The organism is Pseudomonas saliphila (assembly GCF_008638345.1).
GTDB classification, from domain to species: domain Bacteria; phylum Pseudomonadota; class Gammaproteobacteria; order Pseudomonadales; family Pseudomonadaceae; genus Halopseudomonas; species Halopseudomonas saliphila.
This window is the reverse complement of record NZ_VTVA01000002.1, coordinates 171686-287028: the sequence shown is the minus strand read 5'-3', so window position 1 is coordinate 287028 and position 115343 is coordinate 171686. Positions and strand designations below refer to the sequence as shown.

Annotated in this window: 93 protein-coding genes (1 of these 93 cut by a window edge); 61 read left to right on the top strand and 32 right to left on the bottom strand. The window is 58.1% G+C overall.

Annotation, left to right across the window (positions count from 1 at the left end; translation table 11 throughout):
- The 5 genes from rbbA to FHK95_RS03280 form a co-directional block, all read left to right on the top strand.
- On the top strand, nt 1-1685 hold the 3' portion of the coding sequence (gene rbbA, locus FHK95_RS03300; protein ID WP_150303174.1) for a ribosome-associated ATPase/putative transporter RbbA. The gene continues 1063 nt to the left of window position 1, outside the view; only the last 1685 of its 2748 coding nucleotides appear in the window; the start codon falls outside the window, past its left edge; its stop codon occupies nt 1683-1685.
- Between the two features lie 2 nt (nt 1686-1687).
- On the top strand, nt 1688-2809 hold the full coding sequence (locus FHK95_RS03295; RefSeq protein WP_150303173.1) for an ABC transporter permease: 1122 nt from the start codon (nt 1688-1690) through the stop codon (nt 2807-2809).
- Between the two features lie 56 nt (nt 2810-2865).
- Nucleotides 2866-3198: a DMT family transporter gene (locus FHK95_RS03290; protein ID WP_150303172.1), complete on the top strand. Its 333-nt coding sequence runs from the start codon at nt 2866-2868 to the stop codon at nt 3196-3198.
- 151 nt (nt 3199-3349) lie between these two features.
- Nucleotides 3350-3982 carry a c-type cytochrome gene (locus FHK95_RS03285; protein WP_150303171.1) on the top strand — a complete coding sequence of 211 codons (633 nt, stop codon included), beginning with the start codon at nt 3350-3352 and terminating at the stop codon, nt 3980-3982.
- A 17-nt stretch (nt 3983-3999) separates the two neighbouring features.
- A complete protein-coding gene (locus FHK95_RS03280) occupies nt 4000-4914 on the top strand; it encodes a c-type cytochrome (protein WP_235906705.1) in 915 nt (304 codons plus the stop codon).
- 56 nt (nt 4915-4970) lie between these two features.
- Here the strand turns inward: FHK95_RS03280 and FHK95_RS03275 are convergent, their stop codons facing one another.
- Entirely contained in the window at nt 4971-5522 is a 552-nt protein-coding gene (locus FHK95_RS03275; RefSeq protein WP_150303169.1) for an NADPH-dependent FMN reductase, read from the bottom strand.
- Nucleotides 5523-5852: 330 nt separating this feature from the next.
- On the opposite strand from FHK95_RS03275, the gene FHK95_RS03270 reads away from it, so the two are divergent.
- Nucleotides 5853-6941, top strand: coding sequence for an NAD(P)-dependent alcohol dehydrogenase (locus FHK95_RS03270; protein WP_150303168.1), 1089 nt, complete (start codon nt 5853-5855; stop codon nt 6939-6941).
- Nucleotides 6942-7266: 325 nt separating this feature from the next.
- Here FHK95_RS03270 and FHK95_RS03265 read toward each other — a convergent pair whose 3' ends face one another.
- The gene (locus FHK95_RS03265) at nt 7267-9090 is read right to left on the bottom strand and encodes a sigma-54-dependent Fis family transcriptional regulator (RefSeq protein ID WP_150303167.1); all 1824 of its coding nucleotides are present in this window, start codon (nt 9088-9090) and stop codon (nt 7267-7269) included.
- A 250-nt stretch (nt 9091-9340) separates the two neighbouring features.
- Here FHK95_RS03265 and pchA point away from each other — a divergent pair, with 250 nt between their 5' ends.
- The 4 genes from pchA (at nt 9341) to FHK95_RS03245 (ending at nt 13532) form a co-directional block, all read left to right on the top strand.
- The gene (gene pchA / locus FHK95_RS03260; protein WP_150303166.1) at nt 9341-10813 is read left to right on the top strand and encodes a 4-hydroxybenzaldehyde dehydrogenase; all 1473 of its coding nucleotides are present in this window, start codon (nt 9341-9343) and stop codon (nt 10811-10813) included.
- An 89-nt stretch (nt 10814-10902) separates the two neighbouring features.
- Nucleotides 10903-11244: a c-type cytochrome gene (locus FHK95_RS03255; protein WP_150303165.1), complete on the top strand. Its 342-nt coding sequence runs from the start codon at nt 10903-10905 to the stop codon at nt 11242-11244.
- A gap of 10 nt (nt 11245-11254) precedes the next feature.
- Nucleotides 11255-11947: a hypothetical protein gene (locus FHK95_RS03250; protein WP_150303164.1), complete on the top strand. Its 693-nt coding sequence runs from the start codon at nt 11255-11257 to the stop codon at nt 11945-11947.
- A gap of 13 nt (nt 11948-11960) precedes the next feature.
- The gene (locus tag FHK95_RS03245; protein ID WP_150303163.1) at nt 11961-13532 is read left to right on the top strand and encodes an FAD-binding oxidoreductase; all 1572 of its coding nucleotides are present in this window, start codon (nt 11961-11963) and stop codon (nt 13530-13532) included.
- A 71-nt stretch (nt 13533-13603) separates the two neighbouring features.
- Here FHK95_RS03245 and trmA read toward each other — a convergent pair whose 3' ends face one another.
- Nucleotides 13604-14689: a tRNA (uridine(54)-C5)-methyltransferase TrmA gene (trmA, locus tag FHK95_RS03240; RefSeq protein WP_150303162.1), complete on the bottom strand. Its 1086-nt coding sequence runs from the start codon at nt 14687-14689 to the stop codon at nt 13604-13606.
- The gene (locus FHK95_RS03235) at nt 14689-15981 is read right to left on the bottom strand and encodes an NCS2 family permease (protein WP_150303161.1); all 1293 of its coding nucleotides are present in this window, start codon (nt 15979-15981) and stop codon (nt 14689-14691) included. The genes trmA and FHK95_RS03235 overlap by 1 nt, the downstream gene beginning before the upstream one ends.
- 197 nt (nt 15982-16178) lie before the next feature.
- Between FHK95_RS03235 and FHK95_RS03230 the strand changes: the two genes are divergently transcribed.
- Nucleotides 16179-16793 carry an FKBP-type peptidyl-prolyl cis-trans isomerase gene (locus FHK95_RS03230; RefSeq protein WP_150303160.1) on the top strand — a complete coding sequence of 205 codons (615 nt, stop codon included), beginning with the start codon at nt 16179-16181 and terminating at the stop codon, nt 16791-16793.
- A gap of 194 nt (nt 16794-16987) precedes the next feature.
- Here the strand turns inward: FHK95_RS03230 and FHK95_RS03225 are convergent, their stop codons facing one another.
- The gene (locus tag FHK95_RS03225) at nt 16988-17956 is read right to left on the bottom strand and encodes a polyprenyl synthetase family protein (RefSeq protein ID WP_150303159.1); all 969 of its coding nucleotides are present in this window, start codon (nt 17954-17956) and stop codon (nt 16988-16990) included.
- Nucleotides 17957-18322: 366 nt separating this feature from the next.
- Between FHK95_RS03225 and rplU the strand changes: the two genes are divergently transcribed.
- From rplU to proB, 4 genes are all read left to right on the top strand, one after another.
- On the top strand, nt 18323-18634 hold the full coding sequence (gene rplU, locus FHK95_RS03220) for a 50S ribosomal protein L21 (RefSeq protein ID WP_150303158.1): 312 nt from the start codon (nt 18323-18325) through the stop codon (nt 18632-18634).
- Nucleotides 18635-18657: 23 nt separating this feature from the next.
- The gene (gene rpmA / locus FHK95_RS03215; RefSeq protein ID WP_150303157.1) at nt 18658-18918 is read left to right on the top strand and encodes a 50S ribosomal protein L27; all 261 of its coding nucleotides are present in this window, start codon (nt 18658-18660) and stop codon (nt 18916-18918) included.
- A 98-nt stretch (nt 18919-19016) separates the two neighbouring features.
- Nucleotides 19017-20225 (top strand): Obg family GTPase CgtA, encoded by a 1209-nt coding sequence (gene cgtA / locus FHK95_RS03210; RefSeq protein WP_150303156.1) that lies wholly within the window; start codon nt 19017-19019, stop codon nt 20223-20225.
- Between the two features lie 51 nt (nt 20226-20276).
- Complete coding sequence (gene proB / locus FHK95_RS03205; RefSeq protein ID WP_150303155.1) at nt 20277-21395, top strand: glutamate 5-kinase; 1119 nt, start codon at nt 20277-20279, stop codon at nt 21393-21395.
- Between the two features lie 143 nt (nt 21396-21538).
- On the opposite strand, the gene rpsT is transcribed toward proB, so the two are convergent.
- Nucleotides 21539-21811: a 30S ribosomal protein S20 gene (gene rpsT / locus FHK95_RS03200; RefSeq protein WP_150303154.1), complete on the bottom strand. Its 273-nt coding sequence runs from the start codon at nt 21809-21811 to the stop codon at nt 21539-21541.
- Between the two features lie 218 nt (nt 21812-22029).
- On the opposite strand from rpsT, the gene murJ reads away from it, so the two are divergent.
- The 6 genes from murJ (at nt 22030) to ispH (ending at nt 30228) form a co-directional block, all read left to right on the top strand.
- Nucleotides 22030-23598: a murein biosynthesis integral membrane protein MurJ gene (gene murJ, locus FHK95_RS03195; RefSeq protein ID WP_150303153.1), complete on the top strand. Its 1569-nt coding sequence runs from the start codon at nt 22030-22032 to the stop codon at nt 23596-23598.
- A gap of 771 nt (nt 23599-24369) precedes the next feature.
- Complete coding sequence (gene ribF, locus FHK95_RS03190; RefSeq protein ID WP_150303152.1) at nt 24370-25296, top strand: bifunctional riboflavin kinase/FAD synthetase; 927 nt, start codon at nt 24370-24372, stop codon at nt 25294-25296.
- A 19-nt stretch (nt 25297-25315) separates the two neighbouring features.
- The gene (gene ileS, locus FHK95_RS03185) at nt 25316-28147 is read left to right on the top strand and encodes an isoleucine--tRNA ligase (RefSeq protein ID WP_150303151.1); all 2832 of its coding nucleotides are present in this window, start codon (nt 25316-25318) and stop codon (nt 28145-28147) included.
- Nucleotides 28140-28634, top strand: coding sequence for a signal peptidase II (gene lspA / locus FHK95_RS03180; protein WP_150303150.1), 495 nt, complete (start codon nt 28140-28142; stop codon nt 28632-28634). Before ileS ends, lspA begins: the two co-directional genes overlap by 8 nt.
- A 177-nt stretch (nt 28635-28811) precedes the next feature.
- Nucleotides 28812-29249, top strand: coding sequence for an FKBP-type peptidyl-prolyl cis-trans isomerase (gene fkpB / locus FHK95_RS03175; RefSeq protein WP_150303149.1), 438 nt, complete (start codon nt 28812-28814; stop codon nt 29247-29249).
- A gap of 31 nt (nt 29250-29280) precedes the next feature.
- Nucleotides 29281-30228 carry a 4-hydroxy-3-methylbut-2-enyl diphosphate reductase gene (gene ispH, locus FHK95_RS03170; RefSeq protein ID WP_150303148.1) on the top strand — a complete coding sequence of 316 codons (948 nt, stop codon included), beginning with the start codon at nt 29281-29283 and terminating at the stop codon, nt 30226-30228.
- A 244-nt stretch (nt 30229-30472) separates the two neighbouring features.
- Here the strand turns inward: ispH and FHK95_RS03165 are convergent, their stop codons facing one another.
- From FHK95_RS03165 to coaE, 3 genes are read right to left on the bottom strand one after another with little or no spacing between them, the layout of a single operon-like run.
- Nucleotides 30473-31417, bottom strand: a complete 945-nt coding sequence (locus FHK95_RS03165; protein WP_150303147.1) for a Nudix family hydrolase — start codon at nt 31415-31417, stop codon at nt 30473-30475.
- A gap of 18 nt (nt 31418-31435) precedes the next feature.
- A complete protein-coding gene (yacG, locus tag FHK95_RS03160) occupies nt 31436-31627 on the bottom strand; it encodes a DNA gyrase inhibitor YacG (RefSeq protein ID WP_150303146.1) in 192 nt (63 codons plus the stop codon).
- Nucleotides 31624-32247 (bottom strand): dephospho-CoA kinase, encoded by a 624-nt coding sequence (gene coaE / locus FHK95_RS03155; RefSeq protein ID WP_150303301.1) that lies wholly within the window; start codon nt 32245-32247, stop codon nt 31624-31626. The genes yacG and coaE overlap by 4 nt, the downstream gene beginning before the upstream one ends.
- 125 nt (nt 32248-32372) lie before the next feature.
- Here coaE and FHK95_RS03150 point away from each other — a divergent pair, with 125 nt between their 5' ends.
- Both FHK95_RS03150 and FHK95_RS03145 read left to right on the top strand, forming a co-directional pair.
- Nucleotides 32373-32714: a type II toxin-antitoxin system RelE/ParE family toxin gene (locus tag FHK95_RS03150; protein WP_150303145.1), complete on the top strand. Its 342-nt coding sequence runs from the start codon at nt 32373-32375 to the stop codon at nt 32712-32714.
- The gene (locus tag FHK95_RS03145; protein WP_150303144.1) at nt 32711-32989 is read left to right on the top strand and encodes a helix-turn-helix domain-containing protein; all 279 of its coding nucleotides are present in this window, start codon (nt 32711-32713) and stop codon (nt 32987-32989) included. Before FHK95_RS03150 ends, FHK95_RS03145 begins: the two co-directional genes overlap by 4 nt.
- A 229-nt stretch (nt 32990-33218) precedes the next feature.
- Here the strand turns inward: FHK95_RS03145 and FHK95_RS03140 are convergent, their stop codons facing one another.
- Genes FHK95_RS03140 through pilB form a run of 3 tightly spaced genes read right to left on the bottom strand, consistent with a single transcriptional unit; the run spans nt 33219 to nt 37064 of the window.
- Nucleotides 33219-34091: a prepilin peptidase gene (locus FHK95_RS03140; protein WP_150303143.1), complete on the bottom strand. Its 873-nt coding sequence runs from the start codon at nt 34089-34091 to the stop codon at nt 33219-33221.
- A gap of 3 nt (nt 34092-34094) precedes the next feature.
- Complete coding sequence (locus tag FHK95_RS03135) at nt 34095-35360, bottom strand: type II secretion system F family protein (protein WP_150303142.1); 1266 nt, start codon at nt 35358-35360, stop codon at nt 34095-34097.
- A gap of 3 nt (nt 35361-35363) precedes the next feature.
- Nucleotides 35364-37064: a type IV-A pilus assembly ATPase PilB gene (gene pilB / locus FHK95_RS03130; RefSeq protein ID WP_150303141.1), complete on the bottom strand. Its 1701-nt coding sequence runs from the start codon at nt 37062-37064 to the stop codon at nt 35364-35366.
- A 356-nt stretch (nt 37065-37420) separates the two neighbouring features.
- Here pilB and FHK95_RS03125 point away from each other — a divergent pair, with 356 nt between their 5' ends.
- Both FHK95_RS03125 and FHK95_RS03120 read left to right on the top strand, forming a co-directional pair.
- Nucleotides 37421-37873 carry a pilin gene (locus FHK95_RS03125; RefSeq protein ID WP_408003584.1) on the top strand — a complete coding sequence of 151 codons (453 nt, stop codon included), beginning with the start codon at nt 37421-37423 and terminating at the stop codon, nt 37871-37873.
- A 131-nt stretch (nt 37874-38004) separates the two neighbouring features.
- The gene (locus tag FHK95_RS03120) at nt 38005-39438 is read left to right on the top strand and encodes an O-antigen ligase family protein (RefSeq protein ID WP_235906699.1); all 1434 of its coding nucleotides are present in this window, start codon (nt 38005-38007) and stop codon (nt 39436-39438) included.
- Nucleotides 39439-39589: 151 nt separating this feature from the next.
- Here the strand turns inward: FHK95_RS03120 and FHK95_RS03115 are convergent, their stop codons facing one another.
- The 5 genes from FHK95_RS03115 to FHK95_RS03095 all read right to left on the bottom strand — a co-directional run bounded on the left by FHK95_RS03115 (nt 39590) and on the right by FHK95_RS03095 (nt 44382).
- Complete coding sequence (locus FHK95_RS03115) at nt 39590-40300, bottom strand: transposase (protein WP_206668524.1); 711 nt, start codon at nt 40298-40300, stop codon at nt 39590-39592.
- Nucleotides 40301-40512: 212 nt separating this feature from the next.
- Nucleotides 40513-40932 carry a type VII toxin-antitoxin system HepT family RNase toxin gene (gene hepT / locus FHK95_RS03110; RefSeq protein WP_150303140.1) on the bottom strand — a complete coding sequence of 140 codons (420 nt, stop codon included), beginning with the start codon at nt 40930-40932 and terminating at the stop codon, nt 40513-40515.
- Nucleotides 40920-41303, bottom strand: a complete 384-nt coding sequence (mntA, locus tag FHK95_RS03105) for a type VII toxin-antitoxin system MntA family adenylyltransferase antitoxin (protein ID WP_150303139.1) — start codon at nt 41301-41303, stop codon at nt 40920-40922. Before mntA ends, hepT begins: the two co-directional genes overlap by 13 nt.
- A 223-nt stretch (nt 41304-41526) precedes the next feature.
- Nucleotides 41527-42624 carry an NAD(P)-dependent alcohol dehydrogenase gene (locus tag FHK95_RS03100; protein ID WP_150303138.1) on the bottom strand — a complete coding sequence of 366 codons (1098 nt, stop codon included), beginning with the start codon at nt 42622-42624 and terminating at the stop codon, nt 41527-41529.
- 198 nt (nt 42625-42822) lie between these two features.
- Nucleotides 42823-44382: a methyl-accepting chemotaxis protein gene (locus FHK95_RS03095; protein ID WP_150303137.1), complete on the bottom strand. Its 1560-nt coding sequence runs from the start codon at nt 44380-44382 to the stop codon at nt 42823-42825.
- Between the two features lie 179 nt (nt 44383-44561).
- Here FHK95_RS03095 and FHK95_RS03090 point away from each other — a divergent pair, with 179 nt between their 5' ends.
- The 7 genes from FHK95_RS03090 to FHK95_RS03060 all read left to right on the top strand — a co-directional run bounded on the left by FHK95_RS03090 (nt 44562) and on the right by FHK95_RS03060 (nt 54945).
- Entirely contained in the window at nt 44562-46046 is a 1485-nt protein-coding gene (locus FHK95_RS03090) for an alkaline phosphatase PhoX (protein WP_235906698.1), read from the top strand.
- Between the two features lie 263 nt (nt 46047-46309).
- Complete coding sequence (locus FHK95_RS03085; RefSeq protein ID WP_150303136.1) at nt 46310-47212, top strand: alpha/beta hydrolase family protein; 903 nt, start codon at nt 46310-46312, stop codon at nt 47210-47212.
- A gap of 244 nt (nt 47213-47456) precedes the next feature.
- Nucleotides 47457-47702, top strand: a complete 246-nt coding sequence (locus tag FHK95_RS03080; protein WP_150303135.1) for a hypothetical protein — start codon at nt 47457-47459, stop codon at nt 47700-47702.
- 488 nt (nt 47703-48190) lie between these two features.
- Complete coding sequence (locus FHK95_RS03075; RefSeq protein WP_150303134.1) at nt 48191-49933, top strand: wax ester/triacylglycerol synthase family O-acyltransferase; 1743 nt, start codon at nt 48191-48193, stop codon at nt 49931-49933.
- Between the two features lie 38 nt (nt 49934-49971).
- Nucleotides 49972-51423, top strand: a complete 1452-nt coding sequence (locus tag FHK95_RS03070; protein WP_150303133.1) for a DUF3336 domain-containing protein — start codon at nt 49972-49974, stop codon at nt 51421-51423.
- Between the two features lie 88 nt (nt 51424-51511).
- On the top strand, nt 51512-52363 hold the full coding sequence (locus tag FHK95_RS03065) for a uroporphyrinogen-III synthase (protein WP_150303132.1): 852 nt from the start codon (nt 51512-51514) through the stop codon (nt 52361-52363).
- A 146-nt stretch (nt 52364-52509) separates the two neighbouring features.
- Nucleotides 52510-54945 (top strand): Lon protease family protein, encoded by a 2436-nt coding sequence (locus FHK95_RS03060; protein ID WP_150303131.1) that lies wholly within the window; start codon nt 52510-52512, stop codon nt 54943-54945.
- 650 nt (nt 54946-55595) lie between these two features.
- Here FHK95_RS03060 and FHK95_RS03055 read toward each other — a convergent pair.
- Nucleotides 55596-56717 (bottom strand): methyltransferase, encoded by a 1122-nt coding sequence (locus FHK95_RS03055; protein WP_150303130.1) that lies wholly within the window; start codon nt 56715-56717, stop codon nt 55596-55598.
- Nucleotides 56718-56843: 126 nt separating this feature from the next.
- Entirely contained in the window at nt 56844-58280 is a 1437-nt protein-coding gene (pap, locus tag FHK95_RS03050) for a polyphosphate:AMP phosphotransferase (RefSeq protein ID WP_178114693.1), read from the bottom strand.
- Between the two features lie 185 nt (nt 58281-58465).
- Here pap and radA point away from each other — a divergent pair, with 185 nt between their 5' ends.
- Nucleotides 58466-59836, top strand: coding sequence for a DNA repair protein RadA (gene radA / locus FHK95_RS03045; RefSeq protein ID WP_150303128.1), 1371 nt, complete (start codon nt 58466-58468; stop codon nt 59834-59836).
- A 2-nt stretch (nt 59837-59838) separates the two neighbouring features.
- Here radA and FHK95_RS03040 read toward each other — a convergent pair whose 3' ends face one another.
- The 3 genes from FHK95_RS03040 to ettA all read right to left on the bottom strand — a co-directional run bounded on the left by FHK95_RS03040 (nt 59839) and on the right by ettA (nt 63540).
- Nucleotides 59839-60195: a PilZ domain-containing protein gene (locus FHK95_RS03040; protein WP_150303127.1), complete on the bottom strand. Its 357-nt coding sequence runs from the start codon at nt 60193-60195 to the stop codon at nt 59839-59841.
- Between the two features lie 81 nt (nt 60196-60276).
- Complete coding sequence (gdhA, locus tag FHK95_RS03035; RefSeq protein WP_150303126.1) at nt 60277-61617, bottom strand: NADP-specific glutamate dehydrogenase; 1341 nt, start codon at nt 61615-61617, stop codon at nt 60277-60279.
- 258 nt (nt 61618-61875) lie between these two features.
- A complete protein-coding gene (gene ettA, locus FHK95_RS03030; protein WP_150303125.1) occupies nt 61876-63540 on the bottom strand; it encodes an energy-dependent translational throttle protein EttA in 1665 nt (554 codons plus the stop codon).
- A 153-nt stretch (nt 63541-63693) separates the two neighbouring features.
- On the opposite strand from ettA, the gene FHK95_RS03025 reads away from it, so the two are divergent.
- The 3 genes from FHK95_RS03025 (at nt 63694) to FHK95_RS03015 (ending at nt 69796) form a co-directional block, all read left to right on the top strand.
- On the top strand, nt 63694-67542 hold the full coding sequence (locus FHK95_RS03025) for a sensor domain-containing protein (protein WP_150303124.1): 3849 nt from the start codon (nt 63694-63696) through the stop codon (nt 67540-67542).
- A gap of 99 nt (nt 67543-67641) precedes the next feature.
- Nucleotides 67642-68898: a serine hydroxymethyltransferase gene (glyA, locus tag FHK95_RS03020; protein WP_150303123.1), complete on the top strand. Its 1257-nt coding sequence runs from the start codon at nt 67642-67644 to the stop codon at nt 68896-68898.
- A gap of 127 nt (nt 68899-69025) precedes the next feature.
- Complete coding sequence (locus FHK95_RS03015) at nt 69026-69796, top strand: substrate-binding periplasmic protein (protein ID WP_150303122.1); 771 nt, start codon at nt 69026-69028, stop codon at nt 69794-69796.
- 6 nt (nt 69797-69802) lie between these two features.
- On the opposite strand, the gene FHK95_RS03010 is transcribed toward FHK95_RS03015, so the two are convergent.
- Nucleotides 69803-71746: an acyltransferase family protein gene (locus tag FHK95_RS03010; protein ID WP_150303121.1), complete on the bottom strand. Its 1944-nt coding sequence runs from the start codon at nt 71744-71746 to the stop codon at nt 69803-69805.
- A gap of 144 nt (nt 71747-71890) precedes the next feature.
- Here FHK95_RS03010 and FHK95_RS03005 point away from each other — a divergent pair, with 144 nt between their 5' ends.
- Nucleotides 71891-73261 carry a YjgN family protein gene (locus FHK95_RS03005; RefSeq protein ID WP_178114692.1) on the top strand — a complete coding sequence of 457 codons (1371 nt, stop codon included), beginning with the start codon at nt 71891-71893 and terminating at the stop codon, nt 73259-73261.
- Complete coding sequence (locus FHK95_RS03000) at nt 73239-74312, top strand: M48 family metallopeptidase (protein ID WP_150303119.1); 1074 nt, start codon at nt 73239-73241, stop codon at nt 74310-74312. The genes FHK95_RS03005 and FHK95_RS03000 overlap by 23 nt, the downstream gene beginning before the upstream one ends.
- Here FHK95_RS03000 and mqo read toward each other — a convergent pair.
- Nucleotides 74288-75790 (bottom strand): malate dehydrogenase (quinone), encoded by a 1503-nt coding sequence (gene mqo / locus FHK95_RS02995; protein ID WP_150303118.1) that lies wholly within the window; start codon nt 75788-75790, stop codon nt 74288-74290. The two genes, FHK95_RS03000 and mqo, sit on opposite strands and share 25 nt — an antisense overlap.
- Nucleotides 75791-75992: 202 nt before the next feature.
- Here mqo and thiO point away from each other — a divergent pair, with 202 nt between their 5' ends.
- A complete protein-coding gene (gene thiO / locus FHK95_RS02990) occupies nt 75993-77096 on the top strand; it encodes a glycine oxidase ThiO (protein WP_150303117.1) in 1104 nt (367 codons plus the stop codon).
- A gap of 54 nt (nt 77097-77150) precedes the next feature.
- Here the strand turns inward: thiO and FHK95_RS02985 are convergent, their stop codons facing one another.
- The 4 genes from FHK95_RS02985 to FHK95_RS02970 form a co-directional block, all read right to left on the bottom strand.
- A complete protein-coding gene (locus FHK95_RS02985) occupies nt 77151-78497 on the bottom strand; it encodes a sigma-54-dependent transcriptional regulator (RefSeq protein ID WP_150303116.1) in 1347 nt (448 codons plus the stop codon).
- A gap of 52 nt (nt 78498-78549) precedes the next feature.
- Nucleotides 78550-80124 (bottom strand): sensor histidine kinase, encoded by a 1575-nt coding sequence (locus tag FHK95_RS02980; protein WP_150303115.1) that lies wholly within the window; start codon nt 80122-80124, stop codon nt 78550-78552.
- Between the two features lie 62 nt (nt 80125-80186).
- Nucleotides 80187-80423 (bottom strand): PP0621 family protein, encoded by a 237-nt coding sequence (locus FHK95_RS02975; protein ID WP_150303114.1) that lies wholly within the window; start codon nt 80421-80423, stop codon nt 80187-80189.
- Between the two features lie 232 nt (nt 80424-80655).
- On the bottom strand, nt 80656-81648 hold the full coding sequence (locus tag FHK95_RS02970; protein WP_150303113.1) for an outer membrane protein assembly factor BamD: 993 nt from the start codon (nt 81646-81648) through the stop codon (nt 80656-80658).
- Between the two features lie 197 nt (nt 81649-81845).
- Here FHK95_RS02970 and rluD point away from each other — a divergent pair, with 197 nt between their 5' ends.
- From rluD to clpB, 3 genes are all read left to right on the top strand, one after another.
- Nucleotides 81846-82805: a 23S rRNA pseudouridine(1911/1915/1917) synthase RluD gene (rluD, locus tag FHK95_RS02965; RefSeq protein ID WP_150303112.1), complete on the top strand. Its 960-nt coding sequence runs from the start codon at nt 81846-81848 to the stop codon at nt 82803-82805.
- Nucleotides 82806-83546 (top strand): peptidoglycan editing factor PgeF, encoded by a 741-nt coding sequence (gene pgeF, locus FHK95_RS02960; protein ID WP_150303111.1) that lies wholly within the window; start codon nt 82806-82808, stop codon nt 83544-83546.
- A gap of 104 nt (nt 83547-83650) precedes the next feature.
- Nucleotides 83651-86218 carry an ATP-dependent chaperone ClpB gene (clpB, locus tag FHK95_RS02955; protein ID WP_150303110.1) on the top strand — a complete coding sequence of 856 codons (2568 nt, stop codon included), beginning with the start codon at nt 83651-83653 and terminating at the stop codon, nt 86216-86218.
- Between the two features lie 237 nt (nt 86219-86455).
- Here clpB and FHK95_RS02950 read toward each other — a convergent pair whose 3' ends face one another.
- The 3 genes from FHK95_RS02950 to aceE all read right to left on the bottom strand — a co-directional run bounded on the left by FHK95_RS02950 (nt 86456) and on the right by aceE (nt 91711).
- Nucleotides 86456-87067 (bottom strand): REP-associated tyrosine transposase, encoded by a 612-nt coding sequence (locus FHK95_RS02950; protein ID WP_150303109.1) that lies wholly within the window; start codon nt 87065-87067, stop codon nt 86456-86458.
- A 277-nt stretch (nt 87068-87344) separates the two neighbouring features.
- Nucleotides 87345-89042 (bottom strand): dihydrolipoyllysine-residue acetyltransferase, encoded by a 1698-nt coding sequence (aceF, locus tag FHK95_RS02945; RefSeq protein WP_150303108.1) that lies wholly within the window; start codon nt 89040-89042, stop codon nt 87345-87347.
- 11 nt (nt 89043-89053) lie between these two features.
- On the bottom strand, nt 89054-91711 hold the full coding sequence (gene aceE / locus FHK95_RS02940; protein WP_150303297.1) for a pyruvate dehydrogenase (acetyl-transferring), homodimeric type: 2658 nt from the start codon (nt 91709-91711) through the stop codon (nt 89054-89056).
- A 235-nt stretch (nt 91712-91946) separates the two neighbouring features.
- Between aceE and glnE the strand changes: the two genes are divergently transcribed.
- From glnE to FHK95_RS02890, 10 genes are all read left to right on the top strand, one after another.
- Nucleotides 91947-94889 (top strand): bifunctional [glutamate--ammonia ligase]-adenylyl-L-tyrosine phosphorylase/[glutamate--ammonia-ligase] adenylyltransferase, encoded by a 2943-nt coding sequence (gene glnE / locus FHK95_RS02935; RefSeq protein WP_150303107.1) that lies wholly within the window; start codon nt 91947-91949, stop codon nt 94887-94889.
- An 89-nt stretch (nt 94890-94978) separates the two neighbouring features.
- Nucleotides 94979-95908 carry a branched-chain amino acid transaminase gene (locus FHK95_RS02930; protein ID WP_150303296.1) on the top strand — a complete coding sequence of 310 codons (930 nt, stop codon included), beginning with the start codon at nt 94979-94981 and terminating at the stop codon, nt 95906-95908.
- 79 nt (nt 95909-95987) lie between these two features.
- Nucleotides 95988-97034 (top strand): lipopolysaccharide heptosyltransferase II, encoded by a 1047-nt coding sequence (gene waaF, locus FHK95_RS02925; protein ID WP_150303106.1) that lies wholly within the window; start codon nt 95988-95990, stop codon nt 97032-97034.
- Nucleotides 97035-97037: 3 nt separating this feature from the next.
- Nucleotides 97038-98099 carry a lipopolysaccharide heptosyltransferase I gene (waaC, locus tag FHK95_RS02920; protein ID WP_150303105.1) on the top strand — a complete coding sequence of 354 codons (1062 nt, stop codon included), beginning with the start codon at nt 97038-97040 and terminating at the stop codon, nt 98097-98099.
- The gene (locus FHK95_RS02915) at nt 98099-99220 is read left to right on the top strand and encodes a glycosyltransferase family 4 protein (RefSeq protein ID WP_150303104.1); all 1122 of its coding nucleotides are present in this window, start codon (nt 98099-98101) and stop codon (nt 99218-99220) included. The genes waaC and FHK95_RS02915 overlap by 1 nt, the downstream gene beginning before the upstream one ends.
- Nucleotides 99217-100032: a lipopolysaccharide core heptose(I) kinase RfaP gene (gene rfaP / locus FHK95_RS02910; RefSeq protein WP_150303103.1), complete on the top strand. Its 816-nt coding sequence runs from the start codon at nt 99217-99219 to the stop codon at nt 100030-100032. The genes FHK95_RS02915 and rfaP overlap by 4 nt, the downstream gene beginning before the upstream one ends.
- Nucleotides 100029-100775 carry a lipopolysaccharide kinase InaA family protein gene (locus FHK95_RS02905; RefSeq protein ID WP_150303102.1) on the top strand — a complete coding sequence of 249 codons (747 nt, stop codon included), beginning with the start codon at nt 100029-100031 and terminating at the stop codon, nt 100773-100775. Before rfaP ends, FHK95_RS02905 begins: the two co-directional genes overlap by 4 nt.
- Nucleotides 100772-101536, top strand: a complete 765-nt coding sequence (locus tag FHK95_RS02900; RefSeq protein ID WP_150303101.1) for a lipopolysaccharide kinase InaA family protein — start codon at nt 100772-100774, stop codon at nt 101534-101536. Before FHK95_RS02905 ends, FHK95_RS02900 begins: the two co-directional genes overlap by 4 nt.
- Before the next feature lie 7 nt (nt 101537-101543).
- Nucleotides 101544-102971, top strand: a complete 1428-nt coding sequence (locus FHK95_RS02895; protein WP_150303100.1) for a lipopolysaccharide kinase InaA family protein — start codon at nt 101544-101546, stop codon at nt 102969-102971.
- Between the two features lie 209 nt (nt 102972-103180).
- Nucleotides 103181-104080 carry a glycosyltransferase family 2 protein gene (locus FHK95_RS02890; protein WP_206668523.1) on the top strand — a complete coding sequence of 300 codons (900 nt, stop codon included), beginning with the start codon at nt 103181-103183 and terminating at the stop codon, nt 104078-104080.
- 8 nt (nt 104081-104088) lie between these two features.
- On the opposite strand, the gene FHK95_RS02885 is transcribed toward FHK95_RS02890, so the two are convergent.
- The gene (locus FHK95_RS02885; RefSeq protein WP_150303098.1) at nt 104089-105612 is read right to left on the bottom strand and encodes a hypothetical protein; all 1524 of its coding nucleotides are present in this window, start codon (nt 105610-105612) and stop codon (nt 104089-104091) included.
- 315 nt (nt 105613-105927) lie between these two features.
- Here FHK95_RS02885 and FHK95_RS02880 point away from each other — a divergent pair, with 315 nt between their 5' ends.
- From FHK95_RS02880 to pseI, 9 genes are all read left to right on the top strand, one after another.
- Nucleotides 105928-107055, top strand: coding sequence for a glycosyltransferase (locus FHK95_RS02880; protein ID WP_150303097.1), 1128 nt, complete (start codon nt 105928-105930; stop codon nt 107053-107055).
- A 91-nt stretch (nt 107056-107146) separates the two neighbouring features.
- Nucleotides 107147-107887, top strand: a complete 741-nt coding sequence (locus FHK95_RS02875) for an FkbM family methyltransferase (protein ID WP_150303096.1) — start codon at nt 107147-107149, stop codon at nt 107885-107887.
- Between the two features lie 412 nt (nt 107888-108299).
- On the top strand, nt 108300-109397 hold the full coding sequence (locus FHK95_RS02870; RefSeq protein ID WP_150303095.1) for a hypothetical protein: 1098 nt from the start codon (nt 108300-108302) through the stop codon (nt 109395-109397).
- A 9-nt stretch (nt 109398-109406) separates the two neighbouring features.
- Nucleotides 109407-110405 carry a UDP-N-acetylglucosamine 4,6-dehydratase (inverting) gene (pseB, locus tag FHK95_RS02865; RefSeq protein WP_150303094.1) on the top strand — a complete coding sequence of 333 codons (999 nt, stop codon included), beginning with the start codon at nt 109407-109409 and terminating at the stop codon, nt 110403-110405.
- 2 nt (nt 110406-110407) lie between these two features.
- Complete coding sequence (gene pseC / locus FHK95_RS02860; RefSeq protein ID WP_150303093.1) at nt 110408-111568, top strand: UDP-4-amino-4,6-dideoxy-N-acetyl-beta-L-altrosamine transaminase; 1161 nt, start codon at nt 110408-110410, stop codon at nt 111566-111568.
- A complete protein-coding gene (gene pseF, locus FHK95_RS02855) occupies nt 111565-112263 on the top strand; it encodes a pseudaminic acid cytidylyltransferase (protein WP_150303092.1) in 699 nt (232 codons plus the stop codon). Before pseC ends, pseF begins: the two co-directional genes overlap by 4 nt.
- A complete protein-coding gene (gene pseG / locus FHK95_RS02850) occupies nt 112263-113375 on the top strand; it encodes a UDP-2,4-diacetamido-2,4,6-trideoxy-beta-L-altropyranose hydrolase (RefSeq protein ID WP_150303091.1) in 1113 nt (370 codons plus the stop codon). The genes pseF and pseG overlap by 1 nt, the downstream gene beginning before the upstream one ends.
- Nucleotides 113372-113929 (top strand): UDP-4-amino-4,6-dideoxy-N-acetyl-beta-L-altrosamine N-acetyltransferase, encoded by a 558-nt coding sequence (gene pseH, locus FHK95_RS02845; protein WP_150303090.1) that lies wholly within the window; start codon nt 113372-113374, stop codon nt 113927-113929. Before pseG ends, pseH begins: the two co-directional genes overlap by 4 nt.
- On the top strand, nt 113926-114990 hold the full coding sequence (gene pseI / locus FHK95_RS02840; protein ID WP_150303295.1) for a pseudaminic acid synthase: 1065 nt from the start codon (nt 113926-113928) through the stop codon (nt 114988-114990). Before pseH ends, pseI begins: the two co-directional genes overlap by 4 nt.
- Nucleotides 114991-115343 lie beyond the last annotated feature (353 nt).

Below are 115343 nucleotides of genomic sequence, written 5' to 3'. Positions count from 1 at the left end.
GCTACATGTCCCAATCCTTTTCGCTGTATATGGAGCTCACGGTTCGCCAGAATCTGGAGCTGCACGCGCGGCTGTTTCACATGCCGGAAACGGCCATTGCGCCGCGCGTACAGGACATGCTTGAGCGTTTCGGGCTGACCGACGTATTCGACGAGCAGCCATCCGCGCTGCCGCTGGGTGTCCGCCAGCGGTTGTCGCTAGCCGTCGCGGTGATCCACAAACCAGAGCTGCTGATTCTTGACGAGCCCACCTCCGGGGTTGACCCGATCGCCCGCGATCAGTTCTGGCAATTGCTGATCGACCTGTCGCGTCAGGACAGGGTCACCATTTTTATCTCGACCCATTTCATGAACGAGGCTGAACGTTGCGACAGGGTTTCGCTGATGCACGCCGGGCAGATTCTGGCCAGCGATACCCCCATGGCGCTGAGGGACGCCCGGGGCGCGGCGTCGCTGGATGCGGCCTTCGTCGCCTACCTGGAAGAAGCGGCCGGCAAGGCCAACGATACCGCCGCGCCGCCGGTGGCCAAGGCGGGGGCGGTAAGCCAGGTGCCGAAACGCTTCAGTCTGCTGCGTTTGTTCAGTTATGCCCGTCGGGAACGGCTGGAATTACAGCGGGACCCGATCCGCGCGACGCTGGCGCTGTTGGGCTCGGTAATACTGCTGGTCATCATGGGTTACGGCATCAGCATGGACGTGGAAGATATCAGTTTCGCCGTCCTCGACCGGGACCAGACCAGCACCAGTCGGCAATATATATTGAATCTGAGTGGCTCCCAATACTTTGTCGAGCGCCTGCCGGTTAGCGATTATGCGGATCTGGATCGGCGCATGCGTAGCGGTGAGCTGACCATGGCGTTGGAGATTCCCCCCGGATTTGCCCGGAATCTGCAACATGGGCGTCAGGTGGAGATTGGCGCCTGGGTTGATGGGGCAATGCCCAGTCGCGCAGAAACCGTTGCTGGCTATCTGCAACTGCTGCATAGCAGCTGGCTGCAGGAGCAAGTGCGTTTTCAATCAATGCCGACGAGTCGCTCGTCGATGATCAATGTCGAGACCCGCTTTCGCTACAATCCTGAAATCGCCAGTCTGGTGGCCATCGTCCCGATGGTTGTCCCCCTTTTGCTGATGATGATCCCCGCCATGCTGACCGCCCTGAGTGTGGTGCGAGAGAAGGAGCTGGGCTCGATCATCAATTTCTACGTTACGCCGGTCACGCGCCTGGAGTTTTTGCTGGGAAAGCAGCTGCCCTATGTGGCGCTGGCGATGGCAAATTTCCTGCTGCTGACTGCGTTGGCGGTGTTCGCCTTCGGTGTACCCTTCAAGGGCAGCTATCTGGCCTATCTCATCGCGGCGCTGCTCTATGTGCTGGCGGCCACGGGCCTGGGTTTGCTCGTTTCCAGTTTCATGCGCAGCCAGACGGCTGCCATCTTCGGTACCGCCATCGTTACGCTGATTCCCGCCGTCACCTTTTCAGGCATGTTGACGCCGGTCTCCGCGCTTGAGGGGATCCCGCGGTTGATTGGCGAGATCTATCCCACCGCGCACTTTCTGACAATCAGTAACGGGGCCTTCTCCAAGGCACTCGGCTTTGCTGAACTGTCCAGCTCAATCTGGTCGCTCGCCTGGTCAGTGCCGGTGATTCTCGGGCTGAGCCTGCTGTCACTGAAGAAGCAGGAGCATTGAGAATGGATCGCCTACGCAATGTCTTCCATCTCGGGATAAAAGAATGGCGCAGCCTGTGGCGCGACAAGATCATGTTGGGCCTGATCCTGTTCTCCTTCAGTATCAGCGTCTATGTGAGCGGCTCCAGTATTCCGGAAACCCTGCACATGGCGCCTATCGCGATAGTGGATGAAGACCGTTCGCCACTGTCCACGCGCATGGTCGCTGCGTTTTACCCGCCGTATTTCATCAGCCCGGCTATGGTCGAGCAGCGCCAGATCGACCCGCTGATGGATGCGGGCGACTACACCTTCGTGCTGGATTTCCCTCCGGGCTTTCAACGCGATCTGCTGGCGGGCAGAGAGCCAACCATTCAACTCAATGTGGATGCCACCCGACTGATGCAGGCCTTTCTCGGGGCCAGTTATATTCAGGCGATCCTCACAATGGAGGCTCGGGCCTTTTCCCAGGGAGGACAGAGCGTCGAACTGCCGGTGGCGCTGCAGGTACGTAACCGCTTCAACCCCTCGCTGACTCAAAGCTGGTTCGGGACGGTGGTCAAGGTCATTGATAACATCACCATGCTCTCGATCATCCTCACCGGCGCAGCGCTGATCCGCGAGCGCGAGCACGGCACCATCGAACACCTGCTGGTGATGCCGCTGACCCCATTGGAAATCATGCTGGCGAAGGTCTGGTCCATGGGCCTGGTTGTCCTTCTGGTGTCCAGTGCGTCCCTGGTCCTGCTGGTGCAGGGGTTGATGCGGGTACCCATTGAAGGCTCGGTACCGCTGTTTCTGGTGGGGGCGGCCTTGCACCTCTTTGCTACCACGTCCATGGGCATTTTCATGGCGACCATTGCCCGCTCCATGCCTCAGCTGGGCATGCTGATCATCCTGGTACTGATGCCCCTGCAGATGCTGTCTGGCGGCTCGACCCCCTTCGAGAATATGCCGGAACTGGTGCAGGCGGTCATGCAGGCAGCGCCAACCACGCACTTCATCTCGCTGGCACAGGCAATCCTGTTTCGGGGAGCAGGGCTCGACATAGTCTGGCCCCGTTTCCTGGCGCTTGCCGCCATCGGCGGGCTGTTCTTTGCACTAGCGCTGCGGCGCTTTCGCAAGAGCATCGCCGGAATGGCGTAAGGATGATTCGCGTGCGCTGCTATCATTCCCACTGGTAATCAAACGAGCGCGAAATAATGAAAAACTGGATATTCCTGTCCGTAGCGATCGTCGCCGAGGTCATTGCAACCTCGGCACTGAAGGCCAGTGCAGGGTTTAGCAAGCCCTGGCCTTCGGTGCTGGTCGCGGTGGGTTACGGCATCGCTTTTTATCTGCTGTCGCTCACGCTGCGCACCATCCCGGTGGGTATCGCCTACGCTGTCTGGTCCGGTGCCGGCATCGTCCTGATTACAGCGGTGGCCTGGCTGCTGTACGGGCAGAAACTGGATCTGCCGGCATTCATTGGCATGGGCTTGATCATTTCCGGGGTGGTTGTGCTGAATGTGTTTTCCAAAGCGGTTGTGCACTGAAGGAAAACGGCGGCCCCAGTCCCTTCGCAATGCTTGATTCACCTTTCTGCACAGTGACAATTCGCCGCAGTCGGCATAATATCCTTACTTTCCCCAATGTTATCGAGCGCCGGCTGATCGCCGGTGGTCACCCCATTTGTATTGAGGTTCTATGAAAACAATAAGCGTTGCGGCGGGACTGCTGACCTGTCTGTTAACCACGTCTATTCAGGCTGACGCTGGAGCGGATATCTATAGCAAAGGCGGTGCGAATGCCGCAGCGCTCGCCTGTGTGACCTGTCATGGAGCCGATGGCTTGGGTATGGCGGCTTCAGGTTTTCCTCGGCTGGCCGGTCTATCGGCAACTTATATGGAGAAGCAGCTGCACGACCTGAAGGCCGGTTCGCGGGTCGCCCCGGTGATGTCTCCGATCGTAAATGCGTTGACCGATGAGGAAATTCAAAGCGTCTCGCAATACATCGAGAATATGCCCACACCCTCCTATCCGCGCGTCGAGCGTAGCAGTGAAGTGGATTCGCTGGGTGCGCAGTTGGCTCTGCGCGGTGCCTGGGATCGCAATATTCCCGAGTGTGTGTCGTGCCACGGGCCGGGCGGTGTGGGGGTAGGTGACGCTTTTCCTCCGTTGGTGGGTCAGTCTTCAAACTATCTGGCGTCTCAGTTGGTTGCATGGCGTGAGGGCACCCGCCAGAACGATCCCAATGATCTGATGGGACATATTGCCAGGAGTATGACTGACGAAGAGGTCACGGCAGTATCCGACTATTTTTCTGGCCTGGGTAAGTGAGGACGTTGAACATGAGAATGTATCTTGCCGTGGCCGCGACCTTTTTATCGCTGCCAGTCGCTGCGCAAACAGCTGTGCCTATGGATGATCAATCGCAACTGGCGCCCTCCGCTCAGCCGGCTGCCGGCGCGGAATATTTCCAACCACCCAGTGAAAGTGACTTGCCGGATAATGCATTCGGTGAGCTGGTACGCGAAGGGCGCGCGATTTTTGTCGACACCCGTAAGCGTGCTCCGGAATATGTGGGTAATGGCATGACCTGCGCCAATTGTCATATGGATCAGGGCCGCAAGCCCAATTCGGCGCCCTTGTGGGGTGCGTACCCGATGTACCCGGCTTATCGTTCGAAGAACGACAAGGTTAATACCTACGCGGAACGTATGCAGGGGTGTTTCCAGTTCAGCATGAACGGCACACCGCCGCCGGCTGATAGTCACGTACTGAATGCGCTCACTGCCTATTCCTATTGGCTGTCCACCGGCGCACCGGTTGCAGAAGTGCTTCCCGGTCGAGCGTATCCGGAAGTGCCTGAGCCTGCTGGCGGCTACGACCTGGCTCAGGGCCGCCAAGTCTATGATGCCCAGTGCGCGGTCTGCCACGGACCTGAAGGTCAGGGGCAGAAATCAGGCGAGGATTTCGTGTTCCCGCCGCTATGGGGCAAGGAATCATTCAACTGGGGCGCTGGCATGCACCGCATCAACACCGCGGCGGCCTTCATCAAGGAAAGCATGCCCTTGGGTAAAGGCGGATCACTCACCGATGAACAGGCCTGGAACGTTGCCGCGTTCATGAACAGTCACGAACGTCCTCAGGATCCACGCCTGATCGATGGCTCGATCGAGGAAACCCGCAAGAAGTATCACGCCAATGATGGCGTCAATCTCTATGGTGTCGAGGTTGACGGCGTAGTGCTGGGGCAGGGGACGAACTAGTATTATTGCAGTTGCGCCAGGGTCTTCTTCGACCCTGGCGTGGCAGCGCAGGCTGCTTAGCGCTGTACCAACTTCCCAACAAGGCTGACGAAACGGTCCATGTAGTTCTTCACGAACTGATGGCTGTCTTCGCCGATCTCACCGTTCTCAGTGATCAGACCGGGACGGAACTGCAGATAGGCTTCGCCGCCCAATACCACCGAGCCGAGAATACCCATGACCTGACGAAGGTGCTGTTGCGCCAGCGCCGTGCCAATGGCGCCAGGCGACGTGCCCGTGATGGCGACGGGCTTGTCGAACCAGACGTTCTTGTCCATAGGCTTGGAACCCCAGTCGATGGCGTTCTTCAGCACTGCTGGCAGTGACCTGTTGTGCTCGGGGGTAACCATCAACACCGCATCGGCTGCGCGCACTGCATCAGTAAACCGGTTCACGCTGGCTGGGCGCTCGCCTTCCAGATCCAGGTTATACAGTGGCAGGTCATCAATCTGCGGATAGCTGACCTCGATGTTGTCAGGCAGTAGCTTGGCAATGGCTTCGGCGAGTTGGCGATTGGTGGATTCGCGGCGGTTGCTGCCCACAATAATGGCCAGGTGATAAGTGTTCATAGGTGTCTGTCTCCGTTTAGGTCGGGCAGGGTGCTGACCGACTCGGTTGTTCGCATTGATGAGTCATTATCAGACAGGGAATCCGATATAAAAAGCGCGATATTTGCGGGTTTAAGATCGGTAAAGTAGATATGTTTTTTCCGAAATCCCATGGGAGTTTAGCGGCTGGGGGGCAAAGGGGATGGCTAAGAGCTAGAGTCGTTCAGGAGGTGTTGAGCAGCGACCGCCCACCCGACGCTGGGCTCGGCAATGCAAAACCATCAGTTTGGTCCGATGATTGCAAAGGAGGGCAATGTTCTTCACACAACACGAATACGGGAGTCAGAAGATATGAAGATTCAAGCTGCAGTAACCCATGCCCAGGGTGATGATTTCGCCATAGAGGAAGTATCGCTTTCCGCGCCCAAATCAAATGAAGTACTGGTCAAGGTGGTGGCGACCGGCGTGTGTCATACCGACGCCGTGGCGCGTGATCTGGGTATTTCCCCGTACCCCATCGTGTTGGGCCATGAGGGCTCCGGGGTCGTCGAGCAGATTGGCGAGAACGTCACCAGTCTGGCTGTAGGCGATCACGTGGTGATGTCTTTTGCGCATTGCGGTCAGTGTGAGAACTGCCTCACCGGGCACCCTACAGTGTGCTCGCGCTTCAACGAGCTGAACTTCGGCGGGCACATGGAAGACTGCACCTGCCGCCTGCATCAGGGCGAGACCGAGCTTGCCACCTTCTTCGGGCAATCCTCCTTCGGTAGCCACGTGGTGGCGCATGAGCGCAACGTAGTGAAAGTCGACAAGGATGTGGATCTGGCGCTGCTGGGGCCGCTCGGCTGCGGTATTCAGACCGGTGCCGGTACGGTACTCAATCGCCTGAAACCGGAGTTCGGTACATCCATTGCGATTTATGGCTGCGGCGCGGTAGGCCTGAGCGCAATCATGGCGGCCAAGATTGCCGGGTGTCAGCAGATCTTCGCTGTCGATGTGCACGATAGCCGTCTGGAACTGGCCAAGGAGCTGGGCGCCACCCACGCGCTGAATGGTAAACAGGTGGATGTGGTCAAGGAGATCAAGGCGGCCAGCGGTGGCGGGACGCATTACGCAGTGGAGAGCACGGGCGTACCGCCTGTTGTGCTCCAATGCCTGCATGCGCTGCGCCCACTGGGTACTGCCGCCATAGTGGGCGTGACCCCCGAGATGAAGATCGACGTGCACAACGACCTGATGGCCGAAGGCAAAAGCATGATCGGTGTGATCGAGGGCGACTCGGTCCCGCGGGTATTCATTCCCAAGCTGGTGGAGTTCTACAAGGCTGGCAAATTCCCCTTCGACAAGCTGGTGAAATTCTACAACTTTGACCAGATCAATCAGGCCTTTGAGGATTCTGCTAACGGTGTTGCGGTCAAGCCGATACTTAAGTTGGCTTGAGGCGTCCTACAAGAACGGTGCAAACGCCGGATTTCCAAATGGGAGGCACGATCGGAACGCCGAACCGCCGCGGCGATCTGGCCGACAGGCCAGCTTGAACCAAACCCCGGGCGTCCTGCGGCCGCCGATCGCGGCGACGGTTCGGCGCCCCGATCGCCCCTCCTACAGTTGGTGCAGGGTCGTGGCCAATACCGAGTCGAGCTATACGCCGAGTGCTGCCACTGCACACAACCCGTGGGAGTGTCGCCCTTGGCACGACGCTGGCCGACAGGCCAGCTTGTCGCACAGCTCAAACCAAACCACGAGGCGTCCAGCCGCCAGCCCGCTATTTCCCCTTCAAGCGATAATTCACCTGTGCCCGGCTCATGCCTATCAGTTGCGCGGCGGCGGTGACATTGCCTGCGGTGCGGTTCAGTGCCTGGGATACCAATAACTGCTCGATCTCCTCAAGCGAGGTTTGCAGTTGCTCGTCGGAGCCGCTGAGAAAGGCGTTCAGACGCTCAACGGCCGGGTGCAGTGGGCGCGGCTTGGGTCGCGCCGTGTCGTTCGATTTGGCCTCGGCCGGGAACGGGGTTGTCAGTTTGCCTTCAGCGGTCAGACCAAGTGGAACAGGCTGGTCGGCGAGATCACCGTTGAGCGCGATATGCCGCAGGTCCATCGCCTCGCCATCGTCACAGCTGATCACGCCGCGCTCGATCAGATTCTGCAGTTCGCGAATATTGCCGGCAAAGGGGTGGGTCAGCAGCGTATTGACCAATCGACTGGTGAATCCCACGACGTTTCGCGTATGACGCTGGCAATAGCGGCGTAGAAAATGCTCCATCAATTCGGGTATGTCATCACGCCGGTCACGCAGGCTGGGTATGTGGATCGGGTACACGTTCAGCCGGTAGAACAGGTCCTCACGGAAGCGTCCGGCCTGTACCTCATCACGCAGCTGCACGTTGGCGGCGGCTACCAGGCGCACATTGACGCGGATGGGTTTGTCGCCGCCGACTCGCTCGATCTCACCCTCCTGCAACGCACGCAGAATCTTGCTTTGCGCATCCAGGCTCAGCGAGGCGATTTCATCCAGAAACAGGGTGCCGCCATTGGCCCGTTCGAAACGTCCGGGCCGTGTGCGATCTGCGCCGGTATAGGCGCCGCGCTCGGCGCCGAACAGCTCGGCCTCGACCAGATGTTCCGGTAACGAAGCGCAATTCAGGGTTACCAGGGGACCCTGTTTTCGAGAGCTGTGACGATGCAGATATTGCGCGAACAGTTCTTTGCCCACGCCGGATTCACCGGTCAGCAGCACCGTAGCCTGAGTGGGCGCGACCCGCTGGAGCATCTTCTGCGCGGCCACAAAGGCAGCCGAGGAGCCGACCATGATCTGGGTGCTGGTCTGCTCTGATGACTCGTCGTATCCGTCCGGCTCGGGCACGCCGTGCAGAATATGACTGAAGAAAATATCCGCTTCAGGGTCAGAGGTATCACTTTCCAGATCATTCCATTGCTCGGCAGGCTTGCCAACAATGCGACAGGCTGGGTAGCCATTCGCCCGGCATTCTGTTTCGCGGAATACCACCATGCGGCCCAGCAGGGCGGACGCGTAACCGCTGGCGAAACCGGTCTGCATCCAGCACACGCAATCACTGCCGGAGCCGTGGTGGGCAATATGCTCCTGAGCCTCGAGGGAGTTGTGCCAGAACATCTCGGCGTAAAACAGGCCTGCATTGCTGTCGATCTCGAAGCGGATCGGTTCGACGTTGACCATACCTTCGAGCATGTTAAGACGTGGTCCCGCCGCAAACAGGCTGTCGTGGTCGCCTTCGGGCCACTGTTTGGCGACCTGTTCAGCCAGACGGGCGCCGGCATGCCAACCGGTACGGGTATAGATGCCACGGGCTTTCTCCAGGCCCAGCCCGTTCACAAGTTCCCTGCGAATCTGGCCGAAGGCAGCCCCTTGCATAAGCAGGTAGCGTCTACCGAATAGCCAGATGTTGCCTTGCATGGGAGCAAAGGCAACGGTTTCGGCCAATTCCCGGGCGCTGGGGAAGCCCGTACCAAACTGGCTGGATGAGTCCACTAGCAAGTCTCTGCGGTTGGCTAGCAGACGCTGAATCACGTCATCAGGAACATCAGGCTGCTCAGGAGGGACCGTTGTCATAGGCAGGGGGGACCACGTCTTTGTGAAATTCTCTGTAGATAATTATGCATCTTTGATGAATTTTAGTCACTTGCCGGTGGAGTAAGGTCTCAGCGTGTGAACCTCATCAAGTGGCCCTGCGGCGTATCGTCGCCTATTCTCAAGATGGCATAAAACTTGAAATAGCTTGCCCATCCCCTCCGACTTAGCCCAGATCACTGCGGTCTGGCTTATCGTATTTTCAGGGGCCCCGAACAGAGAGAGATCTTCCATGACTAGCAAGCCTGCCTATCAGAACCTCGAATTACAGCCTATCGCCGGTAAGTGGCGTGAAGGGCGCGCCGGGCGAAATCTCGACGTTACTGATCCCTTCACCGGTGAGAGTTTACTGAAGCTACCGATGGCCAGCCGTGAAGACCTGGATGAAGCCTTTCGTTCCGCCCAGCAGGCGCAGACTGAATGGGCTGCCATGGGTCCCAGCGCACGCGGCCAGGTCATGCGTCGGGCGGTTGAAATCTTCGACGAGCGCAAGGACGAAATTGTCAGCTGGCTGATTCGCGAAGCCGGGAGTACCCGCATCAAGGCTGAAATTGAATGGGGTTCGGCGCGCGCCATTACCCTGGAATCGGCCAGCCTGCCTGGTCGCGTCCACGGTCGCATCCTGCCCTCCGATGTGCCCAACAAGGAGAGCCGTGTTTACCGCGCGCCGCTTGGCGTAGTCGGTGTCATCAGCCCGTGGAATTTTCCGCTGCATCTGAGTGCCCGTTCCGTCTCGCCAGCTTTGGCGCTGGGCAACGCCGTGGTGATCAAGCCCGCCAGCGATACGCCTGTGACCGGTGGTTTGCTGCTGGCGCATATCTTTGAAGAAGCCGGTCTGCCCGCGGGTGTGCTGAGTGTGTTGGTCGGCGCCGGCTCCGAGATTGGCGATGCATTTGTCGAGCATCCGGTGCCGTCATTCATCTCCTTCACCGGCTCCACGCCTGTTGGCCGTAATATTGGCCGCATCGCTAGCGGCGGTGAACATCTGAAGCACGTTGCGCTGGAACTGGGCGGCAACAGCCCGTTTGTAGTGCTGGCCGATGCGGATGTAGATGCCGCGGTGAACGCCGCCGTGGTCGGCAAGTTCCTGCATCAGGGCCAGATCTGCATGGCGATCAACCGCATCATCGTTGAGGCGCCGTTGCTGGAAGAATTTACCCAGCGCTTCGTCGAGCGGGTCAAGACACTGGCCTATGGCGATCCCAGCAAGCCGGGCACCGTAGTGGGCCCGGTGATCAATGCTAAGCAGCTGGATGGCCTGAAAACCAAGGTAGCCACGGCGCTGGAAGAAGGCGCATCCCAACTGGTTGGCGGCGAAGCCCAGGGCAACGTCATGCCGCCGCATGTGTTCGGTAATGTCACGCCGGATATGGAGATCGCCCGCGAAGAAATCTTCGGACCGCTGGTTGGCATTCAGAGTGCCCGCGATGCAGATCACGCGCTGGAACTGGCCAATAGCAGCGAATACGGCCTGTCCAGCGCGGTGTTCACGCAGGATATTTCCCGCGGCGTGCAGTTCGCCCAGCGCATTCGGGCGGGCATGACGCATATCAACGATATGCCGGTGAACGACGAACCGAACGCGCCTTTTGGCGGTGAGAAGAACTCCGGACTCGGCCGTTTCAATGGTGATTGGGCTATCGAAGAATTCACCACAGATCACTGGATTACGGTTCAGCATGCACCGCGACCCTATCCGTTTTAAACCGGCCGCGGCCCATCGATTTTGACCCTGTCGGGTTCAGACTGAAGGTTCGCAGTAGTACGGACACGACTATTGAATTGGAGTATGAAATGTCATTTCCATTGAGCAGCGCCGCTGCGAAACGGATTCTTGTTGCTGGAGCTGTGCTTCCCTTCGCTCTGCTGGCCTCTGCGGCTCAGGCGCAGGAGGATAGCCAGTGGAAAAGCGGCGAGCATCTGTACGACAGCGTCTGTGGCCATTGTCATAAACCCGAAGTCGGGGTGGGCCCGGTGCTGGAAGGTCGCGGCCTGCCAGAGGTGTATATCAAGGCCATCGTACGCAATGGGTTCAACGCCATGCCCGCTTTTCCGGCATCTTTTGTCGATGACGAATCCATCGCCAAGGTTGCGGAATACCTGTCGACGCTGCCAGCGCCGGCAGCTCAGCCTTGAGGAGCCTGTCATGAGCGTAAATCGTCGTTTCGTCTTGAAAGGCCTGGCGCTGGGCAGTGCCGCCGGCCTGGCGCTGGGTGGCTCGGCTCAGGCATTGGCGGGCTTCGCCACTGCGCCGGCGAGCAACACTGTCGCGCTACCGGCATGGGTGCTGGTGAACGGCGGCGCAGCCGAAGCAGACTTTCTGCATGGCGCCAGAGCAGCGCTCGGCGCGCAAGTTCAGGTCCAGCGCGTGGGCAGTGATCTTGCCTTCATGCTGGATTTTGAACGCCAACTGCGCAGTGGTCAGCCCCTGCGGGTGATAGGCCTGCTGGATGACGCCTCGGCTGCATTGGTTGTGGATATGGCGCGCAGTGCCGGCGCCCGCGTGCAATGGCTTGGGCAACACACCGCCGAAGCCGGACTCACCCGCCATCGCCTGCTTAATACCGATATTGCCGAAGGGTGCTCGCGCCAGCTCAGCAGGCAACTGCATGCGTGCGGTGCCGGCTTTAGTCTGAGCGAGGAACGCCAGAACAGCGCTGCGCTGCCGCGCCAGCTAGCCGCGACATCACGCAAGGGCAAGCAGTCCGGACAGTGGGCGAGCAGTGTGGGGTATCTGCTGGCTTCACTGGGCACGCGCCAGCTGTTGTCTTCCCCACGTGCGCCCGCTACGAGCATGCCCTTTACTGGCAGCTACGTTTCTTTTTCGATCGAGGCCTGAAGGAGTCTGATCAATGTCTGAACAAAACAATGCTGTATTGCCCAAAGGGGTGGTGCAGGAAGAATTCAACAAGGCCGTCGAGAAGTTTCGTGAGTTGCTGGGTGACGAAAACGTGCTGGTCAAGGCTGACCAGCTGGTGCCATACAACAAGATCATGATGCCAGTTGAGAACGCAGCGCATGCGCCTTCGGCAGCGCTGACCGCGACCACCGTCGAGCAGGTTCAGGGCGTGGTGAAGATCTGCAACGAGCACAGCATTCCGATCTGGACCATTTCTACCGGGCGTAACTTCGGTTATGGCTCGGCCGCACCAGTGGCACGCGGTCAGGTCATCCTCGATCTGAAAAAGATGAACAAGATCATCAATATCGATCCGGTGATGTGCACCGCGCTGGTCGAGCCGGGCGTGACCTTTGGTCAGCTCTACGATTACATCGAAGAGAACGACCTGCCGCTGATGCTGTCCTTCTCGGCGCCGTCGGCTATTGCTGGCCCGGTGGGTAATACCATGGACCGCGGCGTGGGCTACACGCCCTATGGCGAGCACTTCATGATGCAGTGCGGCATGGAAGTGGTCATGGCCAATGGCGACGTCTATCGCACCGGCATGGGCGGCGTCGAAGGCAGTAATACCTGGCAGATCTTCAAGTGGGGCTATGGCCCGACCCTGGATGGCATGTTCACCCAGGCCAACTACGGTATTACCACCAAGATGGGCTTCTGGCTGATGCCCAAGCCGCCGGTGTTCAAGCCCTTCGAAGTGATCTTCGAGGACGAAGAAGACATCATCGAGATCGTGGACCTGCTGCGTCCGTTGCGCATGTCCGGCACCATTCCCAACTCGGTGGTCATCGCCAACGTGCTCTGGGAAGCAGGTAGCGCGCATCTGACCCGCAAGCAGTACATCACCGAACCTGGGCATACGCCTGACGAAATCCTGAAGAAAATGCAGGACGATACTGGCATGGGCGCTTGGAACCTCTACGCCGCGCTGTACGGCACCCAGGAGCAGGTTGATGTGAACTGGAAGATCGTCTCCGACGTGTTCAAGCAGCACGGCAAGGGGCGCATCGTCACCCAGGAAGAGGCCGGTGATAAACAGCCGTTCAAATACCGCGCCGAACTGATGTCCGGAGTACCGAACCTGCAGGAATTCGGTCTGTACAACTGGCGTGGGGGCGGTGGCTCCATGTGGTTCGCACCGGTGAGCGAAGCCCGCGGCAGTGAGTGCAAGAAGCAGGCGGCGCTAGCCAAGGGCATCCTGCACAAGCACGGTCTGGATTACGTGGCCGAGTTCATCGTCGCGCCACGTGATATGCACCACGTCATCGACGTGCTGTACGACCGTACCAACGAAGAAGAAACCAAGCGTGCAGACGCCTGCTTCAACGAGCTGCTGGATGAGTTCGAGAAGGAAGGTTATGCGGTGTACCGTGTGAATACGCGCTTTCAGGAACGCGTTGCGCAGAGTTACGGTCCGGTCAAACGGGACGTGGAGCACGCCATCAAACGCGCTCTGGATCCGAACAATATCCTGGCGCCAGGCCGCTCGGGTATCGATCTGGATACCTACAAAAAGGCCTGAACATTCAGTGCGTGCGGTAATGAAAAAGGCAGCCTCTGGGGCTGCCTTTTTTCGTCAGCGTTAATACCGACTCAACGCCGTTCCAGCAGAACCCCGGACTCCATATGGTGCGTATAGGGAAACTGGTCGAACAGTGCGCTGCGGGTGATGCGGTGGGTGGCGTTCAGCTCTTCCAGATTGGCAGCCAGCGTTTCGGGATTGCACGAGATATACAGAATGCGCTGATAACCCTTCACCAGATCCAGCGTAGCGGGATCAAGCCCTGCGCGGGGCGGGTCGACGAAGACGGTGCCGAAGTTGAAGTCGTTTAGCTCGATGCCGCGCAGACGGCGGAACTCACGTACCCCGGTCAGCGCCTCGGTGACTTCTTCGCTGGCCAAACGCACCAGCGTGACGTTTTCTACGCCGTTGGCTTCGAGGTTCTCAACGGCCGAGTACACCGAACGCTTGGCCAGCTCCGTGGCCATCACGCGGCGGAAACAGGTGGACAGCGGCAGGGTGAAGTTGCCATTGCCGCAGTACAGCTCAAGCAGATCGTCATCGTTGTGTCCCGCAGCCTCAACGGCCCAGCTCAGCATGTGCTGATTCACATGGCCATTGGGCTGGGTGAAGCCGCCCTCGACCTGCTGGTAGCGCCAGGTGCGGCCGGCAACGCTGAGTTCTTCATACAGGTGGTCGCGTTCCAGCACACGCTTGCGCCCGCGGCTGCGACCGATCAGCAGAATATCCAGCTGCTCGGCCAGACGCTTGGCCGGCTCGTCCCATTTCTCGTCAATGGGCCGGTGATAGCACAGCGTGACCAGGGCTTCGTTGGTCAGGGTGGTGAGGAACTCGACCTGGAACAGCTTCTTGCCGAGCAGCGGGTCAGCCTTGCAGGCTTCCAGTAACGGCCCCATCAGTTCGTTGATGCGCTTGCTGGCGATCGGCAACTGCTCAATCAGGATTGGATTGCGGTTATCGCCCTGTTCGAACATGGCGTAATGCGGCACGCCGCCTTCATACCACAGGCGAAACTCGGCGCGCAGCCGGAAGTGTTCCAGTGGTGAGGTAAATACCTGGGGCTCGGGCGCATCGAAGGGCGCGAGCAAATCCACCAGGCGCTGGCGCTTGGCGGCGAGTTGAGCGTCGTAGTTGGCTGGGTCGAATTGAAGGCCCATTAGCTGAACACCGCGAGCTTGATCACAAACAGGCCGGCCAGTGCATAGAGACTCCAGTTAAGGTCACGATGCCGTCCGGCCAGCAGCTTGATCACCACCCAGGCGATAAAGCCCAGGGCGATGCCGTTGGCAATGGAGAAGGTCAGCGGCATAGCCAGCGCGGTAATCACCACTGGAGCGGCTTCAGTTAGATCTTCCCAGTCGACTTGTACCAGTCCGCCGGTCATCAGCACAGCGACGAAGAGCAGCGCTGGCGCCGTTGCAAATGCCGGTACGGCGCTGGCCAGCGGCGAGAAGAACAGGCAAAGCAGGAACAGCAAGGCGACAACGCAGGCGGTCATGCCGGTACGGCCACCCACCGCGGTGCCTGCTGCGGATTCCACATAACTGGTGGTGGTTGAGGTGCCGAGCATGGCGCCAGCCATGGTCGCCGTGCTGTCTGCCATCAACGCGCGGCCGAGACGCGGCAGGTTACCGTTCTCGTCGACCAGCTTGGCACGTTGCGCCACGCCGATCAGTGTTCCGGATGTGTCGAACAGATCAACAAACAGGAAGGCAAAAATCACACTGACCAGGCCGATATCCAGCGCGCCGCGCAGATCCAGTTCCATGAAAGTCGGCGCCAGGCTGGGCGGAGCCGACATCAGCCCGTTAGTCTGGGACAGTCCGGTCAGCAGGCTGATCCCGGTCACCAGCAGAATGCCGATCATCACCGCGCCGGTTACCTTGCGGTAGGCCAACGCGACGATCACGGCGAAGCCCAGCGCAGCCAATAGCGGCGCTGGCTGACCGAGATCACCCAGGGTCAGCAGCGTGGCCGGATGGTCGACTACAAAACCGGCGTTTTTCAGGGCGATCAATGCCAGGAACAGCCCGATGCCCGCAGCGATGGCCGAGCGCAGCGGCATCGGGATGCTGTTGATGATCCATTCGCGGACCTTGAAGATGCTCAGCAGAAAGAATAGAAAGCCGGAGATGAATACCGCGCCAAGTGCAACCTGCCAGCTGTAGCCCATGGAGCCGACAACGGTATAGCTGAAGAAGGCGTTCAGACCCATGCCCGGTGCCAGAGCAATCGGATAATTGGCCCACAGACCCATGATCAGCGAACCGATTGCTGCGGCCAGGCAGGTCGCGACGAAGGCTGCGCCCGGGTCAATGCCCGCATCGGCCATCATCATTGGGTTGACGAAGACGATATACGCCATGGTCAGGAAGGTGGTTACGCCGGCAAGAATTTCGGTGCGAACCGTGGTGCCGTGTGCTTTGAGTTGGAACAGCTTTTCCAGCATGGGAAGTCTCGGTTAGGTGGGGCCGAAAAACGCGGCATTTTAGCCTAGTTGGGTGCGCTACAGGAAACAAAACGGCATTCGAGCCAGGCGACCTGCAGACGCGTCCGGCGTAGTTGATGGGTTCAGGCACCTTGTGCGGGTGAATTTGGCTCCGGATTATGTCAGGCTTTATGGCTAATCAATCGGCGGAGACAGCCATGAGCAACGAAATCAATACAGACGAACAGCGTGTCAGCTATGGCATAGGCCGACAGATGGGTGATCAGCTGGTATCCAGTGGTATTCCTGATCTGGATATTAATCTGGTACTCGCCGGCTTGCGCGACGCCTTCAATCAGCAGCCCAGCCCGGTGGACGAGGAAACCATGCAGACGGCATTCCAGGGTCTGCAGCAGAAGATGGCTGTGGTTGCTGAAGAGTCCGCCCGTGCTGCTGGTCAGGCGGGTACTGACTATCTGAACCAGAACGCACAGCGTGAAGGCGTGGTCACGCTGCCGTCAGGCCTGCAGTACGAAGTCATTACTGAAGGTACTGGCGCGACGCCGGACGCCAGCTCCACGGTACAGACCCATTACGAAGGCACCTTGATCAGCGGCGAAGTCTTCGACAGCTCCTACAAGCGTGGCCAGCCTGCTGAATTCCCCGTCGGCGGCGTGATTGCCGGCTGGACCGAGGCGTTGCAGCTGATGAAGGAAGGGGCCAAGTGGCGCCTGTATATCCCTTCCAATCTGGCGTATGGCGAACGTGCCGCAGGCAGCATTCCGCCGCATAGCACGCTGGTGTTTGATATCGAGTTGTTGAAGGTGCTCTGAGGTTATAGCGGGGGATAATGTGGTGGTTGAGCTGCGCTGAATCCCCCTAGCCCCCCCCCTTTTTCAAAGAGGGGGATATCCGTACGGCGGCGTTTCCTGATGAGTGTCTGACGGATCAGTTTGCTGTGCGGGGACGGGCAGGGGCGCCGTTGTGGTTCGCTAGCAACCAGCTAGTAGCTGACTAGCTTCGGCGATTAGTACTTACGGTCTACGGCGAAGCGTGCGAGTTCCTCGAGGGAATCCCGGAATGTTGATGCAGGGAGAACCTGCAGCAGGTTGACGGCTTCTTCGCTCATCTCGCGGGCCAGATTCTCTGTGTATTCAAGCGCGCCGCTGTCGCGTACTGCTGCCTGAATCGCTGCGATATTATCCATGCCGCCTTTCTGGATGGCCTGGCGGACCAGTTTCGCCTGCTCTTCGGTGCCTTCACGCATGGTGAAGATAAGGGGTAGGGTGGGTTTGCCTTCGGCCAGGTCATCGCCCACGTTCTTGCCCATCGCCTCGGCGTCGCCGTTGTAGTCGAGCACGTCATCAACCAACTGAAAGGCGGTGCCCAGGGCGTCGCCGTAACGGCGCAGCGCTTCAACCTGCTGGTCCGTTGCGCCGGCGAGCATGGCCCCGGTGTGCGCGGAAGCTTCAAACAGCATTGCCGTCTTGCTGCGGATGACCTGCATGTAGGTCGCTTCGTCAGTATTGGCGTCACGCACCTTGGTCAGCTGCAGTACTTCGCCTTCGGCAACCACGTTGGTGGCGTTGGCCAGCACGCGCATGATCTCTATGTTGCCCATTTCGACCATCAGTTCGAAGGCGCGGGTAAACAGGAAATCGCCAACCAGCACGCTCGGCGCATTGCCCCACAAGGCGTTGGCAGTAGAGCGGCCGCGGCGCAGGTCCGAGGTGTCCACGACGTCGTCATGCAGGAGTGTGGCGGTATGCAGGAATTCGATGATGGTCGCCAGGCTGTGCTGGCGCGGGTCATTCATGCCGCAGGCGCGGGCTGCCAACAACACGACCAGTGGTCGCAGGCGCTTGCCGCCGGCACTGATAATATAGCTGCCTATTTTCTCTACCAGCGGAACGCGTGAATGCAACTGACGCATGATCAGTTGATTGACGGCTTCGAAATCATCCGTGACAGCAGTGTAAAAAGGCAGGGTTGTCATTGACCGCACGCTTTGTGGTGTGTTGCGCGGCATGCTAGGCGGCGGGCATTGCGCTGTCAAGAAAAGCGGCTGGGAATGGGGTTTCTGGCGCAGCCCGTTGCGTTTGTAGATTCACGCTGGACGAGTTGAAAATGGCTGATTGGGTGCCGTCACCACGCAGGTGCCGGCAGTATGTTCTTTGCTCAAGGTAACGCTTGCTCGCAACGGGACATTTGCGTAGAATCTTCGCCCCTGAAAACCAGATTTACAGCATCCCTGTTTTGACAATGGCAAGGTAGGGCCCGATAGGCGGGTTCACTTGCAGCCATGCCGGCCACTAACGATTATACCTAAGCGCCGGGTGAGCAGGATTACGGAGAAAGCATCATGTACGCAGTGATTGTTACCGGTGGTAAGCAGTACAAGGTCACCGAAGGTGAATACCTGAGAGTAGAGAAGCTGGACGTGGAAACCGGTGCCAGCATCGATTTCGATCGCGTACTGCTGATCGGCAATGGCGACGACATCAACATCGGCGCGCCGGTTGTTGAAGGTGCCAAGGTGACTGCTGAAGTCAGCGCCCATGGCCGTGGCGATAAGATCCGGATCATCAAGTTCCGTCGTCGTAAGCACCACATGAAGCGTCAGGGCCACCGTCAGTGGTACACCGAAATCAAGATCACCGGCATCTCTGCCTAAGCCCATTGAGGAGATAAACACCCATGGCACACAAAAAAGCAGGCGGTTCCACGCGCAATGGTCGCGATTCAGAATCCAAACGATTGGGCGTCAAGCTGTTTGGCGGCCAGGTAGCAACAGCTGGTAATATCATCGTTCGCCAGCGTGGTACTCAGTTCCACCCCGGCAAGAACGTCGGTATTGGCAAGGACCACACTCTGTTTGCCAAGGCAGACGGCGTAATCAAATTCGAAGTGAAGGGTGAGTTCGGTCGCCGCTACGTGAATGTCGTAGCCGCTAGCTGATCCCCTGATGGATTTGAGAAAGCCCCGTCTTGCGACGGGGCTTTTTTGTTTGTAGCTTGATTCCTTAATTCCACCCATCCCGTCAGGGAGGGAGCAAGATGAAATTTGTTGATGAGGTATCCATCACGGTCAAGGCCGGAGATGGTGGTAACGGTTGCATGAGCTTCCGTCGGGAAAAGTTTATTCCCAAAGGCGGTCCTGACGGTGGTGATGGTGGTGATGGCGGTTCCATCTATCTCGAAGTCGCGGATAACTGCAACACCCTGGTGGATTATCGCTACACACGGCGCTTCAACGCCAAGCGCGGCGAGAATGGCCGTGGCGGTGATTGTACAGGTGCCAAGGGTGATGACATGGTGCTGGCTGTGCCGATTGGTACAACGGTAATCGATGCTGGCACCCAGGAAATCATTGGTGATCTGACCGAGCCTGGTCAGCGCCTGCTGGTTGCGCAGGGCGGCTTCCATGGCCTGGGCAACACGCGTTACAAGTCCAGCGTTAACCGTGCACCCCGGCAGACCAGCCAGGGCAGTCTCGGTGAGCAGCGCGATCTCAAGCTTGAGCTCAAGGTGCTGGCGGACGTGGGTCTGCTCGGCCTGCCCAATGCGGGCAAAAGTACGTTGATCCGTGCGATCTCCGCGGCCAAGCCAAAGGTTGCTGATTATCCCTTCACCACCATGGTTCCAAACCTGGGCGTGGTTGACGTGGGTAGGCTGCGCAGTTTCGTGATCGCCGACATTCCGGGCGTGATCGCCGGTGCTGCCGAAGGCGCTGGTCTGGGTACGCGCTTTCTCAAGCACCTGTCGCGCACCCGGTTGTTGTTGCACCTGGTGGACATGGCGCCAATGGATCAGGCCGACCCGGTGGAATCCATAGAAACCATTATTCACGAGCTGGGCAAGTTCAGTCAGTCGCTGACCATGCGCGAGCGCTGGCTGGTATTGAACAAGGCTGATCAGTTGCTGGAAGACGAGCAGCAGGCGATTCTTGACGACGTTGTCGAGCGTCTGGAGTGGGAAGGTCCGGTATTCGTGATATCGGCTGCGGAGCGCCAGGGCACTGAAGAGCTGGCCAAGGCCGCGATGAACTGGCTTGATGAGCGGGCGCGTCGCATGGAAGATGACGAAGAGTACGCCGCAGAGATGGCCGAGCTGGATAAGGCGATCGAAGAGGAGGCGCGCGCTCACATTCAGACTCTGGATGACCGTCGTGCTCTGCGCAAGCAGGGGCTGAAGGCGCGCGAGGATGAAGATGACGACGATGATGAAGACGACGAGGACGGTGCGGAAATCATCTACGTGCGTTGATTTGGAAGCTGCTTCGGCAGCTTCTTCTCTGTTCACAACGGAAAAAGCAGCATGCGAGAGAAGGTAGCCGACGCGCGGCGTTGGGTGGTCAAGATTGGTAGTGCTCTGTTGACCGATGATGGGCGAGGGCTCAATCACAATGCCATGGCGACATGGGTCGATCAGTTGGTTGCGCTGCGCAAGAACGGCGCGGAATTAGTGCTGGTGTCATCCGGCGCCGTGGCAGCGGGGATGAGTCGTCTGGGCTGGACCGAGCGCCCCAAGACCATCCATCAGATGCAGGCGGCTGCCGCTATTGGTCAGATGGGACTGGTACAGGCCTGGGAGTCGAGCTTCCAGGCGCATGGGTTGTCGACGGCTCAGGTGCTACTGACCCACGATGATCTGTCGGATCGCAAGCGCTATCTCAATGCCCGCAGCACCCTGCGGGCATTGCTGGATCTGGGTGTGATCCCGGTGATCAATGAAAACGATACCGTGGTGACGGATGAAATCCGCTTCGGTGATAACGATACCCTCGGTGCCTTGGTGACCAATCTGGTCGAGGCGGATCTGCTGGTGATCCTTACCGACCGCGACGGGCTTTTTACTGCCGATCCGAGCACGGATCCCGGTGCCGAGCTGATAACCGAAGCCATGGCTGACGATCCCAAGCTTGACGCCATGGCCGGCGGCAGCGCGGGCACGCTCGGACGCGGTGGCATGCAGACCAAGTTGCGTGCGGCGCGTCTGGCGGCACGCTCGGGTGCCGGGACGGTCATCGTCGGCGGGCGTATCGAGCGCGTCATCGAGCGACTGCAGGCGGGGGAGGAGCTGGGTACCTTGCTGCGTCCGGAAAAGGGCATGCTCGCCGCACGCAAGCAGTGGCTAGCCGGGCACCTGCAAACTCGCGGTCGATTGCTGATCGACAAAGGCGCAGTGGCAGCGCTGGCGTCTGGTCGTCGCAGTCTGTTGCCGGTGGGGGTGACGTCGGTTGAGGGCAACTTCCGCCGCGGCGAGATGGTCGTCTGCGTCGGGCCGGATGGGCGGGAAGTGGCGCGCGGTCTGGTCAATTATAGCTCCCAGGATGCCATGCGGATCATCGGGCAGTGCACGGACTCGGTACAGCAGATCCTCGGCTACATCGACGAGCCTGAGCTGGTGCACCGGGATAACATGGTGCTGGTCTAAATTGGTTTGCTGATCGGTCGCAGCCGGCTCGCGAGCTGGTTGCGGCGCAGCAGGCGGCCTGCTAATTTATTCAAGTCACCAAATTGCGCCCATAAAAAAACCGACTCAATGAGTCGGTTTTTTCATCAACACTAAACGCTATATCAAGCGGCGGTAGCCATTGCCTTGATGTGTGCGTTCAGGCGGCTCTTGTGGCGAGCGGCCTTGTTCTTGTTGATGATGCCTTTGTCAGCCATGCGGTCGATGACCGGTACAGCTGCAGTGTAGGCGCTTTGTGCTTTCTCAAGATCTTTAGCATCAATTGCCTTGATGACGTTCTTGATATAGGTACGGACCATGGAGCGCAGGCTTGCATTGTGAGTGCGGCGCTTCTCGGCCTGCTTGGCGCGTTTCTTGGCTTGAGGTGAGTTGGCCACCGTCGTGCTCCTCAGAAAATCTGGATGAATAAGGTATAAATAAGGCCGCGTACTATGCCGCTGCCCTACTGTATTGTCAAGACCCGTCAGGCGCTCTGAGACGTCAGACCGGGAAGGCGCGCATTGTACATCCAGTACGCAATGGATGTCAGGTTTTGTTCGCTCGCATGACGGCCGTTCGAACGCTATGATCGCGCTTTTATTCGGCGTCGCGTTCCATGACTGATACCACTCCACCGGTTGCTCCCGTCCCCAAGGCCCCCAGTTTGCTGCGCTCAGGCATGGTCGTCAGCATCATGACCATGCTGTCGCGGGTGCTGGGGATGGTGCGCGACGTGGTGGTGGCGGCGTATTTTGGCTCGCAATCAGAAGCCGACGCCTTCTTCATTGCCTTCAAAATTCCCAATTTCATGCGTCGTTTGTTCGCTGAAGGCGCGTTCAATCAGGCATTTGTGCCGGTTCTGTCGGAGTATCGATCCAGGCGTAGCCTCGCCGAAGTGAAGCAGCTGGTGGATCGGGTGGCCGGAACGCTGGGCATAACGCTGGTGGCGATTACCGCGATCGGGGTAGCGGGCGCGCCCGTGCTGATCACGCTATTCGCTCCCGGCTTTCATGGTGATATTGAAAAGCTGGGGCTGGCAGCGGATATGCTGCGCATCACTTTTCCCTATTTGTTGCTGATCTCGCTTACAGCGCTGTGCGGCTCGATTCTGAACAGCTACGGACGCTTTGCGGTGCCGGCCTTCACGCCGGTTCTGCTGAATCTGAGCATGATCGGCGCGACGCTGTTCCTCACGCCCTATTTCGACCAGCCAATCATGGCGCTAGCCTGGGGTGTATTCATTGCCGGCGTGGCGCAGCTGTTGTTTCAGGTGCCGTTCCTCATGCAGATTCGCTTGCTGCCCGTGCCCAGGCCGAATCGCAGGGATGAAGGGGTCAAGCGCATCATGACCCTGATGCTTCCTGCACTGTTCGGTGTGTCGGTCAGCCAGATCAATCTTCTGCTCGATACCGTACTGGCGTCCTTTCTGGAGACCGGCAGTATTTCCTGGTTGTATTACGCCGACCGTCTGTCGGAGTTGCCGCTCGGCGCATTCGGTATCGCTATCGGTACGGTGATTCTGCCGGCCCTGTCTCGGCAGCATGCCAGCGATGATCCCAAGGCCTTTGCCCGGACGCTGGACTGGGCGGTACGTATGGTGCTGCTGGTCGGTGTGCCGGCTGCCCTGGCGCTGTTGCTATTGGCCGAGCCGTTGATCGCGACGCTGTTTCACTACGGCGCCATGACCGAGCGCGACGTGGTCCAGGCCGCAGGCGCGTTGCGTGCCTATGCGCTGGGGGTGATGACTTTCATGTTGATCAAGGTATTGGCGCCCGGCTTCTTCGCTCGCCAGGACATGAAAACACCGGTCAAGATTGCCGTGACCTGCATGATCTTCAACATGGGCTTCAACCTGATCCTGATCTGGCCGCTGGCGCACGTGGGGCTGGCGCTGGCGACTTCGCTGTCCGCAGTATTGAACGCAGGGCTGCTCTGGTGGGGGCTGCGCCAGGCCGGCATCTTCCAGGCGCAGCCGGGCTGGACGGGCTTTGGTATTCGTCTGGTGCTGGCGTGCATTGCCATGTCTGGCGTTGTGCTGTGGCTGGTCCCGGATGTCGAGCAATGGTTCGCCTGGGAATGGCAGCAGAAGACCCTAGAGATGGCGATTCTGGTAACGGCCGGTATTGCTGCCTTTATAGTCGCGCTACTACTGACCGGCATGCGCCCCCGGCATCTGCGGCAGTAAACAGCTCGCGGACTGGTAATTGTAGGGAGGTCGCCCCCGGCCTGACGGCGGCCGCAGGGCGCCTTGGGTCTTGACTGCAGCTGGTCGAGCATCTTAACCGCTGGCCTTACGGCCAGATCGCCGCGAGGTCGCGCCTCCCACTCAAGAGTCGAAGTTTGCATCGTCTATCGTAGGAAGGTCGCCCCCGGCCCGACGGCGTCCGCAGGGCGCCTTGGTTTGGGTTGTCGAACTTCGATACCGCCCAGTTGGCCCCCTAAAGCGCTGGCCTTACGGCCAGATCGCCGCGAGGTCGCGCCTCCCACTCAAGAGTCGAAGTTTGCATCGTCTATCGTAGGAAGGTCGCCCCCGGCCCGACGGCGTCCGCAGGGCGCCTTGGTTTGGGTTGTCGAACTTCGATACCGCCCAGTTGGCCCCCTAAAGCGCTGGCCTTACGGCCAGATCGCCGCGAGGTCGCGCCTCCCACTCAAGAATCCGAAGTTTGCATCGTCTATTGTAGGAAGGTCGCCCTCGGCCTGACGGCGTCCGCAGGACGCCCTGGGGTGTGGGTCGATTTGTGAGCGCTGCGCCCGAAGGCTCTCGTAACTGCAGAAATATGGCGGGCTATGGAGGGTCGAGCTCCGTCTCGACCACAAGAGTTGGCCGATACCTCGCTGGCCGGGATGGAACCCGGCCCTCCATACGCCGTTGATTCCCCTGTCGTCGCCAATGACGCAAGGCCTTGTTAGCCTGTATACTTTCCGGCTTTGATCTCTCTACCAATCAACGAGCATTATGGAACTGGTCCGCGGCCTACATAACCTGCGGCCCCGACATCGGGGCTGCGTGGTAACAATCGGTAACTTCGATGGTGTGCACGCCGGGCATCAGGCCATTCTCGAGCGCTTGCGCTCGCATTCGGAGCGGCTTGGTCTGCCCGGATGTGTGGTGATATTCGAGCCTCAGCCCCGGGAGTTTTTTGCTCCCCAGGCAGCGCCGCCCCGTCTCACCCGCTTACGTGACAAGCTCGCTCTGTTGGAAGAGCGGGGCATCGATCGCGTGCTTTGTCTCGCCTTCAATCGACGCCTGCGTGAACTCAGTGCTGAAGAGTTTGTGCAACAGGTGCTGGTCGACGGGCTGGGCGTAAAGCATCTTGAGGTGGGCGACGATTTCCGCTTTGGCTGCGACCGTTCCGGTGATTTCACTTTCCTGCAGGAAAGCGGCAAACGGCACGGCTTTACCGTCGAGTCCACCCATACTGTGGCGGAGAGCGGCGAGCGTATCAGTAGCTCCCGGTTGCGCCAGGTGCTGGAAGAGGGTGATTTTGAATTGGCCGAGCGTTTGCTGGGCCGCCCATTCAGCATTACCGGTCGTGTTCTGCATGGCCAGAAGCTGGGTCGCCAGCTCGGTTCGCCCACCGCCAATGTCCAGCTCAAGCGCCTGCGCGCGCCACTGAACGGTGTCTACCGCGTCAGCATGGAGCTCGACGGCACGATTCAGAAAGGGGTCGCCAATATCGGTACCCGTCCCACGGTAGAAGGCGATGGCCAGCCGCATCTTGAGGTTCACCTGTTTGATTTTGATGGTGATCTCTATGGCCGCCGCGTCACCGTGGTGTTTCATGAAAAACTGCGTGATGAACAGCGATTCGAATCGCTGGAAGCCTTGAAATTGGCAATCCAGGCTGATCTTGCCGCCGCCCGGGCCCAATGGGGCCTTTGACGAACCAAGTGTGGATTAAATGACTGATTATAAAGCGACGCTGAACCTGCCCCAGACGGCATTTCCAATGAAGGCTGGCTTGCCCGTGCGCGAGCCGGAAACCCTCGAGCGCCTGAACAGCATTGACCTCTACCAGAAAATTCGCGAGATCAGCCAGGGTCGTCCGCAGTTCGTGCTGCACGATGGCCCGCCCTATGCCAACGGCAGCATTCACATCGGCCACGCGGTCAACAAAATCATCAAGGACATGATCGTCCGGTCCAAGACGCTGTCCGGCTTCGATGCGCCCTACGTGCCTGGCTGGGACTGTCATGGTCTACCGATCGAGCACAAGGTGGAAATCACCTTCGGCAAGAATCAACCCGCAGACAAGACGCGCGAGCGTAGCCGTGAATACGCGGCCAAGCAGATCGAAGGTCAGAAGGCCGATTTTATCCGTCTGGGTGTGCTCGGCGAATGGAACAACCCCTACAAGACCATGGAATTCCCCAACGAAGCCGGTCAGATCCGCGCGCTGGCGAAAATGGTTGAAGGCGGTTTTGTATTTAAGGGCCTGAAACCGGTTAACTGGTGCTTCGATTGCGGCTCGGCCCTGGCTGAAGCTGAGGTCGAATACCAGGACAAGCAGTCCGACGCCATCGACGTCGCCTTCGAAGTAGAAGACGCCGACAAGCTGGCCGCTGCTTTCGGTCAGGCCGCGCCGAGCAAGTCTGCGAGCATGGTTATCTGGACCACAACCCCCTGGACCATTCCGGCCAACCAGGCCCTGAACGTCCACCCCGAATTCATCTACGCACTGGTTGATACCGGCGACCGGTTGCTGGTGCTGGCAGAAGAGCTGGTCGAGTCCTGCCTGCAGCGCTACGAATTGCAGGGCGAAATCATCGCCCGTTGCGAAGGTACAGCGCTGGAGAATATCCGCTTCCGGCATCCGTTTTATGAGCGTTTCTCGCCGGTCTATCTGGCGGAGTACGTCGAAACCGGCTCCGGTACCGGTATCGTGCATTCGGCGCCGGCCTACGGCGAAGACGACTTCCGGACCTGCAAGCACTACGGCATGGAAAACGATGACATCCTTAGCCCCGTGCAGAGCCACGGCGTTTACGTAGCGGATCTGCCGTATTTCGGCGGCCAGTTCATCTGGAAGGCCAATCCGGCCATCGTCGAAAAGCTGCGCGAAGTCGGTGCGTTACTCAAGCACGAGTCGATCCAGCACAGCTACATGCATTGCTGGCGTCACAAGACGCCGCTGATCTACCGAGCAACGGCGCAGTGGTTTGTCGGAATGGACAAGGTGGTCAGTGACGGCAGCTCGCTGCGCCGCCGCGCGCTGGATGCCATCGAACAGACACACTTCGTCCCAGCCTGGGGCCAGGCGCGCCTGCACGGCATGATCGCCGGCCGCCCGGACTGGTGTATCTCACGCCAGCGCAACTGGGGCGTGCCGATTCCGTTCTTCCTGCATAAGGAAAGCGGCGAACTGCACCCACGTACCATCGGTTTGATGGAAGAAGTGGCCAAGCGTGTCGAGCAGGCAGGCATCGAAGCCTGGTTCAAACTCGACGCCGCAGAATTGCTGGGCGCCGAGGCCGACCAGTACGACAAGATCAACGATACGATGGACGTCTGGTTTGATTCCGGCACCACCCATTGGCACGTGATGCGCGGCTCGCACCCTATGGGTCACGAGCAGGGCCCGCGCGCAGATCTGTATCTCGAAGGCTCGGATCAGCATCGTGGCTGGTTCCACTCTTCACTGCTGACCGGCTGCGCCATTGACGGTCAGGCTCCCTATCGCGGTTTGTTGACCCATGGTTTTGTGGTCGACGAGAACGGCCGCAAGATGTCCAAGTCGCTGGGCAACGTGGTTGCGCCGCAGGAAGTCAACGACAGCCTGGGCGCCGACATCCTGCGTCTGTGGGTGTCGTCAACTGACTACTCAGGTGAGATGGCGGTTTCCAAGCAGATCCTGCAGCGCAGCGCCGATGCCTATCGCCGCATCCGCAACACTGCACGCTTCCTGCTCTCCAACCTGAACGGTTTTGATCCGAAGGAGCATCTGCTTGCACCCGAGCAGATGCTGGATCTGGACCGCTGGGCAGTAGACCGCGCGCTCCTGTTGCAGCAGGAAATCATTGAAGCCTACGACACCTACAAGTTCTGGAACGTCTACCAGAAAGTGCACAACTTCTGTGTGCAGGAACTGGGCGGCTTCTACCTGGATATCATCAAGGACCGGCAGTACACCACCGGCGCCGACAGCACTGCGCGTCGTTCGTGCCAGACCGCGATGTATCACATCGCCGAAGCGCTGGTACGCTGGATCGCGCCCATTCTGTCCTTCACTGCTGAAGAACTCTGGCAGTATCTGCCTGGTGAGCATGGCGAATCGGTCATGCTCAATACCTGGTATGAAGGTCTGAGCGCGCTGCCCGCCGATGCCACCCTGGACCGCTCCTTCTGGGAGCAGGTCATGGAGGTCAAGATCGCGGTCAACAAGGAAATGGAGACCCAGCGTAACGCCAAGGTGATTGGCGGCAACCTGCAGGCCGAAGTGACCCTGTTCGCTGATAACGCGCTGCACACCAGCCTGGCGAAACTCGGCGATGAGCTGCGCTTTGTACTCATCACCTCGCGTGCCGATCTGGCGCCGCTGACCGAAGCTGGCGAGAGCGCTGTCCCGACCGAGCTGCCGGGCCTGAAGCTGAGCCTGGTCAAATCCGGACACAGCAAGTGCGCGCGTTGCTGGCACTTCCTGGCCGACGTCGGCACGCATTCCGAACACCCGGAAATCTGTGGCCGCTGCGTAAGCAATATCGAAGGTCCGGGCGAGGTGCGTCAGCATGCCTGATTGGCGGCGCAGTGGGTTGGTCTGGCTTTGGCTTGCCGTAGTGGTCATAGCGCTCGATCTACTGACCAAGTGGATCGTCGCCGGCCAGCTGATCCCGTACCAGAAAGTCCATCTGATCGATGATTTTTTCGCGATTACATTGGCCTTCAACACCGGCGCTGCGTTCAGCTTCCTGGCTGACGGCGGCGGTTGGCAGCGCTGGTTCTTTATCGCCATAGCCGTGGGCGTGAGCGTCATGCTACTGGTCTGGCTGGCAAGGCTCCCCAGGGAGAAAACCATCGAGTCGGTTGCCCTGGTTCTGGTGTTAGGCGGAGCGCTCGGCAACCTCTACGATCGAATCGTGCATGGCCACGTCGTCGACTTCATACTGGTCCACTGGCACAACAGCTGGTATTTTCCGGCTTTCAATGTCGCCGACAGTGCGATTACAGTAGGAGCCGCGTTGTTGATATTTGATATGTTCAGGTCCGAGAAGAAAGCTGCCTGAACTTCAGCCTAGGCCTGGCCGCTCGCGCATAATCAGGCACTATGTGGTATCAGATTGACGCCGTACAACCAGCGAGCACGAACAATACTCCCCCCTTTGAAAAAGGGGGGCAGGGGGGGATTCCAGCGGACCCCAAGGCCCAAACCGAACCCCGCCAAACCACCAAGAGACACAACCATGACCGACATCCGCATCAGCCAAGACACTGAAGTCACTTTGCACTTCACCCTCAAGCTACCGAGCGGCGAAGTGGTTGATTCAACCGTCGACAAATCCCCAGCCACCTTCAAAGTCGGCGATGGCAGTCTGCTTCCGGGTTTCGAACAGAGCCTGTTCGGCCTCAAGGCCGGCGACAAACGCTCCTTCGATATCGACCCCGAGCGCGGCTTCGGACCGGGCAATCCCCTCAACATCCAGACCGTGCCCCGCGGCCAGTTTGATGAGATGGAGCTTGAACCCGGCCTGCTGGTGATTTTTCAGGACGCTGCCGGCGGTGAACTGCCTGGTGTTGTCAAAACGGTCAACGACACCACCGTCGATGTGGACTTCAACCATCCGCTCGCCGGCAAAACCATCACTTTCGATGTCGAAATCATTGCAGTAAAACCCGCGTAATCTGTACGCACCAACCACTTCCGAGGCTCCCATGCAGATCAAACTGGCTAATCCCCGCGGCTTTTGCGCCGGCGTCGACCGCGCCATCGAGATTGTCAACCGCGCCCTTGAAGTCTTCGGGCCGCCGATCTATGTGCGGCATGAAGTGGTGCATAACAAGTTCGTGGTGGAAGATCTACGTAATCGCGGTGCCATCTTCGTCGAAGAGCTGGATCAGGTGCCCGACGACGTCATCGTTATTTTCAGCGCCCACGGCGTATCCCAGGCCGTCCGTCAGGAGGCCGAAGACCGCGGCCTGAAGGTGTTTGACGCTACATGCCCGCTGGTCACCAAGGTGCATCTCGAGGTCAGCAAGTACAGCCGCGACGGCCGTGAATGCATTCTCATCGGCCACGCCGGGCACCCTGAGGTCGAAGGCACCATGGGCCAATACGACACCAGCAAAGGCGGCTCTATTTATCTGGTCGAAGATGAAACAGACGTCGCCGAACTGGACATACGTGATCCTTCGAGTCTGGCTTTCGTCACGCAAACCACCTTGTCCATGGATGACACTGCGAAGGTCATCGATGCACTGCGCGCGCGTTTCCCCGCCATTGATGGCCCGCGCAAGGACGACATCTGCTACGCCACCCAGAACCGCCAGGACGCCGTCAAGCAACTTGCCGCGGAGTCTGATCTGGTGCTGGTAGTAGGCAGCCCGAACAGCTCAAACTCGAACCGTCTGCGCGAGCTGTCAGAGCGCATGGGCACGCCTGCTTACCTGATTGATGGCGCCGAAGAGATTCGCTCGGAGTGGCTGGATGGGGTCGACAGGATAGGTATTACTGCTGGCGCGTCGGCGCCGGGCATTCTGGTGCGGCAGGTAATTGATCATCTGCATGCGCTGGGCGCTACCGATGCCCAGGAACTCGAAGGGCGACCGGAGAACGTAGTGTTCAGCATGCCCAAGGAACTGCGGGTTGTGGAGGTCGAGTAGGGCTGATTGCTGGATTCTCTGGCTTGGCAGATCACGGCGACACCCCGAATCCCCCTAGCCCCCTTTGTCAAAGGGGGAATGGTTCGTGCCGCGGTGCTTGGTCCGTGTATTTGGTCACCTGAGCTGTGGCGCGCGGTTTTCTACAGCTGACTTGCAAGCACATCAGAACTCGCTGAGAGCACAAAGTCTCAGAGACACACGGATTGATCCCCCCTTTGACAAAGGGGGCTAGGGGGATTTTCCGTTAGCCCGACCAATCCCAAATCCCACGGATACCCGCAACACCCTGACCACCCACTTCAAACGCCCGCTTTAGATCCCCCGGCCCCAACCCTCCAAGCAAGTACACCGGCATATTCACCCGGGCAATCAACTCAGCAGCACGCTCCCACCCAAGCGGTTCCGCATCAGGGTGCGTCTGAGTAGGCAGTACCGGCGACAAGCTAACAAAATCAACCCCCACCCGCGCAGCCAATTCAAGCTCCTCGGCGTTATGACAGGACGCCGCCAGCCAGCCCTTGAACGTTGCTCGATCCCAGCCTGCCACCGCCATATCACGCAACTGAGCCGCGGTAAGATGCCATCCAGCGCCGGTACAGGATGACGGCGCATCACCCTTGAGCATGATTGTAAAATCCGCTCCAAAGCGCTCCACAACGGCGTCCGCCCAAGCGTGATACTCATCCGCCGCCAACTGCGTCTGCCGCAACTGAACCAGCCGAACACCTCGCCGTCGCGCACGCTCCAACCCATCCATCAACACTTCCAGGCTGGAGACATCGGGCGTGATCAAATACAGCTCCGGTAGCTGCGCGGCGGTAACGATGGGTACATTCGCTTCAGGAAAGGAATAGTCGCGGAGCTCGACCGGCGCCACCCAGCGCACCGGTTGACCCTCTGCGCCATGCGCCTCGCCAGTGAATGCGCTCACCCGCCACACATCAAGCCTTACCGACTTATCCGGATAATCATGGTGAATATCCAGCAGCGGGCGCGCCTCGGTTATCTCGATCCCAAGCTCTTCACGCAGCTCACGCCGCAGCCCGTCGAAGCGTGACTCACCCTCGTCCAGCTTTCCGCCGGGAAACTCCCACAGTCCGCCCTGATGCGCATGATCGGGGCGTTTGGCTATGAGAATGTCACCGGAAGGGTTGTAGATGACCGCAGCCATCACGTGAAGTCGCTGCATCAGAAGGTGATCCCTAGATTAATCGCGCTCCGGGAAATCCTCGGAGAACAGGTCCTGTTCCAGTTCATTGCCCGGAATCGCATGCTCCTCCGAAGCCCATGCGCCCAAATCAATCAGGCGACAGCGATGAGAGCAGAAGGGGCGATCCGGGAAGCTGTCGTCCCAGGTTACGGGTGCTTTGCAGGTGGGGCATTCTACGGTCAGGGTCATGAGCGGGCTCCTTCGGCGATTGCCAGGTAGCGTTGATGAAGCGCGTCCACTTGCGCGTGCAGTGCGACCAGATCCTTGTCGTTGGTGATGACGTCATCGGCGTGGCGCAAGCGGTCGTCTCGCTTGGCCTGTGCCTGCATGATGGCTTTGATCTGTTCTTCTGACACCTGGTCCCGCTGTGTCGTGCGGGCAATCTGTGCGGCCTCTGGCACATCCACGACCAGCACGCGCTGGGTCATCTGGTATTGGCCGGATTCTATCAGCAGTGGCGATACCAGCAAGGCGTAGGGGGAGGTAGCCGACGCCAGGTCGCGGAGAATTTCGTCGCGAATCAGCGGATGCAGCAGCTGTTCCAGCCAAAGACGTTGATCTGGATCCTTGAATACCTCTTCACGTAGTGCAGCGCGATCCAGAAAGCCGCCTTCCAGCAGCATGCGTTCACCGAAGCGATCAACAATCTGGCCCAGCGCGGGACGGCCCGGCTCGACGACGACGCGCGCTTTAACATCCGCGTCCACCACATGAATACCATGAGCCTGCGCAAAGCGGTCGGCGGCGGCGCTTTTACCGCTGCCGATACCGCCGGTCAATCCAATGACGGGTTTGTTCGAGGAAGTCATCGCAATATCAAAGCCTTGAAGCTGATCGTCAGGGGACGCCAAGTATACGGACATTAAGGCAGTCGGCGTAGAGACTGGTTCAGTATTCGGTTGCCTGCCCATACAATATTTTGTATATTTAGGTCATGAACAAAAACCATAAACCGATATGCTTCTGTGGGACAGCTCTGGAAGATTTGAGATTGTTTCCAGAGGTGGCTAAACGCGAGGCAGGTCATCAGCTTGACCAGGTTCAGCAAGGATATGAACCGGACGACTGGAAGCCAATGTCCAGTGTCGGTGCCGGCGTTAAGGAGATTCGCATTCGTGAGGCCTCCGGCGCCTTTCGAGTGATCTATATCACTAAGCTTAAAGACGCTATTTATGTACTTCACTGCTTCCAGAAAAAGACGCAGAAAACCCGGCGGGAAGACATTTCGCTGGCAACCCAACGACTGAAATACTTGATAAAGGAGTCGGGCTCATGAGCCAACATTTTGAGAGTGTGTGGGATGCTATTGAGGACACTCCCGCCCAAGCGGAAAACATGAAAGTGCGTTCGGCGCTGATGATTGAGCTGAAGAAACACGTCGAAACCGAAGGCCTGTCCCAAACACAGGCGGCCAAGCTGTTTGGTGTCACTCAGCCGCGTATTTCCGATTTACTCCGTGGAAAGATCAATCTCTTCAGCATCGATATGCTGATTAATATGTTGGCGACTGCGGGAATGCATGTGGAGCTGCGAATCGCTGAGGCTGCTTGATCCTCTGGACCAGAGGATCGAGCAGCATGCCATGGAAGATTGAAATTACACGCGGCCGTTGGAATACGGTGGGATTACTGCTTAGCCAGAGACCCCAAGCTGGCCTGTCGGCCAGCATCGCCGCGACGGTGCGGCGATCCGATCGCACTTCCCACAAATATGGCGCTGTGGCTCGGTTGTTGAAAGAGGTGATCCGGTCAGACCTCTTACATAATTCGCCGTAACCCAATCACAACCCCGCAAACCGCAGATAACTCCCGGTAATCTGCTCACCCCAGATCAAGGCAATCCACCCGGCAATGGCCAGGTAGGGGCCGAAGGGCAGGGGCGTGGCGTTGGAATCGCCGCGGGACTTGAGGATGATGATGCCGAGAATGGCGCCGACCAGTGAGGACAGCAGAATGGTCAGCGGCAATACCTGCCAGCCACCCCAGGCGCCAATCACGGCCAGCAGTTTGAAGTCGCCATACCCCATGCCTTCCTTGCCAGTGACCAGCTTGAACAACCAATACACTGACCACAGACTGAGGTAGCCGAAAACGGCGCCCCACAAGGCGGTATTGAGGTCGGTATAGACGTCGAAGCTGTTAACAATCAGCCCAAGCCATAGCAGCGGCAAAACGATTACATCGGGCAATAGCTGGGTGTCGGCATCGATCAGGCTCAGCGCGATCAGTCCCCAGGTCAGCAGCAACAACCCGCCCGCGGCCCAGCCGAAGCCGAGCTGCCAGGCGACGACCATGGATAATGCAGCCGTCAGCAATTCAACCAGTGGATAACGCGGGCTGATCCGGCTTTTGCATTCGGCGCAGCGACCCCGCAGGAATACATAACTCACCACCGGCACGTTCTGCCAGGCCTTGATCTCGACCTCACAATGCGGGCAATGGGAATGGGGTAGAACCAGATTATAGGTCGACTCGGCGGTGTGCTCAGTGTCGGGCTCGAGGATTTCCCTTGCCTGGATGCGCCAGTCCCGCTCCATCATGCGCGGCAGGCGGTGGATCACCACGTTGAGGAAGCTGCCGATAATCAGGCCAAGCAGACCAGCGAGCAAAACAAAGGCCAGCACGTGGCTGGCCAGGTAATCGATAAGAGTCATATTCTAGACAACGGAGCCCAGCTGGAAGATTGGCAGGTACATGGCGATGATCAAGCCGCCGACCAGTACCCCGAGAACGCTCATGATTAGAGGCTCCAACAGCGTGGTCAGGTTGTCGACCTTGTTATCCACTTCGGCCTCGTAATAGTCGGCGACCTTTTCCAGCATGCCATCCAAGTTGCCGGACTCCTCGCCAATTCCGGCCATTTGCACGGCGAGCGAAGGGAATACGTTGGTGGTGCGCATGGAGAAGTTCAGCTGCGAACCGGACGACACGTCTTCCTTGACCTTCAGTACTGCATTGCGGAAGACCACGTTACCTACGGCGCCCGCAACTGAATCGAGTGCATCAACCAGTGGTACACCGGCAGCAAACGTCGTGGAGAGTGTGCGAGCGTAACGGGCCACGGCGGCTTCGTAGAGGATCTTGCCGACGATCGGCGCCTTGAGCAGCGCGCGGTCCTGGGCGTCGCGGAATTTGAGTGATCTTCGATTGACTTGCGAATAAGCGTAGCCCAGCGCGATCAAGCCTATCAGCACAATAAACCACCATGCCTGCAGCCATTCAGACAGGCCGATCACGAACAGGGTAAAAGCCGGCAGCTCGGCACCGAAACTGGAAAACACTTCCTTGAACTGCGGAACAACCTTCAACAACAGGATGGCCGTTACGACGATCGCTACCACCACCACCGCGATTGGGTAGGTCATGGCCTTCTTGATCTTGGCCTTGAGCGCTTCGGTCTTTTCCTTATAGGTCGCGATCCGGTCCAGCAACGATTCCAGCCGACCCGATTGCTCGCCGGATTCCACCAGGTTGCAGAACAGGTCATCGAAATATTTCGGATGCTGACGCAGCGAATCCGCCAGCGTATTACCCGCGGCCACGTCCGTTTTGATGGTATTGACCAGCTTCGCCAGGCTGGGGTTCTCGGTACCCTCGGCAATGATTTCGAAGGCCTGCACGATCGGCACGCCTGATGCCATCATAGTCGCCAGCTGACGGGTAAAGAAGGCGATATCAAGCGGCTTGATCGCCTTGCTGCGTTTGCCGAACAGGGTAGAGGACTTGTTGATCTTGGTGACGAGAATGCCCTGCTTGCGCAGCTGAGCCTTGATCAAGGCCGGGTTGGTTCCCTGCATCTCGCCGGAGATCTTGGTTCCCTTGCGATCCTTGCCTTCCCATTTGAAGGGGTAGATCTTGGGTTCCTTGGCCTTCTTCTTCGCCGGGGCCGTCTTCCTTTTTAGCGCTGCTGCTTGCTGAGCCATGACTTAATCCTTTGTCACTCGGTTAACTTCCGCCAGACTGGTAACACCCTGTTCTGCCTTCATCAGGGCCGACTGGCGCAAGTTTCGGAAACCTTCCTGTTGGGCTACGTCTGAAATCTGAATAGAGTTGCCGTCTTCCATGATGATACGTTGCATGGCTGGCGTAATTCTTACCACTTCATAAATACCAACACGCCCTTTATAACCATCTTTGCAGTTTTCGCAACCCACTGGCCCGTAAATCGTCAACCCTGCATCAATTTTCTCAGCGCTGAAGCCTTCTTCCAGCAGGGTCTCACGCGGCACCTCGAAGGGCGCCTTGCAGGTCTTGCAGAGCCGGCGCGCCAGACGCTGCGCAATGATGAGGTTAACCGAGGTGGCAACGTTGAACGAGGGCACCCCCATGTTGCGCAAGCGCGTGAGTGTCTCCGCTGCGCTGTTGGTGTGCAACGTGGAAAGCACCATGTGACCGGTTTGCGCGGCCTTGATGGCGATTTCGGCGGTTTCCAGATCGCGAATCTCACCGACCATGATGATGTCCGGATCCTGTCGCAGAAACGCACGTAGCGCCTTGGCAAAATCCAGGCCCTGCTTGGGGTTCACGTTGACCTGATTGATACCCTCCAGGTTGATCTCGACCGGGTCTTCCGCCGTGGAGATATTGCGCTCCATGGTGTTAAGAATGTTCAGGCCGGTATACAGCGACACGGTCTTGCCCGAGCCGGTCGGGCCCGTCACCAGAATCATGCCCTGGGGTCGAGCCAGCGCAGAGAGATACATTTCCTTCTGATCTTCTTCATAACCCAGCGCATCGATACCCATCTTGGCGCTGTCGGCATCGAGGATACGCAGCACGACCTTCTCGCCCCACAGAGTCGGCAGCGTACTGACCCGGAAGTCGATGGATTTGTTACGCGAGATCTTCATCTTGATACGGCCATCCTGCGGCTTGCGCCGCTCGGCCATATCCATGGATGACATGACCTTCAAGCGCGCCGCAATGCGCACGCCGAGCTGTGCCGGCGGTTTGGCCATTTCATGAAGAATGCCGTCGGTACGAAAGCGCACGCGGTACATCTTCTCGTAGGGCTCGAAGTGCAAGTCCGACGAGCCCATGCGCACGGCGTCCAGCAGCATCTTGTTGACGAAGCGCACGATAGGCGCATCATCGGAGTCACCGGTGCCGGTTGTCTTGTCATCCTCATTGACTGACTCAACTTCCAGGTCATCCAGGCCCGAGTCGCTCATGTCACCGAGCCCGCCGGTGGGGCTTTCAAGATACTTCTCGATAGCGGCCTGAAGCTTGTCGTCCTCAACCATGACCGCATCGGTCATCAGGCCGGTATTGAACTGGATATCGCTCAGTGCCTGCTGGTTGGTCGGATCGGATATCGCCAGAAACAGCCTGGAGCCGCGTTTATACAGTGGCAGGACATTATGCTGACGGATCAGCTTCTCACTGACCAGATCCTGCGGCTGGTGATCCTTGTCCAGCGCTCCAAGGTCAAAGAACGGGTAACCGAATTCATCAGCACAGACCATTGCCAGGTCGCGGGCACTGGCCAGCTTTTTCTGTACCAGATAGGTAATGAGGGGAATCTTGTCTAGCGTGGCCTGTTTGGTGGCCTTGCTGGCAACGGTTGCGTCCAGCAACTGATCCTGAACGATCCTTCGTGCCAGACCAGAGAGCGCGGGGGTATCCATAGGCGACTATTGGTCTCGGAGCTGTGTTGGCTGTATAGCGTGTTATCGGCTGACTATATTACAGGTTTAGGGCTGTGCACACCGTTGGGGATGAAAAGCCGGGGGGCTGACGTGCTCAGGTGACGTTTATTGTCAGGTTTGGCCGGAATTTGGGTTCCGTGTCGTAGCGGGGCGGGGACAGATGCCTGCTATGGAGCGAGCGTTAGCGCTTTTGAGTCTCCTGGCCGAATAGCTGAGCCCCGTGAATGCGCGCTGTTAGAGCGAATACAGTTACTTCGTGATGGTCGTTTTAGCGAGTTGGCACGCTCGGTGCTACGTCACTACCAGCCCAACGGCTAAATCACATAATGGAGTACATGATGAAAGCTCAAATGCAGAAAGGTTTTACATTGATCGAACTGATGATCGTGGTTGCGATCATTGGTATTTTGGCGGCTATTGCTTTGCCGGCTTATCAGGATTATACGGCTAAAGCTCAAGTTTCTGCCGGTTTGGCTGAGGTGGCGCCCGCTAAAACAGCATACGAACTTGCGATAAATGATGGTAGAGCATTAGCTGCCAATGCTCTCGATGAGTTAGGTTTGAAGAGCTCGGATCGCTGCACGATGACTTCTGCTGCATACGTTCCTGCCACAGGAATCGCTGCTAAGACAGACTTGCTCACTTGTGAGCTGAAAGGAGGAAGTAACGTAACAGGTGCGAAGATTCATATGGCTAGAGACGAAAAAGGTGCTTGGTCTTGTAATATTGTGAAGTCGACTTCAGGCTGGAAGGAGTCCTATACCCCGTCGGGCTGTACGGCTTCATAATGCGCTGAGGTAGGGTCGATAAATCGGGATCAGATGAGCGTATAAATGTCTTGGTCTGGTTCCAGGTTATTGTTGTAAGAAAGCCCCGGCCCGCCGGGGCTTTTTATTGGGTGCAGAGTCGAGGAATACAGATGTTCGATAGGGATATTAAGTGTCGGGCGAATACATCGGCGAAGTCACTTTCTGTCGGAGTTTCGCAATGTATTATGGTATTGCCTTTATTGGTGTTTAGCCTGTCCGCTATCTATCTATGGCACTCATATTTTAGCTGGCACGATCAGCACAGGGTGTATCAGATTTTATTATTAGGTGTCGCTGCATTAGTTCTGATTTTTCATTCTCAAGTTTGTCTTCCGCGATTGAGTTTTTTTCTTGTTGTCGCAGTGTTTCTAATTGGCTTGGTTTCCGCTTTGTCCGCCGAGTGGCCGTTATGGGCTTTGAAGGAATGGGGGCGCTATGCCGGGCTGGCAATCCTGGTTTTGTTGCTGGGGTTGATTGCTCATAAGTCATCTGTCGTTTTCTTTTTACTTGGCCTTATGGTCATCATTGGTCTTCTGCATGCGTTTCAGTTTGTAGTGTATTACTCGGCCGCATTTCTCACTGGCATATACATGCTTGATGCCGATCTGCTTTTCAATGGTTTCTCAAATCCTCGCTTTTTTGGTCAATTTCAAATTCTTCTTATGCCGGTTATGGCCTCTCTGATTTTGTGCCTAAGGCCGAAGAGGCCTGTAATCAGCGTGGTGATTTTTACCTCTTTGTCAGTGCAGTGGTGCATCGCGCTGACACTTGGCGGTCGCGGCCTGTGGCTGGGTCTTGCCGTATCTACCGCCGTTCTGCTTATGATCGCTCATCGGCAATGGAAGCTAGTGGCGGTTCAAGCCTGCGCAGGTTTGATCGGCGTTGTGCTGTTCATTCTGCTTTTTCACGTGATACCCGCATGGCTGGATATATCCCCTGACCTACGGGACAGTTTGCGCACCAGTCTGTCTGGGCGGGAGAGTATCTGGTTCTGGGCTTGGGAGATGGCGAGGGAAAATCCATGGCTGGGCGCGGGCCCGATGCATTATGCGGCCACCTACAATCCCATCGCCGCTCATCCGCATCAAGTGATTCTGCAATGGGCTGCTGAATGGGGTATTCCTGCAACGCTCATGGCGTTGAGTCTTGGCGTCTGGGGTATGTGGTTTGGCCTCGCTCGGCTGCGCCAAGGGGAACCTGATAACATAAGTGCTGCACTCTGGCTATCTATTACTGGGGCACTGGTGCTTGCTCAGGTCGATGGCGTTTTTGTCATGCCTTACACAGAGACCTGGCTGGCGATTCTGATCGGATTAGCCATAGCTAAATGGTCAGACCCGCAGCCGGCATCCCCAGCACAACGTATCTTCTTCAAGGTTTTGGCATTCCCAGTCGTACTGATTCTGGGTAATGTGCTTATAAATGAAGCGCCCACAGTACCCGAAGACAGCGAAGCTCACATGTCCAAGCATCATACAGGTTGGACACCACGCTTTTGGGCGCAGGGCTGGATACCTATGGATGGGGTAGATGGAATTGAATGAGCGAAAAGTGATCGGGGTTAGATTGGGTGTTATTAAAATTCAGGTGAATTGGCTGAACTCTTGAAGCGGCTGACGAATGAAAGTGCACGACCTGGGAGTATAGTGCGCCTGCACTACGCCAGTTTTTTATGCTTTTAAGAACTAATTGGGTTCAGATGAACATTAATTCCCGATTACGGTTGTTTAACAGGCCGCCCGACTTTCCCCGTCCGGCCAATTTGCCCGTCAACTTCTCGATCTGGTCCCGGAATCGATCATTGCCCAAAGCCAGCCCGCTACATGTTGACTGGTTGATATTTTCGAAAAGTTCGACAGGTAGTTGCTCGGTGAACAGGGCGCGGTAGGCTGCTTGTCGGCTTTCAGCTGTCGGGCCCAGCTTGTGGTAAATCTCATGTGGAACCACCAATGTTGACGGCTTGCCGTGGGCATTGCTGCGGTAGCTACTCCAGCGGTATTCGGCGGGAGCGGTAACCATGCCCGCCCTGACTGGATTCATCTCGATATAACGCTGACAGGTCAACAGGTAGGCTTCAGAGTCGATCAGGCAGGAGCGATAGCGACCTTCCCTTAGGGTGCCGGTGCGGCGATAACGACGGTTGAAATAGCGCACGTAGCGGCGACCGAGGGCCTGCATCAACAGGGAAACGCTGTTGAAATCGACTGGCGTTGCGAGGACATGGATATGGTTGGTCATGAATACCCAGGCATGAACGGCAACACCATATTCAGCAGCGTAATCGGTCAACCATTGAGCAAAAATATACATGTCTTCGTCGTCACCGAAACACACCTGACGGTTGTTGCCGCGTTGAATAATGTGCTGGGTGATGCCTGGGTAGGAAAGGCGTTGGCGTCGTGCCATAAGAACGTCCGTGTAGCCGCAATCAGGCCTCGATTATGCTCGATGATGGCCAATAACGGCGGGAGCCGTGTCGCATCTGGTCGAATCGGAGTTGCGATGCTAGCCGTTGGGTGCGGCTGAAAAGCTGGGCTTGGCGTCGTGGTCGGAGCGGAAACCGATTCGGTCAGGACGCCCGGTGTTTGATTTGGGCAAGCTTGAGCGACTGGTGTCGCTCAGTCTTCATCAAGAGACTGAGCAATAACCGCTGCGAAAGCTCTGAAATCAGCCAGATGACGTGAGGCGATGGCATGGACAATCGCCCAATCAAGCTCATCATAGTTATGCACGGCAATATTTCTGAACCCTACGGATTTCTTCATCCGGTCTGCGAGCTGACGGTCCAGCACTTTCGCATCTGCCATCCTATCAAAGGTTTCTCCCATGGTATTGGGAGGCGGTTGGTCCAGACTGGATAGCATGTGAGCGCCCAGATCGACGCACATCTGAACGGCTCTGCTCAGATTCAATACGATTACGTCCTGCAGGTCCAGGTCGGATAGAAGATCCGCTACGTTCGCCGGACACTTTTCACTGACTCGGTTCAGGCATCGGTATAACGAATCGAGTTTTCGCTCGATAACTAGCTTGTCCATGACTGCCTGCGCTCCGCGAGCATTCTGCGCACGTAAGGCAGAAAGTCTTCACTATCGAATATGTGGCGCCGCATCAGCTCGGCGTGCAATGTATCGTTGCCTTTCAAGCGGGTCCCGTACCGTAGAATCTGCCCCAGAAGGGGTTCTCCAGTTTTACGCAGATCGATCAAGTCTACTGGCCGACCGGTCGCTTTGGCGATTTCTTCAACCAGGGATATTTTGGCCTCGACACCCAGTGGCGCACAGGTTTGCACCGCTATATCCGCGTCGCTGGTCGCTGTTGCGCTACCTGCGGCCATCGATCCAAAAAGATAGGCAAGTTGTATCTCTGGATGCTCGGCTAATACGCTTTGGATCTTCTCCAGCGACATATCTGGCTATCCTCAGTCGGTTAAGTTCTGAGTGTATACGACCTGGGGCTTTAGTGCGCCTGCGCTACGCTGGCGGTTCGCGCTCGTATGAACCCTGTCGGCGAGTCCGAACGCGGCCCGAGGCGCTCACCAACCCCAGGAATTGACTCATTCGCCGCCGGGCTTCGCGGTCGCTTCAATCAGGTCAAGGGGCGCGGAGTCGCTCGCGCCCACCAGACATACCTCAAGGCTTAATCGCCACCTTCAACACCCCATCGCGCTGATTCCCAAACAACTCGTAGGCATCCACGATCTTATCCAGTTTGTACTCATGGGTAACCAGCGGCCCGAGATCCAACCGGCTGGATTCCAGTACGTTCATCAAGCGTCGCATGCGCTCCTTGCCGCCGGGGCAGAGGGCGGTGTTGATCTTGTGGTCGCCTAATCCGGCGGCGAATGCGCCGAGGGGGATGACCAGATCTTGGGAGTACACGCCGAGGCTGGACAGTGTGCCGCCGGGTTTGAGTACTTGCAGTGATTGGGCAAAGGTCTGCTGGGTGCCGAGGGCTTCGATGGAGGCATCTGAGCCGCGGCCGCCGGTGAGTTTCATGACCTCTTCTACGACATCGCAATTGCGATAGTCGAGGGTGATGTCGGCGCCCATCTTGCGGGCGATACCCAAGCGGTGGTCGTTACCGTCGACGGCGATGATGGTCGTGGCGCCGAGCAGTCGGGCGCCAGCGGTGGCGCAGAGGCCGATCGGCCCCTGGGCGAAGACGACGACGGTGTCGCCGATGCGGATATTGGCGTTTTCCGCGCCTTTGAATCCGGTGGACATGATGTCAGGGCACATCAGCACCTGCTCATCGGTCAGGCCATCGGGAATGGGTGCCAGATTGGCTTGAGCGTCGGGTACCAACACGTACTCGGCCTGGGTGCCATCGATCATGTTGCCGAAGCGCCAGCCGGCGGTGGCCTTGTAGCCGTGGCAGCCGCATTTGCCGTCGGCGGTCAGGTAACTGCCGTCCTGTGAGGGGACGCCGTCCTGCGCTGCGTAGGAATTGAAGTTGGGGCAGATGGCGCCGGCGATAACGCGCTGGCCTTCTTTATATCCCTGAACCGCGCTGCCCAGCTTTTCGATGACGCCGACGGGCTCGTGGCCGATGGTCAGGCCTTTGGCTACCGGATACTCGCCCTTGAGGATGTGAATGTCGGTACCGCAGATGGTGGTGGTCGTGATGCGCACCAGCGCTTCGTTAGGGCCTACATCGGGAATGGGTTTGTCAGCCAGTTCGATCCGTCCGGGCTCGATAAAAATCGCTGCCCTCATCATCTCAGCCATGGGAGTGTCTCCAGGAAGTGGATTGGGAATCACAGGCTGTGATTCGCAGAATCCCCTACAGCCTAGTTCACTCTCGCGCTGTTCGGCCTGACCTGGATCATGAATCGGACAGCGTGCGCTGCGCCGAGGGCATCGGCGCGGCGGATGTGAGTTAGCGGGCTTTCCAATGGCTTTGGCGCTACGGGTACTTAGCCAGGCTCAACGCCGGGCGAAGCGCTCCACCAAGGCTGCCTGCGCCTTGGCCGTGTCGGCCAGCTCATCACTCAGATCGGCGCTGCGATTCGATTGGGTTGAGGTCATGTCCGACAGCTCGGCGATGCTGGTGATGTTCTGGCTGATCTCTTCGGCGACAGCGCTTTGCTCTTCGGCGGCGCTGGCGATCTGTCCGGCCATCTCGTTGACACGATCAATCGCGACGCGGATGCCTTCCAGTGCTTCGTCGACTTCCACTACCCGAGCGCTGCCAATCTCGGCCTGCTCATGTCCGGTCTGCATGGTCTCCACGGCGCGCTTGGCGGCTGATTGCAGGTTGCCGATCAAGGCGTGGATCTGACCGGTGGAAGCGGCGGTGCGGCTGGCGAGGGCGCGCACTTCGTCTGCTACGACGGCGAAGCCCCGGCCTTGCTCACCAGCTCGGGCGGCTTCAATGGCGGCGTTTAGCGCGAGCAGATTGGTCTGTTCGGCGATGCTCTGGATGACATCGACGACGCCGCCGATCTCTCGCGCATCTTCGGATAACCGGTTGGCAACGCTGGTGGCTGAACGAACTGATTCGGAGAGCAGTTCGATTGCCTCACGCGCCTCGCTGGCCACTTGCTTGCCACGCGTCGCCGCAGAGCTGGCATCGGCTGTGGCGTCGGCGGCGCGGTGGACGTTACTGGTCACCTCCTGGGTGGCGGCGGCCATCTCGTTGACCGCGGCAGCGACCATGTCGGTCTCCTGGCGTTGGCGAGCCATGCCCTGATTGCCGCTATGGGCCAGATGACTTGCTTCGCCGGCCTGGGACTGCAGGTTGTTTGCGCTGTCGAGTATTCGCGCCAGGCAGGTGCGCAGCCGTGCCTGCTGACTGTGGATGGCCATCTCCAGCTGACTCAGCACGCCATGGTTGGGCGTATACATTTGTGCCAGCAGCGGATCGGTAATCGCCTGGTCGGCCGTGTCGATCACCCGTTGCAGACGGCTATCGCTTTGAAGCTTGTAGCCGTACCCGGCAGCGACGCCCAATACGCAGCCAGCCGCGATGCCGACACCACCGAGCGCTAACGTAAGCCCGCCTGTCATGCCAGCGATCAACACGGCGAAGGCGGCCGGTTGGAGCAGTCCGGACCAGTCGAAGGCGATGCCGCTGCGACCGCTGTTAAGTCGACCGTATATAATTTCGGCCCGATGTATCTGTTCTGGGCTGGCCTGCATGCGGACCGACTCGTAGCCGGCGATCTGACCGTTTTCCAGGAAGGGTGTAACGAATGCATCGACCCAATAGTGATCGCCATTGCTTCGGCGGTTCTTGACGATCCCCATCCAGCTGCGCCCGGCTTTGAGATCGCACCACATTTGTTCGAACACCGCGGCAGGCGTATCCGGATGGCGTACCAGATTATGAGGGCTGCCGATCAGTTCATTTCTCGGGAAGCCGCTGATCTCAACGAAGGCGTCGTTGCAGTAGGTGATCTTGCCGCTGAGGTCGGTCGTGGTAATAAGCCGTTGCTCGGGACTGAAGCTGTGTTGTCGCTGGGTGACGGGTTGGTTATTGCGCATGTCGATCCTGAGAAGGGGGCGGGCATTATCAGCTGTATCGACCGGCGCGTGGTTTTCTTGAATGTTTTCCACTAGTTAGCAATTTTCGCAGCTTTCAGATAATCGAAACCAGATCATCACCGCTCCGTCATCTGCGACTGTTTCACTCATGGTCCCGACAAGAATCCCGAGAGGACCTGATGATGACTACTGATACTACCGATACCAGCCGCCGCAACTTGTTGAAGGGCGGTATGGCGCTCGCTGCTGCTGTTCCGTTCGCAGCCACACTGCAAGCCTTTGCCACCCGCCAGGCGCACGCGGCCAATCCGTTGCCGCGCATCGCCGGGCCCTATGGCAGTCTTAGCCCGGTCAAAGACATGACCACGGGGCTGGAGCTTTTGCAGTTACCTGATGGCTTCAACTACAAGACGTTTTCCTGGACCGGTGATCTGATGATCGATGGTCAGCCGGTGCCTGGCTCATTCGACGGTATGGGCGTTGTCGGCGTGAACAAGGGCCGTGGCGGGCGCGAAATTGTCCTCATCCGCAACCATGAGGTGGGCAGTAGCTCGCGGGGGATTGTGGCTCCGGCGATCTACGACAGCGTTGCCCTGGATAATGGCCAGCTGCCGGGCGGGGGCAATACCACTATTCGTTTTCCGGTCGGCATAGGCAAGGACGCGATTACCGAGCCCAGTCTGGGCGGCACGCTGGTCAACTGCGCGGGCGGCGTTACGCCATGGGGTACCTGGCTGAGCTGTGAAGAAACGACCAGCGACCTGACCGCCTCGGGCGGTCGCAAGCATGGCTACGTGTTCGAAGTGCGGCAGAAGGCTGATGAAACCACCGGCCAGCCGATTGTTCAAATGGGCCGGTTCAAGCACGAAGCTGTCTGCGTCGATCCGCGTACCAGTATTGTTTATCAAACGGAGGATCAGCGTAACGTCGCCGGCTATTACCGCTTTATTCCAGACAACACGAGCATGCGTGCGGGTGCATTGGAAGAGGGTGGTCGACTGCAGGCTGCCAAGGTCAAGGACGTCGACGGTGCCATGCTGCTCGCCCCGAAGCTGGGTGATGAATACCAGTTGGAATGGGTGGAGATTGCCGATCCGGACGCGGCGCCGCAGGGGCGTGCCAGTGGCCCCTATACCCAGGCAAAGGCAGCGGGTGGACTGACCATGAGCCGGGGTGAGGGCATCTGGTATCACCAGGGCAAGGCCTATATCGTCGATACCAGCGCCGGGCGAGACGGACAGGGGCGCGAAGGGCAGGGCGAGGGGTGTGTATGGATGCACGATCTGAAAACCGATCGAATCACCTGCATTTTCGCCTCCACCGACTCGGTGATCGCGAATAATCCGGACAATATCACCGTCAGCCCGCGCGGCGGCGTATTGCTGTGTGAAGACGGCGGCGGCGTGTTGGATGATTATGGTTTCGGCGAGCGTCTGATCGGCCTGACACGGCGCGGCGAATCCTACATCTTCGCCAAGAACAACGTCGTGTTCAGCGATGTTGAGGCGGCGTCCGCGGGGAAGAACGTAGCGGGCGGTGATTACCGGAATCGAGAATTTGCTGGCGCCTGCTTTGATCCGAGCGGGCATTTTCTGTTCGTAAACGTGCAGACACCGGGTATTACCTTCGCCATATGGGGACCCTGGAAACGTGGTTCGCTGTAAGCACAGGCGACAGTAAGAACGCCCGCCGAATGGCGGGCGTTTTTGCAGTGGCACACGGCCTCTGTTCCAGCTTCATAGTGAAATCAAAGGCTTGCGATAGCGTGACGTCCGTCACACTTGGGTCTACCCCATACGGGTGAAATTGCCGTTGGGCCGTTGACCCTCATTATTAGAGTTCTAGACTCCCTCTGGCTCTCGTCGTTATTGCTAGGCGCGAGCGGTAACAATTCCAATAAAAACAGACGCAGTAATCGGAGTTCACAATGCATAACAAGAACATCTCGAAGTCGTTTCTCTCCATGCTTGCAGCCGGAGTGCTGCTGTTCTCAGCGACTGCCATGGCCGGCAATCCAACTGTTCCTCCCGAAGACGCAACCGATGAATATCAGCGCGGCCCAGACCCCAGCGTGAGCATGCTCGAGGCGAGCAATGGTCCGTTCTCGGTGCGTACGTCCCGTGTGTCCGGGCTGGTCAGTGGTTTCGGTGGCGGTACTATTCACTATCCCACTGGCACGACCGGCACCATGGCCGCCATCGTGGTGATTCCAGGCTTCGTTTCGGCTGAGTCATCCATCGAATGGTGGGGGCCGAAGCTGGCGTCCCATGGTTTTGTGGTCATGACCATCGATACTAATACTGGCTTTGATCAGCCGCCGAGCCGGGCGCGGCAGATCAACAATGCGCTGGATTATCTCGTCGATGAGAACAACACCTCACGCAGCCCGGTTAACGGCATGATCGACATCAACCGTCTGGGCGTGGTGGGGTGGTCCATGGGCGGCGGCGGCACCCTGCGTGTGGCGGAAGAAGGGCGTATCAAGGCGGCCATTCCGCTGGCTCCCTGGGACACCACCAACTTCCGTGATGTTCAGGCACCGACACTGATCGTTGCCTGTGATTCGGACATAATTGCGCCGGTGCGCCAGCATGCCGATCCATTTTATGGAGAGCTGCCAAGCGGTCTGCCGAAGGCTTATATGGAGTTGAATAATGGCTCGCACTACTGCGGCAACGGTGACAATAGTTATAACGACCAGCTTAGCCGTCTGGGTGTGTCCTGGATGAAGCTGCATCTGGACAAGGATCAGCGTTTTGAGCAGTTCATCTGTGGCCCGGATCACGAGAGCGATCGCAATATCAAGGAATTCCGCAGCACCTGTCCGTAAGCGCCTCTGGTGTATCTGAGATTCTGGCTCGCACAACGAGCCAGATTTTCTGTGCTCTCACTCTCTTCTGGCCGAATCAACCCCGCGCCCATCAACTATCTGAAGCTCTGCACTGCGCCCTGGACAACATCCTTTCCCCTCTGCGCGATCTGATAATTGCCGTTCGGCGCCAAAACTCGCACGAGGTACTGGCGCCTACTACGCTGAGTCTGGATAAACCCCCATCTGAACAGGAGTTAACGCCATGCGTCGTACGCTGATTTTTGTTGCTGCTGCTTTCTTTTCTCTGCCAGTGCTGGCCATGCATTGCCCCATGGATATGGCCAAGATTGATTCGATGCTCGAGAGCAATCCGCCAACTGATACCGAGGTGCTTGAGCGTGTGACCGAGCTGCGGGCCGAAGGTGAGGAGCTCCATAACGCCGGTGATCACGAACAGGCTGTTGAAGTCCTGGGTGAAGCGATTGAGCTGTTGGAGAACCCGGCTTGAGGTAAAAGCTCAGCCCGGCAGTTTACGTCGGGCCGGGTTTTTTCGGGCCGGTTGGCTCCGTGGGGGATGCACTGTCCAGGCTTAGGCGGTTGGCTATCAGTGTCGCGTGTGCTCTACGACCCTGAACGCCAAGGGCTGTGCGACAGATGATGGCGCCCTGAAATTATCGAGGTTTTCGGCGTGTCGGCGCTCGCCGTCCCGTCAGTTTTTCGTTTCGTGGTAAAAAAATGTCGAGATCTTGTTTCGCGATATTTTTCAAGCGAAAAGCGCCAATTTATCAACGAACTAACCCGTTTGTGACTGGCCATTCAGAACAATCAAAACGGCGAAATGTCTCCCTTCCGGATGGCTATAATGCGGCAATTCAGCGCAACGCTATTGCAATTGCGGGCTTATATGCTTGATTTAATACACAGCGCAGACACCTCTTTGATACCAATTCAGGATGTGTATCGGCACATCCCTCTATCCGGACGAGGAAACGTTCCATGAAGCAACTCACCCCCATGGATTCGCATTTTTACTACTTTGAAACACCAAATCAGCCAATGATGATAGGAAGTCTCTGGCTGTGTGACCAGCGCAGCGCACCAGGTGGTTTGGTGAGGCATAAGGACATTCTTCAATACGTATCGGATCGTCTGAATACCACCTCTTACTTCCGTCGGAGGTTGGAGCAGGCGCCTTTCCAGCTGGACGATCCTTATTGGCTGGCAGACGAAAATTTCGACCTGGAATATCACGTGAGACATGTCGGGCTGCCCCAGCCGGGGGACTGGCGGCAGCTGTGCATCTTCACGGCGAGGACCATGTCGCGCAGCGTGGATATGGAACGGGCACCCTGGGAGATCTACATTATTGAAGGGGTCAATAATGTCGAAGGCATGCCTGAGGGCAGTTTCGCGGTATTGATCCGCTTTCATCATGCGTATGTCGACGGCAAGTCCAGCTTTGAGCTCAGTACAGCCATGATGGAGAGCACCGCAGCCCACGAATACGGTCGACGCGACCGGGTTGAAGTGGTTGAGCGGCCACCGACCCGCCTGGAAATGTGGGCGCGGACCACGCCGCGTATGTTGTCGCAGTCCTACCGCAGCTTCAACGCCAGCTTGCTGTTCGGGCGCAAGAGCGCAGAACTCCTATGGCGTCTGCGTGACGAAGAAAATCTGGAGCAACTGCGCGCACCCAAGACCATCTTCAACGCCGCCATAACGCCGCACCGCAGCTATGGTGGCTACACCTGGAGCATCCCCGAGCTCAAGCGCATGCGGCAATTGACGGCGGGCGCCAGCCTCAACGATGTGATCATCGCCATCATCGCCGGCGGCATGCGACGTTACATGCTGATGCATGACTGCATGCCAGAGAAGGGCTCGCTGGTGTCCATGTGCCCGGTGTCGATTCGTCCTGAGCAGGCGCGCCATGATGGCGGCAACCTGGTTTCTGCCATGTATATCCCCATCGGAACCGATATTGAGGATCCGGTGGCGCGACTGGCTCACATACGCGAGCGAACCCTCAAAGGCATACCGTTGGCCAAGGAAGTGCTCTGCGATCTGAGCAATGCCGCAGGTGAAATGATTCCGCCCTATCTGCGCGCGCTGGCAGGTTGGATAGAAAACAAGACCCGCATCGCGAGCAAAATCCCGCTGTTCAATACGGTTATCACCAACGTACCCGGTTTACCGGGCATGGAGCCCAAATATTTCGCTGGTGCGACTATCTCCTCAGTATTTCCGCTGGTTCCGGTGTCAGATGGTATGGCGATCAGCCATGGCATCACCGGCATATACAGCTCGTTGAGTGTCGGCGTCTTGGCAGACCGCAAGGTGGTCCCGGATATGGATAACTATATTGCGTGTATTGAGGCCTCCACCCTTGAGTACAAGCATCTGGTGGATGAATTGGAGCGAGTGGCTTTCGAGTCGTCAGCGGACATCGAGTCGGCCGAACTGGCAGAACCGATTGCAGCCGAGGTACTTGCAGAAGTTGTTGCAACCGTTACTGAAGAGATCGCTCTGATTGATGCCGAGGCGGAAGCCGAGGCACGCGAGAAGGTTACTGGAATGGAACAGAACTCTGACGCTCCAGCCGATGCCGACAAAGTGTCTGCGGACGACGAGTCAGAAAAATCGACGCGGGAAAAGATCGCCGCCTCTTCCGCAAGGCAGCGGCCCAAGCGTGATGCTATCGAGCCGGCTGCGAAAAGGAAGAGCGCCGGCGCTTCATAACATCCCCTGGGTTAGGGGTGATCTAGTGCGAGGTGCCAATGAAAATATTGCAGAGAACGCGGTCCAGGCAGTTGTTAAAGGAAATGGAAACGGCGACCAGCTATCGGCAGTGGGTCGAGCTGGCTACCCAGTACGATGCCGACAACGGTCTGGACGACTGGAAGCGTGACGATGTCTGTGAAAGCTATGATTATCAGGCGATACGTTATCGGCTGGAGACCATCAAGGACCTTCGCGCACGCAAGGAGTACCACAAGCTGCTGTTTACCCTGAACGAAGGCATTCATGGTAACTACGGCGGCATAGGCAAACCCTCGTTGTACAACAAGGCAAAATTTGGCACCAAGGACCTGATCACCAACTACATTCGCGAGCTGTGTGGCGCGCTACATGATGTGAACGAGGTTGATGATGAGGAAATCTCCCTGGAAGACAAACAAGACTTCTTCATCAGAGCAAGTCACTGCTATGGGCGCTCAGCCTTGATGTTGAGCGGTGGTGCGGTGCTTGGCTACTTTCACGCCGGCGTGCTCAAGGCGCTTTTTGACGAAGGGCTACTGCCTGAGATCATCTCGGGCAGTAGTGCCGGCTCGATTCTTGCCGCAGCGGCCTGCACGCATACCGATGACGAGCTCAATCACCGCCTCAGTCTGGATAATCTGCATGAGGATGCAGACCAGACCGAGGCGATACGGCCAAATGTTTTCGGTGCCGTTCGCAAGCCAAACATCGATGCAGATAACCTGCGGGAGTATCTCGCCAGGATTCTGCCAGACCTCACCTTTCAGGAGGCATTCGAACTGACCGGCCGCAAGCTCAATATCACTGTGACCGGACTGTCAACGCGGCAGGCGCCGCGCCTATTGAATGCCATTACCTCGCCCAACGTGTTGATTCGCACCGCCGTTCAGGCGTCCTGTGCGATCTATGGGATTTATCCTCCGGTCACGCTGATGTGCCGAAACGCTGCCGGCAAGACCGTGCCCTACTTGCCGGGCGACAAGTGGATTGACGGCTCCTTCGCCGATGATCTGCCCGCCAAACGCCTGGCACGGCTGTATGGCGTGAACCACTTCATCTCCAGCATGACCAACCCGGCTGCGCTGGCGATTACACCGGATCCTGATGCGGCCCCGAGCCTCTTGCGCAACGTGATGAATTATCAGGCGAGCTTTATCAAGCACTCGACGGCCGAGGCGCTGCGCTTTACGCGGGACAATATTCGCATCAAATCGCCGTTGATCAACCTTATGCAGCATTTGACCTATGGGGTGCTGGCGCAGGAATACACGGCGGATATCAACATCTTCCTGCGCAACCGTTGGGATCACCCTCTGCGGCTATTGGCAGCGCCATCCAGGGAAGCCATGCACCGTCTGATTTATGAGGGTGAGAGGTCGACCTGGGAGAAGGTGGAAATGGTGCGCAATTGCACGGCGGTCAGCCGCACCCTGGACGCCATCCTGCACTCACGCGGCTGGGAGAAATAGGCATTTTGCTCTGTGTGCGGCTGGCCAAGGTTTCTTAATCCTGGCCACCGCCGCACAATGTCCCTTGTCTTGTCTGCCGGATACAACCATGACCGAACAATCTCTTCCTCTGCAGGGGCGGCGCATTGCCCTGCCTGAAAGCCGCGAGCTCAATCTGTTCGCCGATATGCTGATCAAGCGTGGCGCAGACGTGCTGCGTTGCCCCCTGGTATCCATTCACGATGCGCCGGACCAGGCGCCGGTGCTGGATTGGATCCGCACCTTTGTCGCCCAGCCACCGGATGATCTGATCCTGCTGACCGGTGAAGGGTTGCGGCGGCTGGTCTCCGCAGCCGAGCGCGCGGGTGGTTCACTGCGCGATGATTTTGTCGCTGCGCTGGCAAACGTCCGCACCCTTACCCGCGGGCCAAAACCGGGTGCGGCGTTACGCAAAATAGGGTTGAAAGCGGACGTAGTTGCCGTTGAGCCGACGACGGACGGTGTCATCAGCACGCTGAAATCCGAAGCGCTTCAGGGGCGTCGTGTTGCTGTGCAGCTCTACGGCACGGAACCCAACCTGCCGCTAATGAACTTCTTGCGCGAATCAGGCGCGGTCGTCAGCAGCGTTTCGCCTTACGTGTATGCCGATGATGTCGAAAACGTGCAGGTCGAGCAGTTGGTGGATGCCTTGATCGCGCGGGAAGTCGATGCCATTGCCTTCACCAGCGCCACCCAGGTGCGCCGGTTGTTCCAGGTGGCGCGGCGGCACGTCGGCGAGGCGGCTTTACTGGAGGCTTTCGCCAATATTGTGGTGGCGTCGGTAGGACCAGTGGTTACCGAAGAACTGGAACAGTGCGGCGTGCGGGTCGACCTGATGCCTGAGAGCAGTTTCTTCATGAAGCCGCTGGTGCGCGAGCTGGTAAAGCTAATGGGCGTAGGGCCGGACGTTTCGCTGGTCTGACGGGCAAACCAACCTTGGCGCTGATGGCAGGTGCGCGTAGCGCAGCGCGGACCTGCGATCAGCCGTGGATCCGATGATTGCTCTTGTCAGGCTCCGGCTGCGCGGCAACAATGCCCGGAACAACATGCTCCGCTCAAGGACGTTCAATGACCGATACCCCAGTACCCCTGCGCCTCACTCCTGAACAGCTCACCGTCCCCATCGATCTGGATAGCCTTGGCTTCGTCACCACCGACGATCTCGAGCCCTTTCGTGGCATCCTCGGGCAGGAGCGCGCGGTCGAAGCCATGCAATTCGGCGTGGCGATGCACCGCCCTGGCTACAACGTATTTGTCATGGGTGAGCCGGGTACTGGACGCTTTTCCTATGTCATGCGCTATGTACAGGCTGAAGCCAAACGGCAGATAACCCCCAATGACTGTGTATTCGTCAACAACTTCGAGGAGCCGCGCGAGCCCTGGGTGGTCAGTCTGCCGCCGGGTACCGCTGGCGAGTTGATCACCGATATTGAAACGCTCATCGATAATCTGTTGGCGACCTTTCCGGCAGTGTTCGAGCATCCGGCATTCCAGCAGAAGAAGAGCGCCATTGACCGCGCTTTCAATCAGCGTTACGACCGGGCGATCGATTCGGTCGAGCGTCAGGCGCTGGACAAGAACGTCGCCATCTACCGTGATGCGCAGAACATCGCCTTTACGCCCATGAGCGAGGGCAAGGCGCTGGATGAGGCCGAGTTCGCCCAGTTGCCCGATGAGGTGCGCGAACGCTTCCATACCGATATTTCTGCGCTGGAGGAGATTCTTAACGAAGCGTTATCGAGCCTGCCGCAGTGGAAGCGTGAGTCGAGCAATCAGCTGCGCGAACTTAACGACCAGACCATTACCGACGCCATTCAGCCGCTGTTCGAGCCCCTGGTAGAGCGCTACGCCGGCAATCAGGCAGTTTGCGACTATCTGCAGGCCATGCGGCAGAATCTGCTCAGAACGGTGGTCGATCAATTGGTCGAAGAACGGGGCCTGGAAGTGCGCCCTGACGCCTATAAAAGGCTGCTGTTGATCGAGCAGTATTCTCCGAGCCTGATCGTCGGCCATTGCGATACCGGTGGTGCACCGGTGGTGCATGAGCCGCATCCGTCCTACGACAACCTCTTTGGCCGCATTGAATACAGCTCCGAGCAGGGCGCGCTGGTGACCAGCTACCGGCACATTCGTCCGGGTGCGTTGCACCGGGCCAATGGCGGTTATCTGGTGCTTGAAGCAGAAAAACTGCTGAGTGAGCCCTTCGTCTGGGAAGCGCTCAAGCGCGCCTCGCATGCGCGCCAGCTGAAAACCGAATCGCCCTGGGCGGATATGGGGCGTCTGACCACCGTCACGCTGAATCCCCAGGTGATTCCGCTGGCAGTCAAGCTGGTGCTGATCGGCTCGCGACAGGTGTACTACGCATTGCAGGAGCTGGATCCGGACTTTCAGGAGATGTTCCGTGTGCTGGTGGACTTCGACGAAGACCTGCCGCGTACTCCGGAAAGCATTGAAGGCATGGCGCAGCTGCTCAAGACGCGTACCTCGGAGGAAGGGCTGGCGCCATTGACTGCGGCCGCCGTGGCCAGGGTACTGACCTATAGCGCACGCCTGGCGGAACACCAGCGGCGGCTGTCGGCACGCATCAGCGATATTTTTCAGCTGGTGGCCGAGGCTGACTTCATTCGCCAGCTGGCCGACGATACCCTGATCGACACGGCGCATATCGAACGAGCGCTGCGGGCGAAGGAGGGCCGTACCGGGCGCGTCAGTGCGCGTATTCGTGAAGATATGGTGTCCGGTGTGATTCTCATCGATACCGATGGTGCCGCGGTCGGCAAGTGCAATGGTCTGACCGTGCTGGAGGTCGGCGACTCGGTCTTCGGTGTGCCCGCGCGAATCAGTGCGACGGTCTATCCGGGCAGTAACGGTATTGTGGATATCGAGCGTGAGGTGAGTCTGGGGCAGCCGATTCACTCCAAGGGGGTGATGATCCTCACCGGGTACCTCGGCAGCCGGTTCGCACAGAACTTCCCGCTGGAGATTTCCGCCAGCATCGCATTGGAGCAATCCTATGGTTACGTGGACGGCGACAGCGCGTCGCTGGGTGAGGTCTGTGCGCTGATTTCCGGACTGTCGCGCACACCCTTAAAACAGTGCTATGCAATTACCGGGTCAATCAACCAGTTTGGCGAAGTGCAGGCAGTCGGCGGCGTCAACGAGAAGATCGAAGGCTTCTTCCGGCTCTGCCATGCCCGCGGCCTCACGGGTGAGCAGGGGGCGATTATCCCGCGTTCCAACGTGCCCAATCTAATGCTCGATGAGACCGTGCTCGAAGCGGTCAGGGCAGGGCAGTTCTCGGTCTATGCCGTGAGCCATGTGGATGAAGCCGTGGCACTGTTGGCCGGAAGGGACGTTGGCGTCAGTGATGACAAGGGAGACTTCCCCGAAGGCACAGTCAATGCGCTGGTCGTGGCCCGCCTGCAGGAGATTTCCGAGCGCGAGCATGAGAGCACCGAGCGCGCCATGGAAGCGCTGGTCGCTGAGGCGGCCGAAAAGAACTGATCAGTCCCTGATCAATACAAGCCAGGCCTTGTACGGTCTGGCTTGTGACCGCCTTTCCCAATCTTGCTAACAGACTTATCCACAGTTTTTGTGCATGGTCTGTTCGTCTATCAGTTCTCAAAAATGCTGTCAATCACCCACGATGGATTGTGTGTACCACTCCAGCGAAAAAAAGTTCCCGCTGGTTTCGTGAGCGCCTTCTCAATTCTATATCGGGTGGAGTTCAGCGCTTATTCCAGCGCTTCGCTGAATGCCCAGTAAATCTGCAAGCCATTGATAAATAACTATATTATTCAAAGTCCATATATTCATATGGCTTACAACAAAATGCGCTTATGTCTCACATTTTTTTCGGATTTCGAGCCGTTCAGGTCCAAAACGGTGCAATTTTCTCCATGCCTGGCAGTGTGCCAAGCGCAATGATCGCTTTTTAACCGATTTTGGTGGAGCCTGCAGAAATGGGGCTCAGGGGGAGTTGGTACAGCTCTGCCCACAGAGTTATCCACAGTATTTGTGGACATGATTTGGGGCTCGCTTAATACACCAGACTTATCGAGATACTGAGTCGAATTCCATCGCGACCGCCGCGCTGTGGTGCGCGTTGAGCGGGATGGAACTCAGCGTTTCATATGGCGAGTGGTGGTGCTGCTTTAGTTTGACGCGCGCAGGACCACGAACTTTGAAGTTGAGGTGATCTGCTCAACTCTGGCGAACCAGCGCTTGAGCTTGACGTGGTAACCCAGATGCCGGTTTCCCACTACCAGCAGGGCGCCATCCGCACTGATCGTGTTACTGGCCTGCTCAAACAAGCGCAGCGCAACCTCATCGCCGACTGCCTGCTGCTGATGAAAGGGCGGGTTGCAAAGAATCAGCTCGGCGCTTTTCGCCGCTTGGCTGACCAGTCCGTTCGTCACCAGGAATTCCGCTGTGCGGTCGGGGGCGGCAGTCTCGAAATTGATGCGGGCAGAGGCGATAGCGGCATGCGATTCGTCAACGAAGACCAGCGACGCCTCGGGATTGCGCAGCGCGGCCGTTATACCGAGCGCGCCATTGCCGCAGCCAAGATCGATAATACGTACTGCTCCAAGGTTTGACGGAATACATGCCAACAGCGCGCGGGTGCCGATATCCAGCCGCTCGCGGGCGAATACCCCCGGCAGGTTGGTCAACTGGATGTCCGTCTCCGGCAGCTCGTAGGTCGTGGCAAGGTTGGGCGATTCGGGCGGCAGCGTTGCATCAAAGCGGGCGGTCAGCAGTCGGGCTTTCTTCCAGGCCAACGATGCTTGGTAGGGTCCGACATACTTCTCCAGCAAATCACCGGCGCTGTGCGGCAGATGCTTGATCATTGCGCCGGCAATGACTTCGGCGCCTTCGGCCAGATGAGGTCGCAGCCGTATCAGCTGGTCTTCGAGTAACGCCAGACTTTTGGGAACACGCAACAACACGCGATTATAAGGGCCGTCGAGCTCGCTCTGGCTGTCGATGATTTTTACCGACCCCGGCTCGAGCTGGTTGTTGGCAAGGTTCTTCTGCACCGCCAGGCTGGTGAGATGCGAATCGGTGAAGCAGTGGGGGTGTTGGGCCGCCAGTGCGCAGCTCAGTGCGCCGAAAATGTCGTTGATGACCAGCGGCGCTGCCGCGCTGCCCGGATTCTCCGACAGCGCTTGCAGCAGATACTGATCAGCCGCATCGAAAGCTTGCAACGTCGGATTATTGGTCGATGGGTAGCGTTCGAGCTGGAGAGTGCCGAATGGCGTTTCACAGGATTGCATGGAATAACCGGATTATCGCGGAAGGGCACGCATTATAGCTTAGCGCGACGCAGAACAGTGTTCTGCGTGCGGCGCTTGTTGACGGTGTTTCTGTTGCTTCGGTGATTGCTCCATGGACTCCGGAGCTCAGCCGAGCTCCTGTTCCAGGGTGTCGCATAGGGTTTTGAGCACCGCGATGCGCGCGTAACGCTTGTCCTCCGCCGGAATCAGATGCCAGGGCGCGTTATCCGTGCTGGTCTGGTCCACCATGTCGTCAATGGCTTGCTCGTAGGCAGACCATTGCTTGCGGTTGCGCCAGTCCTCATCGGTCAGCTTGTAGCGCTTTAGCGGCGATTTCTCACGGGCTTCGAACCGCTTGAGTTGCTCCTCAGCAGTGATCGCCAACCAGAACTTGACCACTATGATGTTCGCCTTCTGCAACTGATGCTCGAACTCGTTGATTTCAGCGTAGGCGCGTTGCCAGGCATCGGGCTTGGCGAATCCTTCAACCCGTTCAACCAGCACCCGACCGAAATAGCTGCGATCGAAAATAGTAATCGAGCCCGGCGCTGGAAGCCGGCGCCAGAATCGCCACAGATAGGGATGGCTGCGTTCTTCGTCGGTGGGCGCGCGGGTGCCAATCACGCGGAACCGTCGCGGATCCAGGCACTGTGTAATGCGTCGGATGGTGCCGCCCTTGCCAGCGGCGTCGATGCCTTCGAACACCAGCAGCAGGGAGCGATGGGCGAATTCGGGATGTTGCACCAGGGCTCTGAGCCTGGTCTGCTGCTGATCAAGTTCGTCCTTGTAGGTGGACTTGTCGAGTTCAGCGGAATAATCCAGCTGGCGCAGATGGCTGGTGGTGGAGGGCTGATAATCGGTCTTCCGTTCGCTGTTGGGGCCGTGTTGCAGCGCTTTCAGCACCACCTGACCAATGAAAATATCCCGATAGCGCGTGTCATGGCTGCGCACGCGGATCCAGGGCGCCTCGGCCGTGGAGGTCAGTTCGCTCATGAGGTCCGCGCCGGCGCGTACCCGCTCATAGTCCGCTGCGCTGAAGTCACCCCATTCGCGCATGGCGACGTTCTCTTCAAATAACTCGGGGGCGGGCTGCGCCCGGTTTGGGTCGTCTGGCGAGAGATGTAACCACAGCTTGACGATCGCAACGCCCTCGTTGATCAGCAGTTGCTCGAAACGCACTATTTCCTGCATGTGCTCGGCGAATTCGGTCTTGGACAGTTTGCCGCTGCTGAGCAGCATCAGCGGCTGGTGATACCAGGAGCCAAGATAGAAGCCAGTCTGCCCGGAGGACGGCAGGCTGCGCCAATAACGCCACAGGCGTGGCATACGTCGCTCGAACCCCTCCGGAAGACTGAATGCACGGGTATCAAGAAAACGGTTATCGAGGCGCTCGTAGAAGGCATAGATGGCCTCGGCCTTGCCGGCAAAATCGTTGCCGCTGATCAGTACCAGCACCGGCCCACGGTCTGACTCGCGCAAGTCGAACTGGGCTTCCAGCAGTGCTTCAGTCAGTTCCGCGTCCTGCTGTTTGAAGCTGTCCTTGTCGATAACGTATTCAGTCATTGGCGTCCCCATATGGGTGTGGCGTTGAACATGGCGGCTAAAGCAATGCGGCATTATGTAGTGGGTCTGGCTGCGATTGACAGCGATCGGGCATTTCGGCCTGACTGGTCATACAATGTGCCCTTTGTCCGTTGCCGACCAGTGTTCGACCGGTGTGTGCGGGGCAGGGTTCATGAGAGGGTGAGATGGCGAAGAACAAGCGGATCTACGGCTGCACGGAATGCGGCGCGACATTCAGCAAGTGGGCCGGGCAATGCGCTGAATGCCAGGCCTGGAACACCCTGGTGGAAACCGTGGTGGATACCACGCCCACCGGTGGCAGTCCCGGGCGCACGTCGAACTGGGCGGGGGAGCAGGCCCAGGTCAGAACTCTGGCGGAGGTGTCCACCGAGGAAATGCCCCGGCAACCGAGTGGCTCCTCCGAACTGGATCGCGTGCTGGGTGGCGGGCTGGTCGCCGGATCGGTGGTGCTGATCGGCGGTGATCCGGGGATCGGCAAATCCACCATCCTGCTGCAGACCCTGTGTCGTCTGGCCCAGACCATGCCGGCCCTGTACGTAACCGGTGAAGAATCACAACAGCAGGTGGCCATGCGCGCCCGTCGTCTGGCGTTGCCGGAAGACAAGCTGATGGTGATGACCGAGACCTGTATCGAAAGCATCATCGCCACCGCCCGCCGCGAGAAGCCCAAGGTAATGGTGGTCGACTCGATCCAGACCATCTTCACCGAACAACTGCAGTCTGCTCCAGGTGGCGTGGCCCAGGTGCGCGAGAGTGCGGCACTGCTGGTGCGTTATGCCAAGCAGAGCGGCACGGCGATCTTTCTGGTGGGGCATGTGACCAAGGAGGGTTCATTGGCCGGCCCACGGGTACTAGAGCATATGGTCGACACGGTGCTGTACTTCGAGGGCGAGTCGGACGGGCGGCTGCGTATGCTGCGGGCGGTCAAGAACCGCTTCGGTGCAATCAATGAACTGGGCGTCTTCGCTATGACCGACAAGGGCTTGAAGGAAGTGTCCAACCCGTCGGCGATATTCCTGTCGCGCTATGACGCGCCGATTCCCGGTAGCGTGGTGATGTCGACGTGGGAAGGCTCGCGGCCCATGCTGGTTGAAGTGCAGGCCCTGGTGGACACCAGTCATCTGGGCAATCCGCGGCGGGTGACGCTGGGGCTGGATCAGAATCGGCTGGCCATGTTGCTGGCGGTACTGCACCGGCACGGCGGGGTACCCACCTATGACCAGGACGTGTTCGTCAACGTGGTGGGCGGGGTCAAGGTGCTGGAAACTGCGTCGGATCTGGCGTTGCTGGCTGCAGTGATGTCGAGCCTGCGTAACCGGCCGTTGCCGATGGATCTGATGGTGTTCGGTGAGCTTGGACTGTCCGGGGAAGTCAGGCCGGTGCCCAGTGGGCAGGAAAGATTGAAGGAGGCGGCCAAGCATGGTTTTACCAAGGCAATCGTGCCCAAGGCCAATGCACCCAAGGAATCGCCTGCAGGCATGGAAGTGATCGCGGTGACGCGACTGGATGAGGCGCTGGATGCGATATTTGACTGAGGCTAAAGCAGTGCCGCCAGCTCCCGATCCAGCAGGTTGGCATCGCCCAGGTTCAGCGCAAGCAAGCGTCTCAGATGGCTGACTGAATCCAGGTCCGTATGCTCGCAGCGAAAGCCGAGCACGCCGTTTGCGGCGTGCATCAGTCGAATTTCCATACTGATCTCACTCCCTTCATCAAGGTCGATGACCGCGACGAAGGGTTCAGTATTTCGGCGGCTGTCCCAATCGGCGGGCTGAGCAACCAGCAGCCCACGTAGGGAAATATCAACAAGCTGAACGGGAACGCTCCAATCGTCCTGCTGCAGCCGGGTGGCTGCATCGAACGGGACCCGTGTGAAACGACGCCTTTCATCGCTCATGGCATGCCTCCTGAGGCCTGCCATCCAGCAGGTCCGTGACAGATTTCATTACCACTATAGCAGCGTCGCTTATACGGGTTCTCAGACCACGCCCTGGGCCAGCATGGCATCAGCTACCTTGACGAAGCCGGCGATGTTTGCGCCCTTGACGTAGTCGATGTAGCCATCAGCCTCAGCGCCGTATTCTTCGCAGGCGTTGTGAATGCTCTTCATGATGGTCTTCAGCTTGTCGTCTACTTCTTCGCAGCTCCAGTTGGTGCGGATTGCGTTCTGCGACATTTCCAGACCGCTCACCGCAACGCCGCCAGCATTGGCCGCTTTGCCGGGTGCAAACAGAATGCGCGCCTGCTGGAATACATCGATGGCCTCCAGCGTGCTGGGCATGTTCGCGCCTTCGCTGATGCAGAAGCAGCCGTTTTCCACCAGCTGGGTGGCGGCGGCGCCATCGAGCTCGTTCTGAGTGGCGCAGGGCAGGGCGATTTCACAGGCAAGCTGCCAGGGCTTTTGCTTGGCGAGGAACTCGCCGCCGATTGCGGCTGCGAAATCCACCAGACGGCCACGACGCTCGTTCTTCAGCGTCATCAGTGCAGTCCACTGAGCGTCTGTCATGCCGTCGGCGAAATACAGGGTGCCGCCGGAATCCGAGACGGAAATCACCTTGCCGCCCAGCTCCATGACCTTCTGCGCAGCGTATTGCGCTACGTTGCCTGAGCCGGAAATGGCGACGCGCTTGCCTTCGAAGGAATCACCTTTGCGCTTGAGCATCTCGTCGGCGAAGTAGACGCAGCCAAAGCCGGTGGCTTCGGGGCGGATCAGACTGCCGCCGTAGCTCATGCCTTTACCGGTCAAGACCGACGTGAACTCGTTGCGCAGGCGTTTGTACTGACCGTACAGATAGCCGATCTCACGCGCGCCGACGCCAATATCGCCAGCCGGGATATCCAGGTTCTCGCCAATATGACGGGACAGTTCAGTCATGAAGGATTGGCAGAAGCGCATGACTTCGCCATCTGTCTTGCCCTTGGGATCAAAGTCAGAACCGCCTTTACCGCCGCCCATGGGCAGGGTGGTCAGCGCGTTCTTGAACACCTGCTCGAAGGCGAGAAACTTCAGGACGCCGAGGTTGACCGACGGGTGGAAACGCAGGCCACCTTTGTACGGGCCGATAGCGCTGCTCATCTGTACACGGTAACCACGATTCACATGGACCTGACCACGATCGTCAACCCACGGCACGCGGAAGATGATGACGCGCTCGGGCTCAATGAGCCGCTCGATGATGCCGCTATTGAGGTACTTGGGGTTGGCTTCCAGAAACGGCCAAAGCGTGGACAGTACTTCTTCGGCAGCCTGATGAAATTCAGGCTGACCCGGATCACGCAGCTTGAGATGGGCCAAGCATGAGGCAAGAGTATCGGTCATGGGGAGAGTCACTTTTAAGCAAGTTTTTGACGAATTGGCGCAACTCTACCAGAACCACTAAGGTGCGGAAAACCAGACTTACAAAAAATAATGCGTTTATTTGGGGCGCCCGGGGAACCTTGCAGCGCAAGGCGTTCACGTAAACAGGTGGGATCGCAGGATTTTTCATGCTCCTTGATGGTGCATGAAGCGAGCAGGAAGCTGGTGTCAGCTTCCTGCATTTCAGACGAACTGTATTTCAGACGGAGCCGGGCCGGCTCAGGCGAGCTTTTTGTAACGCACCCGGTGCGGCTGGGTAGCGGAATCGCCCAGGCGCTTCCGGCGATCAGCTTCGTATTCGGTGTAATTGCCTTCAAAGAAGACGACCTGCGAGTCATCCTCGTAAGCGAGAATATGGGTAGCGATTCGGTCCAGGAACCAGCGATCGTGGGAAATCACGATCGCCGAGCCAGGGAAGTCCAGCAGCGCCTCTTCCAGAGCCCGCAGGGTTTCCACGTCGAGGTCATTGGACGGCTCGTCGAGCAGCAGGACGTTGGCGCCCTGTTTCAGCGTCATCGCCATATGCAGGCGGCCGCGCTCACCGCCGGACAGATCCTTGACGAATTTCTGCTGGTCTGCGCCCTTGAAGTTGAAACGGCCGACGTATCCGCGGGAGGGCATCTCGTGGCTGCCGACCTTGATGATGTCGAACCCATCGGAAACCTGCTGCCAGACCGACAAGTTGCCGTCGAGGCTCTCGCGGCTCTGGTCCACGCTGGCGATCTGTACGGTTTCGCCAATGTCGATGCTGCCGGAGTCAGGCTGCTCCTTGCCGGTGATCATGCGAAAGAGCGTGGATTTGCCCGCGCCGTTTCCGCCGATAACGCCGACGATGGCACCCTTGGGTACACTGAATGAGAGGTTGTCGATGAGCACCCGGTCGCCATAGCTCTTGCTGACATTGTTCAGCTCGATGACCTTGTCGCCCAGACGCGGGCCAACCGGGATAAAGATTTCGTTGGTCTCGCTGCGCTTCTGGAATTCCTGCGACTGCATTTCCTCGAAGCGTTGCAGGCGGGCCTTGGATTTCGACTGGCGGCCTTTAGGCCCCTGACGTACCCACTCAAGCTCCGCTTTCATCGCCTTGGCGTGGGAGGATTCCTGCTTGGATTCCTGAGCCAGTCGCGCCGCTTTGGATTCAAGCCACTGGGAGTAATTGCCTTCGAACGGGATGCCCTGGCCGCGGTCGAGTTCCAGAATCCAGCCGGCAACGTTGTCGAGGAAATAGCGGTCGTGGGTAATCGCTACTACTGTGCCGGAGAAATCGTGCAGGAACTGTTCGAGCCAGGCGACGGAATCGGCATCCAGATGGTTGGTCGGCTCGTCGAGCAAGAGCATGTCGGGGGCGGATAACAACAGCCGGCATAGGGCCACGCGGCGTTTTTCACCACCTGACAGGTGCTCGATCTGGGCGTCCCACGGCGGCAAACGCAGTGCGTCAGCGGCCACTTCCAGCTGGCGCTCGAGGTTATGGCCGTCGGAGGCCTGAATAATGGCTTCGAGCTTGGCCTGTTCGGCAGCCAGAGCGTCGAAGTCTGCGTCGGGCTCGGCATAGGCCGCGTACACTGCGTCGAGACGCGTCTGTGCTTCCTTTATCTCGCCGACGGCTTCCTCAACGATGTCGCGAACTGTCTTGCTCGGGTCAAGTTCTGGTTCCTGCGGCAGATAACCTATCTTGATGCCGGGCATTGGCCGTGCTTCACCATCGATTTCGGTGTCCACTCCGGCCATAATCCGTAGCAGCGTGGACTTGCCCGAGCCATTCAGACCAAGCACGCCGATTTTTGCGCCGGGAAAAAACGACAGGGAAATGTCCTTTAGAATCTGACGCTTGGGGGGGACAACCTTGCCCACCCGATGCATGCTATACACATATTGAGCCATGGATACGTAACCTGTTGACTAAAAAACTAGCTGGATTGTCCGTGGGCGGACAAATTGCAGGCAAGGCTAGCCCAACTGGTCGAGGAGGGCAAACCCCCTTCCCGCGCTGGACAGGGCCACGCAGTGGCTTGCCGGCACAGCAGTGGGGCGCTCTTGATCAACCCAACTGAGCGTTCACACCCTGACCGCAAGCCGGAAAACCTTCCCCTCGGACGCCGTTCGGCCACCGGCCTGATACTGGTTGCGCTGGCGGCCGTTCTGCTTGCGGCATTGATGGTCTGGCAGGCCTGGCACGATTTCACGCTGGTCCGCAGTCAGCATCAGACGCAAATAGAAGAAAGCGTGTGGCTGACAGCTGAACAGGTCGGCCGTAATCTTGAGCTGAGATCGGTCGCGATCGAGCAGTTGCTCGAGGCGCAGCGCGACCCTGATACCGCCGCCCCGATGCAGTTGATTGGCGGGCTTGAGGATGTCATTCGCGTGAACCTTGCCCAGGTGAATACGGCTCACGCGGATCAGCCCTGGATGCGCGTGGTGCATAGCCTGGACCTGAGTGGACAAACCTATACGCTGGCGGCCGATCCGGTCAGCGGACTCCTGTACTGGGTGGTCGCCAGTCGAAACCCTCGTGAGTACTGGGTGCTGCTGGTTAGCGAGCAAGCCATTGCCGAGCTGGTATCAGCCTATCCGGGGCGGGGTTATACCTGGCTGCTGGAGGACGCGGCCAGCGTGCGGGTCCTGGCACGCCAGCGGGCTGATCGTCTGATATTCCTGGAAAATGCGCAGATGACTCCCGAAGAACGTGAGCGCGTGCAGGTCAGCGCGCCGGTTGAAGGAACGTTGTGGCAAGTCCGTGGCCTGGTGGATGACGGCTACTATCGCCAGCAGCTGGGCGAGCTGATCAGCGCCAAGGCACTGGTGGTGGCAGCCTTTACCTCCGTGTTGTTGCTGATCCTCTGGATGCTGTCGCAGATGCAGCGAACCAATCGCAGCCTTGAGGCATTCAATGCCGAGTCCTACCGGACGCTGCAGGAGGCCGAACGGCGTTACCGGGACATCGTGCAAAGCGTGGACATGGCGCTGGTTCAGGTCGATCTGACCGGTGTGCTGCGCTTTGTCGAACAGGAACAGTTAACCAGTCCTCGGGCCCTTGATACCTGGCTGAAGAACAACCCGCAGCGACATAACGAATTGCTGGAGCAGGTGCGGATAGTCGATACCAACCAGAACATGCTGGATCTGCTGGAGCTGGAGTCGGTAGAGGATCTGCAGCGCGCCGTGCACCATGGCCGTCAGCAACAGATCAATGCAGGTGGATTCCGGTACGGGTTTATTGCGGCGCTGGTCGGTGGGCAGCAGCGTTTCGAGATGGAAACGCCCTTGCGCTCATCCGGTGGCATTCTGCGCTATGTCTGGATCGTCATGCGCCTACCTGACCAGTTGGAAGATTACCGTGCCGTCACGGTCAGTATCGCCGATGTGACGGAGCGTCGGCGCATCGAACGAACCATGACCGAGCGCGAGGACTTCTGGGCCGGCGTCGTCAAGGCCGTACCAGATATGGTTTACATTCGGGACGTTCAGCATAACCAGATGGTGTTTGCCAACCACTCTCTCGCGCATTGGCTGGGTTACAGCGAAGCGGAAGAGGCCACGCTGCCGAGCGATTATATGCAGCGTCTGCTGCATCCTGATGATGTCGAGTACATGCACGTCAATCGCAATATTCAGCAGGTGCTGAGTGACGACAAGATTCTTGCCTGGCGCATCCGCTGGCGACGTCAGGACGGCACCTGGAGCTGGTTCGCGATACGCGTCAAGGTCATGTCGCGGCTGCCCGACGGCCGCGTGCACCAGGTCATAGGAACGGTGAAGGACGTGACCAATCAGACGCGCATCACTGAAATTCTCAAAACCGGCGAGCAGCGCTACCGGCTGCTGGCGGAGAACATCAGCGATGTGATCTGGGCCACCGATACGGACTTCCGACTCGACTATGTGAGCCCCTCGGTGATCGGCGCGCTGGGCTTTACGCCCGAGTTCATTATCAGAAACGGCTTTGAAGAAGTCGTCGCGGGTACCCGATTCACTCAGTTCATCACTGCCCTCGTGCGTGAGATAAAGCCGCTGCTGGCGGACCCCGTGACTTCCGAGCGCTTGCGCCAGGACGGCTTTAATCGGCAGACAAGTTTCGATTGCATCAAGGCCGATGGGCACACCTGCCCGGTGGAACTGCGGGTCTCCCTGATGTGGAGTCCCCATGGCCGGTTTCTTGGATTGCTGGGCATCGCCCGGGACATCACTGAGCAGCGGCGCACCGAAAATAGTCTGCGGATGGCCGCCACGGTCTTCGAAAACACTACGGGTGCGATTGTGGTTACCGATCCGGCGGGTTACATCGTGCAGATCAACGAGAATTTCACCCGGATCACCGGCTACGCCGCAACCGACGTGCTGGATCAACTGCCCTCTCTGTTGGCCTCTGACGAACATAACCCCCATTTTTACAAGGAGATCACGACGACCCTGCGTGGTAACGGGCGGTGGGAAGGAGAGGTCTGGCAGAAGCGCAAGAATGGCGAAAACTATCCGACGTGGGCAGGCATTAACGCGGTCCTCGATAGCGACGGAGATCTGGTCAGCTATATCGGATTCTTTGTCGATATCAGCGAGCGCAAGGCAAGTGAAGCACGCATCGAAAGCCTGGCGTATTTCGATGCGCTGACCGGGCTGCCCAATCGCACGCTGTTCCAGGATCGACTCGCTGGCGCCTTGCAGGTTGCCGAACGGCGCAAGGAGTGGGTCGCGGTACTGTTTCTCGATCTTGATCGTTTCAAGCCGATCAACGACACGCTGGGGCACGCAGCTGGCGATACGATGTTGAGAGAAGTCGGCCGCCGGCTGCGCTCCTGCATTCGTGAAAGCGATACCGTGGCCCGGATGGGCGGTGATGAATTCACCATGCTGCTGATCGGTCTGCAGACGCGGGATGCGGCGCTCAAAGCCGGTATTCACGTTGCCGAGAAGATACTTCAGGCCTTGGCGCCGGGTTTCCTGCTGCATCATAAAGAATTCTTCATCAGCGCCAGTATCGGCATCGCCCTGTACCCGCAGGACGGGGTCGAAACCACGGTGCTGCTGAAAAATGCCGATACCGCCATGTACCACGCCAAGGAAATGGGCAGGGACACCTTCCGCTTCTATCAAGCCGAGATGAATGCGCGGGCGGCAGAGCGTCTGAGCCTGGAAAACGATCTGCGCCGCGCTTTGCACAATGATGAATTCACCCTGGATTATCAGCCCCAGTTCAGCTGCTCGGATCGGCACCTGACCGGTGCCGAGGCCTTGCTGCGCTGGCATCATCCCGAGCTGGGCAGTGTGTCGCCAGCGGTGTTCATTCCCATCGCCGAAGAAATTGGCCTGGTCAGCGCCCTGGGCGACTGGGTCATGGACCGCGCCTGCCGACAGATGGCCGAGTGGCATGACGCCGGTCATCTGTTACCACGCCTGGCGATCAACCTGTCCGCGAGGCAGTTCAGTTCCGGGCGACTGGCTGAGCAGGTGACCGAGGTCATCAGCCGCTATCGGCTAGAACCGGGCTGCATCGAGTTGGAACTGACCGAAAGCATTCTGCTGCAGGATGTCGAGGGCACCATGCGTACGTTGGCCAGCCTCAAGGATCTGGGCGTGCAGATTGCGATTGATGATTTTGGCACCGGCTACTCGTCGCTCAAGTATCTGAAGGACTTTCCCATCGACACGCTGAAGATCGATCGCAGCTTTGTCCACGCGATGTACGAAGGCAGCCGTGATGCGTCGCTGGTACAGGCCATCGTCGCCATGGGACGGAGCCTGCAGCTGAAGGTGATTGCCGAGGGTGTTGAAGGCCCGGAACAGATGTCATTGCTGCGCAACTTCGATTGTGACGAGGCGCAGGGCTTCCATCTGGGGCGTCCGGTACCTGCCCAGGTGCTGCTGGAAACCTGGCTACAGGGCAATTGAGCGAGTTTCGCGAGGCGGCTGAGTGCTTTTCATGTGCCAGTTCGCGCCCGTTGAGGTAAAATGCCGCCTCTTTTCGAACGACCTAGCGGGGGCCGTCACATGTTTAGCCGTTCCAACGATATTGCCAACTTCGATGCCGATCTCTGGGCAGCCATGCAGCAGGAGGCTCAGCGTCAGGAAGAGCATATTGAGCTGATCGCATCCGAGAACTACACCAGCCCGGCTGTCATGCAGGCGCAAGGCTCTGTGCTCACCAACAAGTATGCCGAAGGGTATCCGGGCAAGCGTTACTACGGTGGATGCGAGTTCGTGGATATTGCGGAACAGCTGGCCATTGACCGGGCCAAGCAACTGTTTGGCGCTGATTATGCCAACGTTCAGCCGCATGCCGGCTCACAGGCGAACAGTGCTGTGTTCCAGGCGCTGCTGACCCCCGGTGACACGGTACTGGGCATGAGCCTGGCCCATGGCGGTCACTTGACCCACGGTGCCAGCGTGAATTTTTCCGGCAAGCATTACAACGCTGTGCAATATGGCATCAACACCGATACCGGTCTGATCGACTACGATGAGGTGGAAGCACTGGCCGTTGAGCACAAGCCGAAGATGATCATCGCCGGTTTCTCTGCCTACTCACAGATTCTTGATTTCCCCCGTTTTCGCGAAATCGCTGACAAGGTAGGTGCCTACCTGTTTGTCGACATGGCGCACGTGGCAGGTCTGGTTGCTGCCGGCGAATATCCAAACCCGGTTCCCTATGCCGACGTGGTAACGACCACCACGCATAAAACCCTGCGCGGCCCGCGTGGCGGCCTGATTCTGGCCCGTTCCAACGAAGCGCTGGAGAAAAAGCTGAACTCCGCGGTATTCCCGGGTGGCCAGGGCGGCCCGCTGATGCACGTGATTGCAGCCAAGGCGATCTGTTTCAAGGAGGCGATGAGCGACGAGTTCAAGACCTACCAGAAACAGGTGGTGAAGAACGCCCAGGCGATGGCCGAAGTATTTATCGAGCGCGGCTTTGACGTCGTGTCCGGTGGCACCAAGAACCACCTGTTCCTGCTGTCGCTGATCAAGCAGGATGTTACCGGTAAGGATGCGGACGCTGCACTGGGCCGTGCCTTCATTACCGTGAACAAGAATGCGGTGCCTAACGATCCGCGCTCGCCTTTTGTTACCTCGGGTCTGCGCATCGGTACTCCCGCTGTCACCACGCGTGGTTTCAAGGAAGAAGATTGCCGTCAGCTGGCTGGCTGGATCAGCGATATCCTGGATGCCATGGGCGATGAGTCGGTGATTGATCGGGTTCGTGAACAGGTCAAGACCATCTGCAAGCGTCTGCCGGTCTATACCGACTGAGCTGCAACGCAGCAGTACACAAACCCCTGCCAGGCATTGCCTGGTGGGGGTTTTTTTATGCGTGACGGCTGAGGCATTCATTGTCATCATGGCCGTTGGCTATGAGTGACACACAGAGAGAATGCTGATGAAAGGGATGATCGGCGGCGTGGCAATGCTGATGGCGTGCTGGCTGAACAGCGCGGGCGCGGATGAAGCGGATTCAGGCCCAGCGATAACGGATTCCAGGCCTGTGGTGGAAGTCGCTCTGATGGATTTCCCGGGCTATTCCGAGTTCGACGCCAGCGGGCAAATTGCCGGCAAAACGGTGCAGTTGATAACGCGGTTGCTGGAGCAGGCTGGTTACCCATTCCGCATGCGCATTATGCCAGCGGCGCGCATCTGGCGCGGTCTGGAAGACGGTAGCGTCGACCTGTGGCCCGGTACGGTAACCCGCCCGGGCTGGGAGTTCTTCACGCTGCAAACGGATCGCCAGCTCGGGCTGGTATCCATCCACCTCTATCACCGTCCCGGTGAGCCTGCTCCAGTCTGGCCGGAAGGGCTGCGTGGCAAAAAGCTCATCCTGATGATGAATCACATCTATACCCAGGACGTGCTGGGTACCGTCGAGGATCCTGCGCTGGGCGTGGAGCTACATCGCGGCAGTTCGCATGCCGGGGCGGTGAACATGTTGCTGCGGGGCCGCGGTGATTATCTATTGCATTATCGGACTCAAGTCGAGCCGGTGGTGGTCGAGATGGGCATGGAGCCCTTGCCGTCGCAGCGTATTATTCAGGTCCCGATGCGCTTCGTGGTGTCGCAACGCTCGGGCTTTGCCGAGCAGCTCAAGGCGGACCTCGATCGGGCCTATGATGAACTGGCGATGCAGGGCGTGGAGCTCAACGTCACCCGGCAATAAACATCGTTACTCCGCAGGACCGCCCTTGGCTTGAGGGTGCTCTGGTAGCGGATTGCCGAACAGATCGATATAGCGTTTGCCGATCTCGGTCGACCCGACATGGTTCAGGTGGTTCTCGTCCCGGTACAGCGGGATGCCACCCAGTACGGTCTGGCAACGCTCCTCATCGCAGATTACCTTTCTCGGATCGATCCAGGTGATCTCGGGAAAGCGCTGCTGCACGGACTGCTTGAAACGCTGGAAATTGGCCTGCTTCTGGCGCGCTTGTGCGGCGTCGATCGAGCAATCATCCATGTTCTTCAACAGGCATTCGGCATAGGACGCAGACGGCAGCTCCGGGACGTCTTCAATCATGATTACCTCGTGGCCCTGAGCGTGTAGCCAGGCCACGGTATCCAGGAAATAGGTCTGGAATGACTCGTTCATAAGATACGAATTCCACCAGGCATTCACAAATACGGTCATGGGCCGCTGCTGCAGGTAGTCGGCCAGTGCCTGGTTGCGTTCGACCTTCTCGGGGTCCGGAAACGCTTTGACCGAATGCTCTGGGATCACAAAGGGTGTCGATGCCCGGGTAACGACCAACAGCGCGTGGCGGTCGCCAATCAGTTGCTCGACGAAGCCCAGCAAGGCAATGGCATGGGAATCACCGATAAGCATGGCATCCGGTTCGCCGTCGCCGAGGTCGCGGCCGACCACACAGGCTGCATCCTTGTTGAAATCGGTGGGATCACCCTTGAAACAAGGCTTGTACAGGTCTGCAGCGTTGTTCTGGGCAATAATGTTATACAGCTCTCGACGCTCTTCAGGAATGCGAAAGCTCAGGTCGTCGGCGAGGCGAATCGTGACCTGAATGGCCCAGACCACCAGCAAGGGAATCAGTAGCAACACGATGAAGGTTTTTCTAAAACTCCAGGGGCGGTGGCGGTAGCGGTTCTCCACGTAGCGGAAGCTCAACCAGGACAACACCAGCACCGCGGCCATCAGCAGCAAGCGGTTACTCCAGGTCAGCTCGATCAGTTGGTAGTGCATCAGCGCCACGGGCGGCCAGTGCCACAGGTACAGCGAGTAAGATATGCCGCCGAGGAACACCATGACCGGCAGACTAAGCAGGCGAGCGGTCAGGGTGCTGGGCTGATGCAGGCCCGCATAAATCACCAACGCCGTCCCCAGGGTTGGCCACAGGGCGTTATACCCCGGAAAGTGATGGTGCTGGGTGAGCAATACAGCGGTGCCGCAAATCATGCTGACCCCGAGGGCGGCGACCGGCTCGGCGCTAGCCCGCCGCAGGCTCGGCAGTTGCTGGCTGAACAGCGCCACTGCGGTGCCGAGCATGAATTCGAACAGGCGGGCGGGCAGCAAATAGAAAGCAGCAGTAGGGTAGGCATTGGCCAGATATATCGATAGTCCAAAGGCCGCGAACAGCGTTATGCAGAACGGCCAGAGGCTGTTGCGGCCTTTGCCGAAACGGTAGGCCAGATACAACACTGGCGGCCAGATCAGATAGAACTGTTCCTCGACCGCCAACGACCAGGTATGCAGCAATGACAGGGAATGGGTTTGTGGCGCGAAATACTGGGCGAGCTCTGAAAAGAAGTAAAAGTTACTGAGCCCGCCCAGCGAAGCGAGCCAGCTCTTTGCGAAGATGTAGTACGCATCGCCGATATAGAAGGGCGAGATCATCACAAAGGTGACGGTCGATACCAGCAGAAAGAGCGGCAGGAGCCGGCGGATGCGGCGTGCGTAAAACTCGCGGAAACGAAACGTCTCTTTTTTTATTGCCCGTTGCAGCAGCTGGGTGATCACAAAACCAGAGATGACGAAGAACACATCCACGCCGATAAAGCCGCCAGAAAACCCGGGCACCTGATAGTGGTAGAGAATAACCAGGACAACGGCCAGCGCGCGCAGCCCTTCAATATCGGCGCGGTAAGTGGGGGTAGTCTTCAAGAATAACTTCCTGAGATAATCGCAAGGCAGGAAAGTATAGGGACTGCCACGGCGATTACCAAGGAGTGGCGCTGCTTCCGCCAGGCCTCGGTTTACCGGTATAGCAGGATGTAAACGGATTTTATCAAGCCAATGGATGGTTATATGTCTAGCGAACTTTTCAAAGTGTGTTTCAACGGTCGTCTGGTAGAGGGTCAGGCGGAGGATCAGCTGCGATGGAATCTGCAAAAGAGCGGTTTTCGGCCCGAGCAGATCGAAACGTTGCTCGCCGGCAAGTCCGCGACCATCAAGCGCGGCCTAGACAGCGAGCAGGCGCAGGCCTATCAACGTCGGCTGCACGCAGCGGGGCTGGTGGTCGATATCGTTCCCGAAGCGGTGCGACCCGATAGCAACCAGCCGCGTGTTGAGTCGCCAGCCAGTGGCAACTCCGGGTTGTCTCTGGTATCGCTCGAAGCATCAGCCAGCGAGCGTTCCGGCAGCGATGCACCTGTGAATCCCCAGCCGCCGATTTCCGAGCTCAAACCGGCCACACCACGGCGCAGTGAGCCCGTTGTTTTTACGGGTCGAGGCGGCGAATTCTTCGGTATCTGGATCGTCAATCTGTTGCTGATGGTGGTAACGCTGGGCTTCTACGCGCCCTGGGCCAAGGTGCGCACGCTGCAGTATTTCTATGGCCACACGCAGATCGATGGCAGCAGTTTTCAGTATCTGGCTGACCCCTGGGTGATTTTCCGCGGACGCCTGATTGCCTTGGTGGCTGTTATCGTCTGGATCGTTGTGTCCAAGTTGCTGCCGATCGGCTCATTGGTATTGCTGCTGCTATTTATCCCGGCGCTGCCATGGGTGGTGATGCGCTCCTTGCAGTTCCATGCCGTGAACAGTGCATACCGGAATATCCGGTTTGACTTCAAGGGCAGCTACGGCGGTGCCTGCATGGCGATATTGCTATGGCCATTGGTTGCGGTGCTGACCCTGTTGCTCGCCGCCCCTTATAGCCTGTTCAAATCCCACAGCTACGTCGTGAACAATAGCCTGTTCGGCACCATGCCGTTTCGCTTGAAGCTGCAAGCGGCTGACTATTATGTGTTCTTCCTACGCGTCATTGCGGTCGGGATAGGCTGCGTGATCCTGGCCGTGGTACTTGGCAAACTGGTCCACCCGGCCCTGGTTTTCCCGGTGGGTGTTATCGGCTATCTGGCATTGTTTGGCTATTTCATGGCCGGCCTGACCAATCTGGTGATGAATGCCACCCTACTCGGCATGCATGGATTCGAGTCGCAGCTGGGCAAGCGTCGAATGGTCTGGATATTTCTCAGCAACAGTCTGCTGATCATGCTGACGCTGGGTTTCTTCACGCCCTGGGCCAAGGTGCGCATGGCAGCCTACCGCGCCAGCTGTACCTCGGTAGAAATACAGGGTGATCTGGATGGCTTCATCGCCGGTGAAGCGCGGCGCTCCAGTGCGATCGGTCAGGAAATAGGGGAGGCGTTTGATGTCGGCATCTCCATCATCTGATCGGGAGCTCGCCGGCATCTATTTCGATGGGCGTAGCAGCAAGGGCCGCCCGGCGACCGTCAGGCTGGAGAACAGTCAGCTACACCTGAGGTTCGCTGAGGGTGACTATCTGTTCGATAGCAAGGATTTGCGGTTGGGCATGCGGGTCGGGAGCGCGGGGTGTTACCTGCATTTGCCGCGCGGCGCGGTGTTCGAATCCGCTGATCATGACGCCCTGGCGAGGCTGGCAAATGCGGCGGGCACCAAGGGTTCCAGGGGATGGCTGCAGCGCCTGGAAGCCAGTTACCGGTTGATCGCTATCAGCGCCGTGGTGGTCATTCTCTGCGTCGTGGGCGGTCTGGTGTACGGCGTGCCCTGGTTATCCCGGCAGATCGCCGAGCGGGTTCCGGTTGCGCTGGAAAGTCGTCTGGGTACTGAATCACTGGCGGCGCTGGATGGCCTCTGGCTGGCGCCCAGCGCGCTGCCACCAGAGAAGCAGCGCCTGGTGCATGAGGCCTTTGCGCCCTATCTGGCGCGGCTGGCGGAAGACCATCCGGCGCACAGATTGCAGGTGTTGCTGCGCGCCAGCGAGGATCTGGGCGCGAACGCTCTGGCGCTGCCCGGCGGCACCATGGTGTTCACTGACGAGCTGATACAGCTGGCAGAGAACGACTGCGAGCTGGTGTCAATCATGGCCCACGAGGCGGGTCATATCGTGCACCGCGATACCCTGCGTGGCATCGTGCAAAGCTCGTTGGCGCTGTGGTTGGTGATGTCGATGACGGGCGATCTGTCCGCCGCCTCAGACCTGACCACCAGTGTGCCGGCGGTGCTGGCAAACCTGGGCTATTCGCGAAACATGGAAAGCGAAGCGGATGATTTTGCACTGGAATTCATGCTGGCCAATCAGGTGTCGCCGGTCTGTTTCGCGAATATCATGCAACGACTCGACGGCAATGCAGAGCAGGGAGGCGGCGAGCCAGACGGGTTGTCAGGATTCCTTTCAACCCATCCGCCTACGCCACAACGTATTCAGCGATTTCTGAATCAGACCGCCGCAGCGGAGGGCTGACGCAGTTGCAATACGTTGAGGGTCCGGTTACGTACGCGCTTGAGCAGTTCGGCGTCTTCAACCAGTGATTGCCCGTATGAGGGAATCAATTCTTTTATACGGGCTTGCCATTCCGGGCTTTCCAGACGGTCGCTGAAACAGCGATGCAACACGTCGATCATGGCCTGAACCGCGGTCGAAGCACCCGGTGACGCGCCAAGCAGTGCGGCCAGGCTGCCATCCTTGGCGGCGACAATCTCGGTACCAAATTCCAGTTTGCCGTGGCCTTTGGCGTCCTTCTTGATGATCTGTACGCGCATCCCCGCATCCTGTAAGCGCCAGTCTTCCTCGCGGGCTAGCGGGAAAAAATTGCGCAGTGAGGCCACCCGGTCTTTGTGAGACTGGAAGGATTCGGCAATCAGGTAACGGGTCAGATCCATGTTGTCCCGGCCCACAGCCATCATAGGCGCGACGTTATACGTCTTGACCGATGAGAACAGGTCGAACACTGAGCCCTTCTTCAGAAACTTGGTGGTGAAGCCGGCGAAGGGACCGAACAGCAATGCAGGCTGGCCATTGATGATGCGGGTATCCAGGTGTGGAACGGACATCGGCGGTGCGCCGACCGGTGCCTTGCCATAGACCTTGGAATGATGACGCTGGACGATATCGGGTTTGGTGCAGACCAGCCATTGGCCACTTACCGGGAAGCCGCCATAGCCCTGGCTCTCGTCAATGTTCGACTTTTGCAGCAACGGCAGTGAGCCGCCGCCCGCGCCGAGGAAAACGAACTTGGCATTGATGCTCAATTCTTCGTTGGTCTTTTCGTCTTCGACATCCACGCGCCAGTGCCCACGTTTACTCTTGCGCAGTGCACTGACCGAGTGGTTCAGGCGCAGCTCGAACCCTGGCTGTTCGCGCAGGTGAGCGATCATGCTGCGGGTCAACGAGCCGAAATCCACATCGGCGCCGTATTCAACGCGGGTGCCGGCAACCTTATCGTCGGACTTGCGCTGTTCCATCACCAGCGGCATCCAGCTCGCCAGTTGCTCGGGGGACTCGCTGAACTGCATGTCCGCGAACAGGTGGTGGGCGCTAAGCAACTGCTGACGCTTGCGCAGGAAGGCTACGTCCTTTTCGCCCCAGACGAAGCTCTGATGTGCGGTCGGATTGATGAACTTGCGCGGCGCGGGGAGGATGCCCTGTTCGACCAGATGCGACCAGAACTGCAAGGTCACTTCGAAAGACGCATTGATACCCAGTGCACGGTCTATGGTGATGTTGCCGTCCGGTCCTTCGGGGGTGTAATTCAGCTCACAATAACCGGCGTGGCCGGTTCCAGCGTTATTCCAGCCATCCGTGCTTTCGTGAGCAACGTGGTCCAGGCGTTCGACCAGGGTAATGGTCATATCCGGGTCCAGCTGTTTGAGCAACATTCCTAGCGTAGCGCTCATGACACCACCACCGACCAGCAATACATCTACGTTTTTTGCTGTCATTAACATGTCGCCTCTTACCTTGAAAATCCGCGCCAATGATACCGGTTTATCACTGTCGGTGACATACAGGATGCCTTGACACGCGACCAAGGTAGGGGCCGGCGTCGCTTGATCCTGATCATGGTCTGCCCGCCGCGGCTGGTTTATGCTGCGCTCCTTTGCGCCGGGGGTTAGTCGCCGGCTTCACAACGGGGGATTTGCAATGCAGGACGTGGTTATCATCGGTGGTGGAGTCATGGGCTGTCTGTCGGCGCTTAATCTACTTGATGCCGGGATGTCGGTAACGCTGATCGAGCGTGGCAGCACCGGCCGCGAAGCGTCGTGGGCCGGTGGTGGGATCGTCTCACCGCTCTATCCCTGGCGTTACAGCGAAGCCATCAGCGCGCTGGCGCATTGGTCGCAGGATTACTATCCCGGACTGGGAGCGAAACTGGCGGCTGAGACCGGGATTGACCCTGAGGTGACGCCCTGCGGCCTGATGTGGCTGGATCACGAAGAACGGGAGCAGGCGCTGGCCTGGGCGGCTCGGCATCACACCGGGCTGCAGAACATGGACGCTGCGTTCGTCTATGACCGCGTGCCGCACCTGGCATCAGGCTTTCAAGGCGCCCTATGGCATGAAGGCTTGGCGAATGTGCGCAATCCGCGGCTGATGGCTGCGTTGAAGGTCTGGCTGACGCAACAGCCTGCCTTCACCTTGCTGGAAAATACTGAAGTGACTGGCCTGCTTGAGGATAGCGGGCGGGTCACGGGTGTCCGCTATGCGGGTGGCGAGGTCAGCGCCGGTGCCGTGGTACTGGCGGCGGGTGCCTGGAGCGGCGACTGGTTGAAACCCATTGGCGTGGATCTGCCGGTGGCACCCGTCAAGGGCGAGATGCTGCTCTACAAGCGTGAAGCTGGCTGGCTGTCGACCATGGTGCTCTTCCAGGGCCGCTATGCGCTGCCGCGACGTGACGGCCATATTCTGGTGGGCAGTACGCTCGAGCACGTCGGCTATGACAAGCAGACCACCCATCAGGCGCTGGAGTCGCTGAGTGAGTCAGCCATCCGCATGCTGCCTGAGCTGGCCGAGACGCCCCCCGTTGGCCAGTGGGCGGGCCTGCGTCCTGGCTCACCGGAAGGCGTGCCTTATATTGGTGAAGTGCCCAATCGTCCGGGGCTTTGGCTAAACGCGGGCCACTACCGCAACGGACTGGTGCTGGCCCCTGCGTCGTGCCGATTACTGGCAGACCTGATGACGGGTAATCGTCCGGCAATCGATCCCGCAGCGTACTGTCTGGATGGTCGGATCAGCTACGCCGGTTGAGCATTAGGGTCTGTTGCCATTTCATCGAGGCTCGCGATGAAATGGCAACAGACACTAGTCCTCGAGGCCGAGCTTTTTCAGCCGATAGCGCAGCGAACGGAAGGTCAGTCCTAGGCGCTTTGCCGCGGCGGTCTTGTTCCAGCGCGTTTCCTCGAGCGCCTGCATGATGGCCTGGCGCTCGATGTCATCGAGGAAGTCTTCCAGCGAATCGATGCGGTTCAGCGCCGGCTGCTGATCCGATTGTGTATTGGGGATGCCAGACAGATGGATGTCACCCACGTCAATCACGTCATCGTCACACAGGGTGAAGGCGCGCTCGAGAATGTTCTCCAGCTCCCGTACGTTTCCTGGGAAGCGGTAGTTGCAGAGCATTTCCTTGCAGGCGGCAGTCAGCTCTGGGATGGGCATGTCCGAGCGTTTCGCCAGCCCCACGAGCACGTGTTCGGCCAGCAGGGGAATGTCATCACGCCGTTCACGTAGCGGCGGCACGCTGAGTTCGATGACGTTGATCCGATAGAACAGATCCTGTCGGAAACGGCCTTCGGCGACTTCTGCTGCCAGGTCCTTGTGCGTGGCGCAGAGCAGACGCACGTCTACCGGCTCTTCCTGCTGGGTGCCCACCGGGCGCACGGCTTTTTCCTGTATCGCCCGTAACAGCTTCACCTGCATGGCGATCGGCAGGTCGGCTACTTCGTCGAGAAACAGCGTGCCGCCTTTCGCCGCCTGGAACAGGCCGGGTTTGTCGGCCACGGCGCCACTAAAGCTGCCCTTGCGATGGCCGAAGAATTCACTCTCCATCAGCTCGGAGGGGATGGCGCCGCAGTTTACCGGTATGAAGGCTTGTGCCGCGCGTGGCCCCAGGGCGTGGATGCGCCGTGCGACCAGCTCCTTGCCGCTGCCTGACTCGCCGCTGATATACAGCGGGGCCTGACTGCGTGCCAGTTTGGCGATCTGCTTGCGCAGTTTCTGAATGGGAGCCGATGAGCCGAGAATCGGATCGGCGGGGGCATTGCTTGAGGTGGTGCTGGCAGGGTCACGCAAGCGCAGGGCGCTGGTGACCAGGTCCCGTAGGCGCTTGAGGTCGACCGGCTTGGTCAGAAAATCGAAGGCGCCAGCCTTCAGCGCAGTGATCGCTGTGTCCAGGCTGCCATAGGCGGTAATCATGGCCACCGGTGTATCAGGCGCATGCTGCTGGATATAACGCACTACAGACATGCCATCGCCGTCAGGCAGGCGCATGTCAGTCAGGCAAAGGTCAAAGCTGTGCTCGGCGAGCAGATCAAGGGCCTGAGTCAGCGTGGTCGCGCTTCGGGTTCGCACGTCCATGCGCTTGAGCGTCATATCCAGCAGCTCGAGAATATCGGGCTCATCGTCAATGATCAGTACCAACGGATTACTCATGCGGACCATGCACTCCCTGCATTGAAGATCAAAGTCATCTGGCGTCCGGTCATCATATCAGGCGTTTGGGATGGGCGAAGGTAATGCGCATGCAGCTTCCTCTTGGCTCGAGTCGCTCGTATTCGAGCCGGGCCTGATTGCTCTCGCAGAGCTCGCGGGAAATATACAGCCCCAGCCCGGTGCCCGAGGCCTCGGTCGTGTAGAAGGGCTCGAATACGTGTTGCACATGTTCGTCGTCAATGCCGGGTCCGTGGTCAATGACCTCGAGAACAGGAAGCTCGGTGTCCCGGTTCTGATACAGGTTAAGCCAGATGGTGCGTGGGCTACCGGCCATGCCGCTGTAGCGCAGGGCATTCTGGCAAAGATTGTTCAGCACCTGGTTAAGCTGGTTGGGATCGATACGAGTGAGCAGCTCGTCATCCGCCGTTTCGCATTCCACTGTATCGGCAGGCAGGGTAACGTGCTGAAAATCTTCAATAAATTGTTCGGTCCAAAGCCGCAAGTCCACGAGTTGCGGCTCGCTGGGGCGACGCCGGGACAACTCCAGCACCGTTTCGATGACCTTGTTCATGCGCTTGGAATGCTGCTGGATGATGTCGCTCAGGCGCTGGTCCTGTTCATTGATTTGAGTTGATTCGCGCAACAGCTGCGCGGCATGGCTGATCGCGCCCAGCGGATTGCGGATTTCGTGGGCAATGCTGGCGGTCAGGCGCCCTAGCGACGCCAGTTTGAGCTGCTGAGCCTGCTGGGCGACCTGGGTGTTGTCATCCAGAAAAACCAGAACGTTCTCGTCGTTCTCCTGGGCGAGGGGTTTGAAATTGGCCATGATTTCCACTCCGCCGCGATGATTGCGAAACGGCAGGGTGCGGATCGAGGGGTAATTGCGCCATTGCTGTAGGCGCTGGGCTAGGTCGGGTGCCAGCTGCTCCAGTTCCATATCGCGGATGATGGGTTTGCCCAGCATCTGCGCGGAGGCTTCGTTGGCCTGCAGCACCTTCTGTTGCGGGCCGACGACAATGATGCCGGTGCGCATACGCTGAATGATCAGTTGATTGAGTTTTTCCAGCGAAGCGAGACTGACCGCCTGTTGCTGGGCCAGCGATTCGGATTGCCGCAGTTGGCGGCTGAGTCGTTGGACAAACAGCGCCACCGCAAAAAAGATGCACCCCAGCACACCGACCTGCAGGTAACTCTGACTGGCCCCTGGATGCGACAGACTGAGGAAAAAGGTGAGGTAGATCACCACCAGACTGGCGAGGGAGGCGAGCAGCAGGCCGATGCGGCCGTGCAGTAGAATATTGCCAGTTGCGACCGGAATGATCAGCAGATTGCCGAAACCGCTGCCTACCCCTCCGGCTGCGTAAAACAGGACGCCGAGCATGAAAATGTCGAGCACCGCCAGCCCGAACAGGTAGCCCTCGCGACGCCCTTCATGAAGTATCAGGGCAATCAGTACGTTGACGAACAGGTAGATCCAGCTGGCAGTTTCGTAGAGGCTGGGATTGTCGAGATCAAGCAGACCGTCGCGCAGCGCGGCATTCGTCAGAATCGCCAAACAGAAGCCCAGAATCACGCGATAGATGTTGTAGATCCGCAGGATCCAGGGGCGTTGCGACTCGGGCATCATAGTGTCGGTGTCCGTTCCTTCAGATTGAAATGGCGACACTCTCGGCGAAACGGGAATTACGCTTAACCATTATGGTCGGCTTCAAGATGGTTCTTGCAGCAATACCAGCGGTCGCCCTGGTGCAATGCCTGCGTCTCGGGCAGATACACCTTGCAGCGCGAGCAGCGCACCATCAGGGTGGGGGTGTCAGGGGAGGCGGCAGAACGCGCCTTGTTTGCCTGCTGTGCTTTCAGGCGCCGCCAGAACGTCAGCGCAACGTACGCGAGCACCAGCAGAATTACTAATTTGATCAGCCCCATTCCCGGTCCTGTCAGTGAGATAACAAGTCGCCAGTGTATCGCAAGCAGCCTTTGGACCATAGGCAACTGAGGTGCTGCAGCTGACTATCGAACAGGTTCGGTCTGCCGCCGGCAACTTCGCAGCAGGCTGTGGCCGCAAATGACGAGTGAGGGGAGCGAGAAGGGGAGGACAAAACAGAGAAGAGAAACGGAAACGGCGCGTCTGCTGGAGACGCGCCGTGTTAGTCAGCTATCAGTCAAACAGACCGAAGGTGATGCGGCTCCAGAATGAGCGTTTTTCTCGCTGCTCGGTCACCGGGACGCGGATGTCACGGGGTAGGGAGGCAACGGCTTCCTGGTATTGCTGCTGCATCTGGCGCTCGGCCTGGGTGGTACCGCTCTGTGACGGCGGCGTCAGCAGAGTGTCAAGTACACCGACAGTGGCTGATTCGATCCAGCCGGAATCAGGCTCCGCAGGTTGAACGTGATGCACGAACTCGCCGTCCTTCAGGCTCGGATGCTCCGGATAGTTGCTCTGCAGAGTGAGCAGCGCCTTGTCTGCCAGCTCGGTCAGTGCCAGACGCTGATAGGCTTCGACCATGATGGCCAGGCCATCTGCGACCGCAGGCGTCTGCTGGAAATTCTCTACGACATAACGGCCACGGTTGGCCGCTGCAACAAAGGCCTCACGCTTGAGGTAGTAGTGGCCCACATGCACGTCATAGGCGGCCAGCAGGTTACGCAGATAAACCATGCGTCGACGGGAGTCTTCTGCATAGCGGCTGTTCGGATAGCGGCTGACCAGCTGGGCAAACTCGTTGAACGAGTCGCGCGCCGCGCCAGGGTCCCGACGGGTCATGTCCAGCGGCAGAAAGCGCTCAAACATGCCCCGGTCGCGGTTGAAAGACGCCATGCCGCGCATGTAATAGGCATAGTCGACATCGGGGTGCTGCGGATGCAGACGGATGAATCGATCAGCGGCGGTTTTAGCGGCGTCCGGCTCCAGGTTCTGGAAATGCGCATAGATCAGCTCAAGCTGCGCTTGCTGGGCGTACCGGCCAAAGGGATAGCGTGACTCCAGCGCCTGGAGTTTCTCGATTGCCGGTTGATAGTTATTTGCGTCCAGATCCTGTTGGACCATGGCATACAGTTCTGACTCGCTGAGAGCCTCGTCAAGCGTTTTATTCGACGAACAGGCGGCTATTAATGAGAGCAAGCCGACCAGCACGAGGTGTTTCATTGACATATTTGATATCCGGATGGACAAGCGCAAGCTGTTGCCTGAACGGGCGTCCTGTTATAGTTGGGCATTGTTTGCCAGCACCCCGGACAGCCGGTGCGTGCTAGGAAAAGAAGCCGTATTTAACCACAGCGCAGAGCCGAAAACCAAAAGGGATTGCATCTCTACCTTTCGGTGTTCCAGCGCGTTCCAGTGAGTCCTTAATGTCCGATCGTATCCGCTTGTCCGCCCAGGTTGCTATTGAAAATGGCGGGCAACGCCTTGACCAGGTGGCCGCACAGTTGTTTTCAGATTATTCCCGGTCCCGTCTGCAAAGCTGGATCAAGGATGGCAGCCTGACTGTCGATGGCCGTACCCTGCGCCCCCGCGATACGCTGTATGGCGGGGAGAAGCTGGAGCTTGAGGCCGAGCTTGAGGATCAGGGGGATTGGAAGGCCGAAGCCATCGACCTTGAAATCGTCTACGAAGACGATTCCATTCTGGTGATCAACAAGCCTGCCGGGCTGGTTGTTCATCCGGCGGCGGGTCACCAGGATGGCACGTTACTCAACGCCTTGCTGCACCATGCGCCCGAGCTGTCCAAGGTACCGCGTGCGGGCATCGTGCATCGGCTTGACAAGGATACGACTGGCTTGATGGTCGTGGCCAAGACCATCGAAGCCCAGACGGATCTGGTTCTGCAGCTTCAGGCGCGCAGCGTCACCCGCGAGTACGAATGCGTGGTAGTGGGTGTGATGACATCCGGCGGCAAGGTCGACGAGCCGATCGCCCGTCACGGCACCAACCGTCAGAAGATGGCGGTGATGGCCGGTGGCAAGCAGGCCGTCAGCCACTACCGGGTGATCAGTCGCTTCCGTGCGCACACGCACGTGAAGGTCAAGCTTGAAACGGGTAGGACCCATCAGATCCGCGTGCATATGAGTTATGTGCGGTTTCCGTTGATTGGCGATCAGACCTACGGCGGACGCTTGCGCATCCCACCGGGCGCGACGCCTGAATTGATCAATATGCTGCGTGAATTCCCGCGTCAGGCGTTGCATGCGCGGCGCCTTGAGCTGGTGCACCCGGATGACGGTCGGACCATGCGCTGGGAAGCACCCTTGCCACAGGACATGGTCGACTTGCTGGCGCTGCTGCGTGAAGACGGCGAGATGGAAGACTGAATGCATCCCTGGCTGCAGGCTGAATGGCCCGCACCGCAGAGGGTGCGTACCTGTATCACGACGCGGCAGGGCGGCATCAGCCAACCGCCTTGGGACAGTTTCAATCTGGGCGATCACGTAGCTGATGCACCCGAGCACGTCGCAGCCAATCGCGCGCGACTGGCCCACGAGCTGGGCTGCGAGCCGGTCTGGCTGGAGCAGACGCACAGTCGGCTGGCGGTTAAAGCACAGCCCGGCAGTATTCTGAATGCAGATGCCAGCTGGACCGATGAACCGGGCATTGCCTGCACCATCATGACCGCGGATTGTCTGCCAGTGCTGTTCTGTGACCGTGCCGGCTCGCGTGTAGCCGCCGCCCATGCCGGTTGGCGCGGGCTGGCCGGCGGAGTGCTGGAAGCAACAATCGAGGCCTTGCAAACGCCGCCGGATCACCTTCTGGTCTGGCTTGGTCCTGCCATCGGGCCCGCTTCGTTTGAAGTGGGCGCGGAGGTGCGCGATGTGTTCGTTACGCAGAACCCTGCCGCGGCCGCCGCTTTCGTTGCTTCCCGCAATGCTGGGCGGTTTATGGCAGATATCTATCAGCTGGCCCGGTTACGTCTGCAGGCAGCTGGCGTGACGGAAGTCTATGGAGGAGGTCTGTGTACAGTGACTGACCCGCTGCGCTTCTATTCGTATCGTCGGGACGGGCAAACGGGTCGGTTTGCATCGCTCATCTGGTTGGACGATGCGACAAATTTTTGACCCGGGTCAACACCTGCCATCTTGAAAAGCCGACAATCGTCCTTATCTATACTCCATATCATTGGTAACTGGCAGACGTCAGTTCAATAGACAGGACATACAAGATGCGTATTGATCGCTTTACCAGCAAACTTCAGATGGCCCTGGCTGACGCGCAATCGTTGGCTGTAGGTCGTGACCACAATCAGATCGATCCTCTGCACCTGATGCTCGCCATGCTTGAACAGCAGCAGGGCTCAATTGCGCCAATGTTGCGGCAGGTCGGCTTCGACGTAAACAAGTTACGCAGTGACTTGAGCGAGGCGCTGGACAAGCTGCCGACTATCAGCAACCCCACTGGCGATATCAACCTTTCCCAGGAGCTGGCACGTCTGTTCAACCAGGCCGACCGCCTGGCTCAGAAGAAGGGTGATCAGTTTATTTCCAGTGAGCTGGTGCTGCTCGCTGCGATGGAGCCTAACGCCGCGCTGGGCAAGATCCTCACCGGCCAGGGTGTATCCAAACAAGCGCTGGAAAATGCCATCGAGCATCTGCGCGGCGGCGAGTCAGTGAATAATCCGAACGCCGAAGAATCTCGCCAGGCCCTCGACAAATATACCGTGGACATGACCAAGCTCGCCGAGGAAGGCAAGCTGGATCCGGTGATCGGCCGCGATGATGAGATCCGTCGCACCATCCAGGTCCTGCAACGCCGCACCAAGAATAACCCGGTACTGATCGGTGAGCCCGGAGTGGGCAAGACCGCGATTGTCGAAGGCCTGGCGCAGCGCATTATTAACGGTGAAGTGCCTGATGGCCTGAAGGACAAGCGTCTGCTGTCGCTGGATATGGGCTCGCTGATCGCCGGCGCCAAATTCCGCGGTGAGTTCGAAGAGCGCCTCAAGGCGGTACTTAGCGAGCTGGGCAAGCAGGAAGGGCGGGTCATCCTGTTTATCGACGAGCTGCATACCATGGTCGGCGCGGGCAAGGCCGAGGGTTCAATGGACGCCGGCAATATGCTCAAGCCCGCACTGGCGCGCGGTGAGCTGCACTGCGTCGGCGCGACCACCCTGGACGAATACCGCAAGTACGTCGAGAAGGATGCCGCGCTTGAACGTCGGTTCCAGAAGGTGCTGGTGGATGAGCCGAGCGAGGAAGACACCATCGCCATCCTGCGCGGCCTCAAGGAACGCTATGAAGTGCACCACAAGGTAGCGATTACCGATGGCGCGATCATCGCCGCTGCCAAGCTGAGCCACCGTTACATTACTGACCGTCAGCTGCCGGACAAGGCCATCGATCTGATCGACGAGGCTGCCAGCCGTATTCGCATGGAAATTGACTCCAAGCCGGAGGCGCTTGATCGTCTCGAACGCCGCCTGATTCAGCTCAAGGTCGAGCGCGAAGCGCTGAAGAAAGAGGATGACGAGGCCGCACTGAAACGGCTGCAGAAGCTGAAAGAAGACATTGCCAAGGTCGAGCGCGAATACTCCGACCTTGAGGAAATCTGGAAGTCGGAGAAGTCCGAAGTGCAGGGCGCTGCACAGATCCAGGAGAAGATTGAGCAGGCCAAGCAGGAGCTGGAGAACGCCCGGCGCCGAAGCGATCTGAACAAGATGGCCGAGCTGCAGTACGGCATTATCCCGGATCTTGAGCGCAGCCAGCAGATGGCCGAGCAGCATGGCAAGACCGAGAACCAGCTGCTGCGCAACAAGGTCACCGATGAAGAGATCGCTGAAGTCGTGTCCAAGTGGACCGGTATTCCGGTGAGCAAGATGCTCGAAGGTGAGCGCGACAAACTGCTGCGCATGGAAGACGCGCTGCACAACCGGGTGATCGGCCAGCATGAAGCGGTGGTCGCGGTCTCGAATGCCGTACGCCGGTCACGCGCCGGTCTGGCAGACCCGAATCGGCCGAGCGGTTCCTTCATGTTCCTTGGGCCCACCGGTGTCGGTAAGACTGAGCTGTGCAAGGCGTTGGCGGAATTTCTGTTCGACACCGAAGAGGCCATGGTGCGTATCGACATGTCCGAGTTCATGGAGAAGCATTCCGTGTCGCGTCTGATCGGCGCGCCTCCGGGCTACGTCGGCTATGAAGAGGGCGGCTATCTGACCGAAGCCGTGCGCCGCAAGCCATACTCGGTCATCCTGCTGGATGAGGTCGAGAAGGCACACGCGGACGTATTCAACGTGCTGTTGCAGGTACTGGAAGACGGTCGTCTGACCGACAGCCAGGGCCGTACCGTGGACTTCCGCAACACCGTCATCGTGATGACCTCGAACCTGGGTTCAGCGCAGATCCAGGAGCTGGTGGGCGACCACGAAGCTCAGCAGGCGGCGGTAATGGATGCTGTGGGTCGCCACTTCCGGCCAGAATTCATCAACCGGATCGACGAAGTGGTGGTGTTTGAACCGCTTGGCAAGGACCAGATCGCCGGTATCGCCAATATCCAGATGAGCCGTCTGGGTGAACGCCTGGCAGAGCGCGAGCTGCAGCTGGAACTGACTGATGAAGCGCTGGAGAAACTCATCGCAGTCGGTTACGACCCAGTCTACGGCGCCCGCCCGCTCAAGCGCGCCATCCAGCGCTGGATCGAAAACCCGCTGGCGCAACGTATTCTGGCGGGGGATTTCGAGCCGGGTACAGTGATCAAGGCCAAGGTCGAGAACGAGGCGTTTGTGTTTACGGGGTGAAATCCGAGTACAGGCTCATGTTGGAGGACCAAGCGCATCGGTTCAGCGGGGGGTTGCAATGTAGCCCTCCGTGTCGCCGGCTAGCTTGGTACGAGCTGGTGCTCGAACCTCCCAGGCTTCACGCTCAGACACCGTATTCCTTCCGCAACAAACACGCTCGTCCCGGGAACCGCTGCCCCTGGGAATGTCGAGCACTACGGGCAGCGATAGGACTCGATGACATAGTCTGTCACCGACTCAGACCACTCCAGTAGATGCGCTGGACCACTGCCAAGATTCGGGAGCATCACATAGCCCGGCCTTGACTGGGTTGTGATGGATGTAATAAACCGCAGCATGTAGATGGTCTTCATCTCGGATAAAGCGGTCCCAGTATCCCTTCATCCACAACTGACCTGCCGGTAACCCAAGAGCTAGCCGCTCGTTATGAGCGACTGCCCAGCGGCCACTGAACGCCTTCCAGCTCTGCACGATGCGAGACAACGAGTACTGGCACTCGATGAGAATATGTACGTGATTGGGCATGATGCACCAGGCGAGCAAGTGGTAACGCTGCCGGTCGTGCAATAAAAGCCCGTCACGAAACACCGCCGCAACCTCGGAATTTGCAAGCGCACAACACCCGATACCGCGGTCGAGCCAGTATTCTATTTGTTTGCGGCGTTCAGCTTCCTGCCCCGAAGCAGGCGTATTGCAAAGATCATTCTCGATTTGTCTGAGTTTTACTGCAGGTAGGGAATCGGCCAACCGGAAAGTAATGAGCTGCAAGGCGCCCAAGGCGTCGAAGTGCGGTAGTTTTCTGGTGTGGTACCAGCCCCGATGATCTGCTGGTTGCGAATAGGTAGGCATGAGCGACGTCCGTGTCCGGTTTCGCGACATACGCTAACAGCGGCCAACTTAAGAAACCGAGATCTGGTTGGTGTGGTTGCGACAATTTGCGAGAGTTGCCCACCGAGTGCGATCGCGGCCCGTGGTGCTCGTCTTTCCCGGGGTCGGTGCGCGGTGTCTGGGTGCTGGGTTCCTGGGAGGTTCGAGCACCAGCTCGTACCAAGCTCGGCCAGGTATGCCGATGCTGGGAAGGGAAAAACGAAAGGGCCGGCAACTTGGGTTGCCGGCCTTCTTTTTATTACAACAACATCGACCGTATATCGCCCAGCAACTCACTGAGCCGCTTGGTGAACTGCGCGGCGGCGGCACCGTTGATGGCGCGGTGGTCGTAGGAGAGTGACAGGGGCAGCATCAGCCGGGGCTGGAATGTGCTGCCGTCCCACACCGGTTGCATGGAGGCGCGACTGACGCCAAGGATGGCGACTTCCGGGGCGTTGACGATCGGCGTGAAATAGGTGCCGCCGATGTGGCCAAGGCTGGAAATGGTGAAGCACGCGCCTTGCATGCCGTCTGCACCGAGCTTCTTGGTGCGCGCCTTCTCGGCTAGCTCCGCTGCTTCGGCTGCCAATTGCAGCAGGCTCTTCTTGTCCACGTCGCGGATGACCGGAACCATCAGGCCGTCCGGCGTATCCACGGCGAAGCCAATGTGCACGTATTGCTTGTGCACCAGCTGTTTGCCGCCCGGCACCAGCGCCACGTTGAAGTTCGGCTGTTCACGCAGCAGATGCGCGCAGGCCTTGAGCAGGAAGGGCAGGACCGTCAGTTTGACGCCGGCCTTTTCTGCCGCCGCCTTCTGGTCCTTGCGGAAGGTTTCAAGCTCGCTGATATCCGCCAGGTCGAACTGGGTGACATGCGGCACATTGAGCCAGCTGCGATGGATATTGACCGCGCCAATTTGCTGCAGGCGGGTCATGTCCTTGATTTCGACTTCGCCGAAACGGCTGAAATCGATCTCTGGCACCGGTGGAATACCAGCGCCGCCGACGGCACCAGCGCCTTGCTTGCCCTGCTTCATGATCCCCTGCACGTGGGTCTGGACATCTTCCTTGAGGATGCGGTCGTGCGGGCCGCTGCCACTGACATCTGTCAGCTCGACGCCAAACTCACGCGCCAGTTTGCGTACGGCAGGGCCGGCGTGAACCTTGGTGCCTTCGCGACTCGGACGCCCGACCGGTGCCGGAACCGCTTTCTTCTTCTCCGCTGCGGGTTCCTGCTCTTTCGGTGCGGCCTGATCCGGCTTGTCTTTCTTTTCGGCTTTGGCTGCTGTCGCTTGCTTGCCTTCGGACGACGCAGCCTTTTTGCTCTGCGTGCCTTCAGTTTCGCCTTTGACCCGCATGTGCAGGATCAGGTCGCCGGTCTGCACGTCCTGATCCATTTTGGCTTCGATGGATTCAATGACGCCGGCGAAGGGCGCGGGGATTTCCATGCTGGCTTTGTCTGATTCCAGAACCAGCAAGGATTGCTCGGCCTCTACGGTATCGCCGGGGCTGACCATGATCTCGATGATTTTGGCCTTGCCGTCGCCGATGTCGGGCACCTGTACTTCCTTCACCGATTCGCTCGGCGGTGCTGCCGATTCATCCACGGCTTCCTCGCCTGTTTCCTTCTCCGGAGCTGCCGCTTCTTCCGCTTCGTCGACTGGCTGGTCGTCGCGGCTATCCTTCGAATCGTCTGGCGCTTCTTCCGGTTGGTCGGCTTCAGCTTCAGCGGATTCGAGCTCAATCAGCTCGTCGCCTTCCTTCAGATGGTCGCCCAGTTTGACCTTGATGGACTTGACTACGCCGCCCTTGGGTGAGGGCACCTCCATGCTGGCCTTGTCGGATTCCAGGGTGACCAGGCTCTGCTCGGGTTCAACTGTATCGCCGACACTGACCAGAATCTCGATGACTTCGCCTTCGGCATCGCCGATGCCCGGTACTTTGATTACTTCACTCATGGCATCGCTCCTCAGCAGTCCAGGGGGTTGGTCTTGTCGGAATCGAAACCGAAGGACTTGAGTGCTTCGCCGAGCACCTTGCGTTCCAGTGCGCCAGACTCAACCAGTGCCGTAAGTGCGCTATAGGCCACCCAGTTGCGATCCACCTCGAAGAAGTGTCGCAGTTTGCGTCGGGTGTCGCTGCGGCCGAAGCCGTCGGTGCCGAGTACCTTGAAGGTGCCGGGGACCCATTGGCGAATCTGCTCAGCGTAGAGCTTCATGTAGTCGGTCGCGGCGATAACCGGACCTTTGCGCCCAGCCAGGTTCTGTTCGACAAAACTGACGCGCGGCTCCTGTTCAGGATGCAGGCGGTTCCAGCGCTCTACGTCCAGGCCGTCGCGGCGTAGCTCGTTGAAGCTGGTGGCACTCCAGATATCGGCGCTGACGCCGTATTGCTCCTGCAGAATCTTCGCGGCCTCCCGCACCTCCCGCAGGATGGTGCCGCTGCCCATCAGCTGGACATGCAGCTCGCCCGACTGCTTGGCTTCCTCCAGCAGATACATGCCGCGCATGATCCCTTCCTGGATATGTTCGCCCTCGGGCAGAGCGGGCTGTACATAAGCTTCGTTCATGACGGTGAGGTAGTAATAGACGTTTTCCTGCTCTTCCATCATCCGCCGTGCGCCTTCGCGGATGATGACTGCCAGCTCGTAGCCATAACTCGGATCGTAGCTGCGGCAGTTGGGAACGGTCGACGCCAGAATGTGGCTGTGGCCATCCTCGTGCTGCAGGCCTTCACCGTTGAGCGTGGTACGCCCGGCGGTGCCGCCGATGAGAAAACCCTTGGTACGGCTGTCGCCTGCGGCCCAGGCCAGATCGCCAATGCGCTGGAAGCCGAACATCGAATAGAAGATGTAGAACGGCAGCATCGGCTGGTTGTACGTGCTGTAGGCAGTACCCGCCGCAATCCAGCTCGACATGGCGCCGGCTTCGGTGATGCCTTCCTCAAGGATCTGACCTTTCTTGTCCTCGCGGTAGAACATCACCTGATTCTTGTCGACAGGTTCGTACAGCTGGCCAACGGAGGAGTAAATGCCCAGTTGGCGGAACATGCCTTCCATGCCGAAGGTCCGTGCTTCATCCGGCACAATGGGAACGATGCGCTGCCCCAGCTCCTTGTCCTTCACCAGTTGCGACAGTACGCGGACGAAGGCCATGGTAGTGGAGATCTCGCGATCACCGCTACCATCGAGTACGGATTTGAGTGTCTCCAGCGGCGGCACTGGTACCTTGAAGCTCTTCGCCCGACGCTTGGGCATGTAACCGCCCAATGCTTCGCGGCGCGAATGCAGGTACTTGTATTCGGCGCTACCTTCTTCGGGTCTGTAGAAGGGCAGTTTCTCGAGATCCTCATCGTTGACCGGAATGTCGAAGCGGTCGCGGAAAGTCTTCAGGCTCTCGATATCGACTTTCTTGGTGTTGTGCGCGGTGTTCTGGCCCTGGCCTGCGCCGGTACCGTAACCCTTGATGGTCTTGGCGAGGATGACGCTCGGCTGGCCGGTATGGTTGACCGCTGCGTGATAGGCCGCATACACCTTGTAGGGATCGTGTCCACCCCGGTTGAGCTTCCAGACCTGGTCATCGGAGAGATCCTTGACCATCTCCTCCAGCTCCGGACGGCCGCCGAAGAAATGTTCGCGGACATAGGCGCCATCGTTGGCCTTGTAGTTCTGGTAGTCGCCGTCGACGGCTTCGTCCATGCGCTGCTGCAACAGGCCGTCTTCGTCCTTGGCAAACAGCGGATCCCAGAGACGTCCCCAGATGACCTTGATCACGTTCCAGTCGGCGCCGCGGAAGTTGCCTTCCAGCTCCTGGATAATCTTGCCGTTGCCGCGTACCGGCCCGTCCAGTCGCTGCAGGTTGCAGTTGACCACGAAGATCAGGTTGTCGAGCTTCTCGCGGCCGGCCAGCGAAATGGCGCCCAGGGATTCCGGCTCGTCAGTCTCGCCGTCACCCAGGAAACACCAAACCTTCTGTTTGCCCGGCTCGATGAATCCGCGGTGCTCCAGATACTTCATGAAGCGCGCCTGATAGATAGCCTGAATCGGCCCCAGACCCATTGATACTGTCGGGAACTGCCAGAAATCGGGCATTAACCAGGGGTGCGGGTAAGAGGACAGCCCGTCGCCGTCTACTTCCTGGCGGAAATTGTTCAACTGCTCTTCGCTGATACGGCCTTCGAGGAAGGCGCGTGCATAAACGCCGGGCGATGCGTGGCCCTGGAAGTAGACCAGATCACCGCCGTGTTCGTCGGTGGGCGCCTGGAAGAAGTAGTTGAAGCCGATGTCGTAAAGCGTGGCGCTGGAGGCGAAGGTGGAGATATGGCCGCCTAGGTCCGGATCTTGCTGATTGGTCCGCATCACCATCGCCAGGGCATTCCAGCGCACCATGGAACGGATGCGCCGCTCCATGAACAGGTCGCCGGGCATGCGTGCTTCGTGGGTAACCGGAATGGTGTTGCGATAGGGTGTGGTGATTGAGTAGGGCAGCAGGGTGCCGCTGCGGGTCGCCAATTCTTCCATGCGCGTAATGAGATAATGCGCGCGGTCCTCGCCTTCGGCATCGAGAACAGATTCCAGTGAGTCAAGCCATTCCTGGGTTTCGAGCGGATCAATATCTTGCGGCTTCATCATTCTCTCCAGACCTTGTGGGCCCGATCAGCCATATAAGCGGTTAGCCTATTATCGGCTGCTGCGGTGTTGGTATTGTTGTTTGTAGTTTTACTACAAAAACGAGGGGAATTCCAGCTGGTTCAGAATGTTTTTGTAGTGAAACTACAGGCGGTACGGCTAGATTCCACTTCGGACTATTCCGCCTGCGCTGCACGTGTCAAGCTGACCGAATTGTCTTCGTACAGGATAGACCATGCCTTCTTTCTTACCGCGTCCGCTACCTGCGCCATTGCAATCATTGGTCGAACATCATCTGGCTCAATGGCGCGCCGCGGTGCGGTCCGAAGCGCTGGAAGATCGTCTCGCCGAGCTGGGGGATGACTTCGCGTCCATCCTGCCTCAGGTACTAGCCGGCAGCGACTTCGTGGCCGAACAGCTGCGACGTGACCCGCAAATGGCCTGGCGCCTGGCCGAGGCTGGCTTGCTGGCGCGTGATCTGCGCCCTGGTGAAATCGCCGATCTGCTGGCCAGGGAGCTGGAATCGGTAGAAAGCGAAGACGCGTTGGGGCAAGTGTTGCGTAAATTCCGCCAGCAGCATCAGGTGCGCATCATCTGGCGCGATCTGACGCGGCAGGCGGCGACCATGCAAACCACCCGGGAGCTGTCCGATATGGCGGATGCCTGTATTGAACAGGCCTATCAGTGGCTTTACGGGGATGCCAGCGCCACCTTGGGCACGCCTTCGGCTCCGACCGGTGAGCCGCAACACATGGTTGTACTGGGTATGGGCAAGTTGGGCGCGCAGGAACTCAACCTGTCATCGGATATTGATCTCATCTTTGCCTACCCGGAAGCCGGAGAGACCCGCGGCGGGCGGCGCAGCCTGTCCAACCAGGAGTTTTTCATCCGCGTCGGGCAGCGCCTGATTCGTGCGCTGGACAATATTACCGTCGACGGCTTCGTGTTCCGCGTGGACATGCGTTTGCGTCCCTACGGCGACAGCGGCGCACTGGTATTCAGTTTCGACGCGCTGGAACAGTACTACCAGAGCCAGGGCCGCGACTGGGAGCGCTACGCGATGATCAAGGCGCGGGTGGTGGCCGGTGATCAGGCGGCGGGTGCCGAGCTGCAGTCCATGCTCAAGCCTTTCGTGTTCCGGCGTTATCTGGATTTTGCGGCGATAGAAGCGCTGCGCAACCTCAAACTGATGATTCAGCGGGAGGTCAAGCGCAAAGGGCTGCAGGACAACGTCAAGCTGGGTTCGGGTGGTATCCGCGAGATCGAGTTTATCGGACAGGCCTACCAACTGATTCATGGTGGGCGTGACCGCGCCTTGCAGCAAAAGCCGATCCTGCCGGTGCTCGACGTGCTCGCGGCCAACGACTATATGCCCGAATCCGCTATTGATGAGCTGAAGCACGCCTACCTCTTCTTGCGGGACACCGAGCACGCCTTGCAGGCACTGGATGACCGTCAGACGCAGATGCTGCCGACTGATCGCGAGTCGCGCGAGCGCGTGGCCTTCGTGATGGGCTTTGAAGACTGGGACAGTTTTCGCGCGGCGCTGAATGCGCATCGGCGTCGGGTCGAAACGCATTTCGCTTATGTGATCGCTGACCCGGATGACGAAACCGATGACGAAGTTCCACTACATGCCGAGTGGATGCCGCTTTGGGAAGGGGCGCTTGAGCCAGAGCAGGCACTCGAACAGCTGCGCGAAGGTGGTTTCGAACAGCCCGAGCAAGCCTGGCGGTTATTGCAGGGATTATTGACCTCCGGCCGGGTGAGGGCCATGCAGCGGGTCGGCCGTGAACGTCTGGACGTATTCATGCCGCGTTTGTTGGGTATGGCGGCCGAGCAGGAGAATCCGGACCTGGCGCTGGAGCGGGTGATGCCGATGGTGGAGGCGGTGGCCCGGCGGTCTGCTTACCTGCTGTTGTTGACCGAGAACCCGGGTGCCTTGCACGAATTGCTGGTGCTGTGCAGCGCCAGCCCTTGGATAGCCGAGCAGATAACGCGCTATCCGGTGGTGCTCGACGAGTTGATGAATGCCGGTCGGCTGTACCGTCCGCCGGAGACTGAGGAGCTGGTGGATGAACTGCGCCAGCAGCTTACCCGCATTCCCGAGGACGACCTCGAGCAGCAGATGGAGGTGTTGCGGTATTTCAAGCGCGCCCATGTGCTGAGAGTGGCGGCATCCGAGCTGGCGGGTACCTTACCCTTGATGAAGGTCAGTGATTATCTGACCTGGATTGCCGAGGCCATCCTGCAGCAGGTGTTACGCCTTGCCTGGCGCGAACTGACGCAGCGTCATGGGGCGCCGAAGCGTCGCGACGGTTCCACGTGCGAGCTGGATTTCGTGATTGTGGGTTATGGCAAGGTTGGCGGTATCGAGCTGGGGCACGGTTCGGATCTGGATCTGGTATTCATTCACGATGGCGATACCGAGGCGGAGACCGACGGCGCCAAGCCGATCGAAGGCAGCCGTTTCTTTACCCGCCTGGGTCAGCGCATTATTCATATCCTCAACGCGCAAACCACCTCCGGCGCGCTGTACGATGTGGATATGCGTTTGCGTCCGTCCGGCGAGTCCGGGCTGCTGGTCAGCTCTCTCGAGTCCTTTTCCCGCTACCAGCGCGAGGGCGCCTGGACCTGGGAGCATCAGGCCTTGGTCCGCGCCAGGGTGCTGGCGGGCTGCAAGCGGTTGAACCATCGCTTTCAGAATCTGCGCGCCGAGGTGCTGGGTCGTCAGCGGGATGAAGCCGGCCTGCGAAAAGAAGTACTGGCGATGCGCGCCCGCATGCGCGACAACCTGGCGACCCGTGCCACCGAGGCCGGCTTTGCCCCAGCAGCATTTACCGCCCAGGCGCAGTTTGACCTCAAGCAGGACGCCGGAGGTATCGTCGATATCGAATTTATGGTGCAATATGCCGTTCTGGCCTGGTCGTGCCGATACCCCGAGTTACTGCGCTATACCGATAACATCAGAATTCTAGACGGGCTGCGCGACGCCGGGTTGATAGCCGGTGACGACGTTCTACGTTTGCAGGAGGCTTACAAAGCCTACCGCGCAGCAGCCCATCGCCTGGCGTTGCAGAAACAGCCCGGCAAAGTGAGTGGCGACCAGTTTCATGATTTCCGACGCGGAGTCATCAAGCTCTGGCAGCAATGGCTGCCGGACGACCCAGACAAATGACGGCTGATCGCCGTTTTTTGCGGGCACGCCTGGCCAGACCAAGAACCTAATGAATATTAGACAAAGATCAATGAATGGAGCTGGCTGCTATGTCGATGGCCGATCGTGATGGTGTTATCTGGTTTGACGGTGAAATGGTGCCCTGGCGCGAAGCGAACGTCCATGTACTGACGCATTCGCTGCATTATGGCATGGCCGTATTTGAGGGCGTGCGTGCGTACAACACCCCGGACGGAACTGCGATCTTCCGTCTGCATGCGCACACGGACCGTTTGTTCGATTCCGCGCATATCATGGGCATGAAGATTCCCTACACCAAAGAGCAGATCAACGACGCCATCTGCGCCACAGTGCGCGACAACAAGCTGGAAACGGCCTATATCCGCCCGCTGGTGTTCTACGGATCCGAAGGAATGGGTATCCGCGCAGATAACCTGAAAGTGCACGTGACCATTGCCGCCTGGCATTGGGGCGCATACATGGGTGACGCAGCGCTAGAGCAGGGCATCAAGATCCGCACCAGCTCCTTTACCCGTCACCACGTCAACATCACCATGACCCGCGCCAAGTCCAGCGGTGCCTACATGAACTCCATGCTGGCGCTGCAGGAAGCGGTTTCGGGCGGCGCGGAAGAAGCCCTGTTGCTGGATCCGGAAGGGTATGTCGCCGAGGGCTCTGGTGAGAACGTTTTCATCGTCAAGGGCGGCGTTATCTACACCCCGGAAGTCACCGCGTGCCTGAACGGCATCACGCGCAGCACGGTGCTGACCCTGGCTGGTGAGATGGGTATCCCGGTGGTTGAAAAGCGCATCACCCGTGATGAAGTCTATATCGCTGACGAAGCCTTCTTCACCGGTACAGCGGCTGAGGTCACCCCGATTCGCGAACTGGATAACCGCCAGATCGGCGAAGGTCGCCGCGGCCCCATCACCGGCAAGCTGCAGAAGGCCTACTTCGACCTGGTCAACGGTCAGAGCGGCGCCCACGCAGAATGGCGTACGTTGGTACATAAGCTTTGAGCCAGAAGCTGGAAGCAGAAAAGCTCCGTATTGATCGGATGGTTCAGGCTTCCAGCTTTAAGCTTCGAGTTTAAAGCGTATGAAAGTACTAGTTATCGGTCCCAGCTGGGTGGGCGACATGGTGATGGCGCAAACTCTGTTTGCCTGTCTCAAGCTCCGCCATGGCCCCGATTGCGACATAGATGTGCTGGCGCCCGAGTGGAGCCGGCCGATTCTTGAGCGCATGCCCGAGGTTCGCAACGCGCTGAGCTTTCCGCTGGGGCATGGCGTGCTTGATATCAAGACCCGCCGCACCATTGGCAAGGGCCTGGCCGGTCAGTATGACCAGGCTATCCTGCTACCCAATTCTCTCAAGTCCGCCCTGGTACCCTTCTTCGCTGGCATCCCCAAGCGTACCGGTTGGCGCGGCGAGATGCGCTACGGACTGCTCAACGATGTCCGCAAGCTGGACAAGGCGCGTTATCCGCTGATGATCGAGCGGTTCATGGCGCTGGCCTTCGAGCCGGAACACGTTCTGAAGAAACCCTATCCGCGCCCGACATTGCAGATTGATCCTGTCACGCGCGAAGCCGCACTGGCGCGTTTCGGGCTGGAACTGGATCGTCCGGTGCTGGCGTTGTGTCCGGGTGCCGAGTTCGGCGAGTCCAAGCGTTGGCCGGTGGACCATTACGCCAGTGTGGCTGACCAGAAGATCCGCCAGGGCTGGCAGGTGTGGTTGTTTGGCTCCAAAAGCGACCATCCAGTGGCCGAGGATATCCGCTCACGGTTGATACCGGGACTGCGTGAGGAGGCGACCAATCTGGCCGGAGAAACGAGTCTGGCAGATGCCATCGATCTGATGTCCTGCGCGTCGGCGGTGGTCAGCAATGATTCGGGATTGATGCACGTTGCAGCGGCGCTGGATCGGCCATTGGTGGCTGTGTACGGCTCCACGTCACCGGACTTCACGCCGCCGCTTGCTTCGCATGTCGAGTCGGTGCGCCTGGGGCTGGACTGCAGCCCGTGCTTCGAGCGCACGTGTCGATTCGGGCATTACAACTGTTTGCGCGATCTGCAGCCAGCGCTGGTTGTCGAGGCGCTGGACCGTCTGGTTGGTGATCCGCTGGCCGACCCGCTGGATGTGTAAGTAATGCGCGTATTGCTGATCAAAACCTCGTCCATGGGCGACGTTATTCATACGCTGCCGGCATTGACCGACGCGCAACGCGCAATTCCCGGCATTACCTTTGATTGGGTGGTAGAAGAGGGCTTTGCCGAAATTCCTGCCTGGCATCCGGCGGTAGCGGAAATAATCCCCGTAGCCATCCGACGCTGGCGCAAGAGCCCGTTACAGACGCTGCGCAGCGGTGAGTGGGCGCGCTTCAAGGCACGCCTGCGTACGACTCGATATGATCTGGTAATCGACGCGCAGGGCTTGCTCAAGAGCGCCTTGCTCACCCGTTATGTCAAAGCACCCGTAGTTGGCCTGGACAAGGTCTCCGCCCGGGAAGCGCTGGCCAGTCGTTTCTATGATCAGGCCATCGATGTCCCCTGGGGCCAGCATGCCGTGGAGCGGGTGCGGCAGCTGTTTGCTGCGGCATTGGGCTACAGTGTGCCGGAGCGCACCGGCGAATATGGCCTGGATCGTCGCAGTCTGGGCGGGATCAGGTCCGATATACGCTATGTCATGTTTCTGCATGGCACGACCTGGGACAGCAAGCACTGGCCCGAGATCTACTGGCGCCAATTGGCTGAATGGGCGGTGTCTGTCGGAATGCAGGTCCGCTTGCCCTGGGGCAACGATGTCGAGAAAGCCCGCGCAGAATACATAGCTGCTGAGTTGCCAGGCGTGGATGTACTGCCGCGCATGTCGCTTGCCGGGATGGCAAGCATGCTGGCCGGCGCGTCGGCATGCGTAGCAGTCGACACCGGGTTGGGGCATCTGGCAGCGGCGCTCGATGTGCCGACGCTGTCACTGTTCGGTCCGACCAACCCGGGATTTACCGGGGCCTATGGCGCGACCCAGGTACATCTGGCCGCAGATTACCCCCCGTGTGTTCCCTGCATGCAGAAAACCTGCAGCTACAAGTCGACCGCTGAAGAGGCCCGACAGTTTGATCTGCAGCGCGAACAGCCTTTTTGCTTTACCCGGTTGAATCCGCGGCGTGTACAGGCTGAACTGCAATCCCTGCTGGCAAGGGGCGCGCGCTGATGCAGCTGGCCTTTGTGCTGTATAAATACTTCCCTTACGGCGGATTGCAGCGCGACTTCAAGCGTATCGCGCAGGTGTGTCAGGCGCGTGGACACGCAGTGCGAGTCTATGTGCTGTCCTGGGATGGTGAGGTGCCGAAGGGTTTCGATGTGCAACTGGTGCCAGTAAAAGCCTGGACCAATCATCGTCGTAACCAGCGTTTTGCAGCCTGGGTACAGGCCGATCTGGCGCGGCGGCCAGTTGATCGGGTGGTGGGATTTAACAAGATGCCGGGGCTGGATGTGTATTACGCCGCCGACCCCTGCTATGAGCATAGGGCCAGAACGCAGCGCGGTCCGCTGTACCGTCTGGGCGGGCGTTATAAACATTATTCAAGGTTCGAGGAGGCGGTGTTTTCCCCTGCTACCCGGACTCAGATACTGATGATCTCTGAAGTGCAGCAGCCATTGTTCATGCAGCGCTACCGTACGCCGGCGGAGCGGTTCCATCTGTTGCCGCCGGGTATTGCGCCGGATCGTCGGGCTCCTGCTAATGCAGCGGAGATCCGCAGCGCGTTTCGCAGTGAGTTCGGACTCGGCGATGATGAACTGCTGATAGTGCAGATCGGCTCGGGCTTCAAGACCAAGGGCCTGGACCGCTCGATCCTCGCATTGTCCGCACTCCCCGAGGGCATACGCGTCCGGACGCGGCTAATGGTTGTCGGGCAGGATAACGCCCGCCGCTTTCGTGCTCTGGCGCAAGCCGAAGGGGTAGCCGATCGCGTCGAGTTTCTTCAGGGCCGGGATGACATACCGCGCTTTCTGCTGGGTGCTGATTTGCTGATTCATCCGGCCTATAACGAGAACACCGGGACAGTGCTGCTTGAAGCGTTGGTTGCCGGGCTGCCGGTGCTGACGACCGATGTATGCGGCTATGCGCATTACATTGAAGAAGCCGATTGCGGTCTCGTGGTGCCGAGCCCGTTCAGTCAGGACCAATTGAACGTTATGCTGGCACGCGTGCTGGAAGATGACGAGGCACGTAGCCGCTGGCATGCCCAGGCCCTTGAGTTTGCTGATCACGCAGATTTGTATAGCCTGCCAGAAAAAGCCGCCGATGTGATTGTGGGAGAAATTGATTGAAGCTGGTACTGGCCGAACCCTTCAAGACCCTGTGGGACGGGCGCGACGCCTTCGCTGAAGTTGAAAAGCTTCAAGGTGAGGTATTTCGCGAGCTCGAGGCCCGACGCACATTGCGTACCGAGGTTGATGGTCGAGGCTATTTCGTCAAGATTCACCGGGGCGTCGGCTGGCCGGAAATCTTCAAGAACTGGCTGACCCTCAAGGCACCGGTACTGGGCGCGGCTCAGGAATGGGAAGCGATCCAGGCGCTGACGGCGGCGGGCGTTCCGACCATGACCGCCGTGGCTTTTGGTGAGCGGGGCGTTAATCCCGCCGACCAGCACTCCTTCATCATTACCGAGGAGCTGGCGCCGACCATCAGTCTGGAAGATTTTGCGCACAACTGGCGCAGCTATCCGCCCGACACGACGCTCAAGCGGGCCCTGATAACCGAAGTGGCAAGCATGACGCGGCGGATGCACCAGGCCGGTGTGAATCATCGTGACTGTTATATCTGCCACTTCCTGCTGCACACCGACAACGAGCCGACTGCATCCAATCTGCGACTGTCATTGATAGACCTGCATCGCGCGCAGATTCGCTCAAGTGTGCCCCGTCGGTGGCGGGACAAGGATCTGGCCGGGTTGTATTTTTCGGCGCTGAATATCGGACTGACCGAGCGCGACAAGTTGCGCTTTCTGCGGGTGTATTTCGATCGGCCGCTACGCCAGATCCTCACCGAGGAAGCCGTGCTGTTGAGCATGCTGGAGCGCAAGGCGGCGCGGCTGCAGACGCGCTTCGAGCGCAAGTATGCACCGGGCAGTGATGCATGACCGGCTGGACGCTTAATCCAGAGTACGCCACCGGCGTCAGCGGCCACTTATTCGCTGATCTGGATTCGGTTTTTGCGCTGGAAGGCGAGTTGATTACCGCCGATCCCATCAGTACGGTGCATCGGATTTGGGTGGGAAATCGGTACTATTACGTAAAACGTTACACGGGCGCAGGCAAGAATCTTCGACGCTACATCGGCCGGCCACGGGTTCAAGCTGAATGGGAAAACCTGCTGCACTTTCATGCCTGGGGCATTCCGTCTGCCGCAGTCGTGGGGTTCGGCCTGGAGCGGCGCGACAGTGCCTTTCATCGCGGCGCGCTCATTACCCAGGAGTTGAGCGGTACGTCCGACATGGCGCATATTGCCAAGGACGGTGACCCACGCTTTGCGTGCAGGCGATGGGTCAATTACGTGTCACGGCAGATTGCCCATGCAACACGCATGATGCATGACCAGAACTTTGCCCATAACGATCTGAAGTGGCGCAATATTCTGGTGGATGAGAAGCCCTTTCCCGACGTGTACATGATTGATTGTCCCGGCGGGAATTTCTGGCTGGGGCCGATGTTGAAGTATCGGATCATCAAGGACCTTGCCTGCCTGGATAAACTCGGCAAGCGCGTGCTGAGCAGAACGCAACGGTTGCGCTTCTATCTCGACTATCTGGACAAGCCGACGCTCTCCCAGGCAGATAAGAAGCAGCTTCGAGCCGTGCTCAACTTCTTCAAGGGGCGAGAATGAGCCAGCCGCTGTTCATAGCAGTCAATGCCCGCGAAGTGCTGGCGCGCCATGGTCTTGATACCTTCGAGGGTCTGTGGGGATCCAGGTGCAACGCCAGCAGCAAGCGGGTGTTACGCCGTGGTGGCTGGAACACCGTGGTGCGACTCGAGCTGGAGGACATCAACGGCCACCTGCAGACCTTCTATCTCAAACGGCAGGAAGATCAACTGGTCCGCAGCCGCTCTCATCCGTTCGGCGAGCCGGTTTACGCGCGTGAATTCCGCTTTATCCAGCGCTTTGCTCATATGGGTATTCCTTCGCTGGAAACCGCTTTCTTTGCCCAGCGTCGCGTGGGCGGGCGACATCAGGCTATCCTGCTGACACGTGCGCTGGATGAGTACCGCTCACTGGATGTGTGGTTCGAACGCTGGCCTGACCTGGATTGGCAGGGCAGACAGGACCTGATCATGGCAGCGGCGGCGCTGGTGCGTGCGCTGCACAACGCCGGCAAAATGCATAACAGCCTGTATCCCAAACAGATCTTCCTGAAACTGGATGGCGATGGCGCCGGCGCGCGCCTGATCGATCTGGAAGAGACGCGCAAAGCCTGGTTCGGTGAACGCGATCGCATGCGGGATCTGAGCAGCTTGCACCGTCGCAGTCAGGTCGCGAGCAACACGCAGCAGCTGCGTTTCTTCCTGGCCTATCTGGGCCGGTCACGCTTGGATGACGAGGCGCGTCAACTATTGGTACGCATTCTTAATCGTCGGTTGACGGATTAACCAGGTCATGAACATCACAGAACAACTACGTCGTGCCCAACGCCTTCCGCCGAGTCCTTTGAAGCTTACTATCGCCAATGGATCAGAGCTGATCATCCGCCAATGGCTTCGTATCTTGCCGGCCAAACGGCTGGTGGGGCAGGGCGAGCTGGAAGGCAAACAGGTACTGGCGAAACTCTTCATCGCCCCGGCTGCCGAGCGGCATTGTATACGCGAGTTGGACGGCGTCCAGGCTGTGCTCGACGCAGGGATTGCGACCCCGGGTATCGTCGGTCACGGTGAAATCCCGGACGGCGGCCGATATTTGCTTACCGAATTTCTCGAGGATGCCCAAAGCCTCGAAACCGAGTGGGAGACGCTGAGCGACCATCCAGCGGGAAGTGAGCCCGCCATGCAGTTGTTGCGCCTAGCTTTGTCTGGTATCGCTGCGATGCACGCCAAGGGCCTGGTTCAGCGCGACTTGCACCTGGGTAACTTTCTTCTGCACCAGCGCGTGCTGCAGGTTATCGACGGAGATGCGGTCGAAGTCCTGAGCCAAGACCAACCGGTAACGGCGCAGCAGGCCGAGGAAAATCTGGCGGTATTCTTCGCCCAGCTGAACCCTGAATGGGACGAGTGGGTGGAACAGCTACTGCTGGCATATCTGGACACTAACCCTCACCGTCCTATTCACACCGAAAACCTTGCAGCGCTGATACGAACAAAGCGCCGGCTACGTCTGGAAAACTACCTCGATAAGTCCCTGCGCGACTGCACCGAGTTTGCTGTGAAGCGCAGCTGGCGGCGGTTTGAGGTCTGCAGGCGCAGCGAGCTGGCAGCGCTGGAACCCATCCTGGCGCAGCCAGACGCTGTATTTGGCGATCAGTTGCTCAAGGACGGCGGAAGCAGCACAGTGACGAAAGCCGAGATCGGCAGCCGTCCCGTGGTGGTGAAACGGTACAACATCAAAGGAAAGCGTCACTGGTTGAAGCGATTCTGGCGGCCGAGCAGGGCCTGGCACTCCTGGCTGGCTTCGCATCGCCTGGAGTTTCTGGGTATTCCTACGCCTCGATCGCTGGGCATGGTGGAAGAGCGTCTCGGACCGTTTCGTAGCCGGGCCTGGCTCATCAACGAATATTGCCCGGGCAGGGATTTGCTCGCTGAGCTAGGGACGGAGGGAGACTGTCTCCCCAGCCCTGAGTTACAAGCTGCTCTCATCTCGACGTTCTCCGGCCTGGTGAACGCCCAGATTAGCCACGGAGACTGCAAGGCCACCAATCTGCTCTGGCACCAGGGCGCTGTGGTCTTGATCGACCTTGACGCAATGACTGTCTATTCAAATGAAGCCCAGTGGAAACGTGCGTGGGCCAAGGACAGGGCGCGGTTCATCCGGAACTGGCCAGTCAACAGTCCGCTGGCACTGTGGTTGGAACAGGCTTTGCCCAGACCGATGTGACGGGCTGCTCGCATCCGGTCTCAAACTGAGACATCGGTAACGGTCTCGAGCCCACCATTAAACTGTACTGAATTTTTCCAGACGTTAGGCATCCAAATGGTTCGTGCTGTGGTGATCACAGCTACACCACCACTCGGTCTGGAAAAATGGACATTGCAAGTAGAGCCTGGGTCGATTCCCCGCCTGATGAGATAGTATTGAGCGTTGTTGTGACCACGTTCAACTATGCGCACGTGGTCGGGAGAGCTATTGAATCGGTTCTATCCCAGCTCGGTGCTAGTTCCGAGCTGCTAGTGATAGATGATGGTTCTCAAGACGAAACCGAGGCAGTGCTCAGAGATATCGCTGTTCCCCACGACATACGTGCAGCTTTTTATCGTCAGCGCAATGCGGGCCCTGCCGCGGCGCGGAATGTCGCGTTGCAGTATTGCGCTGGTAGCTGGGTGCTCTTTCTGGATGGGGACGATATGCTCCAGCCCGGAAGTCTGGACACGATCTTGGACGTCTTAGACAAGCATCCTGATGTCGATCTACTGCTAGGCGGGCACGTAGTACATTTTCCGGATGGAAGGGAGAAGTATCGAAAGCCATCTAAGTTGCCTGCTACTGCGCGGCAGCGTCTAATCGACTACCTGATTCACAAGCGCGTCAGCGTCAGCCATGGTTGCGCCGTGTTTCGCCGATCCCGCCTTGGCGCACGCCCCTACCCGGAAAAGCTGCGTCAGGGGGAAGATATAGCTGTTTTTGCTTATATGCTTTCGTGCCCAACTTGCATTACGGTTGATGCTCCCTTGGCGACTATTTTCAAACATCCAGACAGCTTGCGTAACGATGTGGGACTGGCGATATCGACCGTTGGAGTGATTACTGATGCCGTATTCTCCCGTCTCCCTCCGGAGATGCGTGAATATCGAAAAACCTATGAGGCGCAGCGGGCGCTGTCAGCCTTTCGTACGTGCTATAAAGCAGGCCGGTTCGAAGAAGCAAGGATGTTTTACTCCATGGCATTCAACCTGTCGCCGTATCAGACGGCAAAGCGGCTTTACCTCTGGAAGCGGCTGCGCATGAGTTTGGTTTTCAGGCAGGTCTTTCGTCGTGCCCGGCTATAAGATTCGCGTCAGAGCGGTTCGGCGGGCGCCTTTTTCTCTTCTTGAAAGTCCTTCGGGCCGATTATCGTAATATGCCGTCTTGCGCCGTTATCAAAGACAGCGAGCACCGCTGTGGCGCTACTGTTCAGAATATCCTGCACCACCTGACTGGTGCTGGGCTGCTCTATTACCAAGTAATCATACGATCTGGCTGCATCCGGGGAGATTTCATCGGTCGGCGCAGCGATCTCCTGGTAACCGTATCCGGCATAAAAACCTATCCGCCGATCATCGAAATAGATGCTCACATCATCTGGAAGGTGCGTCTGTATCCATGTTGCGGCGTCCAAGTAGTGGGTTCGCTTTTCCGATAGCGATACCACGTTATCTACTCCCGCTAAAACTGCTAGGCCAGCAAGGATTACGCCTGCAGCCTTGCGGTATCTAGCCAACTCGTAGGCCAGCACACCTACGAGCGGAGCTGCTAATACATGTAGATAAGATGTGTAACGGGATGTCATGAATCCTTGCTGTACAAAAAATATCATCAGAACGGCAAAGTACAGCCCCGCGCTAGCGATCATGAAAGTCGCTTCTACGCCCAGAAGAGGATGTAGTGGCCTCCAAAACCTGACGAGGAAAATCAATACGAACGGACCGAGCATCAGGACGGATTCGATCAGAAGGGCCATGAAAAATCCCCAAAAGAGGATCCTGCCCGCATGCTCATGGGAGTAATCACGGAGGGCAGCCGAAGCGAATGCGGCTGACGTCGCGTTGAACTTGTCAAAGATGGACTGGGGGTCTAGTAAGCTCAAGTAGTAGGCCGGCCGGTGACCTAACTGCTCGGGAAAGTGAACTAACCAGAATAAAAGCGCCAAAGTGGACACGCTGGCGACTGTTACAGCCAGAATGGACAGCTTCCAGTGCGCGCGCAGCCATCCCCGCTGAATCCATAACACCGTGACTAGCATGCCTGCGATGAGCAAAATCGCTTCCAGGCGAAATACGGCTGCAAACATGATGGCAACGAGGGCGGCCACCAGTGCGAGGTGCTGCCTGTCCAGGGCCCACCGCACCATCCAGAATGTGGCTAACGTGGTAAAAAACCAGAAGCCGGGCTCTCTCAGTATCACATCCCGGTAACCATTGAATGCCGGAAGAGTGAGCGCGACCAGTGCGCCCCAATAGGCAGCCTTGGGCTCAAGCAGCGCCGTTGTTTTTGTCATGACGGCGCAGCTGCCTGCCAGAAACAGCGCCATCAGCAGATTGCCACTGTTAATCATCGACAGCTTGGTAATCGAGTGCACCCAGCTAATGATTATCGAGACCCATGGCCAATCGAATTGGCCCTCGATCCCGGCATACCCAAGCAGGTTGAAAAGATTGGCCATGTGGACATAGAGGGCGGAATCGCGAGCGAGCACAGGCTGGAACTGGACCGCTACAAGCGACAAGAGCAGGCTTGCGACGAATGCGATCTTAGGTGCAGTGATTGAAATAGGTCCGCAACAAAGCTGCAAAGAATGGGGAGAGTTTTGTACGTTAGGCAAAATAAATGTCCGATACCATTGCCGCTGAGGGCTACATCTAGCCAGATTTGGGTTCCTTCTCACAACAATCAGACGTGCGGGAAGCCTTTTACAAGTGTACCGCTTTTACAGCACGTTGTGGTTGAAGGGCTCCTTTGGTGGCTGAGAGTCGGATCTGACTGGCCCATTCGCTATATTTTGGGGCGCTGTTATCAGAAGTCTAATGAACGAAACCGCTGAACTGTGTACTAACAATTCTGGAAATGAAGGCGCGATCAGCTCATGGTTTCTTCCATGTTTCGTGATTTGTAAGCCGAATAAGATCATGGAGAAAGTATGGCCAACCAATCAGCCTCTCGTCGCGTTCTGCAGATCTGCCATGGGTATGGCGGACCCTTTCTCGACTACGCGAGGCAATATGCCAGCCTGTTTGAGGGCACTCCTTACAAAGTCACAACCGTATTTTTGTCCGGTGCACCTAACGACGATGTGATAGCAGCTTGCCAGTCGGACAAGGTGATATTTCTCGAATATAGGTCCAAAGCCTTGAAGGGGCTCAAGTTTCGGGCGATTCGTGAAATCCGGCGCATAGCGCATCAAGATGACTACATGCTCTGTATAGCGCACCGGTCCAAACCCGCCTATATCGCGTGCCTTGCGACCAATCTGCCTGTCGTCTGGGTTCATCATGCTTATGGCGCATATGACAGGCTTGATCGCAGGCTTTTTGCTCAGGCCTATCGCAAGCGTATAAACATCCTTGCTGTCTCGGATGCGGTGCGGGACGATATCCGTAAGCGTTTGCCAGGATGGCCGAGCGAGCGTATTCAGACGCTTTATAATCGTATCGACATAGCCCAGGTTCAGGGGCAGCAGTTTGAACGAATCGAGGCCAGGCAACAGCTGAAGCTGCCGCAGAATGGATGGATAGTGGGTAATGTGGGGCGTCTGCATCCTGATAAGGATCAGACGACCTTGATCAAAGGTTTTGCAGCGGCATTGCCGGACCTACCCAAGAACAGCTGCCTGGTGATCCTTGGACGAGGTCGTTTGGAGAAAGAGCTAAAGGCGCTGGCGATACAGCTGAACGTATCCAAACGGGTGTTCTTCGTTGGAGAGGTACCTGACGCGCGACGCTACTTCAAAGCATTCGATGTATTCGTCCTCAGCTCTGATCATGAGCCCTTCGGGATGGTGCTTTTGGAAGCAATGGCGGCGGGCGTCCCGGTGATCTCCAGTGACTGCGGAGGGGCGCGTGAAGTGGTCGACGGGGCGGGGCAGCTGTTCCGCCTTGGTGACGGGCTCGCGTTGGCGTCCAGCCTGATTCGGGCTTCGGAAATGGGAGAGTCTGACTTCCAGGAGCAGCGTCAGGCGATGCAGAAGAAGCTGACAAACGAATTTTCCGACGCGGCGGGGAGGAAACGATTCTGGAGCTTGTCAATCGTCGGGAACGCCGGGTCTTGATTCGCTAAACGGTCACGCAACGCCTGTAGTAATCTCTCCCCGGATTAGACTTCGACAGGTCGTTGAGCCTTACGCCGATGAGTGCCAGACAATGCTGCCTTTGTTTCTGAAAAAAACGATATACCGCGACTACCGTAAGGTCGGTTTCAGGATGTACGACCGGCTAGGTAGTCGCTGGCTGCTGCATTACAGAAACTATGTGGATCGCAAGTTTATTCTCAAGCGTCCCTATGAAGATGAGCAAATGGCGTTTCTCGCAGCCCAGGTGAAGGATCGGGGCTGCACCGTTTTCCTGGATGTGGGCGCTAATTTCGGCTTGTACACAGTCCAGCTGCTCAAGCGCTGTGATTCACTGACGAGCGCTTACGCAATCGAACCGCAGCCCAGAAACTTTCAGCAGCTCTGTGCAAACATCCTCATCAACGATTTGTCCGAGCGCGTCATTAGCTTGGCCCTTGGGGCAAGCTCGGAACGGAAGCAAGTAAGCTTTCTGGAGAACAAAGGAAATAGCACCGGAACCTCCCGCATTGCTGAGACCGCGCCTGAATCCACCAAGGGCGAGAAATTCCGCACCACTACCATCGATGTTGACGCGCTCGACAACATGTTTCCCGGCATGACCGGCGAGAAGCTTGCTATCAAGATCGATGTGGAAGGCCATGAAATCCCAGTGCTAGAGGGCGCGCGCAGGCTGCTAAAAGAAAACACTTGCCTGATTCAGGTCGAGGTTCTGGATGAGGAGCCTCAGCGGCTTGAGGAGCTATTAGCACGGTTTGGGCTTAATCAGATCGCAAGGATTGGTTGTGACGTTTACCTGTGCAACGGGCTTTGAAAATAGCATTTAATCAGCACATGGGCCGAAATCCACCTGCGCCGATTATGAAGCCTTAAATTGCTATCCCCTACATATGGCGATATTCTGCCCCTTGGCTCAATAATGGCCGTGAGCCATGTTACGGTATTTGCTACTGTCTGGTAGCTTACGGTGACCCGTCTTGGTGGGGCGCGCACACCATCAAAGCCCGATTTCGTCAAAAGGGCACGTAAAAGCGCTTTCGGCGCCAAGCCTCCGCGTCTTTCAGAATGGTATTTGCAACGGATATAATCAGGCGTCTCTATCAAACCCTCCCTCGAAGGCCATATCATACATGGCAAGTGTTCCGATCGAGAGGGTATTTGGGGTTGATCACTACACTTTTCTGGCACAATGCGAAAACACCGCTAGGTAATGAGAGCAGTTAATCATGAATGATAGCGGTATCGTCTATTTCTCTAAAATGTCTCAGGCTGTACCCCATCTCGCTCAGGTTGCGTCAGAGCTCCCCGGGACATTTATAAGCAATCGGCGCTCAACCTTGAACGTTGCGAAAAGCTTGTATCCATACCTCAATACAGAGCGATACTCCAGATTCTTAGGCTCGCTTAGCAAGGGTAATCGTTCTCTAGCCAAGGCTGAAATTATTGTCACGGGCTCTCCCTATCGCAGCTTCCTGGCTCCGTACGATGCAAAAAAAGCTACGGTGTTTCACGGTACCTACATGATGCTGTCCCGCGATGCCTTGATACAGAATGCGCATTTTGATCTTCTCTGTGTGATAGGTCCGCGAATGAAGACCATGATTGGGCGGTTTTCGAATGACGTGTTGGTTAATGCGGTGGAGACCGGCTTTTTGCCATTTTGCGAGTATCCTGAGCAGTCCGGAACCCAACGAGCAGCGGTTCTGCAGAGTTTGGGCCTAGATCCCGAGAGGAAGACAATCGTTTATACCCCGAGCCGCAGAGGGCTCGGCTCTTGGAATCTGGTGGCAGAGCGGTTGGTTTCAACCGCCCCGAAGCATCTAAACTTGGTTCTGCGTCCGCATCCCAGTCAGTCAATCACGTCTCGCCGGAAAGACCGAGAGAGCTTTGGCAAGGTGCAAAAACTCATCGCTGAGCGATCGGGGGCATTTCTTGATCTCGGAAGCCGTTCGCTGGCGGAGATCGTATCCGTTGCTGATTTAGTAGTGTCGGATGCTAATTCTCCAAGTGAAGAATCTATGTTTTACGATGTTCCACAGCTATTTATTGAGACGGAAAATCTATCTCGAGACGTTGTGGTTCGTGTGGGAGTTAAGGAAGCAATGCACCCAGACGATCTGGATCGATTGTTAACTCTATACGATTGTGGGCCTAATATTTTTATTAACACGAAGGTGGATTTCTCAGAAAACCTCGACCGCGCCATATCCGATGCTTCCGCTTTTTCTGCGCGGCGTGAAACCTATTTTTCATGGGTATTTGGCAGTCGTGATCGGTTAGCTAACAAGCGCGTAGCCGAAGCTATAAGATCTCATATAATTTAAGGAACCAACATGCTTAGCAATAAAACCATTCTCGTGACGGGCGGCACAGGATCCTTTGGTAATACCTTCGTGCCCATGACGCTAGCCAAATATAATCCGAAGAAGATCATCATCTTTTCCCGCGACGAGATGAAGCAATGGGATATGGCCAAGAAATTTGCCAATGATTCGCGTCTTCGTTTCTTTATTGGTGACGTGCGGGACAAGGAACGATTATATCGGGCACTGGATGGGGTTGATTATGTTGTACACGCTGCCGCGACCAAGATTGTCCCCACTGCCGAGTACAACCCTTTCGAATGCGTCAAGACCAATATCAACGGTGCCATGAACCTTATTGATGCCTGTATCGATAAGGGTGTGAAGGGCGTCGTCGCATTGTCTACTGACAAAGCCAGTTCACCGATCAATTTATATGGCGCAACCAAACTGGCTTCGGATAAATTATTTGTGTCCGGTAATGCATATGCAGGCGAGCATGTGACCCGTTTTTCGGTCGTGCGCTATGGCAATGTTATGGGGTCGCGCGGCTCCGTTATTCCGTTCTTTATGTCTGTCAAAGACCAAGGTGTTCTACCTGTTACCGATGAGCGCATGACCCGCTTCATGATCTCCTTGGAAGAGGGCGTGGATTTGGTCTGGCATGCCTTTGAAGACATGATCGGTGGCGAAATCTACGTGAAGAAAATCCCGTCCATGAAGGTCACCGATCTGGCTCGAGTAGTGGCTCCAGAAGCCCGCCAGGAAATTATAGGCATTCGCCCCGGTGAGAAGCTGCACGAGCAGATGATCAGTGCCGAAGATTCCTACTACACCTACGAGTACCCCGAACACTTCAAGATCTTGCCTGTTATCAATGGCTGGGGAGAAACGCCGGAGCGCATCAAGGACGGAAAAAAGGTTGAAGAGGGGTTTGTGTACTCTAGCGATAACAATACAGAGTGGATGGGCGACGCGGAACTCCAGGCCTGGATTGACGCGAACCGGGAAAAGATCGGGAGTATCTGAAAATGATTCCCTACGGCAGACAGGATATTACCGAAGCGGATATCGAGGCGGTGGTGGCGGTGTTGCGCTCTGACTTTTTGACGCAAGGGCCAATGTCCCCGCGCTTCGAGCAGGCGGTTGCCAACCATGTGGGCGCCCGCCATGCGTTGGCGGTGAATAGCGCCACGTCCGCGTTGCATATCGCTTGTCTGGCGTTGGGGCTGGGGCAGGGTGACTGGCTGTGGACCACGCCGATTACCTTTGTCGCCTCTGCCAACTGCGGCTTGTACTGCGGCGCCCAGATCGATTTCGTGGATATTGACGCGGTCACCTACAATCTTTGTCCTAAAGCACTGCAGGCCAAACTGGAAGTGGCCGAGCGGGAAGGGCGGCTGCCGAAGGTCGTCGTGGCCGTTCACCTGTGCGGCCAAGCCTGCGACATGGCGGCCATTCACGCACTCGGCCAACGTTATGGCTTCAAGATCATTGAAGACGCCTCCCACGCTATTGGCGGTAAGTACCAGGGCGAGTTCATCGGCAACGGCCGCTATAGCGATATCACTGTGTTCAGCTTTCACCCGGTGAAAATCATCACCACTGCCGAAGGCGGCATGGCGTTGACTAATGACGATACGTTGGCCAGTCGCATGGCCTTGCTGCGCAGCCACGGTATTACCCGGGACCAAGAGCTGATGACCCATGAGCCGGATGGCGCCTGGTACTACCAGCAGGTGGATCTGGGTTTCAATTACCGCATGACCGAGCTTCAGGCCGCGCTGGGCGTGAGCCAGATGGAGCGTCTGGATCAATTTGTTGCGCGGCGCCATGAGTTGGCCCGTCGCTACAATGGTCTACTGAGCAATCTGCCGGTTCTGACGCCTTGGCAGCATCCTGATAGTTACTCCGGGCTGCACTTGTACGTGATCCGTCTGAAGCTGGATCAGATCCAGGCAACCCACCGCGAGGTGTTCGAGTCGCTGCGCGAACAGGGGATTGGGGTCAACTTGCATTACATTCCGGTGCATACCCAGCCGTATTATCGGCGGATGGGCTTCAAGGCAGGAGACTTTCCCCAGGCGGAGCAGTATTACGCCGAGGCCATCAGCCTGCCGATGTTCCAGACCATGACTGATGTGCAGCAGGATGAAGTCGTGGCAGCCGTGCGTGAGGCCGTTGGCGCATGAGGCTGGCGGTTATTCCGGCGCGGGGCGGCAGCAAGCGTATCCCGCGCAAGAACATCAAGGCGTTTGGCGGCAAGCCAATGATTGCCTGGTCGATTGAGGCCGCTTTAGATAGCGGCTGTTTCGATCAAGTGATTGTTTCTACCGATGATGCCGAGATTGCCCAGGTGGCGCAGCAATATGGCGCAACGGTACCCTTTATGCGTCCCGCTGATCTGTCAGATGATCACACCGGCACCATCCCAGTGATCCGCCACGCTATCGAGTGGGTCGATGCGCATTGCGTCGATGCAGCACAGCAGGTGTGCTGCTTGTATGCTACAGCGCCCTTCGTCCGCGCCGAGGATATTCGCCAGGGCTTGGCAGTGCTGACTGATACCGGCAGCGATTACGCCTTTTCGGTCACCAGTTACGCGTTCCCTATTCAGCGGGCCCTGCGTCTGACGCAGGAGGGACGAGTGAATATGTTCAGCCCAGAGTATTCCAACACCCGCTCCCAGGACCTGGAAGAGGCCTACCATGATGCTGGGCAATTCTATTGGGGGCAGGCTGAAGCCTGGCTGCAAGGTAAAATGATTTTTGCAGAAGGCTCTGCGCCAGTGCTGTTGCCACGTCATCGCGTGCAGGACATCGACACGCCAGAGGACTGGGAACGAGCCGAATGGATGTTTCGCGCTCTACAGGCACAGCCTAAATAATGGATAGCCATGTGGTGGTGTTTCGCGCGGATGCCTCCCTGGAAATGGGCACAGGCCATGTAATGCGTTGCCTGACCCTGGCCAATGCATTGAAGGCTCTGGGGCGTGAGTGCCACTTTATCTGCCGCGAGCATCCCGGACACTTGATCGAATACGTCCTTCAGCAGGGCCACAGGGTTCACCCGTTGGCCTATGTGTCTGGCGCTGATACCGATGATGATCTGGCACACGCATCCTGGTTGGGTACCACTCAGGCGCAGGACGCTACGCTGTGCGCGCCTCTCCTGGCGTCACTTCAGCCTCACTGGCTGGTGGTGGATCATTACGCACTGGACACGCGCTGGGAGCAGAAGCTCAAATCTTACTATCACAAGCTACTGGTCATTGACGACCTGGCTGACCGCCCGCACCAGTGTGATGTTTTGTTAGATCAGACGCTGGGCCGTGATTCACTGGACTATCGGCCCTGGGTGCCAGCCAATTGCACGCTACTCTGTGGTGCCCATTACGCGCTGCTTCGTCCTGAGTTTGCGGCGTTGCGCCCTTACAGCCTGGAACGCCGACGCTCAGCAGGGCTACGCCATATTTTGATCAGCATGGGTGGAGTAGATAAGAATAACGCCACCGGTCAAATACTGGCTGCATTGGCCACCGCAGAGTTGCCGGCGGACTACGTGATCACTGTGGTCATGGGCGCTACCGCACCCTGGCTTGAAGCCGTTCAGCAGCAAGCGACCAATATGCCGGTGACCACGTTAGTACGTTCGGGTGTCAGCGATATGGCGCAATTGATGGCCGACAGTGATCTGGCTATTGGGGCGGCCGGGGCAACCTCGTGGGAGCGGTGTTGCCTGGGACTACCCGCCCTTATGGCTGTGCTAGCGGATAATCAGATGACAGCTGCGGCGGAGCTAGAGAAACAAGAAGCCGTGATTACCTTTGGCATAGACCCCGGGTCCATATCAGGGTTGGGAGCCATTATTTCCCGGCTTGCTGCCGAGCCATCACGGCAGACCCGCATGAGCGAGCATGCACGACTCATCGCTGATGGTCAGGGCACCTATCGTGTAGTGAATTTACTATTGCACAACCAACGACGGGATTGCACATGACGGCGTTCGGCGTGATAAGAAACATCGACGACAGCGAGCTCGAGCTTATGCTTGCGTGGCGCAATGCGCCCGCAGCGCGACAGAATATGTACACCCGTCATGAGATAAGTCTGGCCGAGCATCTCTCTTGGTGGGCCAGAACGCAAAGCGACGCTCGTCATCGGTACTTTATGTATGAGCTTGATTCCGTACCGCTAGGAATTGTTGGATTCAATCACATTGATGAAGTGAACAGGAATTCATCCTGGGCCTTCTATGCTGCCCCCGATGCGCCTCGCGGTACCGGGAGCAAGATGGAATATCTTGCGCTCAACTACGCGTTCGACCAGCTTGGCCTTCGCAAACTGCAATGTGAGGTGCTGGCTTTCAACGAAGCGGTGATCAAACTCCACCAGAAGTTTGGCTTCACCGTTGAAGGGGTGTTAAGAGAGCAGCATCGTATCGACGGGCGATTCGTAGATGTCTATAGATTAGGACTGTTGGCCCCCGAATGGGCAGGACATCGCGAAGCGATGCACTCCAAACTAGCGAAAATTGTAAAGGCAAAAGTATGAAACCAGACTTTTCAATAGCAGGCCGCAGGATCGGTCTGGCGCATGCTCCTTATATCATCGCCGAGCTGTCTGCCAATCATAACGGCCGCTTGGACACCGCGCTGAAAATCATCGAAGAAGCCAAGAAGGCCGGTGCGGACGCAGTTAAGCTGCAGACCTACACCGCCGACACCATTACGCTGGATTGCGACGCGGAAGAGTTCCAGATCCACGGCGGGCTATGGGACGGCAAGACGTTGTATCAGCTATATCAAGAAGCCCATATGCCCTGGGGGTGGCACAAACCGCTGTTCGAGCGCGCCCGTGAACTGGATATCACCCTCTTCAGCTCTCCATTCGACAATACGGCCGTGGACTTGCTCGAAGATTTGAATGCTCCCGCATATAAAATCGCTTCCTTCGAAGCCGTCGATCTGCCGCTGATAAAGTACGTAGCAAGCACCGGAAAACCGATGATTATCTCCACCGGGATGGCCGACGCCGAAGAAATCAGCGAAGCTATCGGAGCCGCCCGAGAAGGAGGCTGCAAGGAACTGGCTATCCTGCACTGCGTCAGCGGTTATCCAGCCCCGGCGGCGGACTACAACTTGCGTACCATCCCGGACATGATGGAGCGCTTTGGGCTGGTTACCGGGTTATCCGACCATACTCTGGATAACACCACAGCGATTGCCAGCGTAGTACTGGGTGCCTCCATCATTGAGAAACACTTCACACTGGACCGCAGCGGTGGTGGTCCGGATGACAGCTTCTCATTGGAGCCTGCCGAGCTGGCGGCTTTATGTCGGGATAGCAAGACAGCCTGGTCCGCGCTGGGCGAGGTGAACTATGGACGCAAATCCAGCGAGCAGAGCAATGCACAGTTTCGACGGTCGTTGTATTTTGTGAAAGACCTGAAGGCCGGCGATATCATAACCGTTGATGCGGTTCGGAGCGTGAGGCCTGGGTTTGGATTGCCTCCTAAGGATCTCGAGCAGATTATAGGTAAGCCGGTTTTACGGGATGTTGAGAAATTCAGACCTGTGTCAGCAACTGATCTCGATCGGAGGACGAACGACTAGGATAAAAAAAGTATCCACATAGGCTGGTCTAAGCTTTAGAGTTTTCAATGACTTCGACTTTTCTATCTTGTTTTTTTGCCTGCGAGTATTGGTCAGTTATGAAAAGCACGCAGTATTATGGTGCTAGCATATAGCAGTCGTTGGTGGAGTTCATCAGAGTTTCTCCCGATAGAACTTATGGGCGGCAGGGTAAAAATACAGAAGTCGTAATTTTGTATTTTGCTTTTTCGTATGGCGCAGCATATGTATGCCGAGCGCAGTAGATTCCTGATTTCGGTCGCAAAAATATTAGCCGAAGACTAATGAAAAGTCATGCAGTTGAAATCATGCTTGGAGTGCAAGTTGGAGAAGTA

Coding starts and splice junctions, on each gene's coding strand:
- FHK95_RS03295 (WP_150303173.1), top strand. CDS start 1,688: ATGGATCGCCTACGCAATGTCTTCCATCTCGGGATAAAAGAATGGCGC.
- FHK95_RS03290 (WP_150303172.1), top strand. CDS start 2,866: ATGAAAAACTGGATATTCCTGTCCGTAGCGATCGTCGCCGAGGTCATT.
- FHK95_RS03285 (WP_150303171.1), top strand. CDS start 3,350: ATGAAAACAATAAGCGTTGCGGCGGGACTGCTGACCTGTCTGTTAACC.
- FHK95_RS03280 (WP_235906705.1), top strand. CDS start 4,000: ATGTATCTTGCCGTGGCCGCGACCTTTTTATCGCTGCCAGTCGCTGCG.
- FHK95_RS03275 (WP_150303169.1), bottom strand. CDS start 5,522: ATGAACACTTATCACCTGGCCATTATTGTGGGCAGCAACCGCCGCGAA.
- FHK95_RS03270 (WP_150303168.1), top strand. CDS start 5,853: ATGAAGATTCAAGCTGCAGTAACCCATGCCCAGGGTGATGATTTCGCC.
- FHK95_RS03265 (WP_150303167.1), bottom strand. CDS start 9,090: ATGACAACGGTCCCTCCTGAGCAGCCTGATGTTCCTGATGACGTGATT.
- pchA (WP_150303166.1), top strand. CDS start 9,341: ATGACTAGCAAGCCTGCCTATCAGAACCTCGAATTACAGCCTATCGCC.
- FHK95_RS03255 (WP_150303165.1), top strand. CDS start 10,903: ATGTCATTTCCATTGAGCAGCGCCGCTGCGAAACGGATTCTTGTTGCT.
- FHK95_RS03250 (WP_150303164.1), top strand. CDS start 11,255: ATGAGCGTAAATCGTCGTTTCGTCTTGAAAGGCCTGGCGCTGGGCAGT.
- FHK95_RS03245 (WP_150303163.1), top strand. CDS start 11,961: ATGTCTGAACAAAACAATGCTGTATTGCCCAAAGGGGTGGTGCAGGAA.
- trmA (WP_150303162.1), bottom strand. CDS start 14,689: ATGGGCCTTCAATTCGACCCAGCCAACTACGACGCTCAACTCGCCGCC.
- FHK95_RS03235 (WP_150303161.1), bottom strand. CDS start 15,981: ATGCTGGAAAAGCTGTTCCAACTCAAAGCACACGGCACCACGGTTCGC.
- FHK95_RS03230 (WP_150303160.1), top strand. CDS start 16,179: ATGAGCAACGAAATCAATACAGACGAACAGCGTGTCAGCTATGGCATA.
- FHK95_RS03225 (WP_150303159.1), bottom strand. CDS start 17,956: ATGACAACCCTGCCTTTTTACACTGCTGTCACGGATGATTTCGAAGCC.
- rplU (WP_150303158.1), top strand. CDS start 18,323: ATGTACGCAGTGATTGTTACCGGTGGTAAGCAGTACAAGGTCACCGAA.
- rpmA (WP_150303157.1), top strand. CDS start 18,658: ATGGCACACAAAAAAGCAGGCGGTTCCACGCGCAATGGTCGCGATTCA.
- cgtA (WP_150303156.1), top strand. CDS start 19,017: ATGAAATTTGTTGATGAGGTATCCATCACGGTCAAGGCCGGAGATGGT.
- proB (WP_150303155.1), top strand. CDS start 20,277: ATGCGAGAGAAGGTAGCCGACGCGCGGCGTTGGGTGGTCAAGATTGGT.
- murJ (WP_150303153.1), top strand. CDS start 22,030: ATGACTGATACCACTCCACCGGTTGCTCCCGTCCCCAAGGCCCCCAGT.
- ribF (WP_150303152.1), top strand. CDS start 24,370: ATGGAACTGGTCCGCGGCCTACATAACCTGCGGCCCCGACATCGGGGC.
- ileS (WP_150303151.1), top strand. CDS start 25,316: ATGACTGATTATAAAGCGACGCTGAACCTGCCCCAGACGGCATTTCCA.
- lspA (WP_150303150.1), top strand. CDS start 28,140: ATGCCTGATTGGCGGCGCAGTGGGTTGGTCTGGCTTTGGCTTGCCGTA.
- fkpB (WP_150303149.1), top strand. CDS start 28,812: ATGACCGACATCCGCATCAGCCAAGACACTGAAGTCACTTTGCACTTC.
- ispH (WP_150303148.1), top strand. CDS start 29,281: ATGCAGATCAAACTGGCTAATCCCCGCGGCTTTTGCGCCGGCGTCGAC.
- FHK95_RS03165 (WP_150303147.1), bottom strand. CDS start 31,417: ATGCAGCGACTTCACGTGATGGCTGCGGTCATCTACAACCCTTCCGGT.
- yacG (WP_150303146.1), bottom strand. CDS start 31,627: ATGACCCTGACCGTAGAATGCCCCACCTGCAAAGCACCCGTAACCTGG.
- coaE (WP_150303301.1), bottom strand. CDS start 32,247: ATGACTTCCTCGAACAAACCCGTCATTGGATTGACCGGCGGTATCGGC.
- FHK95_RS03150 (WP_150303145.1), top strand. CDS start 32,373: ATGAACAAAAACCATAAACCGATATGCTTCTGTGGGACAGCTCTGGAA.
- FHK95_RS03145 (WP_150303144.1), top strand. CDS start 32,711: ATGAGCCAACATTTTGAGAGTGTGTGGGATGCTATTGAGGACACTCCC.
- FHK95_RS03140 (WP_150303143.1), bottom strand. CDS start 34,091: ATGACTCTTATCGATTACCTGGCCAGCCACGTGCTGGCCTTTGTTTTG.
- FHK95_RS03135 (WP_150303142.1), bottom strand. CDS start 35,360: ATGGCTCAGCAAGCAGCAGCGCTAAAAAGGAAGACGGCCCCGGCGAAG.
- pilB (WP_150303141.1), bottom strand. CDS start 37,064: ATGGATACCCCCGCGCTCTCTGGTCTGGCACGAAGGATCGTTCAGGAT.
- FHK95_RS03125 (WP_408003584.1), top strand. CDS start 37,421: ATGATGAAAGCTCAAATGCAGAAAGGTTTTACATTGATCGAACTGATG.
- FHK95_RS03120 (WP_235906699.1), top strand. CDS start 38,005: ATGTTCGATAGGGATATTAAGTGTCGGGCGAATACATCGGCGAAGTCA.
- FHK95_RS03115 (WP_206668524.1), bottom strand. CDS start 40,300: ATGGCACGACGCCAACGCCTTTCCTACCCAGGCATCACCCAGCACATT.
- hepT (WP_150303140.1), bottom strand. CDS start 40,932: ATGGACAAGCTAGTTATCGAGCGAAAACTCGATTCGTTATACCGATGC.
- mntA (WP_150303139.1), bottom strand. CDS start 41,303: ATGTCGCTGGAGAAGATCCAAAGCGTATTAGCCGAGCATCCAGAGATA.
- FHK95_RS03100 (WP_150303138.1), bottom strand. CDS start 42,624: ATGGCTGAGATGATGAGGGCAGCGATTTTTATCGAGCCCGGACGGATC.
- FHK95_RS03095 (WP_150303137.1), bottom strand. CDS start 44,382: ATGCGCAATAACCAACCCGTCACCCAGCGACAACACAGCTTCAGTCCC.
- FHK95_RS03090 (WP_235906698.1), top strand. CDS start 44,562: ATGATGACTACTGATACTACCGATACCAGCCGCCGCAACTTGTTGAAG.
- FHK95_RS03085 (WP_150303136.1), top strand. CDS start 46,310: ATGCATAACAAGAACATCTCGAAGTCGTTTCTCTCCATGCTTGCAGCC.
- FHK95_RS03080 (WP_150303135.1), top strand. CDS start 47,457: ATGCGTCGTACGCTGATTTTTGTTGCTGCTGCTTTCTTTTCTCTGCCA.
- FHK95_RS03075 (WP_150303134.1), top strand. CDS start 48,191: ATGAAGCAACTCACCCCCATGGATTCGCATTTTTACTACTTTGAAACA.
- FHK95_RS03070 (WP_150303133.1), top strand. CDS start 49,972: ATGAAAATATTGCAGAGAACGCGGTCCAGGCAGTTGTTAAAGGAAATG.
- FHK95_RS03065 (WP_150303132.1), top strand. CDS start 51,512: ATGACCGAACAATCTCTTCCTCTGCAGGGGCGGCGCATTGCCCTGCCT.
- FHK95_RS03060 (WP_150303131.1), top strand. CDS start 52,510: ATGACCGATACCCCAGTACCCCTGCGCCTCACTCCTGAACAGCTCACC.
- FHK95_RS03055 (WP_150303130.1), bottom strand. CDS start 56,717: ATGCAATCCTGTGAAACGCCATTCGGCACTCTCCAGCTCGAACGCTAC.
- pap (WP_178114693.1), bottom strand. CDS start 58,280: ATGACTGAATACGTTATCGACAAGGACAGCTTCAAACAGCAGGACGCG.
- radA (WP_150303128.1), top strand. CDS start 58,466: ATGGCGAAGAACAAGCGGATCTACGGCTGCACGGAATGCGGCGCGACA.
- FHK95_RS03040 (WP_150303127.1), bottom strand. CDS start 60,195: ATGAGCGATGAAAGGCGTCGTTTCACACGGGTCCCGTTCGATGCAGCC.
- gdhA (WP_150303126.1), bottom strand. CDS start 61,617: ATGACCGATACTCTTGCCTCATGCTTGGCCCATCTCAAGCTGCGTGAT.
- ettA (WP_150303125.1), bottom strand. CDS start 63,540: ATGGCTCAATATGTGTATAGCATGCATCGGGTGGGCAAGGTTGTCCCC.
- glyA (WP_150303123.1), top strand. CDS start 67,642: ATGTTTAGCCGTTCCAACGATATTGCCAACTTCGATGCCGATCTCTGG.
- FHK95_RS03015 (WP_150303122.1), top strand. CDS start 69,026: ATGAAAGGGATGATCGGCGGCGTGGCAATGCTGATGGCGTGCTGGCTG.
- FHK95_RS03005 (WP_178114692.1), top strand. CDS start 71,891: ATGTCTAGCGAACTTTTCAAAGTGTGTTTCAACGGTCGTCTGGTAGAG.
- FHK95_RS03000 (WP_150303119.1), top strand. CDS start 73,239: ATGTCGGCATCTCCATCATCTGATCGGGAGCTCGCCGGCATCTATTTC.
- mqo (WP_150303118.1), bottom strand. CDS start 75,790: ATGACAGCAAAAAACGTAGATGTATTGCTGGTCGGTGGTGGTGTCATG.
- thiO (WP_150303117.1), top strand. CDS start 75,993: ATGCAGGACGTGGTTATCATCGGTGGTGGAGTCATGGGCTGTCTGTCG.
- FHK95_RS02985 (WP_150303116.1), bottom strand. CDS start 78,497: ATGAGTAATCCGTTGGTACTGATCATTGACGATGAGCCCGATATTCTC.
- FHK95_RS02980 (WP_150303115.1), bottom strand. CDS start 80,124: ATGATGCCCGAGTCGCAACGCCCCTGGATCCTGCGGATCTACAACATC.
- FHK95_RS02975 (WP_150303114.1), bottom strand. CDS start 80,423: ATGGGGCTGATCAAATTAGTAATTCTGCTGGTGCTCGCGTACGTTGCG.
- FHK95_RS02970 (WP_150303113.1), bottom strand. CDS start 81,648: ATGTCAATGAAACACCTCGTGCTGGTCGGCTTGCTCTCATTAATAGCC.
- rluD (WP_150303112.1), top strand. CDS start 81,846: ATGTCCGATCGTATCCGCTTGTCCGCCCAGGTTGCTATTGAAAATGGC.
- pgeF (WP_150303111.1), top strand. CDS start 82,806: ATGCATCCCTGGCTGCAGGCTGAATGGCCCGCACCGCAGAGGGTGCGT.
- clpB (WP_150303110.1), top strand. CDS start 83,651: ATGCGTATTGATCGCTTTACCAGCAAACTTCAGATGGCCCTGGCTGAC.
- FHK95_RS02950 (WP_150303109.1), bottom strand. CDS start 87,067: ATGCCTACCTATTCGCAACCAGCAGATCATCGGGGCTGGTACCACACC.
- aceF (WP_150303108.1), bottom strand. CDS start 89,042: ATGAGTGAAGTAATCAAAGTACCGGGCATCGGCGATGCCGAAGGCGAA.
- aceE (WP_150303297.1), bottom strand. CDS start 91,711: ATGAAGCCGCAAGATATTGATCCGCTCGAAACCCAGGAATGGCTTGAC.
- glnE (WP_150303107.1), top strand. CDS start 91,947: ATGCCTTCTTTCTTACCGCGTCCGCTACCTGCGCCATTGCAATCATTG.
- FHK95_RS02930 (WP_150303296.1), top strand. CDS start 94,979: ATGTCGATGGCCGATCGTGATGGTGTTATCTGGTTTGACGGTGAAATG.
- waaF (WP_150303106.1), top strand. CDS start 95,988: ATGAAAGTACTAGTTATCGGTCCCAGCTGGGTGGGCGACATGGTGATG.
- waaC (WP_150303105.1), top strand. CDS start 97,038: ATGCGCGTATTGCTGATCAAAACCTCGTCCATGGGCGACGTTATTCAT.
- FHK95_RS02915 (WP_150303104.1), top strand. CDS start 98,099: ATGCAGCTGGCCTTTGTGCTGTATAAATACTTCCCTTACGGCGGATTG.
- FHK95_RS02905 (WP_150303102.1), top strand. CDS start 100,029: ATGACCGGCTGGACGCTTAATCCAGAGTACGCCACCGGCGTCAGCGGC.
- FHK95_RS02900 (WP_150303101.1), top strand. CDS start 100,772: ATGAGCCAGCCGCTGTTCATAGCAGTCAATGCCCGCGAAGTGCTGGCG.
- FHK95_RS02895 (WP_150303100.1), top strand. CDS start 101,544: ATGAACATCACAGAACAACTACGTCGTGCCCAACGCCTTCCGCCGAGT.
- FHK95_RS02880 (WP_150303097.1), top strand. CDS start 105,928: ATGGCCAACCAATCAGCCTCTCGTCGCGTTCTGCAGATCTGCCATGGG.
- FHK95_RS02875 (WP_150303096.1), top strand. CDS start 107,147: ATGCTGCCTTTGTTTCTGAAAAAAACGATATACCGCGACTACCGTAAG.
- FHK95_RS02870 (WP_150303095.1), top strand. CDS start 108,300: ATGAATGATAGCGGTATCGTCTATTTCTCTAAAATGTCTCAGGCTGTA.
- pseB (WP_150303094.1), top strand. CDS start 109,407: ATGCTTAGCAATAAAACCATTCTCGTGACGGGCGGCACAGGATCCTTT.
- pseC (WP_150303093.1), top strand. CDS start 110,408: ATGATTCCCTACGGCAGACAGGATATTACCGAAGCGGATATCGAGGCG.
- pseF (WP_150303092.1), top strand. CDS start 111,565: ATGAGGCTGGCGGTTATTCCGGCGCGGGGCGGCAGCAAGCGTATCCCG.
- pseG (WP_150303091.1), top strand. CDS start 112,263: ATGGATAGCCATGTGGTGGTGTTTCGCGCGGATGCCTCCCTGGAAATG.
- pseH (WP_150303090.1), top strand. CDS start 113,372: ATGACGGCGTTCGGCGTGATAAGAAACATCGACGACAGCGAGCTCGAG.
- pseI (WP_150303295.1), top strand. CDS start 113,926: ATGAAACCAGACTTTTCAATAGCAGGCCGCAGGATCGGTCTGGCGCAT.